This is a genomic window from Corynebacterium sp. CCUG 71335 (assembly GCF_024454075.1).
Taxonomy (GTDB): Bacteria; Actinomycetota; Actinomycetes; order Mycobacteriales; family Mycobacteriaceae; genus Corynebacterium; species Corynebacterium genitalium.
In genome coordinates, this window is sequence record NZ_JAGPYY010000009.1 from 1 (window position 1) to 110,667 (window position 110,667).

The 110,667-nt window shown below is 62.6% G+C and carries 99 protein-coding genes and 2 tRNA genes; 66 read left to right on the plus strand and 35 right to left on the minus strand.

What is annotated here, in order from left to right; translation table 11 throughout:
• Window positions 1-155: 155 nt before the first annotated feature.
• Complete coding sequence (locus tag KBX19_RS07495) at window positions 156-653, minus strand: cysteine hydrolase (protein WP_255998167.1); 498 nt, start codon at window positions 651-653, stop codon at window positions 156-158.
• Window positions 653-1,636 (minus strand): aldo/keto reductase, encoded by a 984-nt coding sequence (locus KBX19_RS07500; RefSeq protein ID WP_255998169.1) that lies wholly within the window; start codon window positions 1,634-1,636, stop codon window positions 653-655. Before KBX19_RS07500 ends, KBX19_RS07495 begins: the two co-directional genes overlap by 1 nt.
• Window positions 1,637-1,801: 165 nt before the next feature.
• Between KBX19_RS07500 and KBX19_RS07505 the strand changes: the two genes are divergently transcribed.
• Window positions 1,802-2,716 carry a DUF2262 domain-containing protein gene (locus tag KBX19_RS07505; RefSeq protein WP_255998171.1) on the plus strand — a complete coding sequence of 305 codons (915 nt, stop codon included), beginning with the start codon at window positions 1,802-1,804 and terminating at the stop codon, window positions 2,714-2,716.
• Between the two features lie 87 nt (window positions 2,717-2,803).
• Here KBX19_RS07505 and KBX19_RS07510 read toward each other — a convergent pair whose 3' ends face one another.
• From KBX19_RS07510 to KBX19_RS07520, 3 genes are all read right to left on the minus strand, one after another.
• Window positions 2,804-4,012: an acyl-CoA dehydrogenase family protein gene (locus KBX19_RS07510; protein WP_255998173.1), complete on the minus strand. Its 1,209-nt coding sequence runs from the start codon at window positions 4,010-4,012 to the stop codon at window positions 2,804-2,806.
• Between the two features lie 111 nt (window positions 4,013-4,123).
• The gene (locus KBX19_RS07515) at window positions 4,124-5,323 is read right to left on the minus strand and encodes an acyl-CoA dehydrogenase family protein (protein WP_005289144.1); all 1,200 of its coding nucleotides are present in this window, start codon (window positions 5,321-5,323) and stop codon (window positions 4,124-4,126) included.
• 122 nt (window positions 5,324-5,445) lie between these two features.
• Complete coding sequence (locus KBX19_RS07520) at window positions 5,446-6,960, minus strand: AMP-binding protein (protein WP_255998175.1); 1,515 nt, start codon at window positions 6,958-6,960, stop codon at window positions 5,446-5,448.
• A 204-nt stretch (window positions 6,961-7,164) separates the two neighbouring features.
• Between KBX19_RS07520 and KBX19_RS07525 the strand changes: the two genes are divergently transcribed.
• From KBX19_RS07525 to KBX19_RS07540, 4 genes are all read left to right on the plus strand, one after another.
• The gene (locus KBX19_RS07525; protein WP_005289151.1) at window positions 7,165-7,470 is read left to right on the plus strand and encodes a hypothetical protein; all 306 of its coding nucleotides are present in this window, start codon (window positions 7,165-7,167) and stop codon (window positions 7,468-7,470) included.
• 23 nt (window positions 7,471-7,493) lie between these two features.
• Window positions 7,494-7,904, plus strand: coding sequence for a nucleoside-diphosphate kinase (gene ndk, locus KBX19_RS07530; protein ID WP_005289155.1), 411 nt, complete (start codon window positions 7,494-7,496; stop codon window positions 7,902-7,904).
• 99 nt (window positions 7,905-8,003) lie between these two features.
• Entirely contained in the window at window positions 8,004-9,701 is a 1,698-nt protein-coding gene (locus KBX19_RS07535; protein WP_255998177.1) for an alkaline phosphatase, read from the plus strand.
• A 266-nt stretch (window positions 9,702-9,967) separates the two neighbouring features.
• The gene (locus tag KBX19_RS07540; RefSeq protein WP_255998178.1) at window positions 9,968-13,090 is read left to right on the plus strand and encodes a translation initiation factor IF-2 N-terminal domain-containing protein; all 3,123 of its coding nucleotides are present in this window, start codon (window positions 9,968-9,970) and stop codon (window positions 13,088-13,090) included.
• A 116-nt stretch (window positions 13,091-13,206) separates the two neighbouring features.
• Here the strand turns inward: KBX19_RS07540 and KBX19_RS07545 are convergent, their stop codons facing one another.
• Window positions 13,207-14,460 carry a hypothetical protein gene (locus KBX19_RS07545; RefSeq protein ID WP_255998180.1) on the minus strand — a complete coding sequence of 418 codons (1,254 nt, stop codon included), beginning with the start codon at window positions 14,458-14,460 and terminating at the stop codon, window positions 13,207-13,209.
• 263 nt (window positions 14,461-14,723) lie between these two features.
• Between KBX19_RS07545 and KBX19_RS07550 the strand changes: the two genes are divergently transcribed.
• Genes KBX19_RS07550 through KBX19_RS07560 form a run of 3 tightly spaced genes read left to right on the plus strand, consistent with a single transcriptional unit; the run spans window position 14,724 to window position 20,156 of the window.
• Window positions 14,724-16,559, plus strand: coding sequence for a dynamin family protein (locus KBX19_RS07550; protein WP_255998182.1), 1,836 nt, complete (start codon window positions 14,724-14,726; stop codon window positions 16,557-16,559).
• 10 nt (window positions 16,560-16,569) lie between these two features.
• Window positions 16,570-18,018, plus strand: coding sequence for a dynamin family protein (locus tag KBX19_RS07555; RefSeq protein WP_005289170.1), 1,449 nt, complete (start codon window positions 16,570-16,572; stop codon window positions 18,016-18,018).
• A 50-nt stretch (window positions 18,019-18,068) separates the two neighbouring features.
• Window positions 18,069-20,156 (plus strand): Hsp70 family protein, encoded by a 2,088-nt coding sequence (locus tag KBX19_RS07560; RefSeq protein ID WP_255998184.1) that lies wholly within the window; start codon window positions 18,069-18,071, stop codon window positions 20,154-20,156.
• A gap of 50 nt (window positions 20,157-20,206) precedes the next feature.
• On the opposite strand, the gene KBX19_RS07565 is transcribed toward KBX19_RS07560, so the two are convergent.
• Both KBX19_RS07565 and KBX19_RS07570 read right to left on the minus strand, forming a co-directional pair.
• On the minus strand, window positions 20,207-20,746 hold the full coding sequence (locus KBX19_RS07565; RefSeq protein ID WP_005289176.1) for an RNA polymerase sigma factor: 540 nt from the start codon (window positions 20,744-20,746) through the stop codon (window positions 20,207-20,209).
• A 9-nt stretch (window positions 20,747-20,755) separates the two neighbouring features.
• A complete protein-coding gene (locus KBX19_RS07570) occupies window positions 20,756-21,193 on the minus strand; it encodes a hypothetical protein (protein WP_040423546.1) in 438 nt (145 codons plus the stop codon).
• 280 nt (window positions 21,194-21,473) lie between these two features.
• Between KBX19_RS07570 and rplU the strand changes: the two genes are divergently transcribed.
• The 16 genes from rplU to KBX19_RS07650 all read left to right on the plus strand — a co-directional run bounded on the left by rplU (window position 21,474) and on the right by KBX19_RS07650 (window position 35,383).
• Window positions 21,474-21,779, plus strand: a complete 306-nt coding sequence (gene rplU, locus KBX19_RS07575; protein WP_005289184.1) for a 50S ribosomal protein L21 — start codon at window positions 21,474-21,476, stop codon at window positions 21,777-21,779.
• A 12-nt stretch (window positions 21,780-21,791) separates the two neighbouring features.
• Window positions 21,792-22,142, plus strand: coding sequence for a 50S ribosomal protein L27 (rpmA, locus tag KBX19_RS07580; RefSeq protein WP_005289188.1), 351 nt, complete (start codon window positions 21,792-21,794; stop codon window positions 22,140-22,142).
• 108 nt (window positions 22,143-22,250) lie between these two features.
• Window positions 22,251-23,771 (plus strand): GTPase ObgE, encoded by a 1,521-nt coding sequence (obgE, locus tag KBX19_RS07585; protein ID WP_005289190.1) that lies wholly within the window; start codon window positions 22,251-22,253, stop codon window positions 23,769-23,771.
• Complete coding sequence (gene proB / locus KBX19_RS07590; protein WP_005289192.1) at window positions 23,772-24,884, plus strand: glutamate 5-kinase; 1,113 nt, start codon at window positions 23,772-23,774, stop codon at window positions 24,882-24,884.
• A gap of 243 nt (window positions 24,885-25,127) precedes the next feature.
• The gene (locus tag KBX19_RS07595; RefSeq protein WP_255998188.1) at window positions 25,128-26,042 is read left to right on the plus strand and encodes a D-isomer specific 2-hydroxyacid dehydrogenase family protein; all 915 of its coding nucleotides are present in this window, start codon (window positions 25,128-25,130) and stop codon (window positions 26,040-26,042) included.
• Window positions 26,043-26,059: 17 nt separating this feature from the next.
• The gene (locus KBX19_RS07600) at window positions 26,060-27,343 is read left to right on the plus strand and encodes a glutamate-5-semialdehyde dehydrogenase (RefSeq protein WP_255998190.1); all 1,284 of its coding nucleotides are present in this window, start codon (window positions 26,060-26,062) and stop codon (window positions 27,341-27,343) included.
• Between the two features lie 206 nt (window positions 27,344-27,549).
• Window positions 27,550-28,164: a hypothetical protein gene (locus tag KBX19_RS07605; protein WP_255998191.1), complete on the plus strand. Its 615-nt coding sequence runs from the start codon at window positions 27,550-27,552 to the stop codon at window positions 28,162-28,164.
• Window positions 28,165-28,194: 30 nt separating this feature from the next.
• Complete coding sequence (gene nadD, locus KBX19_RS07610) at window positions 28,195-28,887, plus strand: nicotinate-nucleotide adenylyltransferase (RefSeq protein ID WP_255998193.1); 693 nt, start codon at window positions 28,195-28,197, stop codon at window positions 28,885-28,887.
• A 58-nt stretch (window positions 28,888-28,945) separates the two neighbouring features.
• Window positions 28,946-29,413 (plus strand): ribosome silencing factor, encoded by a 468-nt coding sequence (gene rsfS, locus KBX19_RS07615; RefSeq protein WP_255998195.1) that lies wholly within the window; start codon window positions 28,946-28,948, stop codon window positions 29,411-29,413.
• Window positions 29,414-29,423: 10 nt separating this feature from the next.
• Window positions 29,424-30,107: a histidine phosphatase family protein gene (locus KBX19_RS07620; RefSeq protein WP_255998197.1), complete on the plus strand. Its 684-nt coding sequence runs from the start codon at window positions 29,424-29,426 to the stop codon at window positions 30,105-30,107.
• The gene (locus KBX19_RS07625; RefSeq protein WP_255998198.1) at window positions 30,107-30,910 is read left to right on the plus strand and encodes a DegV family protein; all 804 of its coding nucleotides are present in this window, start codon (window positions 30,107-30,109) and stop codon (window positions 30,908-30,910) included. The genes KBX19_RS07620 and KBX19_RS07625 overlap by 1 nt, the downstream gene beginning before the upstream one ends.
• 139 nt (window positions 30,911-31,049) lie before the next feature.
• Window positions 31,050-31,742, plus strand: coding sequence for a ComEA family DNA-binding protein (locus tag KBX19_RS07630; protein ID WP_005289218.1), 693 nt, complete (start codon window positions 31,050-31,052; stop codon window positions 31,740-31,742).
• A gap of 29 nt (window positions 31,743-31,771) precedes the next feature.
• Complete coding sequence (locus KBX19_RS07635) at window positions 31,772-33,379, plus strand: ComEC/Rec2 family competence protein (protein WP_255998200.1); 1,608 nt, start codon at window positions 31,772-31,774, stop codon at window positions 33,377-33,379.
• On the plus strand, window positions 33,376-34,332 hold the full coding sequence (holA, locus tag KBX19_RS07640) for a DNA polymerase III subunit delta (RefSeq protein ID WP_255998202.1): 957 nt from the start codon (window positions 33,376-33,378) through the stop codon (window positions 34,330-34,332). The genes KBX19_RS07635 and holA overlap by 4 nt, the downstream gene beginning before the upstream one ends.
• Before the next feature lie 83 nt (window positions 34,333-34,415).
• Window positions 34,416-34,748 (plus strand): ankyrin repeat domain-containing protein, encoded by a 333-nt coding sequence (locus KBX19_RS07645; protein WP_050748870.1) that lies wholly within the window; start codon window positions 34,416-34,418, stop codon window positions 34,746-34,748.
• Complete coding sequence (locus KBX19_RS07650) at window positions 34,745-35,383, plus strand: LysE family translocator (RefSeq protein ID WP_255998204.1); 639 nt, start codon at window positions 34,745-34,747, stop codon at window positions 35,381-35,383. The genes KBX19_RS07645 and KBX19_RS07650 overlap by 4 nt, the downstream gene beginning before the upstream one ends.
• Here the strand turns inward: KBX19_RS07650 and KBX19_RS07655 are convergent.
• The 3 genes from KBX19_RS07655 to KBX19_RS07665 all read right to left on the minus strand — a co-directional run bounded on the left by KBX19_RS07655 (window position 35,380) and on the right by KBX19_RS07665 (window position 37,426).
• On the minus strand, window positions 35,380-36,318 hold the full coding sequence (locus KBX19_RS07655; RefSeq protein WP_255995541.1) for a PHB depolymerase family esterase: 939 nt from the start codon (window positions 36,316-36,318) through the stop codon (window positions 35,380-35,382). The genes KBX19_RS07650 and KBX19_RS07655 overlap by 4 nt on opposite strands.
• Before the next feature lie 123 nt (window positions 36,319-36,441).
• Window positions 36,442-36,705 carry a 30S ribosomal protein S20 gene (gene rpsT / locus KBX19_RS07660; protein ID WP_005289234.1) on the minus strand — a complete coding sequence of 88 codons (264 nt, stop codon included), beginning with the start codon at window positions 36,703-36,705 and terminating at the stop codon, window positions 36,442-36,444.
• 166 nt (window positions 36,706-36,871) lie between these two features.
• The gene (locus KBX19_RS07665) at window positions 36,872-37,426 is read right to left on the minus strand and encodes a type II toxin-antitoxin system PemK/MazF family toxin (RefSeq protein WP_005289238.1); all 555 of its coding nucleotides are present in this window, start codon (window positions 37,424-37,426) and stop codon (window positions 36,872-36,874) included.
• Between the two features lie 135 nt (window positions 37,427-37,561).
• Here KBX19_RS07665 and lepA point away from each other — a divergent pair, with 135 nt between their 5' ends.
• Both lepA and thpR read left to right on the plus strand, forming a co-directional pair.
• Window positions 37,562-39,433 (plus strand): translation elongation factor 4, encoded by a 1,872-nt coding sequence (gene lepA, locus KBX19_RS07670; RefSeq protein ID WP_005289240.1) that lies wholly within the window; start codon window positions 37,562-37,564, stop codon window positions 39,431-39,433.
• Window positions 39,433-39,963 (plus strand): RNA 2',3'-cyclic phosphodiesterase, encoded by a 531-nt coding sequence (thpR, locus tag KBX19_RS07675; RefSeq protein WP_005289244.1) that lies wholly within the window; start codon window positions 39,433-39,435, stop codon window positions 39,961-39,963. The genes lepA and thpR overlap by 1 nt, the downstream gene beginning before the upstream one ends.
• On the opposite strand, the gene KBX19_RS07680 is transcribed toward thpR, so the two are convergent.
• Together KBX19_RS07680 and KBX19_RS07685 are read right to left on the minus strand one after the other, a co-directional pair.
• Window positions 39,954-41,057, minus strand: coding sequence for a CPBP family intramembrane glutamic endopeptidase (locus KBX19_RS07680; RefSeq protein WP_255998205.1), 1,104 nt, complete (start codon window positions 41,055-41,057; stop codon window positions 39,954-39,956). The two genes, thpR and KBX19_RS07680, sit on opposite strands and share 10 nt — an antisense overlap.
• A gap of 6 nt (window positions 41,058-41,063) precedes the next feature.
• Entirely contained in the window at window positions 41,064-42,986 is a 1,923-nt protein-coding gene (locus KBX19_RS07685) for a BCCT family transporter (RefSeq protein WP_255998279.1), read from the minus strand.
• Window positions 42,987-43,114: 128 nt separating this feature from the next.
• Between KBX19_RS07685 and KBX19_RS07690 the strand changes: the two genes are divergently transcribed.
• Window positions 43,115-44,404: an alpha/beta fold hydrolase gene (locus KBX19_RS07690; RefSeq protein WP_255998206.1), complete on the plus strand. Its 1,290-nt coding sequence runs from the start codon at window positions 43,115-43,117 to the stop codon at window positions 44,402-44,404.
• 113 nt (window positions 44,405-44,517) lie between these two features.
• Here KBX19_RS07690 and KBX19_RS07695 read toward each other — a convergent pair whose 3' ends face one another.
• Window positions 44,518-45,405 carry a ribokinase gene (locus KBX19_RS07695; RefSeq protein WP_005289255.1) on the minus strand — a complete coding sequence of 296 codons (888 nt, stop codon included), beginning with the start codon at window positions 45,403-45,405 and terminating at the stop codon, window positions 44,518-44,520.
• 55 nt (window positions 45,406-45,460) lie between these two features.
• Here KBX19_RS07695 and KBX19_RS07700 point away from each other — a divergent pair, with 55 nt between their 5' ends.
• A complete protein-coding gene (locus tag KBX19_RS07700; RefSeq protein WP_005289257.1) occupies window positions 45,461-46,759 on the plus strand; it encodes a phosphatase PAP2 family protein in 1,299 nt (432 codons plus the stop codon).
• A 27-nt stretch (window positions 46,760-46,786) separates the two neighbouring features.
• Here the strand turns inward: KBX19_RS07700 and KBX19_RS07705 are convergent, their stop codons facing one another.
• The 7 genes from KBX19_RS07705 to KBX19_RS07735 form a co-directional block, all read right to left on the minus strand.
• Entirely contained in the window at window positions 46,787-48,178 is a 1,392-nt protein-coding gene (locus tag KBX19_RS07705) for an ABC transporter ATP-binding protein (RefSeq protein ID WP_255998208.1), read from the minus strand.
• Window positions 48,175-48,981, minus strand: a complete 807-nt coding sequence (locus KBX19_RS07710) for an ABC transporter permease (RefSeq protein ID WP_255998210.1) — start codon at window positions 48,979-48,981, stop codon at window positions 48,175-48,177. The genes KBX19_RS07705 and KBX19_RS07710 overlap by 4 nt, the downstream gene beginning before the upstream one ends.
• On the minus strand, window positions 48,978-49,910 hold the full coding sequence (locus tag KBX19_RS07715) for an ABC transporter permease (RefSeq protein ID WP_255995545.1): 933 nt from the start codon (window positions 49,908-49,910) through the stop codon (window positions 48,978-48,980). Before KBX19_RS07715 ends, KBX19_RS07710 begins: the two co-directional genes overlap by 4 nt.
• Window positions 49,907-51,388 carry an ABC transporter substrate-binding protein gene (locus KBX19_RS07720; protein WP_305083780.1) on the minus strand — a complete coding sequence of 494 codons (1,482 nt, stop codon included), beginning with the start codon at window positions 51,386-51,388 and terminating at the stop codon, window positions 49,907-49,909. The genes KBX19_RS07715 and KBX19_RS07720 overlap by 4 nt, the downstream gene beginning before the upstream one ends.
• A gap of 43 nt (window positions 51,389-51,431) precedes the next feature.
• Window positions 51,432-52,226 carry a GntR family transcriptional regulator gene (locus KBX19_RS07725; protein WP_005289273.1) on the minus strand — a complete coding sequence of 265 codons (795 nt, stop codon included), beginning with the start codon at window positions 52,224-52,226 and terminating at the stop codon, window positions 51,432-51,434.
• Window positions 52,227-52,314: 88 nt separating this feature from the next.
• The gene (locus KBX19_RS07730; RefSeq protein WP_255998213.1) at window positions 52,315-53,322 is read right to left on the minus strand and encodes an LLM class flavin-dependent oxidoreductase; all 1,008 of its coding nucleotides are present in this window, start codon (window positions 53,320-53,322) and stop codon (window positions 52,315-52,317) included.
• Between the two features lie 86 nt (window positions 53,323-53,408).
• Window positions 53,409-54,167, minus strand: a complete 759-nt coding sequence (locus KBX19_RS07735; RefSeq protein ID WP_255998215.1) for a GntR family transcriptional regulator — start codon at window positions 54,165-54,167, stop codon at window positions 53,409-53,411.
• 191 nt (window positions 54,168-54,358) lie between these two features.
• Between KBX19_RS07735 and KBX19_RS07740 the strand changes: the two genes are divergently transcribed.
• From KBX19_RS07740 to KBX19_RS07765, 6 genes are all read left to right on the plus strand, one after another.
• Window positions 54,359-55,474: a TIGR03364 family FAD-dependent oxidoreductase gene (locus KBX19_RS07740; RefSeq protein WP_255998217.1), complete on the plus strand. Its 1,116-nt coding sequence runs from the start codon at window positions 54,359-54,361 to the stop codon at window positions 55,472-55,474.
• Between the two features lie 151 nt (window positions 55,475-55,625).
• Window positions 55,626-56,579 carry a phosphate/phosphite/phosphonate ABC transporter substrate-binding protein gene (locus tag KBX19_RS07745; RefSeq protein ID WP_255998218.1) on the plus strand — a complete coding sequence of 318 codons (954 nt, stop codon included), beginning with the start codon at window positions 55,626-55,628 and terminating at the stop codon, window positions 56,577-56,579.
• 27 nt (window positions 56,580-56,606) lie between these two features.
• On the plus strand, window positions 56,607-57,395 hold the full coding sequence (gene phnC / locus KBX19_RS07750) for a phosphonate ABC transporter ATP-binding protein (RefSeq protein ID WP_255998220.1): 789 nt from the start codon (window positions 56,607-56,609) through the stop codon (window positions 57,393-57,395).
• The gene (phnE, locus tag KBX19_RS07755) at window positions 57,392-59,071 is read left to right on the plus strand and encodes a phosphonate ABC transporter, permease protein PhnE (RefSeq protein WP_255998221.1); all 1,680 of its coding nucleotides are present in this window, start codon (window positions 57,392-57,394) and stop codon (window positions 59,069-59,071) included. Before phnC ends, phnE begins: the two co-directional genes overlap by 4 nt.
• Window positions 59,047-59,757, plus strand: a complete 711-nt coding sequence (locus KBX19_RS07760) for an HAD-IA family hydrolase (RefSeq protein WP_255998223.1) — start codon at window positions 59,047-59,049, stop codon at window positions 59,755-59,757. Before phnE ends, KBX19_RS07760 begins: the two co-directional genes overlap by 25 nt.
• A gap of 2 nt (window positions 59,758-59,759) precedes the next feature.
• On the plus strand, window positions 59,760-60,776 hold the full coding sequence (locus tag KBX19_RS07765) for a zinc-binding dehydrogenase (protein ID WP_255998225.1): 1,017 nt from the start codon (window positions 59,760-59,762) through the stop codon (window positions 60,774-60,776).
• Between the two features lie 31 nt (window positions 60,777-60,807).
• On the opposite strand, the gene brnQ is transcribed toward KBX19_RS07765, so the two are convergent.
• The 4 genes from brnQ to KBX19_RS07785 all read right to left on the minus strand — a co-directional run bounded on the left by brnQ (window position 60,808) and on the right by KBX19_RS07785 (window position 66,498).
• Window positions 60,808-62,238 carry a branched-chain amino acid transport system II carrier protein gene (gene brnQ, locus KBX19_RS07770; protein WP_005289278.1) on the minus strand — a complete coding sequence of 477 codons (1,431 nt, stop codon included), beginning with the start codon at window positions 62,236-62,238 and terminating at the stop codon, window positions 60,808-60,810.
• Between the two features lie 258 nt (window positions 62,239-62,496).
• Window positions 62,497-63,567: a phosphotransferase gene (locus tag KBX19_RS07775; protein WP_255998227.1), complete on the minus strand. Its 1,071-nt coding sequence runs from the start codon at window positions 63,565-63,567 to the stop codon at window positions 62,497-62,499.
• Between the two features lie 4 nt (window positions 63,568-63,571).
• Window positions 63,572-65,329, minus strand: a complete 1,758-nt coding sequence (gene treS, locus KBX19_RS07780; protein ID WP_255998229.1) for a maltose alpha-D-glucosyltransferase — start codon at window positions 65,327-65,329, stop codon at window positions 63,572-63,574.
• A 17-nt stretch (window positions 65,330-65,346) separates the two neighbouring features.
• Window positions 65,347-66,498 (minus strand): MalY/PatB family protein, encoded by a 1,152-nt coding sequence (locus KBX19_RS07785; protein WP_255998231.1) that lies wholly within the window; start codon window positions 66,496-66,498, stop codon window positions 65,347-65,349.
• Window positions 66,499-67,524: 1,026 nt separating this feature from the next.
• On the opposite strand from KBX19_RS07785, the gene KBX19_RS07790 reads away from it, so the two are divergent.
• Window positions 67,525-67,953: a VOC family protein gene (locus KBX19_RS07790; protein ID WP_255995553.1), complete on the plus strand. Its 429-nt coding sequence runs from the start codon at window positions 67,525-67,527 to the stop codon at window positions 67,951-67,953.
• Window positions 67,954-67,956: 3 nt separating this feature from the next.
• Here KBX19_RS07790 and KBX19_RS07795 read toward each other — a convergent pair whose 3' ends face one another.
• Entirely contained in the window at window positions 67,957-69,819 is a 1,863-nt protein-coding gene (locus tag KBX19_RS07795) for an ABC transporter ATP-binding protein (RefSeq protein WP_255995554.1), read from the minus strand.
• Between the two features lie 105 nt (window positions 69,820-69,924).
• Here KBX19_RS07795 and KBX19_RS07800 point away from each other — a divergent pair, with 105 nt between their 5' ends.
• Both KBX19_RS07800 and idi read left to right on the plus strand, forming a co-directional pair.
• Window positions 69,925-70,461, plus strand: coding sequence for a hypothetical protein (locus KBX19_RS07800; protein ID WP_255995555.1), 537 nt, complete (start codon window positions 69,925-69,927; stop codon window positions 70,459-70,461).
• Window positions 70,461-71,006: an isopentenyl-diphosphate Delta-isomerase gene (idi, locus tag KBX19_RS07805; protein WP_005289304.1), complete on the plus strand. Its 546-nt coding sequence runs from the start codon at window positions 70,461-70,463 to the stop codon at window positions 71,004-71,006. The genes KBX19_RS07800 and idi overlap by 1 nt, the downstream gene beginning before the upstream one ends.
• 22 nt (window positions 71,007-71,028) lie before the next feature.
• Here idi and KBX19_RS07810 read toward each other — a convergent pair whose 3' ends face one another.
• Window positions 71,029-72,300 carry a carboxylesterase family protein gene (locus KBX19_RS07810; RefSeq protein ID WP_005289307.1) on the minus strand — a complete coding sequence of 424 codons (1,272 nt, stop codon included), beginning with the start codon at window positions 72,298-72,300 and terminating at the stop codon, window positions 71,029-71,031.
• A 21-nt stretch (window positions 72,301-72,321) separates the two neighbouring features.
• On the opposite strand from KBX19_RS07810, the gene KBX19_RS07815 reads away from it, so the two are divergent.
• Both KBX19_RS07815 and KBX19_RS07820 read left to right on the plus strand, forming a co-directional pair.
• The gene (locus KBX19_RS07815; protein ID WP_005289311.1) at window positions 72,322-72,486 is read left to right on the plus strand and encodes a hypothetical protein; all 165 of its coding nucleotides are present in this window, start codon (window positions 72,322-72,324) and stop codon (window positions 72,484-72,486) included.
• A gap of 6 nt (window positions 72,487-72,492) precedes the next feature.
• Window positions 72,493-72,633, plus strand: a complete 141-nt coding sequence (locus KBX19_RS07820) for a hypothetical protein (RefSeq protein WP_005289314.1) — start codon at window positions 72,493-72,495, stop codon at window positions 72,631-72,633.
• A gap of 19 nt (window positions 72,634-72,652) precedes the next feature.
• On the opposite strand, the gene malQ is transcribed toward KBX19_RS07820, so the two are convergent.
• The gene (gene malQ, locus KBX19_RS07825) at window positions 72,653-74,800 is read right to left on the minus strand and encodes a 4-alpha-glucanotransferase (RefSeq protein ID WP_255998233.1); all 2,148 of its coding nucleotides are present in this window, start codon (window positions 74,798-74,800) and stop codon (window positions 72,653-72,655) included.
• 79 nt (window positions 74,801-74,879) lie between these two features.
• Between malQ and KBX19_RS07830 the strand changes: the two genes are divergently transcribed.
• The 14 genes from KBX19_RS07830 to KBX19_RS07895 all read left to right on the plus strand — a co-directional run bounded on the left by KBX19_RS07830 (window position 74,880) and on the right by KBX19_RS07895 (window position 90,575).
• Entirely contained in the window at window positions 74,880-76,733 is a 1,854-nt protein-coding gene (locus KBX19_RS07830) for a long-chain fatty acid--CoA ligase (RefSeq protein ID WP_255998235.1), read from the plus strand.
• A gap of 94 nt (window positions 76,734-76,827) precedes the next feature.
• Complete coding sequence (locus KBX19_RS07835; RefSeq protein WP_255998237.1) at window positions 76,828-78,624, plus strand: long-chain fatty acid--CoA ligase; 1,797 nt, start codon at window positions 76,828-76,830, stop codon at window positions 78,622-78,624.
• 98 nt (window positions 78,625-78,722) lie between these two features.
• A complete protein-coding gene (locus KBX19_RS07840; RefSeq protein ID WP_005289323.1) occupies window positions 78,723-79,391 on the plus strand; it encodes a hypothetical protein in 669 nt (222 codons plus the stop codon).
• Between the two features lie 310 nt (window positions 79,392-79,701).
• Window positions 79,702-80,865, plus strand: a complete 1,164-nt coding sequence (hemW, locus tag KBX19_RS07845) for a radical SAM family heme chaperone HemW (RefSeq protein WP_255998281.1) — start codon at window positions 79,702-79,704, stop codon at window positions 80,863-80,865.
• A 47-nt stretch (window positions 80,866-80,912) separates the two neighbouring features.
• Complete coding sequence (hrcA, locus tag KBX19_RS07850) at window positions 80,913-81,926, plus strand: heat-inducible transcriptional repressor HrcA (protein ID WP_005289329.1); 1,014 nt, start codon at window positions 80,913-80,915, stop codon at window positions 81,924-81,926.
• Complete coding sequence (gene dnaJ, locus KBX19_RS07855; RefSeq protein ID WP_255998239.1) at window positions 81,927-83,057, plus strand: molecular chaperone DnaJ; 1,131 nt, start codon at window positions 81,927-81,929, stop codon at window positions 83,055-83,057. It begins immediately after the preceding gene.
• Window positions 83,058-83,060: 3 nt separating this feature from the next.
• A complete protein-coding gene (locus tag KBX19_RS07860) occupies window positions 83,061-83,768 on the plus strand; it encodes a 16S rRNA (uracil(1498)-N(3))-methyltransferase (protein WP_255998241.1) in 708 nt (235 codons plus the stop codon).
• Between the two features lie 10 nt (window positions 83,769-83,778).
• Window positions 83,779-84,840 (plus strand): PhoH family protein, encoded by a 1,062-nt coding sequence (locus KBX19_RS07865; RefSeq protein ID WP_255998243.1) that lies wholly within the window; start codon window positions 83,779-83,781, stop codon window positions 84,838-84,840.
• Window positions 84,837-85,424, plus strand: a complete 588-nt coding sequence (gene ybeY / locus KBX19_RS07870) for an rRNA maturation RNase YbeY (protein ID WP_255998245.1) — start codon at window positions 84,837-84,839, stop codon at window positions 85,422-85,424. The genes KBX19_RS07865 and ybeY overlap by 4 nt, the downstream gene beginning before the upstream one ends.
• Window positions 85,425-85,430: 6 nt before the next feature.
• Window positions 85,431-86,921, plus strand: a complete 1,491-nt coding sequence (locus tag KBX19_RS07875) for a hemolysin family protein (protein WP_255998247.1) — start codon at window positions 85,431-85,433, stop codon at window positions 86,919-86,921.
• Window positions 86,922-86,976: 55 nt separating this feature from the next.
• On the plus strand, window positions 86,977-87,849 hold the full coding sequence (pdxY, locus tag KBX19_RS07880; RefSeq protein ID WP_255995566.1) for a pyridoxal kinase PdxY: 873 nt from the start codon (window positions 86,977-86,979) through the stop codon (window positions 87,847-87,849).
• Between the two features lie 201 nt (window positions 87,850-88,050).
• Window positions 88,051-89,103 carry a GTPase Era gene (era, locus tag KBX19_RS07885; protein WP_255998249.1) on the plus strand — a complete coding sequence of 351 codons (1,053 nt, stop codon included), beginning with the start codon at window positions 88,051-88,053 and terminating at the stop codon, window positions 89,101-89,103.
• On the plus strand, window positions 89,093-89,830 hold the full coding sequence (recO, locus tag KBX19_RS07890; protein WP_255998250.1) for a DNA repair protein RecO: 738 nt from the start codon (window positions 89,093-89,095) through the stop codon (window positions 89,828-89,830). Before era ends, recO begins: the two co-directional genes overlap by 11 nt.
• 7 nt (window positions 89,831-89,837) lie before the next feature.
• A complete protein-coding gene (locus KBX19_RS07895; RefSeq protein ID WP_255998252.1) occupies window positions 89,838-90,575 on the plus strand; it encodes an isoprenyl transferase in 738 nt (245 codons plus the stop codon).
• 37 nt (window positions 90,576-90,612) lie between these two features.
• On the opposite strand, the gene KBX19_RS07900 is transcribed toward KBX19_RS07895, so the two are convergent.
• Window positions 90,613-91,035 (minus strand): Fur family transcriptional regulator, encoded by a 423-nt coding sequence (locus KBX19_RS07900; RefSeq protein ID WP_255998254.1) that lies wholly within the window; start codon window positions 91,033-91,035, stop codon window positions 90,613-90,615.
• 3 nt (window positions 91,036-91,038) lie between these two features.
• The gene (locus KBX19_RS07905) at window positions 91,039-91,509 is read right to left on the minus strand and encodes a helix-turn-helix transcriptional regulator (RefSeq protein WP_255998256.1); all 471 of its coding nucleotides are present in this window, start codon (window positions 91,507-91,509) and stop codon (window positions 91,039-91,041) included.
• A 220-nt stretch (window positions 91,510-91,729) separates the two neighbouring features.
• Between KBX19_RS07905 and KBX19_RS07910 the strand changes: the two genes are divergently transcribed.
• Genes KBX19_RS07910 through KBX19_RS07920 form a run of 3 tightly spaced genes read left to right on the plus strand, consistent with a single transcriptional unit; the run spans window position 91,730 to window position 94,115 of the window.
• Window positions 91,730-93,112, plus strand: coding sequence for a glycine--tRNA ligase (locus tag KBX19_RS07910; RefSeq protein WP_255995573.1), 1,383 nt, complete (start codon window positions 91,730-91,732; stop codon window positions 93,110-93,112).
• A complete protein-coding gene (locus KBX19_RS07915) occupies window positions 93,112-93,678 on the plus strand; it encodes a hypothetical protein (RefSeq protein WP_255998258.1) in 567 nt (188 codons plus the stop codon). The genes KBX19_RS07910 and KBX19_RS07915 overlap by 1 nt, the downstream gene beginning before the upstream one ends.
• Window positions 93,675-94,115, plus strand: a complete 441-nt coding sequence (locus KBX19_RS07920; RefSeq protein ID WP_255998260.1) for a hypothetical protein — start codon at window positions 93,675-93,677, stop codon at window positions 94,113-94,115. Before KBX19_RS07915 ends, KBX19_RS07920 begins: the two co-directional genes overlap by 4 nt.
• A gap of 217 nt (window positions 94,116-94,332) precedes the next feature.
• Here the strand turns inward: KBX19_RS07920 and KBX19_RS07925 are convergent, their stop codons facing one another.
• Window positions 94,333-96,357 carry a TPM domain-containing protein gene (locus KBX19_RS07925; RefSeq protein WP_255998262.1) on the minus strand — a complete coding sequence of 675 codons (2,025 nt, stop codon included), beginning with the start codon at window positions 96,355-96,357 and terminating at the stop codon, window positions 94,333-94,335.
• Between the two features lie 82 nt (window positions 96,358-96,439).
• On the opposite strand from KBX19_RS07925, the gene KBX19_RS07930 reads away from it, so the two are divergent.
• Window positions 96,440-97,714 (plus strand): deoxyguanosinetriphosphate triphosphohydrolase, encoded by a 1,275-nt coding sequence (locus KBX19_RS07930; protein WP_005289361.1) that lies wholly within the window; start codon window positions 96,440-96,442, stop codon window positions 97,712-97,714.
• Between the two features lie 91 nt (window positions 97,715-97,805).
• On the opposite strand, the gene KBX19_RS07935 is transcribed toward KBX19_RS07930, so the two are convergent.
• On the minus strand, window positions 97,806-98,783 hold the full coding sequence (locus KBX19_RS07935; RefSeq protein ID WP_255998263.1) for a hypothetical protein: 978 nt from the start codon (window positions 98,781-98,783) through the stop codon (window positions 97,806-97,808).
• Between the two features lie 283 nt (window positions 98,784-99,066).
• Between KBX19_RS07935 and dnaG the strand changes: the two genes are divergently transcribed.
• The 7 genes from dnaG (at window position 99,067) to KBX19_RS07970 (ending at window position 106,280) form a co-directional block, all read left to right on the plus strand.
• The gene (dnaG, locus tag KBX19_RS07940; RefSeq protein ID WP_255998265.1) at window positions 99,067-100,986 is read left to right on the plus strand and encodes a DNA primase; all 1,920 of its coding nucleotides are present in this window, start codon (window positions 99,067-99,069) and stop codon (window positions 100,984-100,986) included.
• A gap of 36 nt (window positions 100,987-101,022) precedes the next feature.
• Window positions 101,023-101,655 (plus strand): MazG nucleotide pyrophosphohydrolase domain-containing protein, encoded by a 633-nt coding sequence (locus KBX19_RS07945; RefSeq protein WP_005289368.1) that lies wholly within the window; start codon window positions 101,023-101,025, stop codon window positions 101,653-101,655.
• Window positions 101,656-101,898: 243 nt separating this feature from the next.
• A complete protein-coding gene (locus KBX19_RS07950) occupies window positions 101,899-102,642 on the plus strand; it encodes a lytic transglycosylase domain-containing protein (RefSeq protein ID WP_255995586.1) in 744 nt (247 codons plus the stop codon).
• Between the two features lie 80 nt (window positions 102,643-102,722).
• On the plus strand, window positions 102,723-104,000 hold the full coding sequence (gene eno, locus KBX19_RS07955; RefSeq protein WP_255998266.1) for a phosphopyruvate hydratase: 1,278 nt from the start codon (window positions 102,723-102,725) through the stop codon (window positions 103,998-104,000).
• A gap of 89 nt (window positions 104,001-104,089) precedes the next feature.
• Window positions 104,090-104,788: a septum formation initiator family protein gene (locus tag KBX19_RS07960; RefSeq protein ID WP_005289373.1), complete on the plus strand. Its 699-nt coding sequence runs from the start codon at window positions 104,090-104,092 to the stop codon at window positions 104,786-104,788.
• 5 nt (window positions 104,789-104,793) lie between these two features.
• A complete protein-coding gene (locus KBX19_RS07965; protein ID WP_005289375.1) occupies window positions 104,794-105,330 on the plus strand; it encodes a DUF501 domain-containing protein in 537 nt (178 codons plus the stop codon).
• The gene (locus KBX19_RS07970; RefSeq protein ID WP_255998273.1) at window positions 105,327-106,280 is read left to right on the plus strand and encodes a Ppx/GppA phosphatase family protein; all 954 of its coding nucleotides are present in this window, start codon (window positions 105,327-105,329) and stop codon (window positions 106,278-106,280) included. The genes KBX19_RS07965 and KBX19_RS07970 overlap by 4 nt, the downstream gene beginning before the upstream one ends.
• A 3-nt stretch (window positions 106,281-106,283) precedes the next feature.
• On the opposite strand, the gene KBX19_RS07975 is transcribed toward KBX19_RS07970, so the two are convergent.
• Window positions 106,284-106,547, minus strand: coding sequence for an integrase domain-containing protein (locus tag KBX19_RS07975; protein ID WP_005289379.1), 264 nt, complete (start codon window positions 106,545-106,547; stop codon window positions 106,284-106,286).
• A 92-nt stretch (window positions 106,548-106,639) separates the two neighbouring features.
• Window positions 106,640-106,712 (minus strand) — tRNA-Asn (locus KBX19_RS07980).
• A 147-nt stretch (window positions 106,713-106,859) separates the two neighbouring features.
• On the opposite strand from KBX19_RS07980, the gene KBX19_RS07985 reads away from it, so the two are divergent.
• Window positions 106,860-106,933 (plus strand) — tRNA-Ile (locus KBX19_RS07985).
• Between the two features lie 207 nt (window positions 106,934-107,140).
• A complete protein-coding gene (locus KBX19_RS07990; protein ID WP_255998275.1) occupies window positions 107,141-109,258 on the plus strand; it encodes a hypothetical protein in 2,118 nt (705 codons plus the stop codon).
• Window positions 109,259-109,360: 102 nt separating this feature from the next.
• Here KBX19_RS07990 and KBX19_RS07995 read toward each other — a convergent pair whose 3' ends face one another.
• Window positions 109,361-110,539, minus strand: coding sequence for a M20/M25/M40 family metallo-hydrolase (locus tag KBX19_RS07995; RefSeq protein ID WP_255998277.1), 1,179 nt, complete (start codon window positions 110,537-110,539; stop codon window positions 109,361-109,363).
• Window positions 110,540-110,667: the final 128 nt, after the last annotated feature.

Sequence of the window (110,667 nt, forward strand, 5' to 3'; positions counted from 1 at the left end):
ATGGTTTGAGCATTGCCGAATACCGAAAAGTCAATGTAGCGTGAGATTGAAACTGTCCAAAAAACGTCCGCATCCTCTTCTGCTACTTAACCCCGGGATGTTCAACGATGTGGCTGTTTACCTGCATCCTTCGTAGGTGCGCCACTTCTACAAGGTCAAAGAACGGTCACTGAGTCTATTTTGGACAATTGCTGTAGCGCGTGCTCGTGTTCGCCTTTTGTCGGGGCACTGCAGGCAGAACCGTAAACGATCACTTCATATCCCAAGCGCACTGCCGTGGAGGCGGTAGCGAGCACGGCGTGAGCTGTCGAGAACCCAGCGAGTGCAATGCGTCCGGTTTGTCGGGCTCCCAATTCCTGGTCCAGGGAGGTGTCTGAGAAGGCGTCGATCCCGAACTTGGTGATGATGGGGTCAGATTCCCGGTAACCGCATTCCGGCAAGAGACGCGCTTTACCGAGCGGGCCGCCGTCAGAGTCATCCATTGTGCGGAACTGGATCCACAGCACATCCGTCCCGTGGTTGCGCGCGGTATCAACTGTGTCCGCAATCTTTCTGATGAGGTTGGAGCGAACGGACTGATTCTCGCAGAGATCAAGAATCCACTCTTGGGCATCGATGACAATGAGACAGTCAACCGAATCTTGAGGGGGCATCAGTACCGGGATTCGGTTGGCTCGGGCAAGTCATTGATCGCCGCGATGTCATCGGCGTCGAGCTGCACGTTCGCTGCTTCATAGTTCGAGACGATGTGGGCAATGCTTCGGCTACCTGGAATCGCTTTCACCGCTGGGCTGACGCTGAGCACCCAGGCAAGAGCGACCTGGGATGTTGCCACTCCGTGTTTTTCCGCGATGCGCTGAAGAGTTTCAAGGATGACAGCATTGCGTTCCTGCGCGTCCGGGGTAAAACGTGGCATCCAACTACGGAAATCGCCCTCCATGAGTTCGGACGTGTTCAACGTGCCGGTGAGGTAACCGCGGCCGAGCGGGGAGAAGGCCACCAAAGACGCCCCGTTGTCTTCACACCACTGCAGGACGTTGGTCTTGCTGTCTGCGTGCTCAGAGGGCTGGTCTTTCAGCGGGTCGCGGGTCCAGACTGAGAGTTCAGATTGGACCGCGTCGATGGTGACTACCTCGGAAGCAGCGACTAACTGGTCGTAGGTCGGTTCGCTCACTCCGATATTGCGGATTTTCCCGGCGGCTTGAGCGTCGGCAAGCACCTGAACTTGTTCCTGCACCGGAATGGTTCCATCGAGGCGGTGCAGGTAGTACAGGTCCACATGTTCACGATTCAACCGGCGCAGGGACGCGTCGAGGGCATCGCGGAGGTACTGGGTGGAACCATCAACATGCATCTGCAAGGGTTCGACACTGTCGACGACGATGCCGCCCTTCGTAGCGATGTAGACATCCGAGTTGTTTGCAAAGGCCTTGCCTACGAGTTCTTCATTGTGGCCGGCTCCGTACATGTCGCTGGTATCGAAGTGCCTGATTCCAGCATCGAAGGCTTCACGTATGGTGTTTACGCTTGCATTGTCGTCCAGCTGGCCAGGTCTGCTGTAACCCCAACTGAAGCCCATGCAACCCAGGCCGATGCGGTCTGCGGGAAGAGGAGCGGGGTTGCCGATTGAGTTCATGACGAATTCCTCTCAGAAACACGGAAGCGAGAACTCTCGCCGAGCCTAGCCGCGTTCCCTTGAAGACCGCTGGGATAAATGCAGCAAGCCAGTTCCACTAGCCAAAGAAGCTTGCCGACGGTCACACCGACTCGGTACTGAACCGCCGCGGTTAAAATCGGCGCCATGCTCTCCTTCTACAGCGAATTCCCGAATGAACCTGCCGTGAAATCACTGTTGAAGGGGGATGAACTGGAGTTCCTCTTCGTTCTCACTGAGGTGCCTGCGCGGGGAGCCCGAAACAACTTTCTCGGTGAGGACAGCGTTAGCGTCAAACTTGAGCATGTGGATGGTCTCGTTGTGCGAACGCTTCCGGATGGTGCGGTGCACACAGGTGAGATCAACATCGCATACCCGCAGGTTAATCGCACGAAGAACGGGAAGATGTCATTCGATCCCGGTGAAATGGCAGATTTGAAACCATTCACGGTGTACCGGGCGAAAGGGGCATTGTCTCCTTTCTCCAAGTATCGGGCGCAAGGGACCGCGCTTCTCTTCTCGGTGTGGGACGTGATCTCTCTTCAATCGGATCCGGAGCTGGAGGACATCGCCACAGGTGCGGCCAAGAATGGGGTGATCAATACAAAGCTTGGCCAATTGACCATTCAACGAGGCTTCGTTGGCTCGTTCGAAGGGCACGCAAAATCACTCGGTGTCAATGTCAGCATCCCCTATGAGGATCCGGATCCACTCTCTCAGGGGCTGACTCAGCACGAAGAACGGTTCGCATCAGCCGTGCACGTTCTGAACCGCGTTATCACGCGAAAGTTTCTCAAGGATGCCCGCAAGTTCGCCGCCACTGAGGCCCTGCCCAGGGCAAACGAATGGCGCCACGATGTCGCCGAAGCTGAGGGCCGCCGCACTCCCGCGCGGGAATGGAGAGTGCGGGACGTCGCTAGGCGTTTCCGCCCGACGAGCGTGATCGTCCCGGAGAAAGGCGAGATACTTATCGAATTCGACGACGGTGATCTCTTCGGTGGTCACCCGGTCACCGTTGTGGCGGACCGGGACGGGACACTCTTGGAAGTCGAGCTCGACTAAGGGCCCGTTCCGAGCGCTACTGTTCGAGGATTAGGGGCCGGGACGGGCCAGCAGGGGAGGGCTGGCCAGGTGCCACGCCCCTTCCGACTAGGAGCGGTAGGCGCTGACACCCGTGATGGACTTGCCCACGATGAGGGACTGCATCGTGTCTGTGCCTTCGTAGGTGTGGAGGGACTCGATGTCGGCGTGGTGGCGCGCGACGTCGTTCTCCAGCAGGATGCCCACGCCGCCGAACATGTCGCGTGCGTCGGCAGAGACCTTGCGGGCGCCGCGGGTGTTGTGGACCTTGGCCAGGGCGGCTTGCTTCTCGTTGAGCTCGCCGGCTTCCTCGAGCTCGAGCAGGCGGCGGCAGTAGAGCGCCATGGAGGTGATTTCCTGCAGCATGTCGGCCAGGCGCTGCTGGATGATCTGGTTCTTCACCAGCGGGCGGCCGAACTGCACGCGGCGCTGGGCGTAGTCGAGGGCCTTTTCGTAGCAGTCGATCGCCATGCCGAGCGCGACCCAGGCCACCGCGATACGGGTGCCGGTGAGCACGCGGGCAGTGTCCCGGAAGGTGTGGGAGTTGGGAAGGCGGCGGTCGTCGGAGACGCGGACGTCGTTAAGCTTGATGTGCGCCTGGGGGATGCCGCGCAGGGATGCTTTGCCCGTGATGGTCTCGGCGGAGTAGCCCTCCTGGTCCTGGTCGACGATGAAGCCCTTGACCTCGCCGTCTTCCTCGTCGCGGGCCCACACGACCGTGATGTGGCCGACGGAGCCGTGGCCGATCCACTTCTTCTCGCCGTTGATGACCCACTCGTCGCCCTCACGGCGCGCGGAGGTCTCCAGGCCGATCGAATCAGAGCCGTGGTCGGGCTCGGTCAGGGCGAAGCCGCCGCGAATCTCCATCCGCGACATCGGGCCCAGGTACTTAGCCTTCTGATCCTCGGAACCGCACTCGGAGATGGAACGCATGGCCAGGCCGGACTGCACGATGTGGGCGGTGGCGGTAGACGCGTCGGTACGCGCCAGCTCCATCTGGATCAGGCGGTTAGCGCGGATAGAAATCCCGGGCTGGCCGTCGATCTCGATGCCGTCGGTGACCAGGCCGCGGCGGGCAGCTTCCTCAACAGCAGGGATGTTGTACTCGGCCTTCTCCCACGACTCGTTGAGGGAGGGGCGGGCCCACTCCATGAACTCGCGGGCCTTCTGCCACCACTCGAGGTCTTCACCATCGACATCGGCGAAGACTTGGTAGTAGTCGGTTTTCGGGTTCAGCAGGGCGGCAACGCCGGTGAGGTTCTCGTCTGTCTGTGTCATGAGTTTTCTCGCTTCTTCGGTCAAGTGGAACAGGTAATGAGAGCTAGAAAAGCTGCACCGCGCCGGGGGCCGGTCGCGATGCAGCTGGGAGTCACCAGAGGGGGCAGGGGCCTAGCCAGCGAAAGCGCCGACGCCGGTGATGGACTTGCCCACGATGAGGGACTGCATGGTGTCGGTGCCCTCGTAGGTGTGCAGCGCCTCAATGTCGGCGTGGTGGCGGGCCACGTCGTTCTCCAGCAGGATGCCCACGCCGCCGAACATGTCGCGTGCGTCAGCGGAGATCTTGCGGGCCGCGCGGGTGCAGTGGACCTTGGCCAGGGCGGCCTGCTGCTCGGTGATCTCACCGGACTCTTCCAGCTCGAGCAGGCGGCGGCAGTACAGAAACATCGAGGTCAGGTCCTGCAGCATGTCAGCCAGGCGCTGCTGGATGATCTGGTTCTTCACCAGCGGGCGGCCAAACTGGGTGCGGCGCTGCGCGTAGTCCAGGGCCTTCTCGTAGCAGTCGGTGGCCAGACCCAGGGAGGCCCATGCCACGGAGATGCGGGTGCCGGCCAAGACCTTCGCAGTGTCGCGGAAAGAGTTCGCGTTTGGCAGGCGACGGTCCTCGGAGACGCGAACGTTGTTGAGCTTGATGTGCGCCTGCGGGATGCCGCGCAGGGACGCCTTGCCCGTGATGGTCTCAGCCTCGTAGCCGTCCTGGTCCTGGTCGACGATGAAGCCCTTGACCTGGCCATCGGAGGTGTCACGCGCCCACACAACGGCGATGTGGCCGACGGAACCGTGGCCGATCCACTTCTTCTCACCGTTGATGACCCACTCGTCGCCGTCGCGCTCGGCGGTGGTCTCCAGGCCGATGGAGTCAGAACCGTGGTCCGGCTCGGTCAGCGCGAAGGCGCCGCGGATCTCCAGCTTGGACATGGCCTTGAGGTACTTCGCCTTCTGCTCCTCAGAGCCGCACATGGCGATGGACTGCATAGCCAGACCACCCTGAACACCGAAAGCAGTGCCGAGGGATGCGTCGGTACGCGCGAGCTCGAACGCCATGAGGCGTGCGGCGCGTACGGACATGTGGGGCTCGCCCTCGATGTCGATGCCGTCGCGGACCAGGCCGCGCTTACCGGCTTCTTCGACGACGTGGAGCTGGTATTCGGCCTTCTCCCAACCCTCGTTCACGTACGGGCGGGCGTAGTCACAGAAGTCGCGGGCCTTCTTCCACCACTCCAGATCTTCGCCTTCGACGTCGGCGAATACCTGGTAGTAGTCGGTTTTCGGATCCAGCAGCTCGTGGACTGGGTTCTGGCTGTCAGCCATCTTTGCCCTCTTTTCTCAAAAATGTGGAGCGAAACAATTCCACTCCTAATTGTGACCTTTGTCGCAGGATTTATCAAACGAATCCGGCGCGAATTCACTGTGGGATTGCTCCCATCAACCCCTTAGCTTTCCAGCGGAATATCGCGAAGTTCTTTGCGCAGAATCTTGCCGGTCGGATTCTTCGGGATCTGGTCGATGAACGTCACCGCGCGGATCTTCTTGTACGGGGTAACCCGCTCGGCGACCCAGTCCATCAACTCCTCCTCGCTCAAGGACGCGCCCTGTTGCAGGACGACGAACGCGCGTGGGATTTCCAGGCCGTCGCGGTCGACGCCGACCACCCCGGCGTCTGCAACCGCTTCGTGGGTGAGCAGTAGTGCTTCGAGCTCGGCGGGGGCGACCTGGTAGCCCTTGTACTTGATCACTTCTTTGGCGCGGTCGACGATGTAGACGTGGCCGTTGTCTGCAACGCGAGCGACATCGCCGGTGCGCAGCCAGCCGCCGTCAAGCAATGTTTCGCGGGTGGCCTCCTCATTGTTGAGGTAGCCCTGCATGACTTGCGGTCCGCGCACGAGCAGCTCGCCGGACTCGCCTTGCTCCAGGTCCTCGAGTGTTTCAATGTCCACGACGCGGCACTCGGTGTTGGGGACCGGGAAGCCGATGGAGCCGGGGTTAGTCTCGCCGTGGACGCCAATGCACACCGCGGGTGAGGTCTCCGTCATGCCGTAACCCTGCACAAACGATGTTTTCAGGCGACGTTCGACGGCGCGCGCGACTTCCTCATCGAGCGGCGCCGCGCCGGAGAACATGACCTTGTTCGCCGCGAAGCCTTCGGGAGTGACAGCTGGGTGCTTCGCCAGCGCGACGGCCATCGGGGGAGCTACGAAGGCGAATTCGATGTCGTGCTCACCGTGTGCACGTAGGAAGACATCCAGGTCGAACTTGGGCAGGGTGTGCACGTTCCAGCGCAGCAACAGCGGTGACAGCAGTAGCGCGGTCATGCCGTAAATGTGGGAAAACGGCAGGGGAGACAGGGTGTTGACGTGCTTGTCCATGCCGTTGCGCTCGAGCATGGACACTGCTTGCAAGACATTCGACGTGAGGTTGCTGTGGGAGAGCATGACGCCCTTCGGCAACCCGGTAGTGCCGGAGGAGAACGGCACTGACGCGAGCGCGCTGCCATCGACGCTCAGTTCGGGTGCAGGCATTCGCTTTTCGACGATTCCCGCCAACTCGTGATCCCACACATGCTTGTCATGCCCTACGTCGGCCACGCCGATGAACAGGTCAGCGCCGGCCATTGTGGCCACCTTCTCCACGTCAGCGTCGTTCAGCAGCACGCCGATCGGGTTGACCGTGGCCCCGGCGCGGAAAATGCCGAACAAGGCTGCGGCGAAGTTGATGGAGTTCGGGATCTGCAGCGTGACCACGTTGCCGGGGCCGATACCGCGGTCAGCCAAATACCCGGCGATAGCGTCTGCCATCTCCTGCAGCTGTGCGTACGTGACGGTGTCGCCGGTGGTCAGCTCGGTGATCGCGGTGCGCTGGGCGTCATCGCCGGAAAGGTCGTTGAAGATGAGGTCGTAGACGGAGCCGCCGAACAGCTCAAGGTCCGGGTACGGGCTGGAATAGATCATGGAGTCTGGCCTTTCAGTCAATGGTCTCGCGCATGGATGCCGCGGGGAAAGATGGGTCCGCGGCAGTACTTCGCATAATAAAACAATTAGCCCCCTGAATGTGAGGTAAGTCGCTTTTTCTTTCTAGTGAGAAACGGTTAACGTTTCTCTGCTGCTTCAACGCTCGCCGGGCCAGCGAAAACACTGTGAAGTAGGGTGTGGTTCATGCAAGCTGCCTCCTTGATCTTTGCGGCCGTGTTCTCATTGGTCGCTATCGTCGGCGTGTTCCTGGATCTGCCCACCTGGATTTCCGTCGCCGCGCTTGCGGCCGCGGCCCTGTTCCTGGTGCTCGGCCTGGCAGATAAGTACCGGCAGATGGAGCGCACGTCGATCGAGCTCGACAGCGAGCAGCGCGCCACCATTGAGCGCATGAAGAAGGAGGGCAACCACGATATGGCGGCCCGCCAGGTGCAGTTGTGGTTCCGGAACACCAGCTACGAAGATGCAGCAGCCGTGGTGCGCGAGCTGTAGCGTCATCCCGTAGGCTGGGACGCATGACCGAACGCACTCTGATTCTGATTAAGCCCGACGGTGTGGCAAACGGCCACGTCGGCGAGATCATCACCCGCATCGAGCGCAAGGGCCTCAAGCTCGTCGAGATGGACCTGCGTACCGCTGACCGCGAGACCGCTGAGAAGCATTACGAGGAGCACAAGGACAAGCCGTTCTTCGGTGAGCTCGTGGACTTCATCACCTCCGCTCCGCTGGTCGCTGGCATCGTCGAGGGCGAGTCTGCAATCGCCGCGTGGCGTCAGCTCGCCGGTGGCACCCACCCGGTGGAGAAGGCCACCCCGGGCACCATCCGTGGTGACTTCGCCTTGACCGTCGGTGAGAACGTGGTGCACGGCTCCGACTCGCCGGAATCCGCTGAGCGCGAGATCGCGATCTGGTTCCCGAACCTCTAGATCCTCACTCGGTTAATGGCACGTGAACTCGTGCCGAACATTCCCCGATGAACTGCTGCTCCGGTTGCAGCTCTTCATCGGGGACTTGATTCTTAGTGCATGACTTCCCAGAATCTTCCCCGCCGTCGTTTTCTGGCCGGTTCGGCGACGGCTGCTGCAGCCGCTGCCGTCGGAACGCAAGCAGTCGCTCACGCGCAATCCTCTTCCTCTTCTTCTGCACTGTCCTCGGCGCGTTTGCCGAAGGCCCCGGCCCCCAAGCCGTGGTCGGTGTTCATGCACGGCGTTGCTTCGGGTGACCCACTGCCGGATTCGGTGATCATCTGGACCCGCGTGAGTGTGTCCCCAGAGGCTGCGCCGGGATCTGAAAAAGGTGAAGATGCGGATGTGACCTGGGAGATTGCCACCGACGACGCGTTCGCGAACATTGTCCGCAGTGGCTCGGCCCGCACTACCGCAGTTACCGACCACACCGTCAAGGTGGACCCGCGTGGCCTGCAGCCGGGGACGGAGTACTTCTACCGCTTCCGCTACAAAGACACCATCTCTCCGGTGGGCAAGACGCGCACCGCGCCCGCGTCCAACGCTGACATCAACGAGTACAAGCTCGTTGTTGCGTCCTGCGCCAACTACGAGTGCGGCTACTTCACCGCGTACCGTGACATGGCTGAGCGCGCCGAAGCTGGCGGGGTCGATGTCGTGGTCTTCCTCGGTGACTACATCTACGAGTACCCGACGGGGGAGTACGCCGGTAAGTCCGGTGTCTCCCGCCCGCACCACCCGGCGCACGAGATTGTGACGCTGGCGGACTACCGCATCCGTTACGGCCGCTACCGCACTGACGAGCACCTGCAGCGCGCGCACGCTGCAGCGCCGTGGGTGGTTGTGTGGGACGACCATGAGACTGCCAATGACTCCTGGGTTGGTGGCGCCGAGAACCACACCCCTGGCGAGGAAGGTGAGTGGAAGGTCCGCGAGTCGGCCGCGCACCAGGCCTACTTCGAGTGGCTTCCGGTGCGCGCCACCCGCCCGTCGCAAGACGGTCACATCTATCGTTCGTACCGCTTCGGTAACCTGCTGCAGCTGACGATGATGGACCTGCGCTCCTACCGCGATGAGCAGGCGAAAACGTTCAGCAAGAAGATTGACGCACCGGAGCGCACCATGCTCGGCTCGGAGCAGTTCAACTGGCTCAAGGGTCAGGTCGAATCCGCCGACACCACATGGAATGTGCTGGGTAACTCGGTGATGATTTCCCGCATGGAGATCGGCCACCTGCCGAACACGACTGAGCAGAACCGTACCGCGAACTACGCCATCGACGAGTTCACCCAGTCCGCCGGCCTGGCTGTGAACACTGACCAGTGGGACGGCTACCGCGCTGAGCGCGCCAAGCTGTTCAACATTCTCACCAACACCAAGGCGCACACGCTGTTCCTCACCGGCGACATTCACTCTGAGTGGGCGCACTCCGTGCAGCACAACGGGCTGGAAATCGGCGCGGAGATGGTGTGCTCTTCGATCACCGCGCCCAATGTGGACGAGATTGTCACGCAGTACACCCGCACGTACACGCCTGAGGACAACCCGGTCACCCACCTGGTGGAGCAGGTCATGTACTCGGCGAACCCGTGGGTAAACCACGTCGACTTCGATTCGCACGGTTACGGCATTGCGCGCGTGCAGAAGGACCGTGTGATCATGGATTTCTACCGCGTGTCCAACGTCGAAGACCCGGGCGCGTCGGCGCGTCTCGCGGTTTCGCGGACATGGGTGCCGGGTCAGGGCTTCCAGCAATAAGCTTATCGACGTCTCTACCCCGCCCGGCTTCCCACCACACCCAGCTCCGTATGCCACAATGGTTGCTGAACTATATGCCTTTCGTGGCATATGAATGTTCATCAAGCTTTGTACGAGAATCGTTCACTGCGCGGAGCTGACTGTCGGCTAGAAGCTAGCAGCGCTGTGCGGCGGCGGTGGGAGAGAACCTGCTATTGGTTGTTCCCACCAGCGCCCGGCGGGGATAGTCGCTCACGCGCGGCAATTCAATAGGAGATGTTCTTTCCGTGGCTGACAGCGACGAAAACACCACCACTGAGGTGTCCTCCGCGGCGCCGGCGCAGAAAAAGACAACGAAAAAATCTGCGGTAAAATCCACCAAGAAAACAGCAAAGAAGTCGACTAAGACGGCGAGAAAGACGGCCAAGAAATCATCACGGCGTGCTGCTAAGAAGTCGACATCGAGTTCAGAGCAGCATAACGAAACGCAGGCAGCTGAACAGTCCGCTACTCCGCTGTACGACCGTTCCCGTCTCGGTGAGAAGACCCGAGTCTTCGCCTTGGCGAAAGAGCTGGGCATGTCCTCGAAGGACCTGGTCGTCGCGCTCAACGAGCTGGGCATGGTGAAGGTGGCGCAGTCCTCGTTGACACGCGCGGAAACCGAGCAGCTTCTTGACGCTTTGGAGTCCCAGCCCAGCTCCTCCGACGACAAGATCCGCGAGCGCGTCCGCAAGGATGTGGCCCACGAGATCAACCAGATCGAGGAGAAGGTCGAGGCTGATCTCGAGTCTGCCGGGGTTGCGGAACCCGCTGACGAAGACAGCGACGACACCGACGAGACGGATGACGCTGAAGTCTTGTACGACGTCGAACCTGACGTGACCCCGGCCCCGGAGGATGATGACGAAGATTCCGCCACGGGCCTCTACGCGCCGGTGTTCAAGGCGGCGCCGCGGTCGTCGCGGAGGAGGGCGAGTCGCTCGTCGGAAAGCGATGCGAAGGGCACCGAGCAGACGCAGGACGCCCCGGGCGACGCTGCCGACGCAGGATCCAGCGAGGCGAGCGAGGACAGCGAGGACTCCGGGTCCAAATCGAAGCGTCGTAGTTCGCGCAAGACCAGCCGCAAGCGCACCGAGAAGCAGGACAATGCCGAGCCCGAGCAGATCGACGAGCCGAAGGCCATCAAGGGGTCTTCGCGTCTAGAAGCGCAGCGCCGCCGTCGCACTGAGCGCCGCGAAGAAGATCGCAACCGTTCGCGCGTGGTGTCCCAGGCGGAATTCCTTGCGCGCCGCGAGTCGGTCGAGCGCACCATGGTCGTGCGGGAGCGTTCGCGTCACGACGGCCCCGGCAAAATCACCGAAGTCGGCGTCCTGGAAGATGGCCTGTTGGTGGAGCACTTCGTTGACTCCGACGACAGTGCTTCGATGATCGGCAACATTTACCTGGGGCGTGTGCAGAACGTACTGCCCAGCATGGAAGCTGCGTTCATCGATATCGGCCAGGGCCGCAACGGCGTGCTCTACGCTGGCGAAGTCGACTGGAAGGCTGCCGGCCTCGGCGGTCGCGCGCGCCGCATCGAGCAGGCGCTCAAGTCCGGTGACCAGGTGTTGGTGCAGGTGACCAAGGACCCAGTCGGCCACAAGGGCGCGCGCCTGACTACGCAGATCTCCTTGGCGGGCCGCTACTTGGTCTACGTGCCGGGCGGGCACAGTGCCGGAATTTCGCGCAAGCTTCCGGCCCCGGAGCGCAAGCGGTTGAAGGACATTCTGGTCAAGGTCGTTCCGGGTAAGGGCGGGGCGATCATCCGCACGGCCGCTGAAGGCGTGCCAGAAGAGGCCATTGCCGCGGACGTGAAGCGTCTGCACACCCAATGGCAGACCATTAGGCAGCAGTCGGAGCAGGAGAAGAAGTCGAAGGGTTCCAAACCGGTCACGTTGTACGAGGAGCCGCGTCTGCTGGTCAAGGTCGTCCGCGACCTGTTCAACGAGGACTTCCAAAAGCTTGTTGTCGACGGCAAGAAGCCGTGGAACGTGGTGAGCAACTATGTCGAGTCCGTCGCCCCGGATCTCGCTGACAGGCTCGAGCTGTTCGACCGGGGCGACCACGACGGCCAGGACGTATTCGAGGTCTACCGTGTCGACGAGCAGATTCAGAAGGCTCTGTCGCGCACTGTGTGGCTGCCGTCCGGCGGCACCTTGGTGATCGACCGGACCGAGGCCATGACTGTTATCGACGTCAACACCGGCAAGTTCACCGGTTCCGGCGGTTCGCTGGAGGAGACGGTCACGTCGAACAATATGGAGGCGGCCGAGGAAATTGTCCGCCAGCTGCGTCTGCGCGACATCGGCGGCATGATCATCATCGACTTCATCGACATGATCTTGCCCGAGAACCAGGAACTGGTGCTGCGCCGCTTCAAGGAGGCGCTCGGCCGCGACCGCACGCGCCACCAGGTCTCCGAGGTCACCTCGTTGGGCCTGGTTCAGCTCACGCGCAAGCGCTTGGGCACAGGGCTTGTGGAGACGTTCTCGACGAAGTGCGAGTGCTGCGACGGCCGGGGCATTGTGCTTTCCGACGATCCCGTCAGAGCAACCGATTCACGCGACGACACTCCGGGTCGTGGCGGCCGCCGCGGGAACCAATCCCGCCGCCGCAAGCCGGCGCAGGATCCGGCGGGCCACCCGGCAGCTCTGGCCATGCAGGGCCGTGACGATGATCCTTCTCAGGAGTCCGGGCGGGACACCGAGAATGACGTAGAGAAGGACGTGGAGCAGCTCGAAGAGCTTGCCGACGCTGTCGTGATCACCAACGACCCAGTCGAACCCATTGACACGAGCGACACAAGCGATACCGACGATTCCTCCGATGAGGACCGGCCGAAGCGACGCTCCTCCCGCCGCCGCGGTCGACGCGGCAGCGGCCGCGGCAAGGGTCGCCCGCAGCAGGAGACCACCGACACCCAGGACACGCCCGAGGATTCTTCCGGTCGGGACGACGAGGACGCGTCCGAACCGGCGAAGACGTACGAGGAAGCTGTCGAGGAATTCGAGCGCTCGCCGCGCCGCAAGCGCAACACTCGCGGCAACTCCACGTCGGATCACCGCCCGCGCCGGGAGGACTACGAGCAGGCTGAAGCGGAAGATGACCAACCGGACGATTCCGCTGAAAGCGCGCAGCCCCGCACGTCTGATCCGGGCCGTGCGCCGGAGCGCGGCTCCCGCGGTCGTCGCCGGGCGACCCGTCGCACCACGGCTGGGCGCGATACGGCACGGCAGCCGGTGAACGAGAAGCCGATGCAGCGCCAGGATCCGGCCAAGAAGTCGAGTGGCAAGGCTGCGCCGCAGCAAAGCGACCAGCCGGCCCAAACCCGCTCCCGCGGGCGTCGGCGCGCTACCCGTCGCACCAGCTAGTTGAACCGAGGAGAACCGGTGGGGGCCGTTAAATCGCGGCTCCCACTAAACGCCCGCCAATGACTGAAGCCCCCTTCCCAGCGGGAGGGGGCTTAGCCGTTAGCTAGCGGTCGTGCTTAGGCCATGTCGGTCGGTGCGTCGAAGTCGATGCCCTCGGAGTCCGGGAACTCCGGTGCTTCGTTGTAGGTGTCGATGGCTTCCTCGGTGTCGTAGTAGCCGTCGCCGGTGGTGTCGGTCAGCAGGGAGTCGCCGTAGCCGTCGCCGTCGACATCGATGATGGCCTCGTCGGTGATGCCGTCGCCGTCGGTGTCGGAGTGCTGCTCGTCGACCTTGCCGTCGAAGTCGGAGTCGACGAACAGGGTGTCGGTGATGCCGTCGCCGTCGGAGTCAACCTCCATGGCGTCGATCTCGCCATCGTTGTTGGTGTCGTAGACGATAGCGTCTGCGTAGCCGTCGCCGTCCAGGTCGACGACCACGCCGCCCTCCGGGTGAGCCTCGCTGGACATTGCCGGGTCGGTTTCGGTGGCGCGCTCCGGAGCAGCCTCCTCGTCCTCGAGGTCATCGAGGGCGATGTCGTCGGAGTCAGACGGTGCCGGTGCTGGTGCGGCAGCGCCAGGTGCCTCCTCAGCCGGTGCCTCCTCAGCGGGAGCCTCCGGAGCCGGAGCTGGTGCTTCCTCAGCCGGAGCTTCCGGAGCCGGAGCCGGTGCGCCCTGCTCAGCCGGTGCGCCCTCCGCCATGTTCTCGAAGAACTCGCGCTGCTCCTGGTTCGGGCCGGACGGGGTGCCGTCAGTGGAGTCGATCTGGCCGTCACCGTCGAAGTCGTACTCGCGGTAGTCCATCTGGCCGTCGCCGTCGGTGTCGAAGGCGAAGGAGTCGAGCTTGCCGTCCTTGTCGGTGTCGGAGAAGCGGGTGTCCATCTCGCCGTCGCCGTCGGTGTCGAACTCGACGCTGTCAGCCTGGTGGTCGTAGTTCACGTCGCGGACGGTGGTGTCCATGATGCCGTCGCCGTCGGTGTCGAAGTGCTCGACGTCGGTCTGGCCGTCTCGGTTGGTGTCCTGCGCGGCGTAGTCCGGAGCGCCGTCGCCGTCGAAGTCAACCTCGACGCGCTCGACGTTGCCGTCACCGTCGCGGTCGAAGATGCGGGTCTCTGCGACGCCGTCGCCGTCCATGTCGGCGTGGAAGGTGTCCAGGTTGCCGTCGCCGGTGGTGTCCTGGCCGCCCTGGATGTCACCGGTGTGGACGTTGCCCTCGGCGTCGGTGTATTCGAACTGGGTGGGGACACCGGTCTGCTCTTCAGCGCCAGCGTTCTGGGGTGCGTTCTGGTTCTGGGTGTTCGGGGTGTTGTTCTGAGCGTTTCCCTGGTCGGACATTGTTCGTTCCTCTCGTGTGTTGTGTGTAGTTTCGGTGGTCTTGCGGTCCGGGCTTCCCGGGCTGTTGTGACCTGACGTTCTGTCCAGTCACCTGTGTAATGCGCAGCCTATGCCCAAGGTTCCCGGAAGGTTTGAAGTTTTTCTCAAACTTTCCACCAAAAATGTCAAAACACCAGGTTAAGATCTGCTTATACCTGAGAAGATACTTCTTCTCTCCGCTGAATAATGCGCAGCAAGAGATAATCTGGGCTTAAATGGCCGTCATGGAACCGACCACTTCTCAGGCTGCTCAGCACACTGCTCAGCAGGCATCGCCGCAGCGACGAAGTCCGCGGGAATCGCTCGACCGAGCGATGGACATTGCACGTCGCTACGGCCAGAATTCTGCCGTCGATGTGGCTGAGAACCTCTTGGACGCACCTTTCCGCACGGGCACAGTCGTTGTCGTCGGCGAGATCAAGCGAGGCAAGTCCTCCCTTGTCAACGCGCTTGTGGGGCAGCGGGAGCTGTTGCCGGTGGACGTGTTGACGTCGACAAGCGCCCCGATCCGCGTCAGTGTCGCCCCGGCAGGGGAGGGGCCGATCTCCCCGCGCGTCGAACTCAACCGCGGCGACGGGCGCCAGCCCATTGACATCGCCGATTTGCCGCGCTACGTCACCATCGACGGCATGGAGGGCTCACGTAGCGGCAGCGACGACGATGAGCTGGCTACGGCAGCGTCGATCGAGTTGGAATGGCCCGCACTTGCAGGCACGACCATCGTCGATACGCCTGGCGTGGGTGGTCTTGACGAGCACGCGGTGAAGGCGTCCTTCAGCGAAGCTCACCGTGCGGGCGTGTTGCTCATGGTGTGCGATGCGTCGACGCCGATCACGAAGCCGGAGATGGACATTCTCGCCGAAGCGCGCCAGGAGGTCGGCGCCGTGATCGTCGCTGTGACCAAGACGGATAAGAACATCCGCAGGTGGCGGGCGATTGTGGAGGACAACCGCAGGCTCATCCGCGAGCACCTCGGTGCCGATGTCCCGGTGATCGGGGTTTCTAGCCTGCGCGCTATGGATTCGGTGGATATGACAGCCACGGACCCGGAGCGTGCGGAGGCGATTGCCCAGCGTAGCGGCATCGTGGACCTCCGCAACGAGATCCACCGCATGTTGAAAGACCCGAAGGCGCTGGGTCTGCGCAGCTCCATCGAATCCATCATGACCACGCTGAACGGTATTCAGAAGCAGATCGCCCGTGAGATCGAACTGAACGCGAAGCCCACGCAGGGAGTGGCCAAGCTGGAGGAGGAGCAAAAAGAGCTTGAGGAGCTCAAAGAGCACGCCTCCGAGTGGGAGCAGTTGCTCGCCCGCGATATCCAGCTCATGCGTAACCGCATCACCGACGAGCTGGACCAAGACATCGAAGCGCTGCGCAACGGATGGACGCAGCGCATCAACAAAGAGGGCATGCGCGTCCTGCGCTCGAAGCCGCAGGTGTTCACCAGCCAGATTGAGGCGGAGCTGACGGAACTGATCAGCAGCACCCTGGACAAGCAGCTCGACGGCATCAAGGAACGGGCAGAGCAGTTGTTTCCGGACCGGCCGGAAATTGTCCACTCGGTGCTCAGCGCTGCGGTCAGCTCTATTGCCCCGGAGGCCGTGAAGGGCCGTCAGGTGGACAAGAAGACGAAGGACCTGATGGATCCCTCGATGCTCACCATGGGTGCGATCGGTGCCGGCGCGTTGTCGTTCATCATTCCGTTCGCGCCGCTGGCAGGTGTGGTCTGGGTCGGTGTGAACATGAGCTTCCGTGCTCTGCGCAACGGCAAGACCCACTTGATCCAGTGGTTGCGCGAGATCACGCAGACGACGCGCATGTCCATTACCCGCCTGTTGGACACGATGATCGCCTCCGCCCGCACCGAAATGGTTCTGCGCTACCGCTCGCACTTGCGCCACCGGCAAAAAGAGGTGCAAGAGCACATTACGCAAGCCCGTAACGCCGCCCGCGAGACGGAGACGGAGCGCAAAGAGAAGATCACGCGCCTGTCCAAGAACCAGAAGATCATTGCGGGCACGATCAACGAGCTGAAGACCCACCTCCAGACTCTCTAAGGAGACCACTATGAGCCAGCCCCACCAGAACGGCGCTGAGGCGCTCAACGTTCTTCTCCGCCAGAGCATCGACGCCCTCGGTCAGGGAGGACCGCACCTCGAGCGGCCTGCAGCCGAGCTGCGCGAGTTGGTCTCGCGTCCGCCACGAGTCGCGGTCATCGGACGCTTGAAGTCGGGCAAGTCCACACTGGTCAACGCGTTGACGGAGAGCCGCATCGCGGCGACCGGGTCGTTGGAGTGCACGATGGCAGTCAGCGTCTACGACGAAGGCGCGCCGGCCCGCGCGGAGATCATCGGTCTCGATGGCAAGGTGCAGAGCGTTCCGCTCGCCGGGGAGCCGTTGGCGGATCTGGGCCGCCCGCTCGACGAAATTGATTTCGTCCGCCAGTTCATCCCGATTGCGCGTTTGGCCACGCTCGGCATCATCGACACCCCGGGTACAGCGACGCTCACCGTCGAAAACGAGGCGCGCACGCGGCGCATGCTTATCGACGGCTCCCAGGACACCAAACGAGCCTCCTCCTGGGCCGACTGCGTGGTCTTCTTGTCTGACTCCGCCCCCCGCGACGACGAACGCGCGTTCGTGGCTGATCTGGGAATGACCCCGTTGACGGTGGTGGGTGTGGTCTCCAGGGCCGACTCATTCGGCGCGGGCGCATTCGGTCAGAAGGACCCGCTGGAAGTCGCGCAGGCGTACGCGGGACGTATCGCAGAGCAAATGGGCGGCACGGTCGGCGCGATGGTCCCGTTGTCGGGTTTGCTGGCTGAATCTGCCTTGACGGGTCGGGTCACTGGTGCGGTGGTCCGCGATGTCGCAGCGCTGGCCGGCCTGGACCGCGATGCGATGCTGGAGTTTGTTGAGGCGGAGGATCCGTCGACAAGCGTGGAAGGCTTCACCGCGGACGAGCGCGACCATCTCTTGGACGTCATGGGCGAGTACGGGCTCATGTATGGCCGCACGGTGGCTGCAGAGCAGGGGCCGGCAGGGCTGCTGGAGTGGATGAAGCGAACATCGGGAATTGAGCGCTTGACCACGATCATCACCGAAGAAATGCCATATTTTGCCACTCTGCAGCGCGCAGTACGCGTTGTCGATGCCCTGGACACGCTGTCCAATGCGCCGGAGTCGCGCGACCATGCGCTGTGGGTGCAGTCCGTGCTGGAATCGCAGCCGGCGATGAAGGATGTCATGCTCTACCGCAGTTTCAAGAACACGGCGGCGGATTCGCCGAACTCAACGCTCATCCCGCGGCTGCGGGCAGCAATCCAAGGTTCCACCCCGGCACAGAAAGTCGGCTTGCGTGCCGACGCCCCACCTGAGCGCGTCATTGACGTCCTCCGCAGCGAACTCGGCGAGCTACGTGAGCTTGCTATGACCCCGCTGTCCGCCGCGGAAGATGACGCGCGCGAACGCCTGATTGTGGCCTACCAATCAGCTTGGAAACAGATGACCAGATAGCCAGCACGGGTTAGACTAATGCCCGTCTTTGTGTTTAAGGAGGAAACGGCATGGCCGGTTCGTGGAATTTAGCAATTGACTTCGGTACTTCTAACTCGGCGGCCGCCCACACGAGTCCGGCGGGCGGGGCGATCGAAGCTGTGGCGTTGAGCCACCGCTCCAACCTGATGCCATCGGCCATCTATGTCGATTCTGACAGTAAAAACGTGGTCAGCGGCGACTCGGCGCTGCTCGCCGGGCGGCGCGACCCTTCGCGCCTGGTGCTGTCCCCGAAGCGGTTTATTGATCACGAGACGATTGAATTGGAGGGTGATGATGTCCAGGCGCAGTTGGTTTTTGCTGCGCTGATCGGCGACATTGTGGACCGCGCGAAGTCTCAGCACGCTGGCGTGGATCCGGATACGGTGACGTTGACGCATCCGGAGCGGTGGTCGCACAATGCGGTGGGGAATTTGGTGGATGCGGCAGAGCGCGCCGGAATTCCGTCATCGAAGCTGCGCATGATCTCCGAGCCCCGCGCCGCAGCCATCCACTATGCCGCTCAGCAAAAAGTCCCCGCAGGCCAGCACGTGGCTGTGTTCGACTTCGGCGGCGGTACCTTGGACATCGCGGTGCTGCGCGCGGAGCACAACGGCGACTACCGCGTCGTTGCCGCGAAGGGCGACAACAGTCTCGGCGGCAGGACGATCGACAACCTTGTCTACCGCTGGGTCATTGAGCAGATCGACCACGACGACCCCGACCTGGCCGATTCCTTGCGCACCGCGCCCACGTCCGTGATGAACGCTCTGCAGGAGAACATCCGCGAAGCGAAGGAGATGCTCTCCGACACCTCGTCTGCAACCGTCACCATTTCTTCGCCGTCGGGGGAGAGGGATGTGTTGATTACCCGTGATGAGTTCAACCGGGTGATTTCTTCCCCGATTGGGCGTGCGGCTGAGATGACGCGTGCTGTGTTGGGTGAGGCTGGGGTGACGTCTGCGGATACGCCGATTTATTTGACGGGTGGGTCGTCGCGGATTCCGTTTGTACAGGATGAGTTGGGTCGTGTTGGGCGTGTGATGCGTCTTGATGATCCGAAGACGGTTGTGTGTCGTGGTGCGTTGGTGGCGACGTTGCGTGGGTTTACGCAGTCGGCTCAGGGTGGGGGTCAGCGTTCTGTTGCTCCGGGTGCGAATCCGTTTGGCGGCCCAGCCCAACCCCCGCAAGCTGCGCAAAGCCCGCAGCGTCCCCAAGGCCAGCCTGCCCCGGGCGGTGTGAGCCGGCCGATTGGACAAAGTGAGACGGCGCAACTTCCGCAGTCGCCACGGCCGGGCCAGCGAGACCAGGCTGGCATGCCTGGTCAGCCGGGCCAGTTCGCTGGGGCCGGTGCCGCCGGTGGCGGTGGCCCGTACGGTCAGGGTCCGAGTCAGGCGTCTGGGTTTGCGTCGGTGCCGTCAAGTGGTGCGCAGCAGAACAAGGGCGGTAAGGGTCCGTTGATTGCCGCTGGTGCGGTGGGTGTTGTGGCGTTGTTGGGTATTGGTGGCTGGGCGGTGACTCGTGGTGGGGATGACACTGACGGGTCGACCGAGGCTTCGTCGACAGCACCTTCTGTCAACGAGTCTGGGACCGCGCCCGCGGATGACACAACGTCATCAGCGGCGGCATCTTCGCCAACTAGCTCAACGTCTTCCGCACCTGATGCTAAGTACATTCCAATGGGTGAGCTCATCGGTGATGATGGCTTCCTCCCTCAGCAATTCAAAGATCTGGTGAAAACGTGCCAAGTGGAGGAAGATGCAGCTGAGGAGTGGATTCGATGGATTGAAGATACCTCGGTGAAATCGCATTGGTGCAACATTCCACGGGACGGCGATACAGAAAGCATCTCGTACGCCACAATTCTCAGGGACGACAACGCCACCGCGGCCATCGACATCATGAAGCGTATGGATGGCAAAGACGACTTCACAGTCGAAGAAGATAAGGGCGGAGGGCCTGTCGTCTACATGGTCAAACCCGACAAGTACTCGGGTCCTAATGCCATCATTTACTATCCGGATAAGAAGTTCGCTGTGCATCTCTCGAGCAGAGGCGACGATGATGCGCAGAAGAATGCGTTCATCCAAGACTCACTGAAGGAACTCGGATTCCGCTAATGGCCCAGCGAGCACATTTGCTCGCGGGGGTACCGTAAATAAGAAACGCCCTACGGGCCAGCGCCGCTGGCCACGAGGGCTTCTTTTAGTTTGCCGCGCGCACGGTTAAGGCGGCTTTTCACTGTTGCGACTGGGATGCCCTGGTGCGCGGCGATCTCGTCGTACGACAGGCTCGCGTATTCACGCAACACCAAGACTTCCTTGAAGTCCGGGTCCAACGACTCGAGGGCCTCACGCACCACCATCGTGGTGGTCACGCGCTGCTGGATGGGGGCAGCGCTATCAGCTTCCTCCGCACCGGCCTCATCGTCGGGAAGCTCGCGCTTTTTGCGCATGATGTCCAACGCAGCGTTGGACGTGATGCGGTAGAGCCACGTGGAGAACCTCGCCTCCGGTTTGAACCGTTCGATGTTCTTCCACGCGGAAATCATGGCGTTCTGCATGGCGTCCTCGGCGTCGTGCTGATTGCCCGTCACCGACATCGCCACCGCCCACATGCGTCGGTTCGCGTCGCGGACAAGTTCAGCGAATGCTTTCTCATCGCCGTTTTGCGCGCGAGCGACCAGCTGCTTTTCTGTGTCCCTATCCACGCGCCCTCCTTAAAGCCCTGCCAACGGGTCGTCAGCGCCGAAATCGTCCAAGTCGTCAGAACCGAAGTCATCGGAACCGAACTGGTCGAGATCATCGGAGCCGAGATCGCCGGAATCAGCCGAGCTGTCAGCGAACTCGTCCGGCTGGTCGGGCTCCGGCCAGTCGATCTCGTCGGCATCGTCAGCTGCGCCGGCATCGTCGGACGGAGGAGGGGCTTGCGCGCCGTCGTCAAGCGAAGGCTCGTCGAAATCCGCCAGGTCGATGTCGCCCTCCTCCTCGTACGGCACGAGGCTGTCGGAGTCGGGAACGAGATCGCCGTCGGGTTCGGGTGTTGCGGGGTCGACCGCGATGTCGAGCATGCGCGCAAGCGCATCTTCGGACGGGGCGCTCTCAGCGAAAAGGGAGCTGAAGGGCGGAAGATTCATGGTTTCAGTAGACTCAGTCATCGTCGGGACCTCCTTTCTTGAACAGGTGAGCGCGAAAAACCGCGTGTGTCTTCCGCCAGTGTAATGCTCCGAAGACAAGAAAGGTTCCCGGAGCTGTTTGGTTTTTGTCCTGGGTGCGGTGTAGTCTTTGACAGTCGCTGTTTTGGGGCGCGCCTTGCTGTATTGGAGCATGCGGGCAGGGCTGCCTGGTAGAAACCCTAAAACGCTCAAAGAATCTCACATGATATTCGGTGCTGTGGCATGCCGGTGCCGGACGAGTAGAAGAAAGGGGTAACCCGCTATGTACGCTATCGTCAAAACCGGTGGTAAGCAGCACAAGGTTGCCGAAGGCGACCTCATTCGGGTCGAGAAGATCGAGGGTGAAGCTGGCGATTCTGTGGCACTCACCCCGGTTCTCCTCGTCGACGGCGCCAACGTGACCTCCACCGCCGATGACCTTGCAAAGGTCAGCGTCTCCGCTGAGATCGTGGAGCACGGCAAGGGCCCGAAGATCGACATTCTCAAGTACAAGAACAAGACCGGTTACAAGCGTCGCATGGGCCACCGCCAGCCCAACACCACGCTGAAGATCACTGGCATCAAGTAGGGAGATACACACATGGCAACCAAGAAGGGTGCATCCAGCTCCGCGAACGGTCGTGACTCCGAGTCCAAGCGCCTCGGCGTCAAGCGCTTCGGAGGCCAGCAGGTCAAGGCCGGCGAGATTCTCGTCCGTCAGCGCGGCACCAAGTTCCACCCGGGCGACAACGTCGGCCGCGGCGGCGACGACACACTGTTCGCTCTGACCGAGGGTTCCGTCCAGTTCGGCATCAAGCGCAAGCGCCGCATTGTCAACATCGTCCCCGCTGACGGTGAGGGCGTGTCCTCCGAGGTCCTCGAGGCCGCAAACGAGGCCAACCTTGTTGAGGATGAGGTCGTCGAGGATAAGTCCGCTTCCGCAACCGCTTAAACGCGGCTTGAGCGTCATGCGCCGGTGAACCCAGCTGGGTTTTCCCGGCGCTTTTCGCTTAATGTCAACAAGAGAACACACGCAGCACCGTGTGAAAGGAGCATCACCATGGCACAGTTCGTTGATCAAGCTGTCCTGCACCTGCAGGCCGGCGACGGCGGTCACGGCTGTGTTTCCGTGCACCGCGAGAAGTTCAAGCCGCTCGGCGGGCCCGACGGCGGCAATGGCGGGCACGGCGGCGACATTATTCTGGTGGTGTCCCCGCAGGTGCACACCCTCTTGGACTTCCAGTACCGCCCGCACTTGAAGGCAAAGCGCGGCGGCAACGGCGAGGGCGACAACCGCAACGGCGCCCGCGGTGAGGACTTGGTGCTCGAGGTACCGGTGGGCACCGTCGTGCGCGATGCGGACGGAGAGATCCTGGCTGACTTGAATGCGCCGGGCATGCGGTTCATCGCCGCTGAGGGCGGCTATGGCGGACTGGGCAACGCCGCGCTGGCGACCGCCAAGCGCAAAGCGCCCGGGTTCGCGCTCAAAGGTGAGCCGGGCCAAGCGCACGACCTCATTCTGGAACTGAAGTCCATGGCCGATGTCGGCCTAGTCGGCTTCCCGTCGGCGGGCAAGTCTTCGCTCATTTCCACTCTGTCGGCGGCGAAGCCGAAGATCGCGGATTACCCGTTCACCACCCTGCAACCGAACCTGGGTGTGGTGGATGTCGGACACGACACCTTCACCATTGCTGATGTGCCGGGTCTGATCCCCGGCGCGAGCCAAGGCAAGGGCCTGGGCCTGGACTTCCTGCGCCACATCGAGCGCACCGCCGTGCTCGTCCACGTCGTTGACTGCGCCACGCTCGAGCCGGGCCGCGATCCGCAGTCCGACATTGAGGCGCTGGAGGCAGAGTTGGATTCCTACGCCGAACTCATCGAGACCGAGAGCCACGAATCGGGTCTGGGCGACCTGCGGGAACGCCCCCGCATCATTGTCCTCAACAAGATCGACATTCCGGACGCCCGCGAACTGGCCGAGTTCCTCCATGACGACCTCGCAGAGCGCTTCAGCTGGCCGATCTACACCATCTCCACGGTTACTCATGAGGGGCTGGAGGAGCTGAAGTGGGCGCTGTGGGACGTCGTCAAGCAATCGCGCGCTACCCGCCCCAAGGTCGAAACGGCGACGCACCGTGAGGTCATCCGCCCGCGCGCTGTGGACCACCGTGACGAAATCACCGTCATCCCAGACCCCGAGTTCCCGGGTGCCTGGATGGTGGTCGGTGAGAAGGTCGACCGGTGGATCCGCCAGACCGACTTCGAGAACGATGAGGCTGTGGGCTACCTGTCGGACCGCCTCAACAAGGCCGGTGTCGAGGACCAGCTGCGTGAGCTCGGTGCGAACGAGGGCGACACCGTGACCATCGGCGACATTTCCTTCGACTGGGAACCGTCCATCGGTGGCGATCCGACGCTCGCAGGCCGCGGCCAGGACGCGCGTTTGGGTGGTACGCAGCGTGCGTCGGCAGCCGAACGCAAGCGCGCATCCCAGGCCCGCCGTGGACTCATCGACGAGTACGACTTCGGCGATGACCTGCTTGACCGCCGCGAAGCCGACCGTGAGCGCTGGCAGGGTTAAATGAATCTTCGCCGCGACATCGCCACGGCCAAGCGCATCGTGGTCAAGCTGGGCACGAGCTCGCTTGTCGACGAATCATCGGCCGTCTCCCAAGCCAAGATCGACCGCATAGTCGACGCGATCGAATCCCGCATCGCCTGCGGCAGCGACGTTATTGTTGTCTCTTCGGGTGCGATTGCGGCGGGAATGACGCCGCTCGGGCTGAAAACCCGTCCGCAGGACTTGGCGACGAAGCAGGCCGCTGCCGCCGCCGGCCAGATCCACTTGGCGCAGTCGTGGGGCCAATCGTTCGCCCGCTATGGCCGGACGGTTGGCCAGGTGCTGCTCACCCAGTCCGACGCCGGTGTGCGTGAACGCGCCCGCAACGCCCAGCGCACCATCGACCGGCTGCGGCAGCTGGGGTCGGTGCCGATTGTGAATGAGAACGACACGGTGGCGACGTCGGAAATGCGCTTCGGCGACAATGACCGGCTCTCCGCGATCGTGGCCACGCTGATTTCCGCCGACGCACTGATTTTGCTTTCCGACGTCGACGGCCTCTACGACCGCAACCCCGCCGACCCAGCCCCGAACTTCATCGATGAGGTTCGCAGCGGCAAAGACCTAGACGGGGTCGTCGCAGGAGACGGCGGGCGCTTTGGCACCGGCGGCATGGCCTCGAAGGTCTCGGCAGCCCGCTTAGCTACTCGTGGGGGAGTTCCGGTTCTGCTCACCTCCGCGGAGAAGATCGAAGAGGCGCTGAGCGATGCCCAGGTAGGGACCGTGTTCCACACCCGGCCCGATTCGCGCCTGTCCGCGTGGAAGTTCTGGGCACTCTACGCCGCTGACGCCGAGGGCATCCTGCGCCTGGACGAAGGCGCGGTCAAAGCTGTCACACGTGGCGGAACGTCGTTGCTCGCTGTCGGCATCACCAGTGTCGAAGGCGAGTTCCACGCCGGGAACATCGTGGAGATTCTCGGGCCCGACGGACAGGCAATTGGCCGTGGTGAAGTCGCCTACGGTGCTGCCGAGCTGCAAACGATGCTGGGCAAGCACACTGACGAGCTGCCTGCGCACCAGCGCCGGGCTGTTGTTCACGCGGACTATCTGTCCAACTACGCGTCGCGTCTGTAGGCAGGTTCGTTCTGACGGTAAATCACCACTGCCGATACACGAATGGGCGGTGAAGGGGGCATTAGTTTTTAATATCGCCTTTCGCTGCGCTGGCGCAGCGTTTCCGCAGGTCAGATTCGAGCGGTGGGGTCAAAAGGCGATAATCAAAATGTAGGTGCGCCCGTAACCTGACCGCCCGCATCTATCAGTAGCTCACGAGCCACCGTGCCTCCCGCACTTCAAAACTCTTATAGGCTCGAAACCATGAAGTTCGCTATGCTGCCCAAACCGTGGCCCCGTGCCGTTGCCGAGCTCGAGGCTGCCGGTCACGAGCACGTCGGCATCGATGCCGATCCGGACGTGCTCGTCTATCACGGGGGAGCGGACGGTTTCCCGGAGCAGCTGCCGGAGAGTGTTCAGTTCGTGCAGTTCGCGTGGGCGGGTGTTGATGCCCTCGATGAGGCCGGGGTGATGCGCAATTCTGGTGTGCGCTGGGCCAATGCCGCGGGGCTGTATGACGATACGGTCGCCGAAACCACCCTCGCGCTTATCCTGGGCATCTTGCACCAGTTCCCGCGCGTGAAACCCGACGGGTCGACCACTCGCGACATCGCCTACGAGACGCGCTACCTTATCGAGGACATGACAGTGGCGGTCATTGGTGCCGGTGGAATCGGTAAGAAACTCATTGAATTCCTCTCTCCATTCCGCCGGCATGTGGTTGCAGTGAACCGCTCCGGCCGTCCTGTTGACGGCGCCGACGAGACTATCGCCATGGCCGATGCTGGCGACGTGTGGGGCCGCGCTGACGTGGTGGTTCTGCTCGCCCCACTGACGAAGGACACCCGCGGCATGGTGGACGCTGACGTGTTGGCGCAGATGAAGGACACCGCTGTGCTGGTGAACGTGGGCCGTGGGCCGCTCGTGGTCACCGATGACCTTGTGCAAGCACTACAAAACGGCATGATCGGCGGTGCGGCGCTGGATGTCACTGACCCGGAACCGCTGCCGGCCGATCACCCGCTGTGGGAGCTGGACAACTGCCTGATCACGCCGCATGTGGCGAATATTCCGCGCGTGGGCAAGGAGCGCATCGGTGGGTTGACATTGTCCAACTGGGAAGCGCTCGAACGCGGCGAGGAGATGCCGACCGAAGTCGACGTGGAGGCTGGGTACTAGCTCTAGTCTTGGTCAGCATGACCATTACGCCTGAGCGCGCCGCCGAGCGCGACGATGTCCTCGCGAAGGCCCGCGCCGCGAAGGCCGTCGCACCCAGGCTGGCCACTTTGCCAACGCCGGAGAAGGACGCGCTGCTCCACGCTGCGGCCGACGAGTTGATTGCGCGTACCGGCGACATTCTCGCAGCGAACCAGCGCGACATCGAAGCTGGCCGCGAGGCGGGCTTGGATGAGGCACTCATCGACCGGCTGGCCCTGAGCGCTGAACGCATTGAAGGCATCGCCGGCGGCCTGCGCCAGGTCGCAGGTTTGAAGGATCCGGTGGGGGAGGTGCTGCGCGGCGGCACCATGCCCAACGGCATCACGATGAAGCAGGTCCGCGTGCCGCTCGGTGTGATGGGCATGGTGTATGAGGCCCGCCCCAACGTCACTGTCGATGCCTTCGGCTTGGCGCTGAAATCCGGGAATGTGGCGCTGCTGCGCGGGTCGAAGTCGGCGCGCCAGTCTAACGCCGCACTGGTCGGCATCCTCCAGGACGTCGCGGCATCCCGCGGCTTGCCGCGTGAGATCGTTCAGCTTTTGCCGTGCGATACGCACGATTCGGTTCAGGACCTCATCACCGCTCGCGGACTGGTCGACGTGGTCATTCCCCGCGGCGGCGCTCGGCTCATCGAAGCTGTGGTGACGAATGCGACTGTCCCTGCCATTGAGACCGGCACCGGCAACTGCCACTTCTACATCGACCGCGACGCGGATCTGGATTCCGCCATCGAGATGCTGCTCAACGGCAAGACGCGGCGTGTTTCGGTATGCAATGCCACAGAGACGGCGCTTATCGACGCTGCCTTGCCCGCTACCGACCAACTCCGCATCATTTCTGCGCTGCAGGAGGCTGGGGTGAGGGTGCATGGAGACGTCGATAAGCTCTCGGCGCTTGGTGCGCGCGACATTGCTCCGGCGACGGACGTGGACTGGGCCGAAGAGTACCTCTCCATGGATATTGCCGTGCAGATTGTCGACGGTGTCGACGGTGCGATCGAGCACATCGCGCGTTTTTCGACGATGCACACCGAAGCCATCGCGTCTCTGAATGCGTTCACGTTGCAGAAGTTCGCTGCGGAGGTGGATGCAGCGGCCGTCATGCTCAATGCATCCACCGCGTTCACAGACGGGGAGCAGTACGGAATGGGGGCAGAAATTGGAATCTCCACCCAGAAGCTGCACGCCCGCGGACCGATAGCGTTACCAGAGCTGACCAGCATAAAGTGGATCCTCGAGGGGGCTGGGCACACGCGACCCTGACTGGAGCTTTGCCCCCGCGGGGGTAATGGCGCGACGTGCTTCGCAGGGCCGCAGGGGGCGGTAACCACGGCCGTTACTGCATCAGCCCGTCCCAATGGGGCAATTTAATTTCAGGCCGTTTCGGATCTTGGGTTGGTCGAGTAAGATACCGGTAGGTTCACCGCACTTGGTTATCCGTACGCACCCCCTGAATAGAAGGAATTTGTATGCGATCTGCACGTAAGCTTGCAGTGGCGACAGTTGCGCTAGTAACGAGCATGTCGCTGATGTCGGTTGCACAGGCTGAGGAGGCTACGGACACCTCGGAGGGTCTCTCCGTCGCCCCGTCTAGCTTGGCCCCGTCTAGCTCCGTCTCGCCCAGCTCCGCTAAGCGGAACGCCGACTCGTCTTCGGTGTCTTCGTCAGGCTCGTCTCAGTCGGAGACGGAGCCGGAGTCGGATTCGCCGGATAAGGACACGCCTGCACCCGCAGTTTTGGTCATTGAGGGTGAGGTGTTCGGAAAGGTGGGCAACGAGTACAAGAAAGGAATACCCGTTGAGTCCCCGGGCATGATTTCCATGCCGACCCCGGCACCGGGCATCGCAAAGAAACCAGCACCGGGCATCGCAAAGAAACCAGCACCGGGCATCGCAAAGAAACCAGCACCGGATGCCGTAAAGAAACCAGCACCGGACCCGGCACCGATTGTTGTCACGGCTGTCGCCTCTGTGCTGCTGGTCTTCGGCGGTATGATGGCAGTCTTCAAATCGATGTTCCCCACCGCCAAATTTACGGTGTACGGGATGCCGGATGGCACCTTAGAGCCCTACCAGAAGAAGTAACTTACGTACAGCCTGGTTAGATTGGCCTCAATGAACCCAGAAGCCTTTCCTACCGAGAACTCCCACCACCCCAACATTTCAGAGACAAGCAACTCTGGTGCGGGTGGTGGGAGTGGTGTTTCCGGCCCGCGCCGGATTGGAATCATGGGCGGGACTTTCGATCCGATCCATAACGGCCACCTCGTAGCGGCCAGTGAAGTCGCCGACATCTTCGACCTTGAAGAAGTGGTGTTCGTGCCTACGGGCGAGCCGTGGCAGAAGGCTGACAGGAATGTCTCCGACGCGGAGGACCGCTACTTGATGACGGTCATCGCGACTGCGTCGAACCCCCGCTTTCACGTCTCCCGTGTGGATGTGGATCGGCCGGGGCCGACATACACCGTCGATACGCTGCGCGATTTGGCCCAGCTCTACCCGGGCGATGACTTGTTCTTCATTACGGGAGCTGACGCGTTGGCTTCCATTATGTCGTGGCGCGACTGGGAGCAGATGTTTGATCTCGCCGAGTTTGTCGGCGTCACCCGCCCCGGATACGAGTTGGCGGAGGACATGCTGCCGGAGGTGCACCAGGAGCGCACGCATCTCATCGAGATCCCCGCGATGGCTATTTCCTCGACCGACTGCCGTGAACGCGCCGCTGACGGACGCCCGGTGTGGTACTTGGTGCCGGACGGGGTTGTCCAGTACATCGCAAAGAACAACATGTACGTCGGGTGGAAATGACTACCCGCCACATGGGAGAATACACACTGCCCATCACCGCACGTAAGGACCTGAACGTTTGACTGCTTCGGATACTGCCCGCGAACTTGCCGTCGTCGCCGCAAAGGCGGCGGATGAGAAGCTCGGCCGAGACATCGCCGTCATCGATGTCTCGAATGTCTTGGCCATCACCGATGTTTTCGTGATCGTCTCGGCTGATAATGAGCGCCAGGTCGCCGCGATTGTCGACGAGATCGAGGATGCACTGACCAAAGCTGGTGCCGAGCCAAAGCGTCGCGAAGGTAACCGCGAGTTCCGCTGGGTGCTGCTGGATTACGGTTTGTTCGTGGTGCACGTGCAGCGCGATGCAGAGCGCGAGTTCTACGGTTTGGATCGTCTGTACACGGACTGCCCGCTCATTGAGGTCGAAGGCATCGATCCGCCGCAGCGCCCCGGCGCGTTCACCGATGATGCGGGGGTGCGCAACCTCGAATCCATCGAGGACCTTCCGCTCGCCGGCGAGGGCCCTGCCAGCGCCGATCTGTAGGAACCCCGCTATGACCCCCACGCGACGCCTGATCATGCTGCGCCACGGCCAGACCACGTATAACGCTGGTCGGCGCATGCAGGGGCAGCTGGACACGCCGCTGTCGGAGATCGGCATTGAGCAGGCGCGTGCGGCCGCGAGGTGGGTCAAAGACCATGAGCACCCGGTGGTCAAAATCGTCTCGTCTGATTTGATCCGCGCTCGCGACACCGCAGAGATCATCGCGGAACAGCTCGGCATTGACGTGGAGCTGGATCCGCGCCTGCGTGAGACGCACTTGGGGTCGTGGCAGGGGATGACGCACCACGACGTCGACGCGGAGTTCGCTGGTGCCCGCGCGTCATGGCGCCACAATCCAGGCTGGGCTCCGCCGGGCGGCGAGTCGCGTCTCGACGTTGCGGCGCGTGCGCGCCCGCTTATCGACGATCTGATGAACACCTTCCAGGACTGGGACGGCAACACAGTTCTTTTTGTTGCCCACGGCGGCACGATCTCGGCGCTGACGTCGAACCTGCTCGGTTTCGACGTCCCCCAGTACCCCCTGCTCAAAGGGTTGAACAACACCAACACCTCCCAGTTGATGGCCCGGCCCCGCTTCGAGGGCGCCGAGACTGCCGACGGATTCGTCTCTCCCGTCAACCCTGATGACGTGCAGTGGTACCTGGAGGCCTGGAATCAAGGGTTGGCGCGCTGATGGCTATCCGGGTGGTCACTGACAGCGCGTCTGGTATCCCGCAGGACATGGCAGACGAGCTGGATATTACGGTTCTTGACCTGCACGTCATGAATGACGATGAGGACAAGGAAGACACCACGTCCGGGCTGAGTTCCCTGGAGCTCGCTGCCGCGTATGCCCGCCAGTTGGAACGTGGCGGGGACGACGGGATTGTCGCGTTGCATTTGTCGAAGCGTCTGTCCTCGACATGGTCGGCGGCGGTGAGTGCCTCAGCTGTCTTCGGCGACCTCGTACGCGTGGTGGACACTAATTCGGCCGGCATGGGCGTGGGGACGGCCGCTGTCATCGCCGCGGCCTTTGCCCGTGCGGGCGCGGACCTCGACGGATGCGTGGCCGCCGCCGAAGGGACTCTCGCCTTGACCGAGACGTGGCTTTACCTGCCGCAGCTCGACGAGATCCGCCGCTCCGGTCGCATTTCCGCCACCACAGCTGTCCTGTCTGCGGCACTGCTGGCCACGAAGCCGATTCTGCGGCTGAACGACGGCAAGCTGGAGCTGGCTATGAAGACGCGCACGCAGTCGAAGGCGTTCAGCAAACTCGTCGGTCATGTGGCGCAGCGCGCTGACGATATGGCTGTCTGGGCTGCAGTCCAGTACAGCGGTGACAAGGAGGCGGCCGACACGCTGCGCGATGCGCTCGAGGAGGCTCTTCCGGAAGGCTCCACGGTAGGGGTGTACCCGATGACCGATGTGATCACCGCGCACACAGGTGAGGGTGCGATCGGGTTGACGGTCCTGTTTGCCACACCTGCCGTCGATTAGCGCTCAGGGGCCCTCAGAGCTGTGGAGTTCTTGGGCTTTGTGGATAACGTCAGCGGTTCGGTGACGTGTCATCACGGCTATCCACAGGAAAAGCGATGGGGGCTTCACGTAGCACTGACACGCGCATACCTTGAGCGGCATGACCACGACGAAGGCAGCTGAACGCCTCAAAGAACTAACACGGCCGACGGGGGAAGAAGACGTCATGCGCGTCGAGTACCCCGAAGCGCGCCTGACCGTCACGCCCCGGCAGGCCGGGGTAGCGGTGGCTGTCGTGGCCGCCCTTGTCATCGGCTGGTTCTTGCTGCGCGACGGGCCATCGTCAGCAGAATCCTTGGAACCGCAGTGGTCAGCGTCCGAAACCGAAGAGGGGGCTAGTCCCGAAACCATCGTCGTGTCGGTGGTGGGGGCTGTGGCGAATCCAGGGTTGGTCACGCTCGACAACGGCGCACGCGTGGCAGATGCACTGGAGCAGGCATCCCCGCTCCCCGAGGCGGACACGATGACGCTCAACCTGGCCCAGTTGCTTGTCGACGGTCAACAAATCCACGTCCTTGCCCACGGGGAATCCCCACCGCTCCCGCCTGCAGGCGACCCAGCGGGAGGCCCCGGGGGAGCCGGAAGCGGGAGTGATTCAGGCGGTGGGATCTCATTGAATTCCGCTTCTGCCGGTGAACTGACTGAGTTGCCCGGGGTTGGTGAAGCTACTGCCGCGGCGATCGTCGCTCATAGGGAAGCCAACGGGCCTTTCACGGCTGTGGAGCAGTTGATGGATGTCAAGGGCATCGGCCCGGCGAAGTTCGACGCGGTCAAGGACCTAGTGACCCTCTAACGAGAACCGGGCAAGAGGGGGAGGGGAGAATGTCCGAGCTGCGTCTTGTGCCCGCCGCCGCGACCGTGTGGGCCGTGACTCTCGTGGCCATTATGTTCGGGATCCAGCCTGGAGCGCTTCTCGTGGTTGCCATCGCACTGGCAGCTCTCGCGCTTCGACAACCGGGGCATGCCATGCTCACTGCTGGGTTAGGCGCCTGCGCGCTGGCGGTGACATGGGCGCGGATTGTCGCAGCGCAGGCGTATGAGATCGGGCACACTGTCGTCGGGACCATCAGCGGCACACCACGGGAAGCGACCGGCGGAGGCTGGCTGGTGAAGCTGTCCGTGAACGGGTATCCCGCGGCGATTCCGGTGTTCACGGAGACGGTACCGGATGGCGCTGCTGCTGGATCCCTTGTGGAGGTGTCGGGCCAGGTGGGGGAGAGCAGCCGACCCGGGGTGGGGACGTTTGTCATCAACGGGGACGTGGCCGCGCTCGGGCCACCAACGGGGTTCGCCGCCTGGGCGGGGGACGTGCGGGAAAAGTTCGCGGTCGCTGTCGAGAACGCTGTAGGCGAGCATGCCCAAGGCCTCATCCCCGGCATGGTTCTCGGAGATGTCTCACTGCAATCCGCCACAGAGCAGCAAGCGTATGTCGACACGGGCTTGAGCCACTTGAGCGCGGTGAGCGGAGCGAACTGCATGTACGTCGCTACATCGGCTTTATTGGCGGCACGGATGATGCGGGCGGGTTTGCGCGTGCAGCTCGTCGCCGCTGGGTGTGCGCTGCTCGTCTACGCGGGACTGGTCGGACCGGAGCCGAGCGTGCTGCGGGCGTCCGTGTCGGGCCTGGTCGGGTTTGTGGCGGTGATTAGTTCAACCCGGGCCGAGCCCATCCACGCACTGTGCCTGTCCGTCATCGGCCTGGTATTGGTCGACTCGGATCTCGCCGTGGACTTCGCCTTCGCGTTATCGGTGGCGGCGACAGCCGGCATCGTCGCGGTGTCACCGCTGTTCTACCGGATGCTCGCACCCCTTGGATGGCCGGACATTCTCAACCGGGCACTATCGGTAGCGTTGGCAGCCGATCTGGCTACCGCCCCAATCATCGCGGGGATGGTGGGGCGGGTCTCTGTGGTGTCTGTGATAGCCAACGTTGTGGTCAGCCCCGTCACGGGGGCGGTGACGGTGCTGGGCATGGCGGCAGCGATCCTTGCGCAGATTCATTCTGCCCTCGCGGCACCGGTGCTGTGGTTCGTAGCGCCGATGGCGGGGTGGATCCGCACCGTGGCTGAGATCGGTGCGGGGCTACCGGGCGCGACTGCCCGCGCCGCGCCACTGGTGGTGGTTGTGTGTTACGGATGGATCATCGCGGGCTTTTGGGCCAGGCGGCCGAGACTGACCGTGGCGTGCGGGGCGGTAGTTCTCACCATCGCAGTGGCCGGAGGAACCACGAACTCCGCGGGCTGGCACGATCCAGGGGATGTTGACGCAGAACAGGCACATGTCGTGAACACAGAAGAGGACGTGGAGCCGGTTCCACCCGGCACGACATTGGTGGTCGTGCTTGATCGGGAAGCTGGCCAACAGTCACGGCCGGTGTTCACCCGCAGCGGCATTCCGGTCATATACACAGGACGGGAGGGCATACAATGACGGTCATGCTCCACCCGGTCCACTTCGTCGTCGGCGAGGATGACTTCCTCGCTGAGCGCGCGACGCAGAACATCATCGCCCAGGTCAGCCCAGCCGCCGAGGTGACCACTCTGCGCGCCGGGGACGTCACCGAGGGTGAGTTGCTGCAGGCGACCAGCCCCTCGTTGTTCGCCGAAGAGCGCGTCGTAGTCATCAAAGACACCGACCTCGCCGGCAAAGAGCCCACCGAGCTGCTGCTCCAAGCGGCCGTGGATCCCGCACCGGGCATGACGTTGATCATCGTGCACAGCGGAAAGGGTCGCAATAAGTCCTACGTGCAGAAGTTCCGCAAGGTGGCGGAAGTCTATGCCGCGGACCCGCTGAATCAGCGCGACCGCCAGGGCTGGGTGATGAACGAATTCCGCAGCCACGGCATCCGCCCCACCCCCGACGTCGTCGGGGCGCTGCTCGAATCGGTCGGCTCGGATCTACGTGAGCTCGCCTCTGCGATCGCGCAGTTGGTGGCCGACACCAAAGACGCGAGCGGCACCAACAGTGAGATCACAGTCGCCGACGTGCGGGCCTACTACACCGGCGTGGCCGAGGTGTCCGGCTTCGATATCGCCGACCAAGCCGTTGCCGGGCGCACAGACCGTGCACTGGCGAGCACACGGCGCGCGCTGCAATTGGGCATAAGCCCGGTAGCGATCGCGGCAGCGTTGGCGCACAAGGTGGGCGACATCGCCAAGCTCTACCAGACTCGCGGCAACCCGGACCAGGTCGCGCGCACCATCGGCATGAACCCGTATGTGGCCAAGAAGACAATGCAGATTGCCCGCGGCTGGTCGGGGGACGCGGTGAGCCGGGCGGTCATCATCGTCGCGGAACTCGACGCGGAGGTCAAAGGCCAGGGTGGTGACCCGGACTTCGCCATCGAGGACGCAGTGCGCCGCATCGCCCAGCTCGCCGCCTAACGGTGCGTGCTATTCTGCGGACCGTGACCGACAACCAGCAGATCCCAGACGATGTTCAAGAGTTCGCCACCCGCCTGTTCAACATGGCGCGTACCGGCGACATGACACTGCTGGACTACGTTAACCAGGGCGTTGACCCGGATTTGAGCAACCAGGATGGCAATAGTTTGCTCATGCTCGCCGCCTACGCGGGCCAGCTGGAGGTGGTGCGCGGGTTGATTGCGTGCGGGGCGGACGTCGATAAGCAAAATGCGCGTGGGCAGTCTCCGCTCGCAGGCGTTGTGTTCAAGAAGGAGGACGCGATCGTGCAGGTGCTTATCGACGCTGGAGCTGACCCGCACGCTGGCGCCCCCTCCGCCATCGACACTGCTCGGATGTTCGGCCGCGACGACTTGGTGGAGTTGATGGGCGGGTGAATCCCGCCGACTTCGCGGTCCTCTTCCTGCTCAATCTCGCCGGGGTGATCACCCCGGGGCCGGATGTCGTCCTGATCACGCGGCTGGCCACTCGGTCGCGCAAGCACGCCGCGGCGGCATCGCTCGGTATCTCGCTGGGCGCGTTGATGTGGATCACTCTCACTGTGCTTGGCGCGGCGGCGGTGTTGACGGCGTTTCCGCGCGTGCTGGTGCTGCTGCAGGTTATCGGCGGAGCCTGGATTGTGTTCATGGGGGTGGCGATGGTGCGGCAGGGCATGCGTGACCGCGGCCAGCCGCCTGCAGATCTTCAGGACGCAGTAGATCGTCTCGGATCAGTTCGCGCGGCATTCTTCACAGGGCTGGCCACGAACTTGTCCAACCCGAAAATCGTTCTGTTTCTCGCAGCACTCATTGCCCCGCTTCTGCCGCCGAGTCCGTCGCTTGGCACGGCGCTGCTGGTGATCGTGGCACTATGGCTGCCCGCACTGCTGATCTTCCTGCTCATCAGCGTCGTGGTGTCTACCGAACGGGTGCGACGCAGGCTGCTCGGCGCCGGGCCCTCCATAGACATCGGAGCCGGTGCGTTCTTCATCGCGGCCGGCTCCGGATTAGTCATCCGTGGGGTAACGGGTTAGCCCAAGAAGAAGTTCACCGTCTCGCGGGTGGCGCTCGGGTTGGTGAACCAGGTGTGGCCGCCGCCGCTGACCTTCTGCACCTGGGTCTTCGCCTTGCACCCCTGCGGGTCGAAGACAGTGGTGTTGCCAACCCGGCGGTTGTTCACGCTGTTCATGTTGCAGCCGTTCTTCCCGCCGAAGTCCCAGAAGACACTGCGCACGTCGCGGTACTGCCCGCCGTGGCGGTTTCCGCCGTTGTAGGAGACTATGTCGTCATTGTCGGCGTGCATGATGAGTGTTTTCACACGGCCCGAGGCGCAGTTGGTCACCGTCGGGTTGTAGTACGCGCCGGAGACACCGGCCACGCCGTCGACCAGGTCAGGGGCATGGCACGCCAGAGCGAGCGCCATGCCGCCGCCATTAGACAAGCCCGCCGCGTAAACACGGCTACGGTCGACGTTGTGGGTGCGCGCCAGGTCGTTGACCACCGCGCGGGTGTAAGTGACGTCGGTATTCACGGACGTGTTGGCGTACGGTGCACCGCCCCAGGCGTTGTTGACGCCCTGGGCGTAGACGATGATGGCGCGGCTGCCGGCCGCAGACTCGAACTTCTCATAGCCGCGGGCCTGGTCGGCGCTGTGCTGCCATCCGCCGAAACCGATGATGACGGGGTAAGCCTGGCCCGGGTTGTATCCCTGGGGAACGACCACGGTGTAGTGGCGCTGCATTCCCCCCACCTGGACGGTGCGCTTGATCGTCTGCGAGCCGGCCCCGGCACCCGCCTTGGGCAGGAAATCCAACAGGTCAGAAGACATCTGCGTCAGCTGGTTCAGGTTCGTCTGGGAGGACAGGTTAGGGATGTCCGAAGAGCTTTGCGCACCCGCTGCGGGCACCCCTGCTGCGACGCTGAGTGCAGCCGCCATGAGTGCTGCTGCACCCCGTCGTTTAAAATTCATGAGGGGATCATACGACGGGGCCCCCGGGCTGTCACTTTAACCCCCGCGAATTCATCAAACTTTCAGCAAAAACCCGCCCACCGCAGTTGCGGAGGGCGGGTAAGCGGTGAACGCAGCCGGAGCTTAACCGAGCTTGTTCAGGGCGCGGGCCATGTTGGACTTCTTGTTGGCAGCGTTGTTGCGGTGGAAGACACCCTTGGACACTGCCTTGTCCAGCTTGCGGGAAGCAACACGCAGCTGCTCTTCAGCGCCTGCCTTGTCGCCGGCCTCAACAGTCTCGTTGAACTTGCGGATCTCGGTGCGCACTGCGGAACGGACTGCCTTGTTGCGCTGGCGGCGCTTCTCGTTGGTGAGAACGCGCTTCTTCTGCTGCTTGATGTTAGCCATGAAAAATACCTCTTAGCTTTGTGATGATCTTGTGCGATTCTGTACGCACCTCACGCGAACCCAAGGTCCTGCCCGCGGTCCATGCCGACGTGAAACGGCAAACGGTGCAAACAACGTGAACACCCTAGCAGTGCGACCCCCGCGCACCCAAAACGGTGAAGACGAGCTATGCCCAGTCGAAGCGCTTGCGCAAGTGCTCAGCCACGCGCTCGAAGCGCCGCGCCGGGAATAGGGCACCGCGACGGCGCAGGTCTGTTTCCGGAATGGACAGCGTCTTATCCATGCGCACCCAGCACGGCTCGCCGGAGGGTTTCCACTCGCCGGAACCGATGGGCATCCAGTCTTTTTCGTCAGCGTGGTTCTCGTCGGCGGAGATGAGCAGGCCCAGCACGTCGTGGCGGTCGCGGCCGACAACGAGCATGGAGCGCTCCTTCGGTGGGGTGGTGGGCACGTTGAACCACACGACCTCCCCGGGCTCGGCTTGGCCGTCCATGTCGGGAGCGTAGAAAATGCTGCGGGCAATGTCGCCGGTGGGCACGACACGGGTGCGGGCTGCGCGGCGGTGCTGGTTCGCCTCGGTGTACCCGAGGCGCTCATTGATCAAGTCCAGACCTTGATCCAGCGGCGAGGCCTCTTTATCCCGTTTGTCCCGGTTTTTCACCCACCGGAGAAGGCCGCGTTCGTCCGCGGAATCTGCCGATTCGCGGCGCCACAACTTCATAGCCACCTAGCCTAATGCCCGACAGATTCCGGAACAAGCATTTATGCGTCGGTGAATCATGGTGTCCGTGGCAGAGCTCTCGGGCCGGGTAGGCGCTGAGTCTGTGGTTGCCGGCACTGCGGTAAGGTGACCTGCGTGGCTAGGGCAACAAATTTCGCGTTGGAGACGTTCACGGATCCGTCCAAGATCCGCAACTTCTGCATTATCGCGCACATCGACCACGGCAAGTCGACGTTGGCGGACCGCATCCTGCAGCTGTCCAATGTTGTCGACGCGCGCGATATGCGCGACCAATACCTCGACAACATGGATATCGAGCGCGAACGCGGCATCACCATCAAGGCGCAGAACGTCCGCCTGCCGTGGATCCCAACCAGCGGACCCCACGAAGGGGAACAGGTCATCCTGCAGATGATCGATACCCCGGGCCACGTGGACTTTTCCTACGAAGTCTCTCGTTCGCTCGATGCGTGCGAGGGCGCCATTTTGCTTGTCGACGCAGCCCAAGGCATTGAAGCCCAGACCCTGGCCAACCTCTACATGGCCATGGAGAACGATCTGGAGATCATCCCGGTCCTGAACAAGATCGACTTGCCGGCCGCTGACCCGGAAAAGTACGCCGAGGAAATCGCCCACATCATCGGCTGCGAACCGGATGAGGTGCTGCGCGTTTCAGGAAAGACCGGCATGGGTGTGCCGGAGTTGCTGGATAAGGTCGTGGAACTGATTCCGCCACCGTCCTCACGGAGTGAAGACGGTGAAACTAACGACGCCGACGCGCCCGCCCGCGCGCTGGTTTTCGACTCTGTCTACGACACCTACCGCGGTGTGGTCACCTACATCCGCATGATGGACGGCAAGCTCGAGTCCGGCCAAAAGGTGAAGATGATGAACACCGGGGTCCAGCACGAGATCCTGGAAATCGGCATTGTCTCGCCGACCATGCAAAAGGCAAAGGGGCTCGGCCCGGGCGAGGTCGGCTACCTCATCACCGGCGTGAAAGACGTCCGCGAGACCCGTGTGGGCGATACTGTCACCTGGGCGAACAAGGGTGCCGACGAGCCGCTCGAGGGCTTCGAAGACGTCAAGCCCATGGTCTACTCGGGGCTGTTCCCCGTGTCCCAGGAAGACTTCCCCACGTTGCGCGAGAGCCTGGAAAAGCTGCAGCTTAACGACGCTTCTTTGACCTGGGAGCCCGAGACCTCCGTCGCCCTCGGCTTCGGTTTCCGCTGCGGATTCCTGGGCCTGCTGCACATGGAAATCACCCGCGACCGCCTCGAGCGCGAATTCGACCTAGACCTGATCTCCACCGCGCCGAGCGTGACCTACCGCGTGGTGGCGGAAGACGGCACCGAGCAGCTCGTGCACAACCCCTCCGACTGGCCCGGCGGCAAGTTGCAGGAGGTCTACGAGCCCGTTGTCAACATGACCATCATCGTCCCGCAGGAATTCGTGGGCACGACGATGGAGCTGTGCCAGTCCAAGCGCGGCACCATGAAGAACATGGAGTTCCTCTCCGAGGAGCGTGTGGAGCTGCGCTACATCATGCCGCTCGGTGAGATCATCTTCGACTTCTTCGACATGCTCAAGTCCCGCACGAAGGGCTACGCCTCCCTCAACTACGAGGATGCCGGCGAGCAGGAAGCAGACCTGGTGAAGGTCGACATTCTCCTCCAGGGCGAGCCGGTGGATGCGTTCTCTGCGATTGTCCACCGCGACTCCGCGCAGTGGTACGGCAACAAGATGACCAAGAAGCTCAAAGAGCTCATTCCGCGCCAGCAGTTCGAGGTGCCCGTCCAGGCCGCCATCGGCTCGAAGATCATCGCCCGCGAGAACATCCGTGCGCTGCGCAAGGACGTTTTGTCCAAGTGCTACGGCGGTGACATCTCCCGTAAGCGCAAGCTGCTGGAGAAGCAGAAGGCCGGTAAGAAGCGCATGAAGAACATCGGCTCGGTCACCGTGCCGCAAGAAGCGTTCGTCGCGGCGCTGTCGACCGACGAGGAATAGTGATCCGGCTCTTCGCTGCACTGTTTCCTTCGGAGGAAGCGCGCGAGCACCTCGTTGCGGCGCTGCGTCCAATCAGGAAATTCTCCCGGCAGGAGATCCGCTGGACCGACCCCGACAACTGGCACGTGACCCTGGCGTTCTACGGCGATCAGCCGAACGATGGAGCTCAGATTAGTGAGCACCTCGCACAGGTGAGCGCTTTCCATACCGCGCCGACGTTGCACGTCTCCGGCGCCGGGGCGTTTGAGCAGAGGACATTGTGGATGGGGCTCGGGGGCGACCCGATCAAAGAGCTCATGGCCGAGTGCGCCCTGCCGGATATGGATGTGAGACAGCGGCCGCACATGACGGTCGGCAGGGCCGGGAAACGCTCCCGCGACCCTTACGCCATCCCGGACATCGTCCGCGCATTGTCTGTCTACCGCGGCCCGGAATTCACCTGCGATGAACTGTGTCTTGTCCAATCCCACCTCGGGGAAGGTCGCGGCGGAGGGCCCCGCTACGAGGTCCTTGAGCGCTTTCACCTGTAGTACGGCGGCACAGGCGGGTACTGCGCAGGCGGGGGATACTGTGGCTGCTGGTACTGCACCGGTAGAGGATTCCGCGATGGGGGATACTGCAGGGGCTGCGGAACCGGTTGTTGGGGGTGTTGCGGCTGCGGCATCTGGTGCGGCGGAACGTGGCCTTGCAGTGCAGGGTGCGGCGGGTACGGAGGTGGCGCAACGGCGGGGTAGTGCACACCGGGCTGGGGTCGGGCCGGGGCGGGTTCGCGGGCTGGCGGCGAGAAATTCCAGAACACGATGAGCAGAATGGCGAACAGGACCCACGTGGACAGTTCGGAAATGAAGATCAGCGAGGGGCGCTCCGTGATGTCGGCGTCGATTCCCATCAGGGCGTACCACTCGACGGACATGTTGTTGCCCGCGTGGAAGGCGATGGCCACCTCCAAGCCGCCGGTGCGGTGGACCAGGATGGACGCGAAGACGGCGAAGATGGCGACGAAGAACAGGCCGGCAGGGTCGTAATCGTGGGCTAACACGAAGAAGGGAATGGGCAGCAGGTACGCCAACCAGGGTTTGCGGATCCATGCCCCGACGATCTGCGGTAATGCCCCGCGGTAGATGATCTCCTCCGCGGCGCACTGCAACGGGGTGTAGGCGGCCACGATGAGCAGGATGATGAGGGAACGCTCGTCAAAATCGGGCAAGAAGGTGCCGGTGGAGGCGAAAACGGCATCCAGGAGCGATGTGACGATGTGAAAGGCCGCGACAACGAGCGCGGCCCGCCCGAACAAACCCCACCGGAATCGGTTGTTCACCGACCACAGTGCACGCGGGCGGCGTCCCGTGATGCGCGCCGCGAGAAACGGAGCTGGGATCATCGCAGCCAGGCTGCCGTAGAGCAGGAACTTCATTGCCGGGTCGGATTCGTCGAGTTCTTCGAAGGTACCCCTCTGTGGAAGCGGATAATCGACAGCCACCAGTGCGAACCCGACGACAAGGATGAACGCGAGCATCAAGGCGAAACTAAAGGCTGTCAGCAGGATCAGCTCGATGAACGGGTGCCACGGCGTGTACTTTCCCAGCCGGTGTGTCCGCGCGAGCCGGTGGTAAGGCAAGCTCATGCCTGTCTAACGTTCGGAGTCTGCCGTTTGTTCGCCCGTTTCGGATTCGACATCGGAATCAGGGTCGTCCTCGTCGACTCGGTCGTCGACTTCCTCGCGGGTGTAGCCGTCTTCCCATGTGTCGGTTTCGTAGTCGTAGCCGACGCGGTTGCCGTCTTCGTCATAACGCTCGTACCAGCTGGTGTACTTGTCATCGGAGGAGTCAAAGTCCTTGCCTGCACCGTCACCGTAGCGCGACTCCTTGATTACCAGCTCGAAGTTGTCGCCATAATCCTCAAGGCCGTGCCACACCGCGTACTGCAACGCGGACTCCGCGTAACGGTCACGGATGGTGTGCGGATCAGTGGTCAGGTCGCGGACGAAGGAGAACAACAGGCCCAACACCACCAGCGAGAAGGGCAGGGCAATCAGCACCGTCAGCGACTGCAGGCCGCTTAGGGCATCCTCGCCGCCGGCCAGCAGCATCACCACGGCCACGCCCATCATGCACAGGCCCCAGAAGATGGAGACCATCTTGTTGGATTCCGGGTCGCCCTTCGAGGACATGGTGCCCATGACCACGGAAGCAGAGTCTGCGGTGGTGATGAAGAAGACGGCCAGGATAGCGATGAGCAGGTAGGGGGTGAAGTTGGATAGCGGAAGAGCGTCGAAAAGCGAGAAAAGCACTTGTTCTGGCGTGGACTCGCCGTCGAACCCGGGGACGCCGTCGCGGGAGAAAGAAATCGCGGTGCCGCCGAAGATGCTGAATGCCAGGATGAGGATGGCGGTAGGCACGGCCACGGTCATGAGGATGAATTCGCGCAGGGTGCGGCCGCGGGAAATTTTTGCCAGGAACGTGCCGACGAACGGCGCCCAGGAGATCCACCATGCCCAGTAGAACGCAGTCCACTCGGATTGGAACGCCAGCGTCTCTTCGCCCCAGGACAGCGAGCGCGACGCCATGTTGAAGAACTCGTGGAAGTAGTACAGCGTGCCCGAGGGGATCAGGTTGATCAGCAACAGGGTGGGGCCGGTGAGGAAGATGAAGAGTATTGACGCGAAAGTCAGCGTGATGTTGGTGTTCGACAGGATGCGGATGCCCTTGGACACACCAGAGACCGCGGAGATGACAAAGCCCAAGGTGAGGGCCCCGATGATGGTCAGCAGGATCGGGTTGCCCACTTCGAGGTCGGTGACAATGCCGAGACCTTCCCCGATTTGCAGGGCGGCGATACCGAGCGATGCCGCGGTTCCGAACAGGGTGGCGGCCACAGCCATGATGTCGATGGTGCGGCCAAGAATGGTGTCGTTCTTCGACTCGCCCATCAGCGGCGCGAAGAGTGAGGACATCAACAGCGGGCGGCCGCGGCGGTAGGTGGAATAGGCGATGGCCGCGCCCACGAGGGAGTAGATCGCCCACGGGTTCAAACCCCAGTGAAAGTTGGACTGGGCGAGCGCTTGGTGCATGGCGGTCTCCGTGCCGGCCTCGTTTGTCAGCGGTGGCGGATCGAGGAAGAATTGCAGCGGTTCAGACGGGCCGAAGAAGAAGATGCCCACGCCGATGCCTGCGGCAAACATCATGGCCACCCACGAGAAGCGGCCGAACTCCGGTTCCTCGTCGTCCTTGCCCAGACGGATCTGGCCCATGCGGCTGAGCGCAATCACCGCAACGAGAAGCACGCAGACGAACATCACGATGTTGAACAGCCATCCGGCGTGCTCCATGCCCCAGGCGAATGCTTCACCTGCTGTCTCCGAAACCGATTCCGGGCTGTAGACACCCCACGCGATGAATCCCACGATGAGCGCTGCCGCGACACCGAAGACGACCTTGTCCACTCCGAATTCGTAGCGCTGCTCTTCAACGCTGATGCCGCGGATCAGACCGGGGTGCATCCCGTCGGGGTACTTGTCTTTGTCGCGGGTCTTTCGGCTGGCGTCGGGGTGCATCACCGAGCGGATCGGCTTCGGCAGGGGGCTGCCGGAGGGCCGTGTGCTTCTCGTGCTGGACATGAAGTATCGCCTTCCTGGGTTTTAGGTGTGCTCAAGATTCAACCAGGTTCTGGCATACTTATCTGATGATCTCCACAATCATCCCCCCGAACGCGCGTACGCGGGAACATACGCTTCAGGTCCCGTGGGACCGCGAGCGCCCGGAGTTGGGCACCTTCGAGCTGTTCGCGCGCGAGCTCTACGCGCACGGGGACGGAGAGAGCCTTCCGCCACTGTTGTTTCTCCAAGGCGGCCCCGGCCACCCCGCACCGCGCTTCATGCAGGGCTGGATTCCGGAGGCGTTGCAGCACTACCGCATCTTCCTCATGGATGAACGCGGCACGGGTCGTTCCGGCAAGATCGACCGCGGCACGCCGGAGCTTATCGACGAACGCATCTTGTCCAAACTCCGCTGTCCCGATGTCGTCGCTGACGCGGAGGATTTGCGCCGGCACCTGGGGTTTGCGAAGTGGGACGTGCTGGGCAACTCGTTCGGCGCGCTGTGCACTGGAAGTTACCTCTCGTGGGCACCGGGCGGCATCGGCCACGCGTATCTCACCGGGGCGCTGCCGCAGCTGGGCTGGTCGCCCGAGGTGTACAACGAGGTCACACTCGGCCTTTTCCACGCGCGCATCGAGGACTTCTACGCCACGGTGCCGAATGCGCAAGAGCGCGTCCGGGAGATCTGCGACCATTTGAACAACGTCGAGGAATTCCTGCCCACGGGTGAGCGGCTCACCGCGAACCGTTTCCGTTTCGTAGGTGTTGCGCTCGGCGAGGAGCAGGGTTTTCATTCGTTGGCGATTTTGTTGGAGGAGCCGTTTGACCGCCGTCAAGCGGACAAGCGGTTGCGCAAAGACTTCCTGGCGATGGTCAATGACTTTGTCTCGCTGGAACGCAACCCGCTGTGGGCGGTGCTGCACGAAACGCTCTTTGGCGGGCCGGGGCAGGCGCCGAACTGGGCGGCGGAACGCACGATGGCCGGACGGCCGGGCTTTCGGCTTGACGCAGACCCGACGAACCTGGACGAGCCGTACTACCTGCTGGGCAACTACTTCTTCAAACACCACTTCGACGAAGATCCGGCACTGATCCCGTTCCGCGAAGAGGTGCACAAGCTCGCGCAGAAGACGGACTTCTCCCGGGTGTTCAACGAGGAGCAGCTCTACGTCAACGAGGTCCCGGCAGTAGTTGCTCTATACGAGCAAGATATGTTCATTCCCTTCGAGATGGCCTGCGAGAACGCAGCGAAGATTGGGAACATGAAGGTCTGGTCGCACCCCGATTGGGCCCATGACGCGATCTATGCCCACGGCGCAGAACTGTTCCGTGGGATTTATGACGCAATGCACGGCGAGGGTGCTTCGCAGGGTTAAACTATCCGGCATGGACACCATGTTCGAGACTTTGGATGCCATGTTTGAGTACACCGAAGAGCACGTCCTCGACCCCGCGCTGTTGTTCTACATCTGCCGCTAGCCGGGGCTTGCTAGAGCTCTCCTGCTAGCGGGTAGGAGGCTTGGGCTCCGTGCCGGGTCACGGAGAATGCGCCGACCTTCGCGGCGAAGCGCGCGGCGTCCACGATGTCTGCGCCGTGGACGAGCTGGTGGCACAGCGCACCCGTGAACGCGTCGCCCGCCCCGACCGTGTCCACCGCCTGCACACGCGGAGAGTCGATCTTCTCGCTCATGCCGTCGGCTGCGACGAGTGCACCGTCTGCGCCGAGCGTGATCACCACGGAAGCAAAGCCAGCCTGCATCAACGCGTCCAGCTGCTTCTGCGGGTCGTCTGGGGAGGCGTGGCCGAGCATCTCCAGCACGCCGGCAGCCTCATGCTCGTTCACCACGAGCGGATCGGCCCGCAGGAGAACGTCTTGGTCGACGTCGATGACCGGCGCTAGATTGATCACCACGCGCCCACGGCTCAGCTCGACCGAGCGCTTGAAACCGTCAGCAGGGATTTCGCCTTGCAGCAGGACAAGTTCCGCTGTCTCGATGAGAGCTTTTTGCTTCTCGACGGCACCAGCCCCCATCTCCCCATTCGCCCCCGGCACCACGATGATCGTGTTCTCTCCGTCCTCAGCGACGGTGATCACGGCTAAGCCAGTGACTTCCGTGCCGATGATAACTCCACTGAGATCTACCCCCGCTTCTTTCAGTAGAGCGGTCGCGTCCTCGGCGTTGGTGTCGTCGCCGACAGCGCCGACCATGGCGACGGAACTGCCCAGCCGCGCGGCGGCAACGGCCTGGTTCGCGCCCTTGCCGCCAGCGGAGATGCCCCCGCCAGTGCCCAGAAGAGTCTCGCCCGGATGGGGGTGGCGCGCGACACCCACGGTCAGGTCTGCGTTGATGGAACCGACCACAACAATCTCTGCCATACCCCCAGGGTAGGGAAGTACTGCAGGGTGTGCGGGGCCGGGTTACTCTCATCGCATGAAGCGTCTCCTCCCTGCCATTTTCTCCACCGCACTGGCCGTTGCCGTTCCTGCTGTTTCGCTCACCGCCGCCCCGGCTCACGCTCAGCCGTTGGGTCACGTGAACTTCAACCTCCCGCCGAACTCCAAGGTCACAGTGCCGCAGCTGCGCGATCCGAACACCGGATCCTCGACCGGACAGGTTCCCCGCGAGGCCAGCGGCGCCCCGCAACCGGTGCCGTTCAGCCCGGATTACCTGGCCGGCTACATTTCCGATATCTCGCCTTACCAGTACGGCATTTACGCCGAGGTCAACCGCCTCTTCCCGTCCCTGCGCGACAACCGCCCCGACGTGATGGACTCCAACCTGCAGCAGGTCATCGCCATCAACAATGCTGCATCCTCCGACCCGGAGCTGGTGCGCCGCGCTCAGGTCGACGCTGTCGCCTCCTCCGACGAGCTGCTGGTGACGCTGTCGGAGGGTCTTGGCGAGGAATTCGGCAAGCAGTTCCGCGACGCCCTGCGCGAAGGCCGCCTACCCAAGACGCAGTACCTGCTGGGTAACGGCTACCTGGCCCGCTCCGGCGGCATCGCCAGCTCCACCTTCGCCGAGAAGCAGATCTTCAACTACAACCGCCCGCACGTGGTCGCCCCGGATCGCATCAAGCGCTACAACCCGCCGGGGGAGGACCTGTACCTGACCTCGAAGTCTTTCCCGTCCGGCCACACCAACCAGGCTGCGCTGGTCACTTCGCTGCTGGCGTACATGGTCCCGGAGGCTGCCCCGCAGCTCCACTACCGTGGTGCTGAAGCCGGTCACAGCCGGATCGTGCTGGGGGTGCACTACCCGCTCGATGTCATCGGCGGGCGCATGTCCGGCCAGGCTGCTGCTGCGGATCGTCTGAATGACCCGAAGATGCGCAACGCGTTCGACCAGGCTGCCGCTGAGCTGCGCGCCGAGATGCAGTGGCGCACCGGCAAGTCCATTCCGGAGCTGGTGGCATCCGATAAACCGTATGTGCCCACCGCGACGGCCGTGGAGCAGACCACGAAGTGGAACACCTACGACTTCAAGCCGATCTACCGCACCGACGCCCCGATGATCGTCCCGCAGGCAGCGCCGACGCTCATCGCGGCGAGCTTCCCCGAGCTCAACTACCACCAGCGCGCGCAGGTCATTGCGCAGACCGCCACCGCGCCGGGCAACCCGCTGGACTGGCAAGCGGAGGGCGGTTCCTGGCAGCGCGTCAACCTGGCCGCGGCGACGTCTGCGAAGGTCAACGTCAACCAGGACGGATCGGTCACCGTTCTGCGTTAGCGGCGATCTCCTTCCTGCGTTTGAGCGCTAATACTCGAACGCAGGGATGGAGGCCAGCAGCTTGCGCGTGTACTCGTGCTGCGGGTTCGCCCACACGTCTTCGGTCGGGCCGGTCTCCACGATGCGGCCCTTGTGCAGCACCGCGATCGTGGGGCACACCTGCCGTACGACGGACAGGTCGTGGGAAACGAAGATGAGGGTGAGTTTGTCGTGGACCACAAGGTCGTCGAGAAGCTCGAGCACCTGAGCCCGCACTGACACGTCGAGCGCCGAAACTGGCTCGTCGGCAATGAGGATTTCCGGGCGCGGGGCAGCGGCGCGCGCAATGGAGATGCGTTGGCGCTGCCCGCCGGAGAACTCGTTGGGAAGACGATCGCCCGTGCCCTCCAGGCCGACTTGGGCCAGCACCTCATCCGCGCGTTGCTTATCGGTGCCGGATTCGCGGATCGAATCGCGCACTTTCCGGCGCGGATTCAGCGAGGAGTAGGGGTCTTGGAAGACCATCTGCAAGCCGCCGTCGACACGCACGGTGCCACTATCTGGCTCACCTAGACCTGCGATGAGTCGCAGCAACGAAGTCTTGCCCGAGCCCGATCCACCGACGATGCCGAGGCGCTCGCCTTTGCGGACGGTCAAAGAGACGTCATCAAGCGCGAGCGTGTCACCGCGGCGCCAGGTGACGTGGTCAAGTTCAACGATCGGCTTATCCGCGTCGCGCACCAGCGCCGGTTCCCCCGGCCGCGACGCCGCGACCAACTGTGCTGTGTAGTCCACCTGCGGATTCTTCAGGTCCGCGTCGGGGTCAACGATGCGTCCGTCCTTGAGCACGATGATCCGGTCCGTCATCCGGGAGATGACGCCAAGGTCGTGGGTGATGAACAGCAGCGCCATGTTGCGCTCCCGGACCAGGCGGTCGAGCAGATCGAGGATCTGCGCCTGAACGGTCACGTCGAGGGCTGTGGTTGGCTCGTCGCAAATGAGCAGGTCCGGGTCGCCGGCAATAGCTAGGGCGATGAGCACGCGCTGGCGCTGGCCGCCGGAGAGCTCGTGCGGATAGGCGGCGGTGCGCTCAATGCCGACCTCGCGCAGGAGTTCGCGCGCGCGATCTAGCGAGCTGGCCTCAGCGACTTGGCGCTCGACCGTCATGAGCGGGTCAAGTGCGGTCATCGGTTCCTGGAAGACCATGGCCACGGTGGTGCCGCGCATGCTGCGGGTCACTTCTTGGCCATGCACGGTGATCGAACCGGAGACCTTCAGCCGCGGGTCGACCAAGCCCATGATGGACATGGCGGTCATGGATTTGCCGGAGCCGGACTCACCGATCAGGCCCACGCGCTCACCGGGGGAGATGTCGAAGGAAATGTCCTCCAGGATCCGGGGGATCGAGAGGCTTTCTACATGCACCAAGGGAGTTGTCATCGTTTCACCTTCCAGGCGGTCTGGAGGCCGTCGCTCAGCAGATTGAGCCCAAGGACTGTCGCCGCGATAGCCAGCCCAGGCCATAGCGCAAGGTGGGGTGCGGTGGCCAGATAGGCCTGGGAAGCCTGCAGCATCCTGCCCCAGGAAGCGTACGGGGCGGGCGTGCCCAATCCGAGGAAGGACAAACCGGCCTCAGCGAGGATGGCCAGCGCGAGCGCGACGGAGACCTGAACAATGAGGATCGCAGCGATATTGGGCAGCACGTGCCGCCACGCGATGACCGGGCCGGGCACGCGAGAGACCCGGGCGGAGAGAATGTAGTCCTGCGCCATGACCTGCAGTGTGCCTACCCGCGCCACGCGTGCGAAGCCGGGGATGCCCGCGATGCCGATCGCCAGCACCACGGTCCACATTGACGCGCCGAACACCGCGGTGAACACGATGGCCAACAGCAAAGCGGGGAAGGCCAACAGCAGGTCGTTGGAGCGCATGATGAGTGTCTCAATCCAGCCGCGGGACATGCCCGCCCACATGCCCAGCGGCACTCCGATCAGTGCTGACAACGCGACCGAGCCGAACGCGACCAGCAGCGAGATGCGGGCACCGTCCATGATGCGGCTGAGCATGTCGCGGCCGTACTGGTCCGTGCCCATCCAATGGGTGGCGGAAAACGCCTCCAGTCGCTGTTCGGGGTTCGCTTGGACAGGGTTGTACGGCGTCCACACCAGCGCGATGAGCCCCAGCGTGACGACGATACCGACCAGCACCGCGCCCACCCAGAAGGTCGCAGGGAACCGTCTCATGCTTGCCTCCTCAAACGCGGGTCGACCAGCCGGTAGAGCAGGTCCACCAAGAGAGTCACGGCCAGGGTGAACACGACCAGCAGCATCATGATGGTTTGAACGGTAGTCAGGTCGCGGGTGGCTACAGCGTCGAGAAGCATCGAGCCGACACCCGGAATGACGAAGACTCTTTCAATGACGACAGCGCCCACAATGAGCGTGCTCATCTGGAGACCAGCAACGGTGAGTACCGGCAAGAGCGCGTTTTTCAGTGCGTGCCGGTAAAGCGCTTCGCGCGTGGACAGCCCGATGGAACGTGCTGTGCGCACGTAGTCTTTATCCATTTCTTCTGCGACGGCGGAGCGGACGTATCGGGTGAGGATGGCCGCTTGCACGAGCGTCAAAGACACCACTGGCAGTACGAGGTGGGAGAGGAATTTCCCGAATCCCGCATTCGGCGGCGACCAGCCGTTCGCCGGGAGCCAACCGAGCCACACGGAAAACACCGCGATCGCGAGGATGCCGGCAAGGAAGCTGGGCACAGCAATGCCAATCTGCGTCAGAGCCCCGAGCATCGCTGAGTTCCGCCGCGCCAACAATGTGCCCAGCGGGATGGCGATGAGCAAAGAGAGCACCATGGCGGATACCGTCAGGATCAGCGAGACCTGCACCCGGTCCCACACCAGGGGAGTGATCTCCTGCTGGCTGGACAGTGAGACACCGAAGTCGCCGGTGAGCAGGCTGCCGATCCAGTCGAAGTACTGCACCACAAGCGGCCGGTCGGTGCCGAGCTGCGCCGCCAACGCCGCGACATCCTCGTCCGTTGCGGTCACGCCGAGCGCGATGCGCGCCGGGTCGCCCGGAACTGCGCGCAGCAGCACGAAGATGATCACGCTGGCGGCGAACAGCATGAGCACGAACCGCAACAGAGCGAGTCCGATCTGCTTCATTTCTTCTTCACCCCCGCTAGGCCGAGACCGTCAGTGACCACGTTCGGGTCCACACCGGTCACTCCGGGTGCAGTGACCACGATGTTCGGGGCATTGGCCAACGTCAGGGCGCCCACGTCCGCCATGATGGTGTTCACCGCTGCTTGCATCCCTGCGACCTGCTCTTGCTGGTCACCGGCGTCGGCGAGGGCGAAATCCTCGCGTACTTTTTCAGAGTCGTAGCCGAGGTAATACTCCGGATTGCCGAACAAGTTCTGCATGTCCCGCGGCTCCACGTGCGCGATGAGCGAGGCCTGGTAATCCGCCTGCTTGAGCACTTGACCCAACCACACGGCTGGGAACTCGACGGTCTCCAGCTTCACTTGGAAACCGACATCGGATAGCTGCGAGAAAATCAGCTCCGCCGCGTGCTGGGCGTAGGGCAGCGAGGGGATGGTCAGTGTGATCTCGGGTTCGCGGCCGGCAAGAAGCTCGCGGGCTTTGTCCGGATCAAAGGGATAGTAATCCTGCCCCGTGAACCACGGGTCTGTCGGCGGTACGGGTGCGCCACCGGTGTCGGTGGCCATCCCAGACCAGACGACGTCATTGAGCGCGCGTCGATCGATCGCGTAGGCTACCGCGCGGCGCACAGCCGGGTCGTCGAAGGGGGCGCGCCGGTTGTTGAGGCTCAGTACTACTTCGCCGTTGGTGGTGCCCACCTGAACATCGAAATCGTCGGGAAGCGTCTGCAGCAGCTCAGGGGCCTGCAGCGACCACACCACATCCACATCGCCGACGCGCAGTGCGTTGACCGAGGAGACCGCGTCGGAGAAGTACCTGATCGCAGCGTCCTGCTGTGCGCCTTCACCCCAGTAGTCTTCGCGCGCGTCGAAGGAGATCGACTCGCCCACCGCGAAGTGCTTCACGGTGTACGGGCCCGTGCCTACAGGTGTCGTGGCCAGCGCGTCAACACCGCTCGGCGTCATCATGGCGCCCGTGAGCGTGCCCATGGACCACAGCCAGCTATTCGACGGCGCGTCGAGTGTCACCTTCAGCGTGTGCTTATCCGCAGCCTCTGCCCCCACCACCGGGTCCATCTGCGCCTTCAAACCGTTGGTCCAGGAGTCCTTGACGTAGTTGATGGAGAACGCGGCCGTTTCAGCAGTGAACTCGTCCCCGTTGGAAAAGGTCACGCCCTCTTTGAGGTGGAAGGTGTACTCGGTTCGGTCATCGCTGATGTCCCAGCTCTCGGCGAGGAACGGGGCGGGGTTGCCGGATTCGTCGATACGCACGAGCGTTTCGTAGACATTGTTCATGAGCGCCTGCGGAATCGCCGCGCCTGATGTAGTGGTGAAATCGAGCGACTCGGGCGCGGACGTGGTGCCCACGACGACGCTGCCGGGCTCGATCCGCCCCACGTTTGTGGCTGTGCTGCCTGCGGAACACCCTGCTAGTGCCCCTGCTAGGGCAAGAGCAGCAGCGCACATGACTGGTTTCATAGGCGCTGAGGTTACCAAAAAGTTAACAGGGGGTCTTGTTCGGCTAATTGTTATATTCACCGTAGTCACCAGGCTGCGTGCCCGGATCGATGATGCTGAACTTCACCGGCACCGGCCCGCCGCGGACATTCGACATGACCAAGCGCATCATGTCGCCGCGGAAGTCATACTCCGCATACTCGATGTGCTCGCCCTGAAACGTCGACGCGCGCAGTTCCACGTGCCACAGCGGAGCGCCTTCTTCGATTTCCAGCAACGTTGCCTGCTCCGCAGTCGCTGTGGTGATCTGGCCGATGCGCACAGCGTTGTCGGCGTTGATCCCGTGCTGCGCCAAGATCTCGTGCACAGACTCGTTGTCTTCCGACATCGCGAGCAGTCGCTCACCGATCTTGAACGGAAACACCAGACGCTCGATCACGGCGGGCACACCGTCTGCGGAACGCACCCGTTCGACCTCGACAACCGGGTCGCCCTGCTCAAGCTGGAGGGCCCGAGCTGTACGGTCATCAGCCGGTTCGCGAGCTATCCGCAGGATTTTCCCGCCGGATGTGCGGCCTTGCTCCTTCATCAGGGCAGAGGCGGATAGGAGAGCGTCGAAGCTGCTTGTCGACGGCGCGAGCAGAACAATGGAGCGGCGTCCGCGGCCGGAGGAGATCAGGCCGTCGGCACGCAACGTGGCCACCGCTTGGCGCACCGGGCCGCGGGAAGAATCGAACTTCTCGCACAGCTCAGCTTCGGAGGGAAGCGGATCGCCGGGGGCAAGTTCGCCGCTTTGGATCAAATCTTGGAGGTACTCGGCGATTTCCTCGTGCTGCTGCCGGCGTGAAATGATCCCCACTCCTCTTGATATGCGTTCATCCGAATGTGTTCAGCGGCCTTTACTTTAATGAACTGCCCATGAGCGTTGTCGACAGGGTCAGTGCCCGCTAAGCCCACGCATCCGAGAGGATCTCCATCGAGCGCAGCGACTCTTCGTGGGTGGGGGACTGCAGGGAAATCATCAGCTCATCGGCTCCAGAAAGCTCCTGGAACTGCTCCAGATAATCGGTGATCTGCTCGCTTGTGCCCTGGGCCGTGTAGCGCAGCATGCCCACGATCTGCTGGCCCTGCGGCGCGTTCATCACAGCGTCAAGCTGTTCCTCGCTCAGCACGCGCCCCTGGCGACCCAGCAGCGCGCGGACACGAGCACGATGCACTAACTCCGTTTGCCGCGCAGCGTCCTCTTCGCTGTCCGACGCCGTCACGTTCACCGCCGCAATCACATACGGCTCCTCGCAGTACTCGGAGGGTTGGAAGTTCTCGCGGTAGTACTTCGTCGCCTCCACCAGGTGGGTCGGCGCAAAGTGCGAAGCGAACGAGTAGGGCAGACCGATCTTCGCCGCCAACGAGGCACCGAACATCGATGAGCCGAGAATGTACAGCGGCACGTTCGTCCCGGCGCCCGGAACTGCTGTCACCCCCGGGATGACGGGTTTGCCGGCCAAGTAACCCTGCAGCTCCAAGACGTCGTTGGGGAAGTTGTCGGCGGCGCGAGGGTCACGCCGCAAAGCAGCGCCCAGCGTCTGCTGATCCGTGCCGGGCGCGCGGCCCAGGCCAAGGTCAATGCGGTCCGGGTAGAGCTCGGCGAGGGTGCCGAACTGTTCTGCAATGACGTACGGCGAGTGATTCGGCAGCATGACACCGCCAGCGCCGAGCCGGATCTTCTCCGTCTTAGCAGCGATGTGGGAGATCAGCACTGCCGGAGAGGACGAGGCGATCGACGGCATGTTGTGGTGCTCGGAGTACCAGACACGATCATAGCCCAACCGTTCACCCGTCTGGGCCAATTCGACCGACCGCTGCATGGATTCACCTGCGGTCTCGTTGTCGCGCACGGTGCAAAAGTCGAGGAGGGACAGGGTTGCTCGCGTGGAAGAAGAAGTTGACTGATCCATGCTTGGTACAACGCCATGCATCGCCGATCATTCCCAACCTTGCGGACGGTTGTGAGGTCAGTTTTGCGGAGGGCCCGGGTGACCGATCAGGGGAATTCTGTGCTGAGCATGGACAGTGGAACTGGGTTGCTGCGCGAAGTGGTGACCGCGAAACGGGCTTTGTCGAAGAGGTAGCGGTCATCGGAAGATTCAATCGGTCGCCCCGTGGACGTGAAAGCTTTGCGTCGGACGCGAAGCAAAGGAGTGCCTTCGGGAACTTCCAACAGTTCAGCATCTTCCTTCGGAGCCCCCATGGCATCGATGGTGCGCAGGGCGGTGTCGATATCAACTCCGCTCTCGATCAAGTGGTCATAGATGGAGCCCGAGTCGGGGTCGAACTGGAGAACAAGACGACCGATCTCGAAGGGGTACGTCAGGCGTTCCACCATCGCTGGAACACCATCCATCAAACGCAAGCGAAAGACCTGAACGACAGGATCCATCGGATCGATTCCAAAATCTTCCGCAAAGGCCTCACCAGCAAAGGTTCTGGTCACCGATTGAGTCCGTTGTCCTGGAGTAATACCGCTCGCACGGCACCACTGCGAATAGGACACCACACCGTCGAAGGATTGGGAAGGAAACTCGGCTAGGACTCGGGAGCGCCGCCCCTGACCGGATGAAACCAGTCCTTCCGTGCGCAGAAGCGAGACGGCTTGTCGCACAGTGCCGCGTGCTGAATTGAACTTGGCGCACAGCTCAGATTCTGAGGGAATCGCGTCGCCCGCCTTGTACGTGCCATTACGGATGGATTCACGTAGCCACGCAGCAATATCTTGGTGCGTTGCCTGCTTAGGGGCAGCCACAACAATCCCTCCTCATGACTGTGTTCATGATCTTGTCCCGTCAAGATGCGATTCAATCACGCTCGGAACGACTTATGTTAAACGGCTGTTCTTTCGGCTCCGTCTCCTCGAGGGGTTGATTCAGTGAACATTCGGTTAACTTGCCTATCCAAGTATGGTGAGTTCTTTCTAACTTGGCGAGAATCTAGGTCATGGCATATCAAACGATTGTTGTAGGTTCAGGCATTCTCGGGTTGGCGGCTGCGTACTTGGCTGCTAAAAGCGGGGATCGAGTGCTGGTCGTTGAGGCTGAAGATCGGCCAGTGCATTCGTCGATCATGAACTTCGGCCATGCCTGCTTCACAGGCCAAGCTGATGTCGTTCAGTCGGTGGCGGAAGAGTCGAGGAATGGATGGTTGTCTGCTGCTCGGGACGCGAATTTCTGGGTAGCGGAGTCGGGTACGTGGGTCCCGGCGGCCACGGAACTCGAGATGGCCGTGCTGGAGGAGTTTGCAGCTCACCGCGGGGATCAGCAGGTGAAACTCGTGACTGGGGCAGCCGTTGCAGAGTCGATTGGCAACCCTGGACTGGAGGCTGTCGGAGGTGCGCATCTCCCTTGGGATATGCGAGTAAACCCACGCGAAGCGGCTCCCAGGATCGCTCAAGCCTTAGAAGGGATGGGTGTGGACTTCCGGTGGAACACGAGAGTGACAGGTGCGCGCGACGGGGTCGTGGCGACCACGCGAGGTGACTTCGAGGGCGAACGGGTCATCGTCTGTCCCGGAGATCAGCTCATGGATCTCTTTCCTGAGGTGGCGCAACGTCATGCAGTTCGGATCTGCACTCTAGCTATGGCACTTGTCGCGAAGCCTGATGCAATTCCGGCAGATCTGGCCATGCTCACTGGGACATCTTTGTGCCGGTACGACGGGTTTGCTGCGATGCCCAGTGTGCCTGCGTTGCGGGAAGAACTGGCTGCCCGCGAGCCAGAGCTAGTTGGTTCCATTGCGAATCTCATGGCCACGTCGATCCCGGAAGGGCTGCTTGTGGGCGATTCCCATGACTACGCTCTGAGTCCTGTGCCGTTCATCGAGGAAAACGTCGCGGACCTGCTCCTTTCCAAGTCGGCCGAGTATCTCGGCATCGATCGGCCGAACGTGTTGCAAAGGTGGATGGGGCACTACGCGGACTCGGCCGACACGAATCTCATTGTTGAACAAGTGGATGCCAAAACTACGGTGCTCGTGGTCACGTCGGGAATCGGAATGACATTGTCTTTCGGGGTAGCTGCGGTGGCGCTTCGGGGTGAGACGGTGGATAACTTCTAGCCCGCAATTTCCTGGACGGGTTGACGCGCGGTTACATGTACATGAATAGGCGGTACTGATCTAGACAAGTGTTGTAGCCTCATGCAGAATTTCCAACAGCACCCCAGGTTTTGAGGGATGCACACCGTATGGATTTTTGAAAGGTTGAATCATGTCCCGCATTTCACGTACCGCCGCTATCGCCAGCATTGCTATCCTTCCCGCACTTGCGCTTCAGGCGTGCAGCTCGTCCGATGACGATTCCAATGGTTCGGCTGGCTCTGGCGATCCCATCAAGTTCGCTGCCGTTCCGGCAGAGTCTTCTGATTCGCTGGTCTCAGACTTTGAAAACATCACCAAGCTCATCGAGAAGGAGACAGGACGAACAGTCGAATTCCAGAACGCTTCTGACTATGCAGCAGTCGTTGAGGGCATGCGCGCTGGACAGATCGACGTGGCCTCCTTCGGACCTTTCTCCTACGTGATTGCAAAGGACTCCGGTGTGAACCTCAAACCTGCCGCAGCCGGCACGGATGAGGAAGGCGAGCCGCCTGCGTACAGCTCTCTGGCGTATGTGAAATCCGACAACGACGACATCGAGACCCTGGCGGACCTGAAAGGTAAAAACGTTTGCTTCGTCGATCAGGCATCGACCTCGGGCTACCTCGTTCCCATGAAGGGCCTCATGGACGACGGGATTGACATGGAGGCCGACATCGAGCAGGTGATGGCGGGCGGCCACGACGCCTCCATTCTCTCGCTCGTATCCGGCGAATGCGACGCAGCCTTCGCTCACAACTCCATGGTGAGCACCCTCAGTGAATCTGGTCAGATCAACGAGGGTGACGTGAAGTCTATTTGGGAGTCTGACCCGATCACGGAGGATCCGATCGCCATCAACCAAGACACGATCGACGAGGAAACCGCCAACAAGATCATCGAAGCAATTCGGACGAAGGCCAACAAGCCAGCACTCGTTGAGGAAGGCATCTGCGACTCTGAAGAAGATTGTGTCCTTCCGGAAGAGCTTGGTTGGGGTTACGTCGAAGTTGAGGACTCGGACTTCGATTCGATCCGCGACATTTGTGAAACGACCGACGCTCCCGCGTGCCGGAACGTCGGTTAGCTTTCACCTTCTTGAGGGGGTTTCACCATGGAAAACTCGGTAATCAGTCTAGGCAACGTGACCAAGGATTTCGGTGGAGGCGTTCTGGGTCTCGACGATGTCACCTTGGATGTGCCGGAGGGAGAGATCACTGTTCTGCTCGGTCTGTCCGGATCGGGCAAATCCACTCTCCTTCGCCACCTCAACGGTTTGCACAAACCGACCACCGGCGAAGTGAATGTGCTCGGAAAAGACCTGAGCACGCTGAAATCGAAAGAAATGCGCGCCCTGAGGAAAGACATCGGTGTCATCTTTCAACACTTCAACCTCATCGGCCCGATGTCGGTTCTTGAGAACGTGTGCACAGGCAGACTCGGGTCACTCAACGGCCCTCGGTTGTCGTTGATGACGTACCCGAAGGATGTTCGATCCGAAGCGATCGAGCAGTTGGAGCGCGTCGGTCTCGGGGACCGTGCCTTCCAACGTGCGGACACATTGTCTGGCGGGCAGCAACAGCGTGTGGCTATCGCGCGCGCATTGATGCAGCACCCGAAGGTCCTTCTGGCGGATGAACCAGTTGCTTCTCTTGACCCGGTTTCGTCCAAAGGCGTCATGGAACTTTTGACCGAAATCTCGCAGGAAGAAAAGTTGACAGTCGTTTGCTCCCTGCACCAGGTCCAGCTTGCCGTAGATTTCGGGGACCGGATCATCGGCCTTCGATCCGGCCAAGTGGTGCTCGACCAAGACACATCCTCAATGACGGTCGAGGACGCGAATGCCATTTACTCCGCGGTTGCAGGTGCAGAGGAAGAAACGGCAACGGAGATGTCCGCATGACCACGACGATAGAGCGTACTTCTCCTCCGCCTACGCGCGGATTGCCGAAACGGCCAGCTCCGTCCGCAAACACAATCGCCGCCATCGTTGTCGCGTTGGTGTTTGTGGTCTGCGGAATATGGTCGATCATTTCGATCGGTATCAACCCCGGGGTGATTGCATCTTCCGTCGACAATGCAACAGCCTTTTTGAAGAGGATCTTTCCGCTCGACTTTCCACCACTGCATGAAACGCTCTCCCTGATCGGGGAGACACTCGCCATCGTCACGTTGTCCACACTCCTTGCAGTCGTGCTGTCAATCCCGGTCGCCCTGATGTCAGCTCGACCGACATCATCGGGACGCGGGGCTCAGATGGCGGGTCGAACCCTCACAGTGCTTGCACGTGCCATCCCAGATCTCGTGCTCGCGATTCTCTTCCTCAGAGTGTTTGGTCTCGGTGCTGCCGCTGGCATTCTTGCGATGGGTATTCACTCCGTGGGCATGATTGCCAAGTTGTACGCGGATGCCATCGAAGAGCTGGATGATGGACCTCGAGAATCGCTTGAAGCATCGGGGTGCGACCGCAGGCAGCAAATCTGGGCGGCCATTCCGCAGCCGCTGCTACCGCAAGCCATCGCGACAGCGCTGCACCGTTTCGACATTAACCTTCGTACCTCTGTCCTCCTCGGGTATGTCGGAGTGGGCGGCATCGGTCTCGCCATTTCGGACGCGCTGCGAGTTCTTGATTACCAGCGAGGAATGGCCTTGGCGTTGCTCGTGCTGGGCCTGTGCATCGTCATCGAGATGATTTCTGGAGCTCTCCGCAAGGCTCTCCTGGGCGGTGGAGGATCCAGAACTAACGCGACATGGGCAGACCGCTTGTTTGCACGCGGCACGGGTAGGTCAGAGAAAACGCAGCTTGCGCCACCGTGGAATGGCGATCGAGTGGGTCGATTCGCCAGCTTCGTGACTCTTATCGTCATCACGGCGTGGGCGTTCATCACGGTCGACCTGAATTGGAAGCAGATCTGGGGAGGTTTGCTGGAACTGCCTACGACTCTGGGTTTGTTCTTTCCGCCTTCTACAAATGGCACTTTGGGAACAATGCTGGAAGAACTCCTTGTGACGCTGCAGATCGCTTTCGCAGCGACGTTCATTGGAGCGGTTCTCGCTATCCCCATCGGCTGCCTAGCCGCGCGCAACGTAGTCAAGATTCCGGCGGTGCATGGATTCTTCCGCGTATTCATCGTCGTGGTTCGCGGAATTCCGGAGCTCATCCTGGCCATTATTTTCGTGGTGATCTCGGGCCTGGGAGCAGTCGCCGGAACTCTTGCTCTCGCAGTGGGTGCAGTGGGGCTTCTTTCCAAACTGATTGCGGATTCGCTCGAAGAAACTGACGTCAAGGTGCAAGAAGCAGTTCGCACTTCTGGAGCAAGCGAGGCACAAGTCTTCTTTTCGGCGACCATCAGGCAGGCTGCTCCGGCGTTCCTCGCTCACACGCTGTACCTGCTGGACACAAATATCCGCTCAGCGACGCTCCTTGGTGTGGTGGGTGCAGGGGGCGTTGGCTTCCTGCTGCTCAACGCGGCCCGGATCAACGAGTTCCAAGTCGTCACCATGATCCTCATCCTCATGGTCGTCGTGGTGCTCATCGTCGAAGCCATCTCCGTATGGCTGCGGAAGACAATCAGATAGAAGAAAGGAAGCTCATGAAAGAGCTCATTATTTTCGATATGGCAGGCACGACGATCAACGATCGCGACGAGGTCTACCGGGTGCTTCGAGAAGCAACCGAACGCACAGGAGCCCGCTACTCAGACGCGGAGTTCCAACAGCTCATGGGCACCGAGAAGAAGTACGCAATTGAAAAACTCATGAGCATTGGCGGGGTTGAGACCAGCGACGAGGCTGTGAACGAGGCCTGGGAATGGTTCCGAAACGAGCTGCGGCAGACATACGAGCTCAACCCGCCAACGGTTCTTCCCGGGGTTGAAGGAGCTCTGCATACCCTCCGAGAATCAGGCATCAAGATCGGCTTGACGACGGGCTTCTCCCGCGAAATCACCGATGTCATTCTCCACGCTCTGGGCTGGGCAGGCACTGGGATCATTGATTCGACAGCAGCCGGCGACGAAGTTCCCGCTGGGCGGCCGGAGCCTTACCTCATCCAGAAAGTTATGGAGGACGTGGGAGTAACAGACCCAGCCAAGGTCCTCAGCGTAGGAGACACCGAGGCTGACATTCGGTCCGCCCAAAAAGCGGGAGTGATGTCGGCCGGAGTTCTCACAGGGCACCTTTCACAGCAGGATTTTGAAGAACTCGGAGCTGATGCGGTGCTCGAAACCGTCGCTGAGTTCACGAACCTGGAACTACTCAAGTAGTTATGAACGCGCTGAGCCAAGTTTGGCTGGGGGAGGGGAACTTCCAAAAGAAAGAGGTTGCCCTCCCGTCGCTTCGCCAAGATGAACTCATCGTTGAGTTGGAAGCGGCGACGGTCTGCGGTTCGGATCGCCACACTGTGCAGGGACGCCGCCAGAGTCCCTCTCCGTCGATCTTGGGGCATGAGGGAGTTGGGCGGGTCATCGCGACCACACGACCGGAGCTGTCTGTAGGCCAGCGAGTGGTCTTCTCCGTCGTCTCATCGTGCGGTTCGTGTGCGCGGTGCATGTCCGGATTCCATGCAAAATGCCTACATGCCCAGAAGGTCGGGCACGAACCTTTCGATGGTGATTGGCCGTTGTCGGGGACGTACTCGACGCACATTCACTTACGTGCTGGGCAGACGGTGCTGCCGGTGGTCGACCATGTCTCAGATGCGGCGGCTTCCATTGCGAGCTGCGCTATCGCAACAGTGATGGCCGCGTTCGAAAGTGCCGGTTCAGTGGAAGGGAAAACCGTCCTGGTGAACGGCGTGGGGATGCTTGGCCTTGTCGCGCTAGCTGAGGCGACCAGACGGGGAGCCGCGAGAACCATTGGGTGTGATCCCGGCGGTAGGACCTTTCACCTAGCGGGCCCGTTTGCGGATGACCTCGTGACTAGTACCTCAGGGGTTGAAGCCGACGTAGTGCTGGAGTGCTCAGGTTCCCGCACCGGGGTAGAGAAATCCCTGGACACACTCGAAATGGGGGGCACCGCGGTTCTCGTCGGGTCCGTTGCTCCGGCAGGAACGATTGCGCTCGATCCTGAGTGGGTTGTTCGCGGGTGGCGCACCATCCGTGGCGTCCACAACTACGAACCTCGGCACCTCGCCCAAGCAGTTGAGTTCGTGGAGCGAACAGCCAACCCGCTCGACTGGGACGCGATCACTGGCGAACCGATCACGCTTGATGATGTGCCGGGGGAGCTCCAGGCGTCGAAAAGCTCAATGCGAAGGCTCATAAGAATGTCGGCCGACATCTGACGAAGATGCCGGCCGACGAAGAGTGGGTTCGCTAAACGCGCTCTGCGTCTGCGGACTCAGTCACCGCGTACGGCTCCTCGCCGTCGACGGTGCGCTGCGTGCCGATCTCCATTGGAGCAGCCGGGCGTGCCAGGTCGATGATCACGCCGATGACGAAGGCGACAGCGGTCGGCAGCAGCCAGCCGAGGTCGTACGCCTGCATCGGGGACCAGCTGACCAGCGGGGTCAGGGCGTCTGCAGCCCAGCCCAGACTGATGAAGGTGGAGATCAGGGACCACGCGACAGCAACCCAGATGGGCAGGAAGAAGCCCCAGCGCAAGCGCGTGCGGGAGCGGAAGAGCGGCTCGATGAGCGTCACGAAGATCAGCGCAATGGCAGGCGGGTAGAGGAACCCGATCACCGGAGCCGCGACAGCCATGACGAAGTTCAGACCCTGGGTGGCCATGATCGCAGAGGCGACAGCGAAGATGATGGCCCAGGCGCGGTAGGAGCCAGCGACCTGCTCGGAGAAGTACTCTGCGGTGGCGGTGATCAGGCCGATCGCGGTGGTCATGCAGGCCAGCACAACGATCAGGGCGAAGATGATCTGGCCGGGCTTGCCCATTATCTGCAGGGCGGCGTCAGAAAGCAGTGGTGCGCCGTTGTCGTACTGCTCGGCGTTCGGCATTGCGCGGCCGATCAGACCCAGGCCGAGGTAAATGAGCGCGAGCATAATGCCGGCGCCGAGACCTGCGAAGATGGTGCCGCGGACCAGCGGCTTGCCCTCGCCCAGGCCCTTGAAGCGCAGGGAGGAGATGATCACGATGGAAAACGCCAGGGCAGCGATGGAGTCCATCGTCAGGTAGCCCTCGAGGACACCGGTGGTGTAGGCGTTATTCGCGTAATCCTCGCTCGGAGTGTAACCCTGGTTGGTCATGGTGAAGATCGCGGTGCCGATCATGATGATCAGCAGGATCACCAGCGCCGGGGTGAGGAACTTGCCCAGAGTGTCGGTGATCCGGGTGGGGTTCCAGGACAGAGCCAGAGCAATGCCGAAGAACACGATGTTGAACAGCGCACGCGGAACAGTGCCCTCCCAGCCGAACACCGGTGTCATGGCCACCTCGAAGGAGACGGCACCGGTACGCGGCAGAGCGTAAAAGGCGCCGATGGACAGGTAGGCCAGGATCGGGAAGATGACGCCGAAGAACGTGCCGGCGCGCTGCGCGAGGTCACGGACGTTTGAGCCGGACAAGGCAATGGCGATCACAGCCAGCACCGGCAGCAGAGCACCGGTGGTGAGGAAGCCGAGGATCGCCGGCCAGAAATTATCGCCGGCTTGAACGGCCAACATCGGCGGGAAAATCAGGTTGCCCGCACCGAAGAACATGGAGAACAGCGCCAGCGCGGTGACCACAACAGCGGTCTTCGAAGCACCGCCCTGTTCTGAGCCCTTCGCTGTGCCGGTAACAGCAGTAGACATAACGCCTCCCGGGGGAAAATGAACGAATTAGTAGGGGTTACCCTAGCATTCCGCCGGCTGGGATCAAGATCCTATTGCATGAAAACCCTCGTGGGTGCCCCTGTTCGTACCCGTTCTCACACATGCGAAAGACCGCATTTTCGTGCCGTCGAAAACCGCGTTCCGTTACCCCAGGTCGAATGTGACGCAGGTGAAACCAGCTACTTGACACGTGGACGGCACGAAAGTGACTGAGCTAATGCTTTTCGACGCCTCCGTCTAACCCAGCTCCCTGATCGCCTTCAGCGGGATATCCACCCAGTCGGGGCGGTTGTTGGCCTCGTAGACGACCTCGTATGCAGCTTTATCGGCCACGTAGGCAGCCAGCAGCGCGTCCATGTCCGTGCCGTACCCCGCGAGGAGATGACCCGTGTTTCCAAGCTCCGCGTACCCGAAGGATCGCACCATTCCCGCCACGTCGCGCAACGCGTGGTCCGGTTGGCGGCGCTGCTCCAAAGGGCGAGCGGGCTCGCCCTCGAAGTCGATGAGGTACCAGTGCCCGGTGCCGGTATCCGGCTCCGAGGCAGGAACGTACAGTGTCTGGCCGAGGTGAAGGTCGCCGTGGATGCGTTGGACGGGCAGGTCACCGTCGGGAATGCGGGAGTAGATCTCACGCAGCGTTCCCTCGTGCGCGCGGAGCTGTTCGGCCTGGTCGACCAGCTCGTCGAGGTGCGCGTTAAGGGAGTCCCGAATCTGGCTGGCCGGGACGTTGTCCACGGCGAAGGCCGATGCGAGAGCGTCGTGCACGGTGCGGATCGCCGCGCCAAGGGCGTGGGCGTCCGAGTCGCTGAGTCCGTTGGTGGTGGCGAGTTGGAAGCCGTCGCGTCCGCCGTCGATAAGCTCCTGCGTCATGGCTAGCGTGCGACCGTCGCGCACGAGGTGGCCGCGCACCCCGGCGACGTGCGGGCAATCCGCGATGCCGGTGAGCAACTCGACATCGGGGTTGAGGCCGTCTTCGAGTTTGCGGAAGACTTTGAGGATCCAGCGCTCGTCGACCACGAGCGACGTATTGGACTGGTCCGCGCCGAGCGGGCGGGCGGAGCTGCCGGACATGTCGCCGTGGACCTCGCCGAACTCGCAGAGCCCTTCGAGGTACGCCTGTGCACCGGCGTCGGTGTGCAACGCGTCCTCGTCATCGGCCACGAGGACCTGGTAGAAGTCCGTGGTGGCGCCGTGCTGAACGTCCAGGATCTGCCACTCGTAAGAGCCCAAAGGCACCGAGGCGGAGACGGTCTGGGAATCGATCGGTTCCGATTTCGCGCCGTAGAAACGGGCCGCGTGCAAGTCCATGCAACTACCTCCAGGAGACGTCGAACCAGAAGTGGCCGTGCGGGGCGAGGGTGACCAGCCAGGGGAGTTCACCGATCGCGGGGAACTCGACGTTGCCGGACAGCTCGCGCGGCACCACACCGTTCAAGTGCGACAGGCGCATTTCCACTGGCTGCGGGCGGGAACTCAAGTTGTTCACGCACAGGATGCGCTCGTTGCGGCCGGTCTCATCGTTGTATTCGCGGATGAAAGCGAGGACCTGCTCGTTGTCGTGCTGGACCTCCTGGTAGTCGCCGCGGCCGAAAGCCCGGTACTGCTTGCGGATGTGCACGTGGTCGCGCACCCAGTGCAGCAGCGAGTTCTCGCGGCCCATCTGGGATTCAACGTTGATGGCTTGGTAGCCGTAGGTGTCGTTGCGGATCGCAGGTAGGTAGAGGCGCTCCGGATCGGCGCGGGAAAAGCCGCCGTTGCGGTCAGCGTTCCATTGCATGGGGGTGCGCACGCCGTCGCGGTCAGGCAGCCAAATGTTATCGCCCATGCCGATTTCATCGCCGTAGTACAGGAACGGCGAGCCCGGCAGTGACAGTAACAGGGCATGCGCCAGCTCGAGGCGGTCGCGGTGGCCGCCCAACAGCGGGGCGAGGCGACGGCGAATGCCCACGTTGGCGCGCATGCGCGGGTCGGTGGCGAAGTTGGTGTACATGAAGTCGCGCTCGTCGTCGCTGACCATCTCGAGGGTGAGCTCGTCGTGGTTGCGCAGGAAGATGCCCCACTGAGCGGTCTCGGGAATGTCCGGGGTTTCGCGCAGGATGTCGATGATCGGTTGGGCCCGCTCTTGCCTAATGCCCATGAAGATGCGCGGCATGACGGGGAAGTGGAACGCCATCTGGCACTCGTCACCTGTGCTGTCCTCGCCGGAACCGAAGTACTGCACCACTTCGTTCGGCATTTGGTTGGCTTCGGCGAGGAGGAACCGTCCCGGGTATTCCTCGTCGAAAATCTTGCGGACGCGTTTGATGAACTGGTGGGTCTCCGGCAGGTTCTCGCAGTTCGTGCCCTCGCGCTCGTAGAGGTAGGGGATGGCGTCCAGGCGGATGCCGTCCATGCCCAGATCCAGCCAAAAGCGGATCACGTCGATCACAGCATCCTGCACCGCCGGGTTGTCGTAGTTCAGGTCCGGTTGGTGGGAGAAGAAACGGTGCCAGAAGTACTGCCCGCGCACCGGGTCGTAGGTCCAGTTGGATTCTTCGGTGTCGATGAAGATGATGCGGGCTTCGTTGTACTTCTCCGGGTCATCCGTCCACACGAAAAAGTCGCCGTAGGGCCCGTCTGGGTCGCGGCGGGACTCCTGGAACCACGGGTGAGTATCGGAGGTGTGGTTGATGGGGAAGTCGGTGATGATGCGTATGCCGCGTTTATGTGCAGCGTCGACAAGCGAGACGAAATCGTCCACCGTGCCGAACTCCGGCAGCACCTTGCGGAAGTCGCGGATGTCGTAGCCGCCGTCACGTAGCGGCGAATCATAAAACGGCGGCAGCCACAGGCAGTCCACGCCGAGCCATTGCAGGTAATCGAGTTTTTCCTCGACACCGCGCAGCGTGCCCGAGCCCGAGTCATCCGGGTCGAAAAAGGCGCGCACGAGCACCTCATAGAACACTGCGTCCTTGTACCACTCCGGATCTGGCCGTTGCCACGGTTCATTACCGGGGGCGGGAGCCGGCGAGGCGTACTCGCTGGCATCAGTTTCAATGAGGTACCCCTGGGCGTCCATCTGTTCGTCCATGAGCTCCGAGGTTAGCGTCAGGGGCGGATCGCTGCAGACATGCGATCAACGGCCTCGGCGAGGATCTCCGGGCTGGTGGCAAAGTTGAGGCGTGCGTGGTGCTCACCGCCGGAGCCGAATGTCGCGCCTTCATTGAGCGCCACCTTCGCTTTTCGACGCAACCAGCCCGCCGGCTCCTTCTCATCCCCAATCGCCGTGCCCGCGAAGTTTAGGAACATGAGATACGTCGCTTCTGGGCGGGTGAACTCAATGCCGGGGATGGCCTCGGGCAGAGTCTCAATGAGCCAGTCGCGGTTCTGCTCAAGCGCCGCCAATTGGTCCTCCAGCGCGGGCGTGCCGTAGCGGTAGCATGCCTCCGCTGCGACAATGCCCAGCGTGCCGGTGCCGTCTTTGGCCACACCGGTCAGGCTGTGCCAGGTTTTCACGTCCTCGTCGTTGGAGAAGATCATCTGGGCGCACTTCAGGCCGGCAATGTTCCACGCCTTCGATGTGGCCGTCACAGTGATACAGACGTTCGCTGTGGTCTCGTTGATGCCGGCGGCGCAGATGTGTCCGCTTTGGCCGTTTATTCCGCTTGCGGAATAAACGATGGGGGCGTGAATCTCGTCGACAAGCACTCGCGCGCCGTACTTATCCGCGATGGCGCACAGCTGGGTGAGCTCTTCTTCGTCGAACGTGTAGCCCCACGGGTTGTTCGGGGCGGCTAGCAGGATCGAGCCTGCGCCATTGCGGAACGCGGCATCGATCTCCATGAAGTCTAGGCCGCCCTTCGCACCGACCTCGACCATTTCACGGCCGGCCGTCGCCGGGATCTCCAGAAACGGCGGGTAGGAGGGCACCGGAACGATGACGGGAGAGTCCGGCTTGGTGAAGTACTGAACACCCAGCAGCATCCCACGCACAACATCGGCAACTGGAAAGACCCGCGCCGGGTCAGGCCGCCAGCCGTAGCGTGCAGCGTAGAAGTCGCTCAACGCGTCGCCGAGCCTGTGGTGTGCCGGGGTGTAACCAAGGGTCTCGTGCTCCACGGCGTCCTGGATTGCGCGCTTGACCGGCTCAGCGGTGGGGAAGTCGGATTCCGCCACCCACAGCGGCAAAACGTCGTCGTCGAACTGGGTCCACTTGCGGGTACCGCGGGTGCGGAGGGTCTCAAGGCTAGGGAATTTCATAAGGTCCAACTTACGCCTTCCAACATTGGCTGGAAATACAACAACCCGGTCACGAGGACCGGGTTGTGAGAAGATGCGACGATCTACATCGCCGCCCGTGGCCCCAATTCTATATACTCGCCACGAACTACTGCAAGGGGGAATTGTGGGTGAGTTGCCGGCTTGGGGCCAACTTCTTGGTGAAGCACGATTTCACACTTACATGTCCGAGTCAGGTGAAGATACTCACAGGGCGATCGAACTCTATCAGTGGAGTACTGCCCTGGCTGGAGCTTTCGTACCTCAGCTCGCACATTTCGAGGTTCTTACCCGTAATTCCCTGAACTCAGCATTACGCGTGTGGAACAGCCGACAACCCGGATACCTCAACGTATTCGACTGGGCTTTAGACGATCAAACAGCACCCCGCTTGTACTCGCTTATTGGCAAGGATCTGGGCCGTGCGCGTGTGTGGGCACGACAGCAAGCCTCAGACCGCGAAGTTGGACATCCTCGAAGGAATGCGGCCATTACTCATGACGACGTGCTCGCCCAGCTGACTATGGGAACGTGGGTCAAGCTTCTTGGGGCAGGTGCGAAGCAAGATGCTGCCGCGAAGCAGACATCGAAGGACATCTGGGTGGAACATCTGCACGTGGCTTTTCCGAACGCAGGGAGCGTGAACATTGCCGATCCGGGGCGGAGGAGAAGCCTCGGGGCAAGATATGCTCGCATTGCTAAATTGAGAAACAGGATCTCCCATCACGAGCACTTACTCCACGTAGACGTTCGACGTCGCGTCAACGACCTGTTGTCCGTGTTGGGTGAGATCAATCCGGACCTTCCAGCGTGGGTTATGGAAGGGAGCCGTATCCGGCAAGTCAACTCCCAGGACCCTCGAAAAACGCGCTGAATCGGGCTCAGATCTCACCGAACTGGGTCCACTTGCGGGTACCGCGGGCGCGGAGGGTCTCAAGACTAGGGAACTTCATAGCTTCCACGCTAGCGCCTGACCTTGCCCTAACGGCAAACTTTATTCTCGCGGACATGATTGATCGTTCTATCTACCCGATGCCCATGTTCGTGACTTTGCCTGTGACTGATCTCGGTGCTGTGGAGGAGTTCTACCACGCCGCCGGCTTCATTTCCCTGGCCACCATTCCAGGTGAGGACGGCAGCCCGGCTCTGATCCACTTCCGGCGCCAGCGCTACCAAGACATCCTCGCAGTCCCCTCCGGCGACATCACGCCGGGCTCATCCTCGGTGACGTTCGCCGCCCACGACGATGACCTAGGTGCCATCGCCGAGGCAATCCGGGCGACCGGAGCCGCCGTGGAGGGACCGGTAGACACTCCGTGGTACACCACCGATGTCACCGCCACCGACCCAGACGGGCACACCATCGTGTTCACCAAGCAGCGGCCGCAGGAGGCTGCACAAGCTCAGGAGTGGGCGGACACCTTCGAGAGGCAGTAGTGGCTAGTCGTCGGCGCCGTCTGTGCCGTCAGTGTCATCTGTGTCGGCGGCATCTTGAAACCCGAACGCCTTGAGCCGCTCCCTGTCAGCAGCCGAGCTGGACGCAGTGAGCGCCAGTAGCTCCGAGTAAATGCCCCCGGAGGCTGCCAGCTCGGCGGGTGAGCCCATCTCGTCGATCCGTCCGTCCTTGAAGGTGATGATGGTGTCGACGTCGGCGATCGTCGATAAGCGGTGGGCGATCATGATGGTGGTGCGATCCTTCATCAACTCGTCCAGGCCGGCTTGAACGGCGCGCTCGGATTTGGTGTCCAACGCCGATGTCGCCTCGTCGAGCACCAGCACTGGCGCGTCCTTGAGCATCGCGCGGGCGACCGCGACGCGCTGCTTTTGGCCGCCGGACAGGCGCAAACCGCGCTCGCCGATGACCGTGTCGTAGCCGTCCTTGAAGGACGAGATGAAGCCGTGCGCGTTGGCGCGCTTAGCCACGTCTTCAATCTCGGCATCGCTGGCATCCGGCTTGCCGTACGCGATGTTCTCCCGGATCGTGCCGGAGAACAACGCCGGTTCCTGAAAGACCACGCCGGTGGAAGCGCGGACGCGCTCAATATCGGCGGTGTTGATGTCTTTGCCGCAGACTTTCAAGCGGCCCTGCGTAATGGGGTATAGGCCCAGCAGTAGGTTGACCAGCGTGGACTTGCCGCCGCCGGACTCTCCAACGAGTGCGATCTTCTCCCCGTGGCGGGCTGTGAAGCTGACGTCCTCGAGCACAGGCTCACCGGGCGTGTAAGCGAAGGAAACGTTGTCGAAGGCGACCATCGGCTCGCCCTCCTGCAGGGCGGGCACCGCGGCGGTGTCCACCTCCGGAACATCGGACGCCTCTGTGGCAGCGACGATCTGGGAGTTGGCGGCTTCCTCGATCGGCTCGTCCATCACCTTGAAGTAGTCGCGGGAGCCGGCGATGGCGCGCTGAGCGGAGTCCACCAGGAAGCTCATCATTTGCACCGGCTGCTGGGCCATCGTGACCATCTGGACCAGCATGACCATGTCGCCGATGGAAAAGCGGCCGTTCAAGGTCTCGCGGAACAGCACAAGATAAATGAAGAAGAAAATGACGTTCATGGCCATGCTGCGCCCGACATCCATTGAATGCCACCAACGGGACTGCGGCCGGGTCAGGTTGATCGTCTCGCCGTAGCGGGTACCAAAGGAATCCAGCTCCCGGGCCTCCGCAACGAAAGACTTGGTCACCTTCACCTGGCCGACGACCTCCGCGAAGCGGCCGTTGGCCAGGTCGATCTCTTCGTTCTTGGCCTGCTCGAACTTCTGCCAGCGTTTTGAGGTCAACGCCGTAAGCACCAAGTAGATCGGGAAGAGCATGAGCAGCAGCACGGTCAGCGGCCAGTAGTAGAAGGCCGTGATGCACAGAATCGCAATGAGCTGGAGGAACATCGGCAGCAGCGAGTTGGAGAAGCTCTGGATCGTCTGCGTGATGTTCATGATCGAGCGGTCCAGCCGCGCGATGATCGTTCCTGTCACCTGGCCGTCGAAGTAGCTTTGCGGCAGCGACAACAGTTTGGCGTAGTAGCGGGTGGACAGCGCCTGCCGGATGCGCGCGGAAACGACATCGCCCAAATAGCCGCCGATGTTGCGGCCTAACGTCCACAACGATTGGGTCAGCAGGAGGGCGGCGGCCAGCCACGTGAGCGTCGTTAAGCTTCCACCGTCGACAATGGTGTCCGTCGCTTCGCGAAGAATGAATGGGGTGAGCAAGTTCAGCGCGACCGTCAGTGAGGAAATCACCACGATGCCGAGGTAGTACGGCCACAGGGCGGAGGCGCTCTTCATGACGCGGAAAAGAGGTTGCACGTGTCCACAACATACACCTGGGTGCGCGTGTGTTCGGATCCGTGCTGTCGGCGCTGTACAGTGAGGGGACCTGTTGGTTTGAAACTTTTCGCAGAAAGGCGCCCCATGGCCCGTACCCCAGTACGCATTGCCGCTGTCCTCGCGGCGAGCTCTCTTGCGCTCGTCGCCTGCGTCGACGACGAAGGCATCGTGGACCAGGAAGGCACCCTGACCCCGACGACGGGTGTGGCCACGCCGACCGAAGAGCCGGAGGCGTTTGAAACCAACGACGTCTCACCGGAGGAGACTGACGAGATCAGCGGTGAGATCGTGGAAGATCCGGGCATGAGCGTCCATTACAAGTGGCAGGGCACCAAGTCCGCCCCGAACGGTGGCACCGTGGTCACCATCGCTGTGACGAACACCGCCGACGCGATCATGCCCCCCGAAGCACTCGGTGAGCCCCGTTTGACGTACTCCGGTGACAACGCCAGCCGCCTCAGCGCCGAGGAAGCCGGCATTGAGATTGAAGGCCTGGACATGCCGCTGGGCAAGGGCGCCACCGCCAATCTCCAGTTCGCGTTCGACGTGAGCACAGGCAACCTCTACGATGCTGAATTCCAGATCGGCAACGTCGTCTTCACCGGGAACCTGAACAACTAATGGAGCAGGTAGTTCTGTGCGACGATGACGGCCGCCCCACCGGCACCGCCGACAAATTCGAGGTCCACACGACGGACACGCCGTTGCATTTGGCGTTTTCCGCTTGGCTTTTCGACGCCTCCGGCCACCTCCTCATCTCCCGCCGCGCGTTAGGGAAGAAAACCTGGCCGGGTGTGTGGACGAACAGCTTCTGCGGTCACCCCGCCCCAGGCGAAGCTACCGAGGATGCCGTTGTCCGCCGCGCCCAGCAAGAGCTCGGCCTGCCGGCGTCCGCTCTGGCCGATCTGCGCTGCGTTCTGCCGGACTTCCGCTACCGGGCTGTCGACTCCTCTGGGATCGTCGAGCACGAGATCTGCCCCGTCTATGTCGTGCGCCTTGCCGGCGGTGCCGAAGCTGCCCCGAATCCCGATGAGGTGGACAGCACTAAGGGGGTGAACCCCGCCGATCTCATCACCGCCGCTGAGGCGATGCCGGCGGTCTTCTCCCCGTGGTTGGTGGAAGAACTGGCCCGCCCCGAACTGCGTGCAGTGCTCGAGGGGCAGTAGTCCGCACACTGGGGTTGGCGGGCTAGACCTCCCGGAACACGCCGCGCAGGTAGCCGAGCGGGTCGGTGACCAGCTCCGCGTTCTCCCCTGAGAGGTCAACCCGCAGGACGGTTCGGTCGGGTTTGTACTCCGGCCAGCCAGGCTCGCCGGTGTGGGCGTAGCGGATGAGCCAGCCATTGAGGCCTTCGCCCGCACGGTACGGCGGGGCGCCGAACAGCGGTGCCAAATCGGCGGAGTGGCGGGCACGGGTGCGGGCGTCGGAGGTCAGCTCGGCCTGCCACACTCGGCCCGGCGCACCCTCGGCAACCTGGTCGACCCAGCGGCGGATCAGGTTGGCGGAAAAGAACTCCCCGTTGATGTGCTTCGGGTTGCGGGCTTTAAGCGCTTTGAAGAAAGGGACGTACTGCTCCCGTTTGAGGCCCATGCCGATGCCGGGCGCGGCCATGTTGAGCCGCGCGGTCTTCAAGGTGTCGTGGATGGCACTGGAATTGAACATCTCCTCATCGACGGAGGAGATCACCAAGTCCACCTCGGCCATCTCTGCGGTATCCAGTGGAGCGGGACCAAGCGCCATATCGGTGATATACCGGGTGCGCACTGCGTTGTATCCGCGCCTGAGCTGCTTCGGGCTCGCAGCGTTGAGGGAACCGCGGGTCAGAGGGATCCCCGCACCGGCACGAATGAACTTCTTCCGCTGCTCGAAGGTCAGGCGGGGGAAGGCAGGGGAGAGGGCCACAGCGCGCCGAAACGCGCCGCGGTAATGGTCGCGCCGCATCAGCCACAGCACCACATTCGCGCCGGCGGACTGGCCGGTCAGCGTCACGTTAGTAGGGTCACCACCGAACGCCTCAATGTTCTTCTGCACCCATTCCAGTCCCAGGGACACGTCGTCGACGGCGCGGAAGTGCGCGACCCTGTCGTCGTGGAAGGGGACCAGCCCCTCCAATTTCAGGCGGTATCCGATCCGGACCAGGATCACGCCGTTTGAGGCCAAGGCGTCACCGGGAGTTGCTGCATCCTCATGGTTGCCCATTTCAAAGCGGCCACCATGAATGTGGACCACCACGGGCAGGTCATCAGTGTCTGTTGCCCCGAGCGGGGCCGTGATGGTCAGGGCGGTGCGTTCGGGGTGGGGCGTAGATGCGTCGATAAGCTTGCCCGTTGGCGCTGGTTCCGCATCGTCGAAGGGGGCCGGAATGTGCGAGTACTCAATCGAATGGAAGTGGGCGATGCGGCCGTCGACGCGGCCGATGATCGTCCCGGCGGGGCAGGTCACCTCAACAGGGTTGCTCATGCGGTCTAAGCTTAGTGATCAATGATTGACATCGGGTTCAGCTTGACGCAGTCCAGCCCATGGGTGCAGGTGCCCATGGTGCTGGCGTTCGCGCTGCCCGCTGCCGGCATCGCGGCGGTGGGAATGGTGCGCGCGGTGGACTGGGTGGCAGCAGTTTTGGGCGATAAGGAACCGAAGGTAGATTAAGGCGCTATGGCCAACCCGGAAGACCTGCGCAAAGAGGACATGCGTCTGCCTAAGGAGCGCAGGAAGTACCCCCGCAGCCGCGTCACGCAGGCGCTGTGGATCCTCATTGCCCTGGTGCTCGTGGCGGGGATCGTCGGGTTGTTCTAACCCGTTGCTCTAGCCCGGGTTAGCGCCGCGCAGATGCCTCCGCCACCCGGGCGAACAGGTCGATGCTGGTGAGGTCCTCGATCAGCACCGGTTCGCCGTCGGAGTTGGAGAGCGGGACGCACCAGTTCTTGTACTGTTCGGCATTGGTGCCCGGCTGGTTCTGGATCCGCACATCACCCACCATGTCCACGAGGTTGGTGCAGGTCAAAGCCGACCCGGTACCGGCGATGAAGCGCGTCAGGCCGAGCACGAGCTCTTCGGCGTCGCCGCGCTCGTCGCGGCCGAGGTTGTCGAAGTCGTAGTCGGCCAGCGGGGTGCCCTCAAACGCACCGTGATCGCGGGCGTTTGCCAAGACGTGGCCCTGCCAGGCGACATCCTTCGCGTCGAGCTCTTCAAAGGAGTCCTCAACAATGCCGAGGGCGTCGCGCAGCTCGTTGTGCGCGCCCTTGAGGTAGCCGGCGGTCGGCGGCAGGTCGTGCGTGCCGACGGAGCTCATCGACAGGTTGCGGTACTCCTCCGGGTTCATCGGGCGATCGCCGGCGGGGGAGTGCTCGAACCAGATCACAGACGTGCCCAGCACGCCGCGGTCACGCAGCACGTCCTGCACCCACGGCTCGAAGGTGCCCAGGTCCTCACCGACCACGACGGCCCCGGCGCGCTCCGCCTCAAGGGCGAGAATGCCCAGCATCGCCTCGTGGTCGTAGTTCATGTACACGCCATCCAGCGGGGACTCCATCCTCGGAATCCAGAACAGGCGGAACAGGCCGAGAATGTGGTCGACGCGAATGCCGCCGGAGTTCTTCAGCACGGTCCGCAGCAGGTCACGCCACGGCTTGTATCCCGCTTCGGCCAGCTTGAAGGGGTGCCACGGCGGCTGGGACCAGTCCTGGCCCTGCTGGGAGTACCCATCCGGCGGGGCACCCACGGATGCGTCCTGGACAAGCACGTCGGCCAACGTGTTGGCGTCTGCTCCGCCAGGGTGAACACCGACAGCCAGGTCTGTCATGATGCCAATGCGCATCCCGGCATCCTTGGCGCGACGCTGCGCCTGCGCCAGCTGAGTGTCGGCGAGGAACTGCAGCCACATGTAGAACTGCGCGAGGTCGTCGTACTCCTCGGTGATGATGACCGCGTGGCGCCGCTCGTCCTCACGGGTGAGCTCGGTGTAGGCGCACCAGCGGGCGAAGTTGACCAGGCCCTCGCCCTGGTTCTCCACATACTCGTCGAAGGCTGATTGGTCAGATTCCTCGAAGATGTAGAACATTTCGTTGAGGATGGCCAGTTTGGTGTCGAAGATCGTGTCGCGGTCAATGAACTCCGGCGAGCGGTTCATCGCGCGCAGCTCAGCCGAGAGCTCGGCGATCTCCTCGCGGGTCTCCTCATCCAGCTGCGCGAACTCAGGCACGTCTTCCACCGCGATGTAGATCGGGTTGACAAAGCGCCGTGAGGTGGGCAAATACGGCGAATCCTCCACCGGCGGGAACGGTTCTGCGGCGTGCACCGGGTTGATCAGCAGATAGTCCGCGCCTTGCGCCGCGACGACCTCCGCGAGCTCAGCCAGATCGTGGAAATCGCCGATTCCCCACGAATTCTCCGAGCGCACAGAGTACAGCTGCGCCATCACACCCCACACCGGGTCCTTCAGCAGCTCCAGGTTGGTCGTCAGCACACGCGGAGTCACCACCAGTGTGCAGGTTTCCTCAATCTCGCGCTCATCGCTTTTCGACGACAAATGGATCGTATGCCACCCCATCGGCACGTCCCCGCGCGTGTGGAATGTCGCCTCGCCCCAGCTCACACCGTCATGGAACGTCGGAGCTGCCCAGTTCTCGTCCTGGTACACCTCGGAGGTGGAGCCGTCTTCCAGGGTGATCCACACATCGGCCGGAGCGCCCTCCGGCACGTGCACGTTGAAGTGGGTCTCTTCGCCCTCGCGGGCAATGACAACGGGAGGCAGGGGGCGGGTATCCCAGTGCACACGCCACGCACCGAGGGCTTCGTGGAGTTCCTCGTCTGCAGGATCGTCGGAAAGCGGAACGTCGAGCGCGCGCAGCAATTTCACCATGGATGAATGGGGCGAAGACACGATTTCGTTGTTCATGCCCCGGTAGGTCAGGCCGAAACCATAGGCGGTTGCTAGTTGCTCGAGGAGTTCCGTGTTAGCCACACTGAGCTATTCTGCCAAAGAACGCAATTTTTGGCTGGGAAAGAATTGTCGCAGGTCACAGTGGGAGTATTGTGTGACTATGACTTCTCCCGAGACCAAAATCTACAGCACCCCGGCCGGTTTCGAACTGGCGCCGGACGACAACTGCCTGACCCTGGCCGTCAAGACCATTGAGAAGCGTCCCAGCGCGGCGATTTTCTCCCGCCCCGCCGGGCATGACTGGCAGGAAGTGAGCGGTAAAGAGTTCATCGCCCAGTTCCGCGCCGTGGCGAAGGGCCTGGTGGCGAACGGCATTGAGCAGGGTGACCGCGTGGTCCTCATGGCAGACTCCAGCTACGAATGGGCGCTGATGGACTTCGCCATCATGGCGGCCGGAGCGGTGAGCGTTCCGGTGTACCCGTCGTCGTCGGCAAGCCAGGTGCAGTGGATTGTCGAGGACTCGGGCGCGAAAATCGTAGTCTGCGACACGGAAGCGAACCGTGCGCTGTACAACAACCTCGTGCTGCGTGAAGACGGTACGGCCCCGCTGGTCGATTCCCCGACGCAACTGAAGCGCTCGCTTGCCTTCGCTACCGGCGGTGTGGGCCTGCTCGTGGAGGACGGCCGCGGAATCGGTGATGACGTCATCGACGAGCGCATTGCCAACATCCAGCACGAGGATCTGATGTCCATCGTCTACACCTCGGGCACCACCGGCCGCCCGAAGGGTTGCTTGCTCACCCACCTGGTGTGGGCGTCCCAGGCAATGGCGCTGCTGCACAACCCGATCGGCTCCGGGCTGGCCGCGAAGCCGGGCACCCGCTATGTGACCATCCTCCCGCTGGCGCACGTTCTCGCGCGTGCCGTGCACCTTGCCGCCACCATCGGCGGCGCCCACCAGGCACACTGGTCTGACACCCGCACCATCCCGATGGCGCTGCAGCGGTTCGAGCCGTACATGATTCTCGCTGTCCCGCGCGTGTACGAAAAAGTCCGCGATGGCGCGTACAACAAGGCGGCGGATTCCTCGCCGATCGCCGCTCGACTCTTCCTGCAGGCGGAAAAGGCTGCGATCGCGTACTCCAAGGCCATGGACACCCCCGAGGGGCCGTCCAAGCTGCAGGAGGCGAAGCACAAGGTCTTTGACAAGCTCGTGTACAAGAAGCTGCGCGACGCTGTCGGCGGCAAGGCCGTGATCACGATTTCCGGCGGCTCCGCGATCTCTGCTCAGCTGCTGCACTTCTTCCGCGGCCTGGGCTTGACCATCTACGAAGGCTACGGCCTGACCGAGACCGCCGCTGCTGCGACGGTGAACAACCCGGAGCACATCCGCATCGGTACCGTGGGTCAGCCCAACAACGGCTACTCCGTCAAGATCAACGAAGACGGTGAGATCTGCTTCAAGGGCGACGGCGTGATCAAGGGCTACTGGAACAACCAGAAAGCCACCGACGAAGCGATTATCGACGGCTGGTTTGTCACCGGTGACCTCGGCGAGATCGACGAAGACGGATACGTGAAGATCACCGGGCGCAAGAAGGACCTGATTGTCACCGCCGGCGGCAAGAACGTCTCCCCCGGACCGATGGAGGATATCCTGCGTTCCCACCCGCTGATCTCCCAGGCGCTTGTGGTCGGCGACGGCAAGCCCTTCGTCGGTGTGCTGGTCACCCTCGACGACCAAGAGGTGGCGCGCTGGAAGAAGGAGCACAGCATCCCCGAGGACATGGAAATCGGCGAGCTGGTGAGGAAGAGTGCCGAGTTGCGCGCTGAAGTCCAGGACGCCGTCAACGAGGTCAACCGCAGTGTTAGCCAGGCAGAGCAAATCAAGAAGTTCCGGATCCTCGACCAGGATCTGACCGAGGAGTCCGGCGAGATGACAGCCACGATGAAGATCAAGCGCAACGTCGTCTTCGAGCGGTACAAGAAGCAGATCGATAGACTTTACCGCTAAAACTTCACACGGGGAACAGATTCCTGTTATTTTGGCCACACAAAACTGTTTGTGTGGCCAAACTTATGGCCTAGGAGTGCCAAAGGAGCTCCCCATGACCTTGAAGACCTTCACTGTTGATGCCCCGTTCACCGTCGCCCCCGACGAAAACTGCTTTTCGGCATTAGTAGCTAATGCTGAGAAGCGGCCGGACATTGTCTTGTTCACCAAGCCCGAAGCCCACGAGTGGGTGGACGTGACCGCCGCCGAGTTCGTCGCGGAGGTCCGTGAAGCGGCCAAGGGTCTCATTGCTCTCGGTGCCCAGAAGGGCGACCGCATCGCGCTGCTGTCCGGCGCGCGCTACGAGTGGCCGGTCGCTGACTTCGCCATCATGGCCGCCGGGCTGACCACCGCAGCGATCTACCCGTCCAGTTCGCTCGAGCAGGTGCAGTGGATCGTCGAAGACTCCGGCGCGGTCATCGCCCTTGGCGAGACCCACGACCACGGTGTGCTCTTCGAGCACGTCACCAACTCTCATCTGCGCGAAATCCTGCTTTTCGACGACGGCGGCATGGACAAGCTCAAAGAAGCCGGCCGCTCCGTTTCTGACGAGGAACTCGACGAGCGCATCGCGGGCATCTCCCACGATGACATCGCCTCCCTCGTCTACACCTCCGGCACCACCGGCCGCGCCAAGGGGTGCATGATCACCCACCTGAACTGGATCTTCCAGGTCCGCGGTCTGTTGGCTCACCCGGCCGGCCAGGTAGCCCACCGCGGCAACAAGGTGGTCACTTACCTTCCGCTCGCGCACGTCATGGCGCGCTCGGTCCACCTCGCCGCCACCCTCGGCGAGACCACCCAGTCCCACTGGCAGGACGTGTCCACCATCGCGGCCGAGTTCCAGCGGGTCAAGCCCGATCTGGTTCTAGGCGTCCCGCGCGTGTATGAGAAGGTGCGCGATGCTGCTCGTCGTAAAGCATCGGATGGCTCCGCGATCGGTGCGAAGATCTTCGCCGAGGCCGAAAAGACCGCCATCGCATACTCCGAATCGCTCGATGCGGGCGGGCCGTCACTGGGGCTCAAGCTCAAGCGCGCCGTCTTTGACAAGCTGGTCTACTCCAAGATCCGCGAGGCGCTCGGCGGCAAGATGGAATACGGCATCTCCGGCGGTTCCGCACTCGGCGTGCCGCTCGGGCACTTCTACCGCGGTGCTGGCCTGCCGGTGTACGAGGGCTACGGCCTGACCGAAACCTCCTCCGCCGCCGCCTTGAGCTTCGGCGACGACCGCAAAATCGGATCCGTGGGCAAACCGATGATGGGCTACACGGCGAAAATCAGCGACGAAGGCGAAATCTGCTTCTCCGGCCCGGGCGTGTTCACCGGGTACTGGGGCAACGAGGAGGCCACCAAAGAAGCGCTTATCGACGGCTACTTTCACACCGGCGACCTCGGCGAAATCGACGAGAAGGGAAACATTTCGATCACCGGCCGCAAGAAGGATCTGCTGGTCACGTCCGGCGGCAAGAACGTCGCCCCGCAGCCGCTCGAGGAACTGCTGCGCCAGGATCCGCTGATCTCCCAGGCAGTCGTCGTCGGGGACGGAAAGCCCTTCATCGGTGCGCTCATCGCGCTCGACGAGGACGCCCTGACATCCTGGAAGGAAGCCCGCGGCATCGACCCAGACACCCCCACCTACAAGCTGGCGAAACGCAACGACCTGCGCATGGAAATCCAAGACGCCGTCAACCGCACCAACCACGCTGTTTCGAAGGCTGAGGCGATCAAGAAATTCCGCATTCTCCCGCGCGATCTCACCGAAGCAGACGGCGAGCTCACCCCGTCCCTGAAAGTCAAGCGTCCGGCCGTGTTGGAGAGCTTCGCGCACCAGATGCGGAAGCTCTACGGATAACTTCTCGGCGTGCCGTACGGGTACCTGTGAACTTCTGGCATAGAGTCAACCACCGACACTGACGGTGTGTCAGCCAGGGAAGCCAGAAGGAGGCGAGTGTGCACCGGACTGCTGCGACGCTACGCCACCGCGAGCTCACTCAAGAGGTCTACAATATCGGCGATGAAGTGGTCGAATACATCGAGCACATCGCCGAGGCGATCGCCGACTACGACGGCGAACTGACCGACGACTGCCTCGCCGAATTCGCCGAGATCGTCGACGACGCCCGCACCGATGCGCGCCGCGTGGTCGGTGAGCTGATCGGCCTGCGCCAGGCGCTCGTCTCCGGTGTGCGGGCGGGCTCTATCTCCGCCGCACTGCCGTTGGAGGAGCGCATCCCGGAGCCGGAAACTCTCGACGCCTCCGCGCTGTACGAGCTGTTCCCGCTCAGCTCGCCCGCCCCGGTCAAAGACATGTCTGAGGCGTGCACCCAGCGCACCGACCTGATCGTCCAGCACCTGGGTGAAGTCGTCGAGTACACCCTCGAGCAGACGGACATGGTCGCCCAGAACCTCGCGGCGGTGTCCCTGCCGCAGCTTTACTTCCGTGTCGGTGAACTCGTTGAGTCTGCCGTCGACGGCTGGCTCGACTCCGTCGTGGCTGAGCACCCGGGTTTCACCCGTGCCATGCGCGGCTGTAACCCGCCGGCGTTCCTGGAGGAGCGCGCGCGTGTCGACGCCATCGTCGCCAAGGTCGCGGCGAAGCGCTCCCGCCGCGGCGCGTAGGCCCCACAGGGCGCGCGTAGGGCGCGCCGCGGCGCTAGAGCTCAACCCGAACTCAACCTCACTAACCCCACTGGCCACATCGGCCTCACTGGCCCCGCCGGAACCGCCCATGGCCACCGTCCTGGCCCGCCTCCAGATATAGTTTGCATCCTTGTCGGGGAAGCTAAATCTGACCTGCGTTTTTAGAGCTTGAACCGGCAAGGATGCAAACGATATCTTGGCGGGCTTTAGAGTTGACCCCATGGCCAATTCTGATGGTTCTACTTCCAGCCGCGGCAGGGGCGCGAACGCTGTGCGCGTCCCAGAGGTGATGGGCGCGGACGGTGGGCGCGGCGCGGACAGGGACCACTCGGCCGGGTCCGGCGTGTACGTCCACGTCCCGTTCTGTGCGACACGGTGCGGGTACTGCGACTTCAACACCTATACACCGTCGGAAACGGAGACTTCCTACGCGGCCTACCTGGACGCGTTGGAGCGTGAGTTGGAAATGGGCGCGGCCAGTACAGACCTCACCGGTGGGGTCGACACGGTCTTCATCGGCGGCGGCACGCCGTCGCTGCTAGGGGCGGACGGGCTGGGCAGGATCCTGGACACTATCAAAAGAACCTTCGGGTTGAAACCGGATGCGGAGGTGACTACGGAGTCGAATCCGGAGTCGACAAGCCCGGAATATTTCGAGGGTCTCAAAAGGGCGGGGTTCACGCGGGTGTCGTTGGGGATGCAGTCTGCAAGCACGCCGGTGCTGAAGATCCTGGACCGCCAGCACACCCCCGGCCGTGCTGTCGCCGCGGCAAAGGATGCGCAACGGGCCGGGTTTGAACACGTCAATCTCGACCTGATCTACGGCACCCCGACAGAGACGGAAGATGATGTGAAGAAGAGCCTCGACCACGTCCTCGACGCCGGGGTGGATCACGTGTCCGCCTACTCACTCATTGTGGAGGACGGCACCGCGATGGCCCGGAAGATCAACAAGGGCCAGCTGCCGGCCCCGGACGAGGATACCTACGCGGACCGCTACGAACTCATCGCCAGCACGCTGGAAGAAGCTGGGTTCGGCTGGTACGAGGTGTCCAACTGGGCTAAGCCGGGCGGGGAGTGCCAGCACAACTTGATCTATTGGCGCGGCGGGAACTGGTGGGGTGCCGGCCCGGGCGCGCACGGGTATGTCGGCCGGACGCGGTTCATGAACGTCAAGCGGCCGGAAACATACAACCAGAAACTGGCGACGGGTCAGCTGCCCATCGCCAGTGAGGAAACCATCACGGATGCCGAGCACCACTTCGAGCAGATCATGCTCGGCCTCCGCCTCAAAGAGGGCATCCCGCGCAGCTGGATCCAGCCAGGCGCTGAAGCGGTGCTCCGCAAGCACCGTGACGCCGGTCTTCTCACGACAGGTGAGCGCATTGCGGTCACGGATAAGGGCCGTTTGCTTGCCGACGGCATCGTCACCGACATCTTGGCCGCCGAGTAAGTCAGCGCTACACTCGGTTTAGCAGTCAACAAAGGAGAGTGCTAAACATGGCGGGTCCCGCACGCGACCGTAGGCAGGCGGTGCTGCGCGCGATCGTCGCGGACTACATCGCGTCGCAGGAGCCGGTCGGGTCGAAGACCCTGGTGGAGCGGCACAAACTGAACGTCAGTTCCGCCACGATCCGCAACGACATGGCGGTGCTGGAGGCGGAGGGCTTCATCGCCCAGCCGCACGCGAGCTCGGGGCGTGTACCCACGGAGAAGGGCTACCGCGCCTTCGTGGATGCCATTAACGACGTCAAGCCCCTCTCGCTGCCGGAGCGCCGCGCGATCTCCGACTTCCTCGAGTCCTCTGTGGACTTGGAGGACATCATGCGCCGTTCGGCCCACCTGCTCGCGCAGCTGACCCGCCAGGCCGCCGTGGTGCAGCTGCCGACCCTCAGTGTCTCCCGAGTGAAGCACTGCGAGGTCGTGGCACTCACCCCCACGAGGTTGCTGCTCGTGCTCATTACTGACACCGGCCGCGTGGACCAGCGCAACGTCGAGCTCGCCGGTCCGATCAGTGATGAGGAGACCGCGCAGCTGCGGGATCTACTCAACCGCGTCTTGGAGGGCAAGACGATGTCGGATGCGTCGACTGCCCTGGCGACGATTGCCCAAGACGCCCCGGATCATGTGACCAGGGCGATTGCTGTGGTGATTGATACGCTCGTCGAAAAGCCAAGCGACCGTGTGCTTATCGCAGGCGCAGCGAACCTTGTCCCGATGACCACGGATCTGCTTAGCGTGGTCGAGGCACTCGAGGAGCAGGTTGTCGTGCTCAAGCTACTGGCAAACCTGCCTGAGCTGGGCAATGTGTCGGTGGTGATCGGGCAGGAGAATGAGGATGAGGAGCTGAGCAAGGCCAGCATCGTGACCACGGGTTACGGTGCGGCGGGCGAGACGCTGGGTGGTCTGGGGGTCCTCGGCCCGACGTACATGGACTACCCCGGTACGATTCAAAAGGTTGCGGCGGTGGCGCAGTACATTAGCCACATTCTCGCCGGAGAGGAAAGGATTTAGATGGCCCGCGATTACTACGGCATCCTCGGGGTTGACCAGAACGCGTCGGATGCGGAGATCAAGAAAGCTTATCGACGTCTCGCACGCAAGTACCACCCCGACGTGAACGACACGGATGAAGCCGCGGAGAAGTTCCGCGAAATCTCCGTGGCGCAGGAGGTGCTGCTGGATCCGCAGAAGCGGGCGATCGTCGACCGTGGCGGGGACCCGATGGAGCAGGGGGCCGCCGCGCCGGGCGGTGGCGGCTTCGGCTTCGGTGACATTTTCGAGGCGTTCTTCGGTGACGCTGGCGCAGGCGGCGGCCGCGGCCCGCGCTCGCGCGTTCAGCCCGGAAACGACGCACTGTTGCGCACCAGCATTTCGCTGGCGGAGGCGTACTCCGGAACCCGCAAGGACGTCACCGTCGACACCGCAGTGGTGTGCGAGCACTGCCGCGGCACTGGATCCGAGTCTGAATCCAAGCCCGTCACCTGTGATAACTGTGGCGGGCAAGGCCAGGTTCAGCAGGTGCAGCAGTCCTTCCTGGGCAACATCATGACAACATCGAGCTGCCCTAAGTGCCAGGGCTTCGGCGAGATCATCACCGACCCGTGCCAGAAGTGCGGCGGTCAGGGGCGCGTGCGTTCCCGCCGCGACATCACGGTGAACATTCCGGCTGGCATTGTCTCCGGAATGCGCATCCGCATGGCGGGCCAGGGCGAGGTCGGCCACGGCGGCGGCGCTGCCGGCGACCTGTACGTGGAGGTCACCACCGAGGACCACCCGGTGTTCGTCCGCGACGGGGAGAACCTGCACTTGAAGGTCTCGATGCCGATGTACGACGCCGCTTTGGGCACGAGCCTCGAGGTCGAGGATCTCGCTGGGGAGACCACCACGATCGAGATCCCGGCAGGCACGCAGCCGAATGAGCAGATCGTCCTCGAGGGCGAGGGCATGCCGCGTCTGCGCGCCGAGGGCGCCGGCGACTTGATCGCCCACGTCGAGGTCGTCGTGCCGGAGACGCTGACCAAGGATGAGCGCCGCGCGCTCGAGGATCTGCGCGCCGGGTGCAAGGAATCCGCCCACGTCCAAGAGGAAGCTCCCGGTGAGGAGAGCTTCTTCGGCCGGCTCCGGGACCGTTTCCGCCGCTAAGCTATGAGCCTGCCGTACTTTCTCTGCGACGACCCGGCCGCGGGCCGCCTCGACGGCCCAGAAGGACGCCACGCCGTCACGGTCAAACGCATTGAAACCGGCGAGCACATCATGCTTATCGACGGCTCCGGCCGCACCGCCGAAATCTCCGTCACCGAGATCACTGGCAAGGATTCTCTGGTGGGAGAGGTCCTGCGGGTGGACGACGTTCCACAGCCGCGGCCGCAGGTGACGGTGGTGCAGGCCATTCCGAAATCGGAACGCGCCGAACTCGCCGTCGATCTGGCCGTCCAGGGTGGAGCAGACGAGATCATCCCGTGGATCTCCCACCGCACCATCGCACGGTGGCAGGGCCCGAAGGTGGCCAAGAACGTAGAGAAGTGGCAGGCCACTGCCCGGGAGGCGGCCAAGCAGTCCCGCCGCGCCTGGGTGCCGGAGGTCCGTGAGCCGGTGACCACGAACCAGCTCGCGGAACTCGTACGCGGCCACGCCGCCTACGTCCTGCACGAAGATGCATCCACCAGCATCAAAGACATAGACCTTGACGTCGACCACCTGTATCTCATTGTCGGTCCTGAAGGCGGGATCGGGCAGAAGGAACTTGCGGGGATCCCTGCGGCGTCGATAAGCATGGGGCCGGAAGTACTGCGCACCGCGAGTGCCGCGCTGGCCGCGTTGAGCGCGATCGGTGCGTTGACGCACCGCTGGTAGTGTGAACCGCATGGCAGAACTGGTCACACGCTCGCACGAGCTCGACCCTGAACACGCCCAGGCGATCTTGGGCGTTAATGATGAGAACCTGCGCACCCTCAACGACCTGCTTGGTGCGGACGTTTTCGCGCGCGGCACGAACGTCACGCTGCGCGGGCCGGTCGAGGATGTCGCCTACGCTGCCCGCGTGTTGGATGAGGTGGAGGCGATGGCGCGCCGCGGCATCGTCATCACAGTCGACGCGGTGACGCACGCAGTGGACATCATGGCCTCGGATGCGCCGGAGTCCGTCGCGGACATTCTCGGCCAGGAGATCATTGCCCGGCGCGGCAAGGTGATTCGCCCCAAGACCGCAGGTCAGCGCGAGTACGTCGATGCGATCGACGAGAACACGATCGTGTTCGGTATCGGCCCCGCTGGTTCCGGTAAGACCTACCTGGCGGTGGCGAAGGCAGTGCAGGCGCTGCAATCCAAGCAGGTCAAACGCATCATCCTCACCCGCCCCGCTGTGGAGGCAGGGGAGAAGCTGGGCTTTTTGCCCGGCACCCTGAACGACAAAATCGACCCGTACCTGCGGCCGCTGTACGACGCGTTGCGCGACATGCTCGACCCCGAGATGATCCCGAAACTCATGGAAGCCGGCATCATCGAGGTCGCCCCGCTTGCGTACATGCGCGGACGCACGCTTAACGACGCTTTTGTCATCCTCGACGAGGCGCAAAACACCACCCCTGCTCAGATGAAAATGTTCCTCACCCGCTTGGGCTTCGGGTCCAAAATGGTGGTCACCGGCGACATTTCCCAGGTTGACCTGCCCCGCGGCGTGGTCTCCGGCCTGCGGGTTGTGCGCCAGATCCTCCGCGGGATCAAAGAGATCCACTTCCAGGAGTTCGGCGCCAACGACGTGGTGCGCCACCAGCTGGTCGGGCGCATCGTCGCCGCCTACGACTCGTACGACGCTGAGCGCGCTAAGCGCTGGGATGCCGAGGCTGCAGCATCCGCCGGGCCGACTGGCAAGCATGCTGCTGCCGCCTCGCCGGGGCCGCGGCAGGAGAAGGAGGAAAAGGAATGAGCATCGAAGTCCTCAACGAATCCGGTGAGACCGACGTCAACGAGGAAATGCTTGTCGACGTCGCATCCTTCGCCCTCACCGCCCTTGACGTCCACCCCGACACCGAGGTGACCATCACCTGCGTCGACTCATCGACCATGGCGGATCTGCACATGCGCTGGATGGATTTGCCCGGCCCCACCGACGTGATGAGCTTCCCGATGGACGAGCTCAGCCCCGGCTCCGCGCGCCCCGACGCAGCCGCGATCGGCCCGGCGATGCTCGGCGACATTATCCTCTGCCCGGACTACGACCGGAAACAAGCCGAGGCTGCGGGCCACCCGCTGGGCCACGAAATGGCGCTACTCACTGTCCACGGAGTGTTGCACCTGCTCGGATACGACCACGCGACACCCGCCGACGAGCGGGAAATGTTCGGCCTGCAGAACGAGATCCTCGCCGACTGGTACGACGACCTTTCAGCCCGCGGTATCGAGTACCAGCCCAAACCTGACGGCCGGCATGCCTTCCCCTCGGGAGCTGACCGGCAAGAGCTGGACGGGCTTGTCGAGGAACGGGACAACAACCGCGGCGGGGAGCAGTAACCACCTGTGAATTCCTGGATCACTTTCGGCCTGATTTCGATCATCTCGCTGCTGGCAGCGGGCGTGATCAAAATGCTCGAGTCTGCCTTGGTGCCCATTTCGCGCGCCCGCGTGGAGACGATGGCCAAGGACGACGTCTCCGGTTCCGCGGCCCTGTTGCGCGTTGTCGACTCGAAGCCGAATCACTTGAGTCTGTTGGCGCTGATCCAGATGGTGCTGGACACAGTCGCCGCCGTGTTCGCTTTGTTGGCGGCCTTTGAGCTCATTCCGTCGCGCGGTTGGGCCATTGCTGCCGCCATCCTCGCGGTGACGTTGCTGCGCTTCGGCATCGTCGGCATGAATGCCCGCCGTGCCGGCAAACTCAATCCGTACGCGATCTCGCTGCGGGCAGCGCAAATCCTCACCGTTGTCTACACAGTGCTCGGCCCGCTGTCGAAGCTGCTCATCTGGGTGAGCAACGTGATCACCCCTGGCGACGAGGACCTAGAGAACCCCTACGCCACCGATGTGGAACTGCGCGAAGCCGTCGACATCGCCCAAGAGCAAGGCGTGGTGGAAACGACCGAGCGGCGCATGATCCAGAACATCTTCGACCTGGCCGACACCCACGCGCGCCAAGTCATGGTGCCGCGCCCGGACATCGTGTGGATCGAGTCGGAGAAGTCCGCCGGCCAGGCTGCGAACCTGCTGATCCGCTCCGGCCACTCACGTGTCCCGGTCATCGGGGAGAGCGTCGACGACATTGTGGGCATCATCTACCTCAAAGACGTCATCGAGAAGACCTACAACCGCACCGATAGCGGTACCGGCGTGCCCGTCACTGATCTGATGCGCGAGCCGATGTTCTTGCCGGATTCCAAGCCGCTCGACGACCTGCTTCAAGAGATGCAGCAGGAGCAGACTCACATTGCAGTGCTTGTCGACGAATACGGCGGCATCGCCGGCCTGATCACCATGGAAGACATTCTCGAGGAGATTGTCGGTGAGATCGCTGACGAGTACGACGAGGATGAGGAAGCACCCATCGAGCCGGTCGACTCGGAAGAACTTGCCGACACCACGGAAGTCGAAGGGTCCACCCTGATCACGGACCCGCGGGACACCCTCGCCCAGGTGGCCGCTACGTCGCGGGCTTTCCGCGCCCAAGCACGCCTCCCGCTCGACGACCTTGTGGATTACTTTTCCGACGAGCTCGGCTTCACGCTTGAATTCACCGAGGAAATCACAGACAACGTCGAAACGGTCGCCGGTCTGCTGTCCTACGAGCTCGGCCGTGTCCCCCTGCCCGGTTCTTCCGTTGAGGTTTCTGAGCTGCTCTTCACCGCCGAAGGCGGACGCGACCGTCGCGGCCGCATCAAAGTCCGCACCGTGCTGATCGAGGTCCCTGAACGGCTCATCCCGGAGCGTGAGGACACTGAGTCCGACGAGCGTCAAGACCATCCCGAACTGAGTAACTCAGGCACCTCACGCACCTACCGTCCCGCACCGGGGGAGTAGCGGAGAAGAAGGCCGGATTGTTCGCTTTTGTGTAGCAGCTACCTCGGCGCGCACAATGGAACGCATGAAGAACATTTTGTCGATCCAGTCTGCGGTTTCCTACGGCCACGTTGGCAACTCCGCTGCGGTGTTCCCGCTCCAGCGCATCGGCCATGAGGTCTGGCCGGTCTACACCGTCAACTTCTCCAACCACACCGGTTATGGCGAGTGGAAAGGCCCGATGATTCCCGCGGAGGAGGTCCGCTCCATCGTCGACGGCATCGAAGCCCGTGGTGCCCTTGCCCGTGTCGACGCCGTGCTGTCCGGCTACCAGGGTGGTGACGATATCGCCGACGTGATCGTCGACACCGTCGCTCGCGTCAAAGCGCTGAACCCCAACGCGGTCTACTCCTGCGACCCGGTGATGGGCAACGAGAAGTCCGGTTGTTTCGTCTCCGACAACATCCCGCCACTGCTGCGGGACAAGGTGGTTCCGGTGGCGGACATCATCACCCCGAACCAATTCGAGCTGGGCTACCTGACCGGTAAAGAGGCTTCAGACATCGATTCCACACTCGACGCCGTCGAAGCTGCTCGTGCCATGGGGCCTGATACCGTCCTGGTCACCTCGGTCAACCGGCCCGACCAGCCGGAAGACACCATCGAAATGCTCGTCGTGGACAATCACGGCCGCTGGCTGGTGCAGACTCCGCGCCTGCCGTTCAAGCGCAATGGTTCCGGTGACGTCACCTGCGCGCTGTTCACCGGCCACTACATTGAGGCTGCAGGCGCGCCTGACGCTGCGAAGCAGGCCCTGGCCAAGACGGCTTCTTCCGTTTTCGATCTGCTGGAGAACACCTACAAGGCAGACTCGCCTGAGCTCCTCTTGATCGAGTCCCAGGACGCTTACGCCAACCCGCGTCTACAGTTCGAGGTCACCGAAATCTAGTTCTGGGGGAAGATCTAGATTCTCAGTATCGCCTTCTAGCCATCCCGTCGAAATCCCACCTGCGAAAACGCTGCGGGCGAAGCGCGAAAGGCGATACTGAAAAAGTATCTAGCTCGAGCCCGAAGTCCCGCGCGCCGTCTCGTGGCGGCCAAACCGCGCCCTAACCGGTGAACCCCCTGCCGGCCCGTACGATTGGAAAATATGACCTCCCAGCCCACTGACAACCAGCACGACCCGGCAGACTTCTTCGATCAAGCGATCGCTGGGCCAGAAACAGGTCCGGCAGCAGAAGCAGAAGTCGACGCGCTGCCGAACGAGTTCACGGACACGCCCGAGGGTTTCTGCTCCGGGTTCGTCAGCTTTGTGGGCCGCCCGAATACGGGCAAGTCGACGCTGACGAATGCGCTGGTGGGGGAGAAGATCGCCATTATGGCGGATCAGCCGGAAACGACGCGTCATCCGATCCGCGGCATCGTGAATGGGCCGGACGCGCAGATCGTGCTGGTAGATACTCCCGGGCTGCACCGCCCGCGCACGCTGCTGGGTGAGCGTCTCAATGACGTGGTCAAAGACACGTTCGCGGACGTAGACGTGGTCGGCCTGACAGTCCCGGCGAACGAGAAAATCGGCCCGGGCGACCGCTGGATCTTGGACGCGGTGAAGGAGACGAAGCCGAACACGCCGATTGTCGGGATCGTGACCAAGCTCGATGCGGCGGGCAAGGATCAGGTCGGGGAGCAGTTGTTGAAGCTTCACGACCTGCTCACCGAGGTCACTGGCCGTGACGACGTTGACGTTGTCCCAGTGTCCGCGACGGAACAGATTCAGTTGGATGTGCTGATGGACGTCCTGACGAAGCACCTCCCCGAAGGCCCGCGCTTCTACCCGGAGGGCCACGTCACGGATGAGGACATCGAGACCCGTATCGCAGAGCTCATCAGGGAAGAGGCCCTGAAGGGGTTGCGCGACGAACTGCCGCACTCTGTCGCCGTCCAGATCGACGAAATGTACGAGGACCCCGACGACGGCAATACCCCGAAGCGGGCCATGATCTACGCGGTGATGTACCTTGAGCGCCCTGGCCAGAAGACGATCATCGAGGGCCGTGACGGCCGTCGCCTGAGCGGGATCATCCAGCGATCGCGGAAGCAGATCATTGATCTGCTCGGCCGCAATGTCTACCTCGATCTGAGGATCAAGGTGTTGAAGAACTGGCAGTCGGACCCAAAGCATTTGGGGCGCCTTGGCTTCTAAACCCAGTTTCCGCGACCGCGCCTTCGTCGTGCACACCTACGATTTCGGTGAGGCTGATCGCGTGGTTGTCTTGCTCACCCAGAACCACGGGCTGGTCCGCAGCGTGGCTAAAGGGGTGCGGAAAACAAAGTCCCGTTTCGGTTCGCGCGTGCAACCGTTCGTCGATCTTGATGTGCAGCTGTACCCGGGCCGCAACCTCGCCACGATCACGCAGGCGGACACGGTCGCCTATTACGGCAGCGGCATCATTGAGGATTTCGACCGGTACACAGCAGCCTGCGCCGTGCTGGAGTCGGCGGAACGACTCTCTTATGCGGGCGAGGCAGATCCAGCCTTGTTCGCGGAGGTCAGCACCGCCATTAAATGGCTCCAGGATGCGCAGCAGGCGACGATGGTGCTCGACGCGTTCATCCTCCGCGCCACCGCCCACGCTGGCTGGGGTTTAAGCTTGTTCGACTGTGCGAACTGCGGCAAACCCGGCCCACACCACGCGTTTCACCCGGCACTCGGCGGGGCCACGTGTTTGAACTGCCGGCCTCCCGGTGCGTTCGATGTGGAGGAGGACACGCTCCACATCATGTGGCTACTCACCAACGGCCACGACGCAGCCGCCGCGGACCGCCTCACCGAAACGACGGCAGCGCAAACGCACCGCCTTGCTACCGCTCACCTGCAGTATCACCTGGAGGCGGCAGTGTCTTCGTTGAAGATCATGGAGCAGGCATAATGAATCCGTGACTCAGAACGCCATCCCCGATATCCCGGCAGAACTCATTCCGCGCCACATTGCGCTCGTCATGGACGGCAACGGCCGGTGGGCGCAGGAGCGCGGCATGCCCCGCACGGAGGGCCACCGCGTCGGTGAAAAGGTTCTCATGGACATGGTCGATGCGTGCATTGAGATGGGTGGGGTCGAGTGGTTGTCGGCGTACACGTTCTCGACGGAGAATTGGCGCCGCTCGCGTGAGGAGGTCCGCTTCCTCATGGGGTTCTCGCGCGAGGTAATGCGCGCCGAGCGCGACCAGCTGCATGCGAAGAACGTGCGCATTGTGTGGGTTGGCCGCCGCCCGCGCCTGTGGCGCTCGGTGATCCGCGAGCTTGAGGCTGCGGAGGAAATGACGAAGAACAACACTGGCCTCACGCTCGCGATGTGCATTAATTACGGCGGTAGAGCCGAGCTTATCGACGCCACTCGTACCATCGCCCAGCTCGCCTCCGAAGGAAAACTCGCACCGGGGGAGATCTCGGAGGAGACGCTGGCTGGGTTCATGTACCGCCCGGACATGCCGGACGTGGATATGTTCCTCCGCCCCTCGGGGGAGCAGCGGACGTCGAACTTCCTGTTGTGGCAGTCGGCGTATGCGGAGATGGTGTACCGGGACATTCTCTTCCCGGACTTCACCAAGGAAGACCTCTACGATGCCGTGCTGGAGTACGCGAAGCGGGACCGCCGTTTCGGCGGCACGAAATAGCGGCAGGAAATAGCCGCACGTAGATCTTTGCCGCGAACTAGCGGCAGGCGGGGCACAGGCCGAAGACCTCGGCGTCGTGCCCCGAGATCTCAAAGTCGTACTGGCGGGCCACTTGCTGGGCCCATTGCTCAACGGGGCCGCCTTCGATTTCTTCGCTGCGCCCGCAGGAAGTGCACACCAAGTGGTGGTGGTGCCGGTCGGTGAGGCAGTGGCGGTAAAGGGTTTCGCCGGAGTTGGAGTTCAGGGCGTCGACGGCGCCGATGTCGGCAAGGGTTTGCAGGGTGCGGTAGACCGTCGTTAAGCCGACCTTTTGTCCGCGGTCGCTGAGCTCTCGGTGGATTGCTTGGGCCGACGCAAAGCGGTCGATGTCGCGCAGTACGTCGATGACCGCGCTGCGCTGGCGGGTGTTGCGGGCACCGATCTTCGGCGCCGGTTCGCGGCGGGATGGGCGAGAGTTCATGTTCTATAGGCTCGGCGACGGACCGTCAGGAATCAAGCCCGGGTCCGCGTCAGGGGTGTGGTCGCCGATCGGCCCGAAAGCACTGGCCGATCCGACGCTGCCCGTCGCATCAATGAGGTCCGGGCCCTTGCGAGCTGCGCGGCGGGCGGCCAGGTCGTCGCGGGAATCCTGCTCGGTCAAACCGGAAATGGACTCGATGATGCTCATGACGGATGGAATGGCCAGCCGGTAGACCATTTCGCGCCCGGTTCGAGTCGCACTGACCAGGCCAGCGTTCTTCAACACCCGCAGGTGCTGGCTCACCAACGGCTGGGACTTCTCCAGTTCGGTGACCAGCTCGTGGACGACATGGGGCTGCTGATTGAGGAGCAGAATAATCTGCAACCGCAACGGCGAATCGAGAGCCCCAATGACCTCGGAGGTGCGGGCCAGCTTGTCCTCCGGCCACTGCGGCAATAGCTGCGGCTCGACCATGTGCACCCCTCCTTTTCGTGCTCGACTTCAAGACATCCTTATGTTTATACATCAACAAACGCCTTATTTTATTCCAGTCTAATAACAAAATGGTCTCATTTTCACTTCTTTAGCCTATGGTCGTGTCCCTACTGCACCGGGCCAGTCCGGTGTTCGGGGCACCGGCTACACTTGGACCAGATATTTCCAAGCACCCTGTAAGAGGAGAGTTGAACTGCCCATGGCAACAACTGCGATCGATACCGTCGTCAATCTGTGCAAGCGCCGCGGGTTGGTGTATCCGGCCGGTGAAATTTACGGCGGTACCCGTTCTGCTTGGGATTACGGTCCGCTCGGCGTGGAGCTGAAGGAGAACCTGAAGCGCCAGTGGTGGAAGACGATGGTGCAATCTCGCGCGGATGTTGTCGGCGTGGATACCTCGATCATCCTGCCGCCGCAGGTGTGGGTCGCCTCCGGCCACGTCGAGGTCTTCACGGACCCGTTGGTGGAGTCGCTGCACACGCACAAGCGTTACCGCGCAGACCACTTGCTGGAGGCCTACGAAGAGAAGCACGGCCACCCGCCGGCTAACGGCCTGGCTGACATCAACGATCCGGAGACGGGCCAGCCCGGCAACTGGACGGAGCCGCGCGCGTTCTCCGGTTTGATGAAGACCTACCTTGGGCCCGTCGACGATAAAGAGGGCCTGCACTACATGCGCCCGGAGACAGCTCAGGGCATCTTTGTGAACTTCAAGAACGTCATGACGTCGGCACGCATGAAGCCGCCGTTCGGCATCGCCAACGTGGGTAAGTCCTTCCGCAACGAGATCACCCCGGGCAACTTCATCTTCCGCACCCGCGAGTTCGAGCAGATGGAGATGGAGTTCTTCGTCAAACCAGGCGAAGACGAGCAGTGGCACCAGTACTGGATCGATGCCCGCCACCAGTGGTACATCGACCTGGGCATCAACCCGGAGAACCTGCGCCTGTACGAGCACCCGCAGGAGAAGCTGTCCCACTACTCCAAGCGCACGGTCGACTTGGAGTACGCATTCGGTTTCCAGGGCTCTAAGTGGGGCGAGCTTGAAGGTGTGGCCAACCGCACCGACTACGACCTGAAGACGCACGCGGAAGCATCGGGCGAAGACCTGTCCTTCTTCGACCAGGAATCCGGCGAGCGGTGGATCCCGTACTGCATCGAGCCCGCTGCTGGTTTGGGCCGCGCGATGATGGCCTTCCTGATTGATGCCTACCACGAGGATGAGGCACCGAACGCGAAGGGCGGCGTCGATAAGCGTGTCGTTCTGAAGCTCGACCGGCGCTTGTCGCCGATCAAGGTCGCAGTGCTGCCGCTGTCGAAGAAGCCGGAGCTTTCCGGCCCGGCAGAGGAACTCGCGGCGGCGCTGCGCCAGCACTGGAGCATTGATTACGACACCTCCGGTGCGATTGGCCGCCGCTACCGCCGTCAAGATGAGATCGGTACCCCGTTCTGCGTCACGTTCGACTTCGATTCGCTCGAGGACAAGGCCGTGACAGTGCGCGAGCGCGACACGATGGAGCAGGAGCGCGTGCCGCTCGACGAGCTGGAAAGCTACCTCGCCGCCCGCCTGGTGGGGTGCTAATGCACTACGTCAGCTGGGATCGCACGGACAGGGACGCCCCGAAGCTCCTCGCAGAGGCAGGCCCGGAGACGCTCGCGGAGTTCAGGCACGACAGCGCCACGCTTTCCGACGGCTCCACTTGGACCCTCATCTCCACCCCCGAAGCCGGAGCTAAGGCGACCGTCGCGGAGACTGGCCAAGAACTTGTATCGGCCCCGGCGTCGCTCAAGCGCGATAAGCAGATCCCGGTGATGATCGGCGGCGAGCCGTACACGCTCATTGCCGAGTCGTCGAAGAACTGGATCATCGACGACGCAAACGGCAACAAGGTCGCCCAATTCACCTCCGATCACAATGGCGTGCGCCGGTCGGTGTTGGAGTTCGACACCTCGAGCGAACTTGCCCACCCATCGAGCCCAGCTGACCCGGACAGCCAAACGGCTTTGCCACTGGAGCACATCGTCGGGCTGGCATGGGTGTCGCGCCTGGTGCTTGAGTCTCGGAAGATGGTCAACACGACGGCGCTGATCGGGCTCATGGTGTTCCTGAGCGTCTTCGTCGTCGCAGTCTGGCTGCTCATTCCATGATCACTGCAACGTGGCGTGGGGATTCGCTGCTCAGCGAATCCGGTGCGCCCCTGGCCGTCTACGATCCCGGGACTGGCAGCTTGTCTGCTGACGACGTAAGCATCGAAGTCAAGCACTCGGCCGGGGCAATGAGCTGGAGGGTCACCGGTGAGGTGCGCGACACGGGGGAGAAGTTCTCGGTCCGCACGCGGGGTATCGGCGTGGGAACCCTGACCGCGCGCTGCGGTTCACGCACGTACACGCTCGAGCGGGGCGGTGCGTTCTCTAAAACCCGCACGCTTATCGACATCTCTGGCGCCCCCTGCGCCACCACCTCACCGAAGAATGGCCTGGACCTCGCCGTCACTCAGACCCGTGACATGCCGTTTGCGGATCTGGTGTTTCTCACGTGCGCGTTGACGCTGATAGACACGCCAGCCCGCCGCACGCTGTACTGAGTCAGCGAAAGCTAGCGTTCATCCCGAACTCAGTCACAAGAGCACCACCTGACACACTTGCCCCGGGCTTTTAGCGCTTCACGGGGCGTGCAGCTGGCGTGGCCTAAGTGTCTGGTGAGGTTGAGTTCGGGATGGATCCGAGTCCTTCCCCGCTCACCATGCCCCTGCTCTGAAGCGGGGCTGTCGTACAAGCTTCGGCTTCGGTCGTTGCAGCGAGCTAGAAGCTGCCGCCGCGACCGCCCATGCCGCCGGCAAAACCGCCGCCTCCGCCTCCGGAGAAGCCACCGCCGCCACCGCCGAAGCCTCCTCCACCGAAGCCGCCACCGCCGCCTCCACCGAGGATGGACCCCCAGATGATTGCGTTGGCCATGGTGTTCATGGACTGGGTGGTCTGCTGGTTGCGGTAGGAGGTGATGTCGTCGTTCGCGGCGTTGACGGCCCGGCGAGCGGAGTCGGTTGCGGCGCGCGCAAACTCGATCGCGTTCTTCGTGTCCTGAGTGCGGCGGTTGAGTGCCTCGGCGTACTGGCGCTTTGCCTCCGCAAGCAAGGTGCGGGCACGGGAGCGAATGATGCGTCCGCGGGAGTTGATCAGGTCTTCCGCACCTTGGATTTGCGCGCTGGCTACCTGGAGCTGCTGGTCCAGAAGCTGCAGGCGGCGCTGCTGGTCGGAGGCGACACCACGGGCCTGGTCGATCTGCTCGTCAATGTCGGCGTCGAGGTGGGTGAGCTCGGTATACAGCGCCAACGGGTCCGTCTCGGGGCGGTTGCCCATCTGGGAGAGTGCTTCGCGGGCGCGGGAGGAGACGGCGTCGAGGGCGCGGACGTCGATACGCGCGCCCTGGTTCGTCTGCTGCTTGAGCCGCTCAATCTCCTGCAGCTCGTCTTGGATCTCCTGGATCAGTGCGGGAAGGTTCGTGCGGGCGGTGGAGATATTTGCCTCTGCGTGCTCGATGGCCCGCAGGTTGGTGTCGGCGACCTCGACCGCGTGCTGGGCGCCGCGGAGGATGTCGATGAGTGCGCCTTGCTGGCCCGCAGGCTGCGAGGCAAGTCCACGCGCCTGCTCGAGCTGGCCCTCCGCTTCCTGGATCGAGCCTTGGGCGATGTCGACGTTTTGGGTGATGGAGGAGAGCAGTTGCTCGTCGTAACGCGACTGCAGGTCGCTCAGCGTCGCACGGGCCGGCTCAATGCGGGCGCGCAAATCGACAGTGCGCTGGAAGATCGCGTCCACTTCCTCATTGGCCTTCATGAGCACGCCGCGCATTTCCTGGAACTCCTCCGCCTTGGCCTTGAGCGCTTCTTCGGCTTGGCCGCAGGAGGAGATGATGTCGATGAGCATCGCGCGCTTTTCCGGCTCGGTCTCCGGGATAGCGTCGCGAAGCCGCTGGTGGGTGTTGAATGCGCGCTGCAGCTCAGACGTGGCCTGGTTCATGGCGGAGGTGAAGGGGCGAACACGGTCGGCGCCGAACTCTGCGGAAGCGATCTCGAGCTCTTCCTTGCCCAAGCGAATGGACTCGTCGGTCTGGACGAGCGCATCGTGCGCGAGTTCCTCCAGGGTGTGCGTAGGTAAGCGGCCGAGCGATTCGGTGTCGCCCGGGGCCAGGGCCCTGGCGGACTCAAGCTGCTTCTGATCGCGCTTGTTGTTCTTATTGCGGCCGTACATGTAGAAGCCGCCGCCGGCGAGAGCTGCCGCACCCAGGCCACCGGCAACGAGCGCCGCGCCCTCGCCGTCGGAGGAGCCGTTCACGGCATTGATCGCGTCCACACCGGCCGCGCCGTAGTTCTTGCTGGTCAACTGGTTGTACGCGGCATCGTACATGGTGTCGATGTCGCCGCTGCTCCATTGGCTGCCCCCGTTGACGTTGAACTTGCCGTCGGTGGCGATCGCCAAAACAGCCGTGTTCGGGCCCTTGTCCGTGATGGCTTCGCGCACCCACTCGGCAGGGTCCTGGCCGCCGAAGGAGTCCATGTAGACGACGTAGGCGTTGAGCTGCTTGTCCTGCTTCAACTGCTGGATCGCCGATTCGATCTGCTGCTTCTCGGCGCCGCTGAGCACCCCGGCGTCGTCAGTGACGTTCTCGGACAAACCGGTCGGGGACAGCGCAGTCGCTGTCTGCGCGAGCACCTGCTCGTCACCGCTGAACGCAGCGTACGCCAGCGGTGCAGCAGAGAAAGCGGCGGCGCCGGCAAGCGCAGGCACAGCAAGGGCGATGCGGATGGAACGCGGGAAGTTACGCGGAGTCATGCCCACTAGGGTAGCGCGGTTGGTGCCAGACACGCCGTTGTCCGTCCGCGAAAGCGTAAGACCGCGTCTAGGCTCGTGAGCGATGGCTTACCAGTATGAATCTGCCGACACCGCCAGGCGCGTCACGGAGGGGGAGAAAGGCTCGCAGCTCGCCGAGAGTGTGGACTCTCGCGACGCGTTCTCGCGGGACCGGGCCCGTGTGCTTCACTCCGCGGCCCTGCGCCGGCTCGCTGACAAGACGCAGGTTGTCGGCCCGCGTGACGGCGACACCCCACGTACCCGGCTGACGCACTCGCTTGAAGTCGCGCAGATCGCCCGCGGAATCGGCTCCGGCTTGGGCCTCAACCCAGACCTGTGCGAAATGGCGGGACTCACGCACGACATCGGCCACCCGCCGTACGGGCACAACGGCGAAGTCGCGCTCAACGCGCTCGCGCACGGCTGCGGCGGTTTTGAGGGCAACGCACAAACGCTGCGCATTCTCACGCGCCTTGAGCCCAAATTGCTTATCGACGGCACATCCCACGGCCTCAACCTCACCCGCGCCGCCCTAGATGCAGCCTGCAAGTACCCGCGCACGCGGACAAACCCGGACGGCACCGTGAACAGGAAGTACGGCGCCTACGACGAGGACGCGGAGATCCTCGCGTGGCTGCGTGAAGGCCACGTCGACGACCGCCCGCCGATGGAAGCGCAGGTCATGGACTGCTCCGATGACATCGCCTACAGCGTCCACGACGTCGAAGACGGCATCCTGTCCGGCCGCATCACGCTCAAGGTGCTGTGGGATCTCGTGGAGCTGGCCGCGCTCGCACAGAAGGGCGCGGCGGCGTTTGGCGGTACGGCCGAGGAGCTTATCGACGCCGCAGCCCGCCTCCGATCGCTCCCCACCGTCTGCGAAGCTGCCGACTTCGACTACTCACTCCAGGGGTACGTGAATTTGAAGCGGATGACATCGGAGCTGGTCGGCCGCTATGTCGGTGCGGTGGTTTCCGCGACGCTCGCGGCGAAGCCCGAGGGCGCGAAACTGGGGCGCATGCACGGGGAATTGGTCATCCCGCCTGAACCGGAGGCAGAGGTCCGTCTGCTCAAGACCGTCGCTGTGCTCTACGTGATGGATATGCCCGCCCACATTGCGCGGCAGGACAGGCAGCGCGACCGCATCACCCGCGTTTATGACTACCTGCTGGCGGGCGCGCCGGGCACCCTGGACACGATGTTCGCCGCTTGGTGGGCTGACGCCTCCACCGATGCGCAGCGCCAGCGCGTCATCATCGACCAGATCGCCTCGATGACGGAGTCGCGTTTGGAGCGCACAGCAAAGAAGGCCGACGGCCTCGCCGGCTTCTTCACCTAGGCATGGGTCGGTGGGGGCAGCGGTAGGACCCATCCCGAACTGGATCACTCCTTTAACACTGGTCCCGCCTACGGCTGCCCACGAATCGCATTTAGGGTGTGCCACCTCCGTACCTGAGCTTTTCACTACGAATCCGGCGGATAAACGCTGTCTTGCTGCGCGTGACTTGGTCGGTGGTAAAGAAGATGATCCGATAGCCCCGTGCGGTAGCGCATAAATGGGGTTCTTGGGGTGAGGGGATTGGAGCTGTGGTCCAGTTGCTGGCGGGTATGCGGAGGGGATCGTCGTCGATAAGCACAATGAGGCGGCTATCAACGACGATGGGCGCGGTCCACCCCTCTCCCAGATCAACGTTGCCCCGCACCCACATGCCGTCCTCGGCTATCCACGCGTAGGCCAGGCAGGTTCCAAAGTCGGAGAACCGCGGTGGATCCCAGTCTGCGGAGACAGGGAGGTGGTGGTTTCGGGGGAGGGGATCCTCGAAAGATTGGTTGTAAGCGACGATCTCCTTGAGAGGGATGCCGCTATTGAGCAGGGCAGTGACGGCAAGAAACCCTCCCACCCGGCCTTCGAGGCGGCGGAGATCAATGCTCGTGCGTAGAGGTGTGCTTGTGCGGACACCGTCAAGCTCGACAATGTCATCGTCCTTGATTGGGAACTGGTGGTAGCGGGTCAACTGTGGCCATTTGGATTTCGGAGGCACCGAGCCAGAAGGGAGCACAAGGTCCACGGGCCCGCCGCCGGGCGTCGGAGTCCACATGCCGTGTTGTGCTGCGGCCCACCGGCCGACCAAGACGGCTTTCCGCGTCGCCAGAACAGCAGCGGCGCCGCGCACGGTTTCCTTCTCATGGGTTGGTAAACCGCGAAACCAGGCCTGATCAACGAGTGCTTTATCCGCGACGAGGGACAGCGGCCGATTCGCTACAGCGTCTTGATGGGCCCCGTTGCCTGACCAATAGAGACTCGTGGCACTGAGCTCTTGGTAGAGACGGTGGCGTAGCTCAGCCGCTCGATCGGCGCGCTCAGAACCGAGAAGATTGCGCGGCTGTTCATCCCCGATGTTCCCCATACATTGATTGTGAGTGTTCACGCCGCTCTCCGCTAGGCGCCCTGCCCGCATCCTGAGCAAGGTGGGGTGTCGGTTAGTGAGGGCTAGAGTTCATCCCGAACTCAACAACATGCGCCACTTGAGGCGTTTGAAACTTGTGGGAGAAGAGCGGCAGGTGCGACTCAGTTCGGGATGGGTCCTACGCACTCGTGTGCAGGATGCTCCGCATGCTTTACGACGGCGCATTGCCCCGCCCAATCCAGCGCTATTCCGCGTGTCCGGGTGCGCAGGTACTATATGCGCCATGGCTAGGGGCAGAATTCCGGATAGTGACATCGAGGCTATCCGTGAGCGCGCCAACATCGCGGACATCGTGGGGGAGTACGTTCAGCTCAAGCCTGCCGGGCATGACTCTCTGAAAGGCTTGTCGCCCTTCAAGGATGAGAAGACCCCGTCGTTCCATGTACGCCCCGCCCGCGGTTACTACCACTGTTTCTCCACGGGCAAAGGCGGCGATGTCTTCTCCTTCATGATGGAGATGGAGCAGCTCTCTTTCCCTGAAGCAGTCGAGGCGGTCGCGGAGGAGATCGGCTACCACATCAATTACCAGGGCGGATCCACCGGTGCGCGCGATGTGAAGCCCGGTACCCGCGCACGTTTGCTCGCCGCCAACAAGTCTGCGCACGAGTTCTACCGCGAGCAGTTGGAGACTCCGGAGGCTGAGCCTGGGCGACGGTTCCTGCTCGACCGCGGCTTCGACAAAGACACCATTTACCACTTCGAATGCGGCTACGCCCCGGACGGCTGGGACACGTTGACCAAGCACCTGCTGCGCAAGGGGTTTGACGCCCAGGAGTTGCAAGAGGCGGGCTTGTCCACGATGGGGCGCCGCGGTCCCATCGACAAGTTCCGCCGCCGCCTGCTGTGGCCGATCAAGGATGTCGCCGGTAACGTCATCGGTTTCGGTGCCCGCAAGTTGTTCGATGACGACAATATGGGCAAGTACATGAACACCCAGGACACGATGCTCTATCACAAGTCCAAGGTGCTTTTCGGCCTCGATTTAGCGAAAAAGAACATCGCACAAGGCCACCAGTGCGTCGTGGTCGAGGGCTACACCGATGTCATGGCGATGCACGCCGCCGGCATCACCACCGCTGTCGCTGCGTGCGGCACGGCCTTCGGTAAGGACCACATGAGCATCATCCGCCGTCTCATGCTGGACGACAATTACTTTCGTGGCGAGCTCATCTACACCTTCGACGGTGATGAGGCCGGCCAGAAAGCCGCCATGCGCGCCTTCGAGGGCGACCAACAGTTCACCGGCCAGTCCTTTGTCGCCGTCGCTCCGGAGGGCATGGACCCGTGCGATCTGCGCATGGCCAAGGGGGATTCCGCGGTGCGCAACCTGGTGGCCAGCCGCGTTCCCATGTTCGAGTTCGTCATTGAATCGCTGCTCAAGGACTACTCGCTGGATACTCCGGAGGGGCGCCTGCAAGCTTTGCGGCGTACCGTCCCCGTCGTCGCCCAGATCCGCGACACCCCACTACAAACCGAGTACGCCCGCCAGCTCGCAGGATGGGTCGGTTGGCCGGACCCGAATGAAGTGATCCGCCAGGTCCGCCAGGAAGCGAAGAACCCGTCGAATAAGGGCAACAAGCGTTCTGCGTGGGAGAACGCGACCCCCGCAGCTTCCGATGGCGGCTCCGGCGCGCCGGGTGCTCCCGCCTTCCAGGTGCCTAACCCGGAGGACCCGCGCCTGTGGGCACAGCGTGAGGCTATCAAGGTGGCGCTGCAGTATCCGGGTGCTGCCGGCAGCTACTTCGACGGCATCAACCCAGACGCATTCACCGATCCGGCGTACCGGGCCGTCCGCGACGCCATGGCCAAGGTGGGCGGAGCGGCCAATGCTGGCGCTTCAGAGAGTGCCGGCCCAGCGTGGATCGCGAATGTCGCCGCAGAAATGGCCGATGTGACCGGCCGAAACTTCGTCTCTGAGCTCGCGGTCGAAGAAATTCATGCGGCGGACCCGAGCGCTTACGCCGACTCTGTGCTCTCCCGTCTCCAGGAGGTCAGGGTGGGTAACCAGATCGCGCAGCTGAAGTCGCAGCTGCAGCGTATGCGGCCGAGCGATGATGAGATGGCGTACAACGCCTTGTTCTCTGACCTGGTCGCGCTGGAGCAAGCGCGCCGGGAGCTCAACGACCGCGCCTTCCGCGGATGAGTCTGAAAACGTCTCTCCCCGCTAATATATAGCCTTATGAGCGTTCTGGTTTTGGATCCTCGATGGCCGGACATGATCTCCATCGGTGTCGCCGGCCGGGTGAAGGGTCCTGTCATCTTCACTGACGAGGTGCCCATTGCGGCCCGGTGGAACTTCGGTGACCTCGTTCGCGGGGAGGATGCCGAGGGGCAAGGGTGGCTGGTCACGACCGATCTCCACGATCCCGTTGTGCAAGAACGCGTGGAGGCGGGCGAGGAACTCGTGCAGGTGTCCTCGCTGTTGGATCCGGTGTATCAGGCGCAGCGGGTCATGCGCGCGGCGCGCACCCGCGGAGAGTGGGAAATGGGCCAAACCCATGAGTCGTTGCTGGAGTACCTTGAGCAGGAATCGGCCGAGTTCGCGGATGCTGTACGCACAGAGCAGGGTGACGAGGAGATGAAGAAGGAGCTCTCTGACCTGCTTCTCCAGGTGCTCTTCCACGCTGAGATCGCAAACCAGCGTGGAGCTTTCTCTTTCGCTGATGTCGCGCAGGCGTTCGTGGACAAGATGAAGAGCCGTGCGCCCTATCTGTTCAACGGCAGCACCGGCACCGTGGCTAAAGCTGAACAGGTCCGGTTGTGGGCCGAAGGAAAGAAGCGAGAGATTACGGGCGGGGGTAGCCGTCGTTAAGCGATGCGCTAGCGGCTGGTCACCAATGCGGCCGTTGGAGGGACGTCGCGCGCAGTGACGGAAGAGGAAACTGTTGCTGCAGGGGCACTTTTCTTGGCAGTTCTTTGGGGATGCAAGGATTGGTGAGCCCGCGCGGTAGAGTGTTCGATCGTGACTGCGCCCCGCTACTACGCCCCGAAATCCCCGCCGCCGACTCGGCAAAACGGGCGTGCCGGAGGGTGCGGTGCGGTTCTGGGCGTGGTGATGGCGATTGTACTCATCATCGCGATCGTTTTCTGGCTGTTCAGCAGCATGGGCAACCCGGTGTCCCAGCAGCAACGTCAACCGGTGCCTACGGACCTCCCGCCCGCAGCAGCGCAATCGCCGCCGCTTATCGACGTCCACGGCCCCGGCCGAACCTCTGACCTCCTCGCTGAGTGGGCCGCCCCGATTGCCGAGTCCACCGGCATCGACCCCCAGGCAGTGCGCGCTTACGGCAACGCTGAACTTATTGCCCGTGAGTCGTGGCCGAGCTGCAACCTGCACTGGAACACCCTTGCCGGTATCGGCTGGGTGGAAACGCGCCATGGCACCTATACGGGCCGGATGTTCGACCCGGCCCGGCTAAACGAGAGCGGTGTCGCCGACCCCGCCATCATCGGTCCCGCCTTGGACGGTAGCGAAGGCTTCGCGCGTATTGACGACACTGACGGCGGCCACTACGACAACGACACTGAGTATGACCGTGCGGTCGGCCCGATGCAGTTCATTCCCGAGTCCTGGTCCCGCTATAGCCGCGATGCCAACGGCGACGGCTACGCCGACCCGCAACAGATCGACGATGCAGCGCTGACCGCCGCCAACCTGCTCTGCTTTGGCGGGCGCGACCTGTCTGCGCCGGAGGACTGGCAGGCGGCGATCTTGGGGTACAACCACTCCAACGACTACGTCATCCGCGTCCGCGACGCCGCCGCGAACTACGCGCTGGACCAGCCCGCGCACCGATAGTCGCGAGCGCAGACGGCGGGGCAGTTTTTCTGGAAGAATCGGGGGCGGACAATCCCACCTCTGATCAAAGGAGATTTTCAGTGGCTGACATCATGCTGACGTACGCACGTGAAATCATAGACTCGCGCGGTAACCCGACCGTTGAGGTTGAGGTCTTCCTCGACGACGGTTCCCACGGCATTGCCGCGGTGCCTTCCGGCGCGTCCACCGGCGAGCACGAGGCACACGAGCTTCGCGACGGCGGCGACCGCTACGGCGGCAAGGGCGTCCAGAACGCCGTGACGAACGTCAACGAAACCATCGCGGATGCCATTGCCGGCATTGAGGCGGATGACCAGCGTGTTCTGGACTTGGCCATGATCGAGCTGGACGGCTCCGACAACAAGAAGAACCTCGGTGCTAACGCGATCCTGGGTGTCTCCATGGCGAATGCCAAGGCTGCTGCTGACTCCGCCGGCCTGCCGCTGTACCGCTACATCGGCGGTCCGAACGCGCACGTCCTGCCGGTGCCGATGATGAACATCCTCAACGGTGGCGCACACGCGGACTCTGGCGTGGATGTCCAAGAGTTCATGATCGCCCCGATCGGTGCCGACACCTTTACCGAGGCGCTGCGTCAGGGTGCAGAGGTCTATCACGCTCTGAAGTCCGTGATCAAGGACAAGGGCCTGTCCACCGGCCTGGGTGATGAGGGTGGCTTCGCCCCCTCCGTCGACTCCACCCGCGCCGCTCTCGACCTGATCGTCGAGGCCATCGAGAAGGCTGGCTACAAGCCGGGCGCCGACATCGCCCTGGCTCTCGATGTGGCTTCCTCCGAGTTCTTCGAGAACGGCTCCTACAACTTCGAGGGCGGTCAGCACTCCGCAGAGGAAATGGCCAAGGTCTACGCCGAGCTCGTTGAGGCGTACCCGATCGTCTCCATTGAGGATCCGCTGGATGAGAATGACTGGGGCGGCTACGTCAAGCTCACCGAGGAGCTGGGCGACAAGGTGCAGATCGTTGGCGATGACTTCTTTGTCACCAACCCGGACCGCCTGGCCAAGGGCATCGAGCAGAACGCTGCGAACGCTCTGCTGGTGAAGGTCAACCAGATCGGCACCCTGACCGAGACCTTCGACGCTGTCGAGCTGGCGCACCGCAACCGCTACGCCACGATGATGTCCCACCGCTCCGGCGAGACCGAGGACACCACCATCGCCGACCTGGCTGTCGCGCTGTCTTGCGGCCAGATCAAGACTGGTGCTCCGGCCCGCTCTGAGCGTGTGGCGAAGTACAACCGCCTCATCCGCATTGAGGAAGAGCTCGGCCCGGCTGCTGTGTACGCCGGCCGCAACGCTTTCCCGCGCTACAACAAGTAGCGTTCGTTTCTGGGGCAATGTTCTGAGCGTTGCCCCGCAGCGCGTCGCGCGGGGTCGTGGGGTGGGCGCGAGTACACTTCGTATTCACTATGGCCACACGATCCCCACGCGACTCAGGGCGCGACGCGGCGCAGCGTAACGCACGCGGCGGTAGAACGCAGCGTGACCCGCAGCGCACCCCTGAACGCGCGAACGAGCGCAGCGCACGCCGCGCCCCGCACCGTCTACCACGGACGGTGCCGGTTGCCAGCCGTGATGCCGCACGGGCCAAGGCGCGCGCGAAGAAACCGCGCCGCATGGAGATGCTCAAAGGCGACATTGTCGGCGTGGCCGTCCTGATCACCGTGGTGCTGATCGTGCTGATTGCTATCGCGGTGCCCCTGCGCAACTACTACAGCGGCCGCGAAGAGATCGCCCGGTTGGAAGCGTCGATCGAATCGAAGAAGCAGCAAAAAACTGAGCTCGAAGAGAAAATCGATCGTTACAACGATCCCGCTTACGTTGAACAGGAAGCCCGCCGACGCCTAGGCATGATGGCGCCCGGTGAGACGGCGTGGCGCATCATCGACCCGCGCATGCAGTCGGATGCAATCACAACGTCGCGCGGTGACGAGATTGACCCGGACACCCCGTGGCACACCGTGATATGGGATTCGCTCCGCGAGATCCCGGAAAAGCAACCCGAGACCGAGGGCGCGCCTGAAGAGCCTCCGGCACCCGAAGAGCCACCGGCACCTGCGCCCGAGGAACCACCGGCCGAGCCGGCTGAAGCACCTGTGGAACAATAGCGTCCATGAGGGAAGACCTAGAGATTGTCGCCCGCCAGCTCGGGCGCGAGCCGCGCGGCGTACTAGCCATCGCGTACCGCACGCCCGACGGCCAACCGGCTGTGGTCAAGACCGCGCCCAAGCTTGACGACGGCACCCCGTTCCCCACCCTGTACTACCTCACCGACCCACGCCTGACCGCTGAGGCTTCCCGCCTGGAGGTCGCGCAGGTGATGAAGTGGATGGAATCCCGTCTGGGCACCGACCCAGACCTCAAGGCGGACTACCGTGCCGCCCACGAGCACTACCTGGCCGAACGCAACGCCATCGAGGACCTCGGCACCGACTTCTCCGGTGGTGGCATGCCGGACCGGGTGAAGTGCCTGCACGTCCTGATCGCCTACGCGCTGGCGGAGGGGCCGGGCCGGGTCCGCCTGGGCACGGAAGCGGTCGCTCTCGCAGCCGAGCACGGCAACATGCGCGGCACCGCGATCCCGGAAGACTGGCCGACATTGGACGATCTCGGCATCACGCTCGAGGAAGCAGGGGAGGGCCTGGCATGACGGCCGGGAAAACCGTCGCGGCTGTGGACTGCGGCACGAACTCCATCCGTTTGCTTATCGGCGCCATCGAGGAGGACGGTGCGCTTCGGGAAATCACCCGCGAAAACACCATCGTCCGTCTCGGGCAGGGGGTGGACGCTACCGGTCGACTCGCTCCCGAAGCTATTGAGCGCACGCGCGAGGCTCTCGCCGCGTACGTCGACCGCATGGAGGCTGAAGGCGTGTCCGCCGTGCGTATGGTGGCTACCTCCGCGACCCGCGATGCGTCCAACCGTGACGACTTTTTCGACATGACCGCCGAGCTTCTCGGCCGCATACAAGACGGCGCCCAAGCCGAAGTCATCAGCGGGGAAGAGGAAGCGGAGCTGTCGTTCAAGGGCGCGACCCTCGACATTGATTCTGACCGCGGCCCGTTCTGCGTTATCGACTTAGGCGGTGGCTCCACTGAGTTCATCGTCGGCACTGCAGCGGGGGAGATCCTCGGTGCTTACTCCACCCAAATGGGCTGCGTCAGGCTGACGGAGCGCATCCTGCGCAGTGATCCGCCGACGGGGGAGGAGACGAGTGAGGCGCGCGGATACGTCGATAAGCAAATGGCGGAGGCCGCGGAGACCGTGCCTGTCCCGCAGGCCGCGACATTTGTCGGGTGCGCAGGAACATTCACCACGCTCAGCGCGCTGGCGCAGGACCTTGATTACTACGATCCCGAGCGGATCCACATGTCCAACATCCCGTTTGCGCGGATGCGCGAAATCACCGGCTGGCTGCGGTCAGCGACAGCGAAGGAACGTGCGGCGAACCCCGTGGTGCACCCCGGGCGTGCCGACGTCATCGGGTCCGGGTCTGTCATCGTCGAGCAGATGATGACCGCGTTCGAAGCGCACGGAGCCGAGTCTTTCGTGATCAGCGAAAAAGACATCCTCGACGGGATCGTCGCGGGGTTGATTTAGGCTCTAATCCTCGTCGGGTTCGTAAATCTCGTGCTCGAGCTCCGGCCCGGTGCTCTTCTTGCCGCGCTTGAGATCCTTCACCTCGCGCATACGCGGCTCCGGGTCGAGCTGATTCGCGATGGCTTTGCGCGTCGAGCGGACAACCTGCTGCGTCACAGGCGAATTGACCACTTTCTGGGTGGTGTCGACGATCTGGTGGTATCGCTTGCGCCCCGCCTTCGTGCCAAACACGTACCCGGCTGCTGCTCCGACGACGAACTGAATCATGCGCCCGAGTCTACCTGCTCGCAGTTGTTCGTCGAGAGCGAGGCTTTCGCTTAACGACGAAACCCAGCGCATTCCTGTGCTGGGTTAATCTGCTCCCGCAACTGGGCTCGAACCAGTGACCCTTCGATTAACAGTCGAATGCTCTGCCAACTGAGCTATGCGGGAATGCTGCTGTGCAACGTTTTGCTACTTTAGCCCGTAGGTGTTCACAGTGACAAATCGCCAGTAAGTACGCGCTTTTCGGCTTCGTTCGGTAGTGTGGTGCCCGGTTTCATTGGGCTGAGCGCGCGCGGATATACTGACTCGCTGCGAGGGGCTATAGCTCAGTCGGTTAGAGCCGCGGACTCATAATCCGTTGGTCGCGGGTTCGAGCCCCGCTGGCCCCACTTATTAGGCATGGAACCCGTGTGTTCGGTGTTATGTGCCTGGTTTTCCGACTCGGCCAATTTAGTTTCCGTGTTGGTGATATAGTCAGGAAAGTCCTTGCGGTTAACTGTCAAACCGCTGTCTATGGACTGCCTGTCATTTTCCCGTTCGCCTCGCTCAACGCGGTCGTTGCGCCCGGCGTTCGCCTTTTCCCACATGGAGACACAATGAAGATGAACCTCCGCCGCGCGCTCGCCGGCTTCACCTCGGGAGCCATCGCGGTATCTGCGCTGGTTGTTCCCTCCGCCGTTGCTCAGGAGGCGACGACGACTGACGTTAATCTGCCGCTTGCTTGCTATGTTCAACCGAAAGGTAGCGCTGCATTTGCAAGAACCTCCCTTGATCTCGGTAATGACTTTGCACTCGCTTTCAAAGCAACCGCACCTGACACTGTGCAGGTTGGCGAGGAATTCGAGTACGTAATTGACCCCGGTTCAGTCGCTTTTCCCACTGTCATGAGTGCGCAAGGAAAAACGGTTGCCGTAAAGCGTTTATCCCAAGCCAATCTGTGGATCGATCTTCCGGACAACGTCGAGCTCACTTCTTTCGAATTTGATCAAAACACTCCTCGTAAATTCAGTGTTCTTGAAGAGGGGGGTCGTCTTCGTTTTGTCGGTGAGCAACAACGCAAAGACCCTGTCGAGGTCGGTCCGGTGGGGTTTACCGGGAAGAACGTTGGCGATAACCCCGCCGAGTGGGTAGCTAGTAACGAGGGACGCTGGTTCTACGGTGGTGCAGAGATTTTGAAGCCGGGCGACGAGAAGCTGCCTAAGGTGACGCTGAAGCTCAAGGCGACTGGTGAGCCTGGCTCTACCGTACAACCATCCATCCGGAAGACGGATGCTACAACGCTCAACCCCGACGCATTCGTACAGGGCTTGGTCCAGGGGAGCACGAAGGTGTTTTTCTCAGAGAAAAACATCAACGCGTTGGTTCGCTGCGGTCTCTCTGAGGATTACACCGCCCCTGGCGGTAAGAAAGCAGCTGCAACTCCGTTTCCGGCTGTAAAGATCGTTGAAAAAGAGGAGTCGACTGAAGAACAGCCGGTTCCGGTATCCCCTACAACCCAGGAATCGTCTGCACCGGTGACGTCTGAGGAGGAGAAGTTGACTCCGAAAACGACAACGTCCGCTTCGGAGGAGGCCGAGCCGACGACACCAACCGATGCTTCGGCGACGTCTGAGCGAAACGACGAGGAGTCCACAACCAAACAACAGGCTGAGCCGACCGATAAGCAGGACGAGAAGCCGACGACGACGACCACCGAACAGGCTGAGCCGACTGACGAGCAGAGCGAGAAGCCAACGACTACTACCTTGACGACGTCTGAAACGAACGACGAGGAGTCGAGCACTACTTCGACCACGTCGGAGAAGCAGGATACTGGGTCCAGCAAGGCGGCTGAGCCGACTGACGAGCAGAGCGAGAAGCCGACGACGACCACCGAACAGGCTGAGCCGACTGACGAGCAGAGCGAGAAGCCAACGACTACTACCTCGACGACGTCTGAAACGAACGACGAGGAGTCGAGCACTACTTCGACCACGTCGGAGAAGCAGGATACTGGGTCCAGCAAGGCGGCTGAGCCGACTGACGAGCAGAGCGAGAAGCCGACGACGACCACCGAACAGGCTGAGCCGACTGACGAGCAGAGCGAGAAGCCAACGACTACTACCTCGACGACGTCTGAAACGAACGACGAGGAGTCGAGCACTACTTCGACCACGTCGGAGAAGCAGGACACTGGGTCCAGCAAGCCGGCTGAGCCGACTGACGAGCAGAGCGAGAAGCCAACGACTTCCACCTCGACGACGTCTGAAACGAACGACGAGAAGCCGACCACGACCACGACCGAGAAGAAGGACCCCGAGTCCAGTAAGCCGGCTGAGCCGACTGATAAGCAGGACCCCGAGTCGAGCAAGCCAGCTGAGCCGACGGAGAAGAAGAACGAGAAGCCGACCACGACGACGACCCCTGAGGACCCGCAGTCACCCACGACCACGACGACGGAGGAGGCGCCGAAGGGCCCGGCCAACCCTTCCGACGGCTCCGGGAATGGTTCCACTGGAGGATCCGTAAAGGGCTCGTCTGAGGGCTCCGCGAAGGGACTCATTGACGGTTCTTCCGAGCTGTCCTCTTCGCCGATGGGCAAGATCGTGCTGATCACGCTCGGTGTGCTGGCTGGCCTGGCAGGCCTCGTGGGCATCTACAACTGCTTCGAGCGCAACGGCTACATCCAGAACTGCCTCGAGCGAATCGGCGGTATCAAGCTCCCGAAGTTCTAAACCCTAGGGATTAGCGTCCCGTAAAACCGAGACCTCCCGCGACCCAGCCATTGAGCTGGAGTCCGGGAGGTCTTCTATTGCTTAGCCCAACCGGACAGGGGGCTAGTCGGTGATGACCGGCCCGTCGATAGCTGCAATGGAGTTGGCCAGCAGCGCGGTGAAGAACGGCACGGAGTCGGGGTAGATGAACTCGTACCGGGCGTGCGCGCCAGCGCCACCAGCGCCCAGGCCGCAGACGACGGGTGTGCCGACAGCCGAGATGAAGTTGGCGTCGGACCCGCCGCCGACGGCAACCCCCTCGAAGTCAGAGTGGCCCAAAGCTTCGGCCTGGGACTTGAACACCTGGAAGAGCGCCTCAGTGCCGTCGGTATGCACCATCGGCGGCCGGTTCCAGTTGCGTTCGCACTCGATGGTGACGCGGTCGTCGGACCAGGTGATGGTGTCGAGGGCGGCGTCGATACGCGCGGTTTCCTCCGGGACCCAATGGCGGACGTCGAGCTTGGCGGTGGCCGTGCCCGCGACGACGTTGGCGCCGGAGCCGCCCTCGATGAGGCCCACGTTGATGGTGGTGCCTTTGTCCGGGTCGGCGAGGTCCGCGGCGGCGAGGCAGAACTCCATGAGGGCGTTGATGGCGCTGGCGCCCTTTTCGGGTTCGAGGCCGGCGTGCGCTTCGATGCCCGTGGCGGTCACGGTGATGTCGCCGATGCCTTTGCGCGCGACCTTCACGTTGCCGTCGACGCTGGCCTCGAGCACGAATGCGGCGTCGGCGTTGCGCGCGGTGTCCTGGATGACGTGCTGCGAGGCAAACGAGCCGATTTCCTCGTCGCCGTTGAAGACGTAAGTCACCGTCGGGTGCGCGATACCGTGGTCTTTAAGCAGCTTGAGCGCCCAAATGCCCTGCGTGAGCCCGATCTTCATGTCGAAGATCCCGGGCGCGGACAACCGTTCGCGCGGGTCGTCGTGAGCCGGCGGGTCCCACGCCGCGACGGTGCCGGCAGGCCACACCGTGTCGTAGTGTCCGACCACCACGACATGGCCGGGCAGCTCGCCGCGGTACGTCAGGGTCACGATGTCGCCCCACTCGCCGCCGTCATGCCGCGTGCGCTCGTCGGGTTCACCGAGCCGCTTATCGACGACCCCCTCCAACACCCTCAACCCCTCCACCAACGCTGGTTTATCGAAGCTGTAGGTCTCCTGGTTGACCAGGAGGAGAGCGTCGTCAAGCATCTCCTTCAGGTGTGATTCAGCGACGGTCAGGTCCAATGGGGCAGTGGTGCTCATGGCTCCGATTGTGCCAAAAGGACTGCGGGGCGCCCCGCCGGTTAATCCGTGTTGAAGCGTCCTGGTTTTCGTTCCGCTTATTGAACGCCCAACGGGTGGGCGTGTGATTGTTGATAGTAGGCGTCTTC

Coding starts and splice junctions, on each gene's coding strand:
- KBX19_RS07495 (WP_255998167.1), bottom strand. CDS start 653: ATGCCCCCTCAAGATTCGGTTGACTGTCTCATTGTCATCGATGCCCAA.
- KBX19_RS07500 (WP_255998169.1), bottom strand. CDS start 1,636: ATGAACTCAATCGGCAACCCCGCTCCTCTTCCCGCAGACCGCATCGGC.
- KBX19_RS07505 (WP_255998171.1), top strand. CDS start 1,802: ATGCTCTCCTTCTACAGCGAATTCCCGAATGAACCTGCCGTGAAATCA.
- KBX19_RS07510 (WP_255998173.1), bottom strand. CDS start 4,012: ATGACACAGACAGACGAGAACCTCACCGGCGTTGCCGCCCTGCTGAAC.
- KBX19_RS07515 (WP_005289144.1), bottom strand. CDS start 5,323: ATGGCTGACAGCCAGAACCCAGTCCACGAGCTGCTGGATCCGAAAACC.
- KBX19_RS07520 (WP_255998175.1), bottom strand. CDS start 6,960: ATGATCTATTCCAGCCCGTACCCGGACCTTGAGCTGTTCGGCGGCTCC.
- KBX19_RS07525 (WP_005289151.1), top strand. CDS start 7,165: ATGCAAGCTGCCTCCTTGATCTTTGCGGCCGTGTTCTCATTGGTCGCT.
- ndk (WP_005289155.1), top strand. CDS start 7,494: ATGACCGAACGCACTCTGATTCTGATTAAGCCCGACGGTGTGGCAAAC.
- KBX19_RS07535 (WP_255998177.1), top strand. CDS start 8,004: ATGACTTCCCAGAATCTTCCCCGCCGTCGTTTTCTGGCCGGTTCGGCG.
- KBX19_RS07545 (WP_255998180.1), bottom strand. CDS start 14,460: ATGTCCGACCAGGGAAACGCTCAGAACAACACCCCGAACACCCAGAAC.
- KBX19_RS07550 (WP_255998182.1), top strand. CDS start 14,724: ATGGAACCGACCACTTCTCAGGCTGCTCAGCACACTGCTCAGCAGGCA.
- KBX19_RS07555 (WP_005289170.1), top strand. CDS start 16,570: ATGAGCCAGCCCCACCAGAACGGCGCTGAGGCGCTCAACGTTCTTCTC.
- KBX19_RS07560 (WP_255998184.1), top strand. CDS start 18,069: ATGGCCGGTTCGTGGAATTTAGCAATTGACTTCGGTACTTCTAACTCG.
- KBX19_RS07570 (WP_040423546.1), bottom strand. CDS start 21,193: ATGACTGAGTCTACTGAAACCATGAATCTTCCGCCCTTCAGCTCCCTT.
- rplU (WP_005289184.1), top strand. CDS start 21,474: ATGTACGCTATCGTCAAAACCGGTGGTAAGCAGCACAAGGTTGCCGAA.
- rpmA (WP_005289188.1), top strand. CDS start 21,792: ATGGCAACCAAGAAGGGTGCATCCAGCTCCGCGAACGGTCGTGACTCC.
- obgE (WP_005289190.1), top strand. CDS start 22,251: ATGGCACAGTTCGTTGATCAAGCTGTCCTGCACCTGCAGGCCGGCGAC.
- proB (WP_005289192.1), top strand. CDS start 23,772: ATGAATCTTCGCCGCGACATCGCCACGGCCAAGCGCATCGTGGTCAAG.
- KBX19_RS07595 (WP_255998188.1), top strand. CDS start 25,128: ATGAAGTTCGCTATGCTGCCCAAACCGTGGCCCCGTGCCGTTGCCGAG.
- KBX19_RS07600 (WP_255998190.1), top strand. CDS start 26,060: ATGACCATTACGCCTGAGCGCGCCGCCGAGCGCGACGATGTCCTCGCG.
- KBX19_RS07605 (WP_255998191.1), top strand. CDS start 27,550: ATGCGATCTGCACGTAAGCTTGCAGTGGCGACAGTTGCGCTAGTAACG.
- nadD (WP_255998193.1), top strand. CDS start 28,195: ATGAACCCAGAAGCCTTTCCTACCGAGAACTCCCACCACCCCAACATT.
- KBX19_RS07620 (WP_255998197.1), top strand. CDS start 29,424: ATGACCCCCACGCGACGCCTGATCATGCTGCGCCACGGCCAGACCACG.
- KBX19_RS07625 (WP_255998198.1), top strand. CDS start 30,107: ATGGCTATCCGGGTGGTCACTGACAGCGCGTCTGGTATCCCGCAGGAC.
- KBX19_RS07630 (WP_005289218.1), top strand. CDS start 31,050: ATGACCACGACGAAGGCAGCTGAACGCCTCAAAGAACTAACACGGCCG.
- KBX19_RS07635 (WP_255998200.1), top strand. CDS start 31,772: ATGTCCGAGCTGCGTCTTGTGCCCGCCGCCGCGACCGTGTGGGCCGTG.
- holA (WP_255998202.1), top strand. CDS start 33,376: ATGACGGTCATGCTCCACCCGGTCCACTTCGTCGTCGGCGAGGATGAC.
- KBX19_RS07645 (WP_050748870.1), top strand. CDS start 34,416: ATGGCGCGTACCGGCGACATGACACTGCTGGACTACGTTAACCAGGGC.
- KBX19_RS07655 (WP_255995541.1), bottom strand. CDS start 36,318: ATGAATTTTAAACGACGGGGTGCAGCAGCACTCATGGCGGCTGCACTC.
- rpsT (WP_005289234.1), bottom strand. CDS start 36,705: ATGGCTAACATCAAGCAGCAGAAGAAGCGCGTTCTCACCAACGAGAAG.
- KBX19_RS07665 (WP_005289238.1), bottom strand. CDS start 37,426: ATGAAGTTGTGGCGCCGCGAATCGGCAGATTCCGCGGACGAACGCGGC.
- KBX19_RS07680 (WP_255998205.1), bottom strand. CDS start 41,057: ATGAGCTTGCCTTACCACCGGCTCGCGCGGACACACCGGCTGGGAAAG.
- KBX19_RS07685 (WP_255998279.1), bottom strand. CDS start 42,986: ATGCACCCCGACGCCAGCCGAAAGACCCGCGACAAAGACAAGTACCCC.
- KBX19_RS07690 (WP_255998206.1), top strand. CDS start 43,115: ATGATCTCCACAATCATCCCCCCGAACGCGCGTACGCGGGAACATACG.
- KBX19_RS07695 (WP_005289255.1), bottom strand. CDS start 45,405: ATGGCAGAGATTGTTGTGGTCGGTTCCATCAACGCAGACCTGACCGTG.
- KBX19_RS07700 (WP_005289257.1), top strand. CDS start 45,461: ATGAAGCGTCTCCTCCCTGCCATTTTCTCCACCGCACTGGCCGTTGCC.
- KBX19_RS07705 (WP_255998208.1), bottom strand. CDS start 48,178: ATGACAACTCCCTTGGTGCATGTAGAAAGCCTCTCGATCCCCCGGATC.
- KBX19_RS07710 (WP_255998210.1), bottom strand. CDS start 48,981: ATGAGACGGTTCCCTGCGACCTTCTGGGTGGGCGCGGTGCTGGTCGGT.
- KBX19_RS07715 (WP_255995545.1), bottom strand. CDS start 49,910: ATGAAGCAGATCGGACTCGCTCTGTTGCGGTTCGTGCTCATGCTGTTC.
- KBX19_RS07720 (WP_305083780.1), bottom strand. CDS start 51,388: ATGAAACCAGTCATGTGCGCTGCTGCTCTTGCCCTAGCAGGGGCACTA.
- KBX19_RS07730 (WP_255998213.1), bottom strand. CDS start 53,322: ATGGATCAGTCAACTTCTTCTTCCACGCGAGCAACCCTGTCCCTCCTC.
- KBX19_RS07740 (WP_255998217.1), top strand. CDS start 54,359: ATGGCATATCAAACGATTGTTGTAGGTTCAGGCATTCTCGGGTTGGCG.
- KBX19_RS07745 (WP_255998218.1), top strand. CDS start 55,626: ATGTCCCGCATTTCACGTACCGCCGCTATCGCCAGCATTGCTATCCTT.
- phnC (WP_255998220.1), top strand. CDS start 56,607: ATGGAAAACTCGGTAATCAGTCTAGGCAACGTGACCAAGGATTTCGGT.
- phnE (WP_255998221.1), top strand. CDS start 57,392: ATGACCACGACGATAGAGCGTACTTCTCCTCCGCCTACGCGCGGATTG.
- KBX19_RS07760 (WP_255998223.1), top strand. CDS start 59,047: ATGGCTGCGGAAGACAATCAGATAGAAGAAAGGAAGCTCATGAAAGAG.
- KBX19_RS07765 (WP_255998225.1), top strand. CDS start 59,760: ATGAACGCGCTGAGCCAAGTTTGGCTGGGGGAGGGGAACTTCCAAAAG.
- brnQ (WP_005289278.1), bottom strand. CDS start 62,238: ATGTCTACTGCTGTTACCGGCACAGCGAAGGGCTCAGAACAGGGCGGT.
- KBX19_RS07775 (WP_255998227.1), bottom strand. CDS start 63,567: ATGGACTTGCACGCGGCCCGTTTCTACGGCGCGAAATCGGAACCGATC.
- treS (WP_255998229.1), bottom strand. CDS start 65,329: ATGGACGAACAGATGGACGCCCAGGGGTACCTCATTGAAACTGATGCC.
- KBX19_RS07785 (WP_255998231.1), bottom strand. CDS start 66,498: ATGAAATTCCCTAGCCTTGAGACCCTCCGCACCCGCGGTACCCGCAAG.
- KBX19_RS07790 (WP_255995553.1), top strand. CDS start 67,525: ATGATTGATCGTTCTATCTACCCGATGCCCATGTTCGTGACTTTGCCT.
- KBX19_RS07800 (WP_255995555.1), top strand. CDS start 69,925: ATGGCCCGTACCCCAGTACGCATTGCCGCTGTCCTCGCGGCGAGCTCT.
- idi (WP_005289304.1), top strand. CDS start 70,461: ATGGAGCAGGTAGTTCTGTGCGACGATGACGGCCGCCCCACCGGCACC.
- KBX19_RS07810 (WP_005289307.1), bottom strand. CDS start 72,300: ATGAGCAACCCTGTTGAGGTGACCTGCCCCGCCGGGACGATCATCGGC.
- KBX19_RS07815 (WP_005289311.1), top strand. CDS start 72,322: ATGATTGACATCGGGTTCAGCTTGACGCAGTCCAGCCCATGGGTGCAG.
- KBX19_RS07820 (WP_005289314.1), top strand. CDS start 72,493: ATGGCCAACCCGGAAGACCTGCGCAAAGAGGACATGCGTCTGCCTAAG.
- KBX19_RS07830 (WP_255998235.1), top strand. CDS start 74,880: ATGACTTCTCCCGAGACCAAAATCTACAGCACCCCGGCCGGTTTCGAA.
- KBX19_RS07835 (WP_255998237.1), top strand. CDS start 76,828: ATGACCTTGAAGACCTTCACTGTTGATGCCCCGTTCACCGTCGCCCCC.
- hemW (WP_255998281.1), top strand. CDS start 79,702: ATGGGCGCGGACGGTGGGCGCGGCGCGGACAGGGACCACTCGGCCGGG.
- hrcA (WP_005289329.1), top strand. CDS start 80,913: ATGGCGGGTCCCGCACGCGACCGTAGGCAGGCGGTGCTGCGCGCGATC.
- dnaJ (WP_255998239.1), top strand. CDS start 81,927: ATGGCCCGCGATTACTACGGCATCCTCGGGGTTGACCAGAACGCGTCG.
- KBX19_RS07860 (WP_255998241.1), top strand. CDS start 83,061: ATGAGCCTGCCGTACTTTCTCTGCGACGACCCGGCCGCGGGCCGCCTC.
- KBX19_RS07865 (WP_255998243.1), top strand. CDS start 83,779: ATGGCAGAACTGGTCACACGCTCGCACGAGCTCGACCCTGAACACGCC.
- ybeY (WP_255998245.1), top strand. CDS start 84,837: ATGAGCATCGAAGTCCTCAACGAATCCGGTGAGACCGACGTCAACGAG.
- pdxY (WP_255995566.1), top strand. CDS start 86,977: ATGGAACGCATGAAGAACATTTTGTCGATCCAGTCTGCGGTTTCCTAC.
- era (WP_255998249.1), top strand. CDS start 88,051: ATGACCTCCCAGCCCACTGACAACCAGCACGACCCGGCAGACTTCTTC.
- KBX19_RS07900 (WP_255998254.1), bottom strand. CDS start 91,035: ATGAACTCTCGCCCATCCCGCCGCGAACCGGCGCCGAAGATCGGTGCC.
- KBX19_RS07905 (WP_255998256.1), bottom strand. CDS start 91,509: ATGGTCGAGCCGCAGCTATTGCCGCAGTGGCCGGAGGACAAGCTGGCC.
- KBX19_RS07910 (WP_255995573.1), top strand. CDS start 91,730: ATGGCAACAACTGCGATCGATACCGTCGTCAATCTGTGCAAGCGCCGC.
- KBX19_RS07915 (WP_255998258.1), top strand. CDS start 93,112: ATGCACTACGTCAGCTGGGATCGCACGGACAGGGACGCCCCGAAGCTC.
- KBX19_RS07920 (WP_255998260.1), top strand. CDS start 93,675: ATGATCACTGCAACGTGGCGTGGGGATTCGCTGCTCAGCGAATCCGGT.
- KBX19_RS07925 (WP_255998262.1), bottom strand. CDS start 96,357: ATGACTCCGCGTAACTTCCCGCGTTCCATCCGCATCGCCCTTGCTGTG.
- KBX19_RS07930 (WP_005289361.1), top strand. CDS start 96,440: ATGGCTTACCAGTATGAATCTGCCGACACCGCCAGGCGCGTCACGGAG.
- KBX19_RS07935 (WP_255998263.1), bottom strand. CDS start 98,783: ATGGGGAACATCGGGGATGAACAGCCGCGCAATCTTCTCGGTTCTGAG.
- dnaG (WP_255998265.1), top strand. CDS start 99,067: ATGGCTAGGGGCAGAATTCCGGATAGTGACATCGAGGCTATCCGTGAG.
- KBX19_RS07945 (WP_005289368.1), top strand. CDS start 101,023: ATGAGCGTTCTGGTTTTGGATCCTCGATGGCCGGACATGATCTCCATC.
- KBX19_RS07950 (WP_255995586.1), top strand. CDS start 101,899: ATGGCGATTGTACTCATCATCGCGATCGTTTTCTGGCTGTTCAGCAGC.
- KBX19_RS07960 (WP_005289373.1), top strand. CDS start 104,090: ATGGCCACACGATCCCCACGCGACTCAGGGCGCGACGCGGCGCAGCGT.
- KBX19_RS07965 (WP_005289375.1), top strand. CDS start 104,794: ATGAGGGAAGACCTAGAGATTGTCGCCCGCCAGCTCGGGCGCGAGCCG.
- KBX19_RS07970 (WP_255998273.1), top strand. CDS start 105,327: ATGACGGCCGGGAAAACCGTCGCGGCTGTGGACTGCGGCACGAACTCC.
- KBX19_RS07975 (WP_005289379.1), bottom strand. CDS start 106,547: ATGATTCAGTTCGTCGTCGGAGCAGCAGCCGGGTACGTGTTTGGCACG.
- KBX19_RS07990 (WP_255998275.1), top strand. CDS start 107,141: ATGAAGATGAACCTCCGCCGCGCGCTCGCCGGCTTCACCTCGGGAGCC.
- KBX19_RS07995 (WP_255998277.1), bottom strand. CDS start 110,539: ATGAGCACCACTGCCCCATTGGACCTGACCGTCGCTGAATCACACCTG.